The organism is Streptomyces sp. NPDC033221 (assembly GCF_055577005.1).
The window spans coordinates 6945-94749 of the sequence record NZ_JBVIQN010000037.1; the positions used below are offsets into that span (position 1 = coordinate 6945).

Sequence of the window (87805 nt, forward strand, 5' to 3'; positions counted from 1 at the left end):
CCGGAACGGTCGTCGCGGCGGTCACGGCTGAAGCCGCCACGGTCGCCACCGCGGTCACCACGGTCGTCACGGCGGTCACGGCTGAAACCGCCACCCGAGCGGTCGTCGCGACGGTCACGGTTGAAGCCACCACCGGAACGGTCGTCGCGGCGGTCACGGCTGAAGCCGCCACGGTCGCCACCGCGGTCACCACGGTCGTCACGGCGGTCACGGCTGAAACCGCCACCGGAACGGTCGTCGCGACGGTCACGGTTGAAGCCACCACCGGAACGGTCGTCACGGCGGTCGCGGCGCTCGTAGTTGCCCCGCTCGTCGCGGTTCGTGGAGCGGCGCGGTGCCTCGTCGGCCTCGGGGGCGGCCTGGGCCGGGACAACGGCCTCGGCGGCCTCCTCCACGGCGGCCTCGGCGGCGGCCACGGCCTCCTCCGGGTCCTCGCCCCGCTCACGCGCGGCGCGGGCGGTCAGCCGGTTGGCCTCCTCGCGCAGCTCGGCGGCGCGGCGCTGCGCGCGCTCCAGCTCGCGGGAGAGCTCCTGGGCCTCGCGCTCGGCCTGCTTGGCGGAGTTGGTCGCCGAGTCGGCCTGCACCTCGGTGAGCGAGCGGGCGCCGGTGATCCGGGCCACGTCCTCGTCGAAGGCGCCGGCGCCGCCGACGATGTGGCGCGAGGCGTCCACGCCCGCGTCCTCCATGAGGCGGAAGATCTGGCGGCGCTGGTGCGGCAGGGCCAGCGAGACGACCGTGCCGGACTGGCCCGCGCGGGCGGTACGGCCGGAACGGTGCAGGTAGTCCTTGTGGTCGCCGGCCGGGTCCACGTTCAGGACCAGGTCGATGCCGTCGACATGGATACCGCGGGCGGCGACGTCGGTGGCGACGAGGACGTTGACGTAACCGTCCTTGAAGTCGGCCAGCGTGCGGGTCCGCGCGCCCTGCGTCATACCGCCGTGCAGCGCGTCGGCGCGCACACCGGAGTCGCACAGCTGCTCGGCGACGCGGTCGGCGCCGAGCTGGGTGCGGACGAAGATGATGGTGCGGCCCTTGCGGGCGGCGATGGCGGCGGTGACCGGTGCCTTGTCCTTCGGCTTCACGACCAGCACGTGGTGGGTCATGGTGGTGACGTTGCCCTGGGCGCTGTCGACCTCGTGCGTCGCCGGGTTGGTCAGGTAGCGCTTGACCAGGGTGCCGATCTCGTTCTCCATCGTGGCGGAGAACAGCATGCGCTGGCCGCCGGACGGAATCAGGTCGAGCAGCTCGGTGACCTCGGGCAGGAAGCCCAGGTCGGCCATCTGGTCGGCCTCGTCCAGGACGGCGGTCTCGACGTCGTCCAGCGAGCAGGCGCCGCGGTTGATGATGTCGCGCAGCCGGCCGGGGGTGGCGACGAGGACGTCGACGCCGCGCTCCAGCGCGTAGATCTGGTTGCCCATGGACGTACCGCCGCAGACGACCTTGAGCTTGAGGCCCAGGACGTCGCCGTACGGCTGCAGCGCGTCGCTGACCTGCATGGCCAGCTCACGGGTCGGGGTGAGGATGACGCCGCGCGGGCGCTTCTTCGCGGTGTTGCCGCCGGCCAGGCGGCTGAGCAGCGGCAGACCGAAGGAGAGGGTCTTGCCGGAGCCGGTGCGGCCGCGGCCGAGGATGTCGCGGCCGGCGAGCGCGTCGGGGATGGTCGCGGCCTGGATGGGGAACGGGGTGGTGACACCGTTCGCGGCCAGCTTGCGGACGATCTTCTCGTCGAGGCCGAGGTCACCGAAGGTGATCTGCGGGGCCGCGTCCTCGGCGGGGGCGTCGGTGTCGGTGTCGACGGCCGTCTCGGCCGCTTCGGTCACCTCGGCAGGCGTCTCGGTGACGGCCTGGTCCTGCGGCTGGTCCTGCTGGGGAGCCGCCTGCTCGTCGGCAGCGGGCAGGACGGACTGATCAGTGGAAACAGACATGCGAAATGCGAAACCTTCCGGAGTCTCGGCACAGGCACGCGCCCAAACTCCGTGAGACTTCACAAACGACCGCCTCAATGCGGTCAGCCACGGCAAGGGAGAGAACGCGCCACACGGCGCTGCATCATGCGCCGGGCAAATGGGATCAAACGATCTACCACCATACTCACTTCGACCCCCGGAAGGCAAATGCCCTCCCGAACCCCCGTTCCCCACCGCGCCCACCTGGCCACATGCCCCCCTCTGCCCGCACTGCCGCCCCCGGCTGCCCATCGCCCTCCGGCTATCCCCCGCCCTCCGGGTTCGACGGCGCGGGCGGCGCGGTCGACGGGGACGGCGCGGGAGAACTCGGCTGCGGGTCCGGGCTCGCGCTCGGTGTCGGCTTGACGGTCGGGGTCGTACGGGGCGGCTGGGCGGTCGGCGAGGGCCGGCCACTGCCGGGCCGCGGCGGGCCGGGCGCCGCGGGGCCGGCGCCGGGCGGTCCGGGCTGCTCGGGGCCGGGCGCGGCGCCCGAAGCAGGTTGCGGTTCCGGCTCCGCCTCGCCCGCCGACGGAGTGTGATCGCTCGCGGGCGCCCCCGCATGCCCCTCCACGCCGTGCGCCCCACCCGTACGCCCCCTGCGGTCCGGGCCGCCACCGCGGCTGTCCGCCGTCCCGCCGTCCGGCGCGGGGCCGCCGTCGGGCCGCGCGGACGAGCCCGACGGCTTGACGGGCTCCGCGTCGCTCACGCTCATGCACCCGCTCAGCGACGCGGCCAGGGCGGATGCGGCGGCCACGGCGGCGGCGAGACGGGTCAGGGCCGGGCCGGGAAGGGGGGAAGCGATCGGGCGCACGGGCGGGACCTCCGGATCCGGAGCGCGGAGACTGCGGAGATGAACGCCCTGCCCAACTCCCGCCGGGCGTCCGAGGACACGCGCCGGGGGCGCGGGATCGCGTCCGTACGGGCCGATCCGCACGCCGGACATCACCGGGCACCGTCCCGAACGCCACTAATACCGCGAACCGGCCGGGGGCAGGTCGGGGGCCGACTGCGGGCCGATGGCGGGTCGGCCTCGGGTCGGTCGCCTCGCCCCCGGCCCTCCCCTCACCCGTACCCCAGCGCGTGCAACCGCTCGTCATCGATCCCGAAGTGGTGCGCGATCTCGTGCACGACGGTCACCTCCGTCTCCGCCACCACGTCCTCCCGCGTGTCGCACATCCGCAGGGTCGGGTTGCGGTAAACGGTGATCCGGTCGGGCAGCACGCCCGCGTACCACTCGCCCCGGTCGGTCAGCGGCGTCCCCTCGTAGAGCCCCAGGAGGTCGGGGTCCTCGGCCGGTGGTTCGTCCTCGACGAACACCGCCACGTTGTCCATCAGCCGTGTCAGCTCCGGCGGGATCCGGTCCAGCGCCTCGGCCACCAGTTCCTCGAACTCCTCGCGCGTCATCTCCAGCACACCACCCATTGTCCGCCACGCCACCGCACAGCGGGGGTGCCGCGCGGCCCGACGGCGGCCCCCGCGCGCGGGCCCGCTTCCGGGGCATGACGGGCGCGGCACCCGGGAATACGCGCCCAATGGCCCGTGTCGCGCCGCCCGAGGACGCCGCCCTCGGCTCCTCCGGCTCCTCCGTGCTCCGGCTGCTCCGTTCGTCACTCGCCCGGGTGCGGGGGTTACCCTCCGCCATCGTCCGCGACTACCGCTCCCACCACACCGTCCCCACCAGCACCCTCACCCACACCCCGCACCCGTACGCCCGCGCCCTCGGCCTGCTCGCCGTCACCCTGCTCGGTGCCTGGCTGGGCCTGCTGATCGTCGGCAGCATCCACGCGCCGGTCGGGCCCGTGGACACGAACATGACACTGCGCCCGTCGCTCACCGGCGGTACGAAGATCAACGTTTCCCCGCTGGGCGCCCTGGAGCTGCGCAGCCACACCGCGCCGATACGCCTCGACGTCGACGTCGACCGGCTCGACCCCGCACGCTCCCAGGCCCTGGTCGACCACCCGGAACGGTTCGCCGGCCTCCAGGAGCAGGTCACCCGCGACGTCATCAGCGGCACCGGCACCCTCGCCTTCCGCTCCTGCGTCGCGGTGGTCTCCGGAGCCACCGCGCTGGGCCTGGCCGTGTACCGCAGGCCGCGCCGCGCGCTGGCCGCGGGCGGGCTGGCGCTCGCGCTGCTGGCCTCGTCGGGCGCCGCCGCGTACGCCACCTGGAATCCGAAGTCCGTCCTGGAGCCGAAGTTCTCCGGGCTGCTGTCCTCGGCGCCCTCGGTGGTCGGCAACGCCCGCAACATCGTCAGCGAGTTCGACGTGTACCAGCGGGAGTTGGCGCGCCTGGTGACGAACGTGACCAAGCTGTACGAAGCCACCTCGACCCTGCCCGCGTACGCGCCCGACCCCACCACGATCCGGGTGCTGCACGTCTCCGACATCCACCTCAACCCGGGGGCCTGGCAGATCATCAAGTCGCTGGTCAAGCAGTACAAGATCGACGTGATCATCGACACCGGCGACACCATGGACCACGGCTCGGCCGCCGAGAACGCCTTCCTGGACCCGGTCGCCACGCTCGGCGCGCCGTACGTCTGGGTGCGCGGCAACCACGACTCCGCCACGACGCAGAAGTACCTCGCGACCCGCAAGAACGCCACGGTCCTCGACGACGGGCGGGCCGTCGGCGTCGGCGGGCTGCGGATCGCCGGGGTCGGCGACCCGCAGTTCACGCCGGACCGCTCGGTCGTCGCGGAGGGGGACTTCTCCGAGCGCACGGCGGGCGGCAAGCTGGCCGACTCGCTCCGTACGCAGCGGCTCGCGGGCACGCCCGTGGACATCGCGCTGGCGCACAACCCGGTCGCGGCGGCGGAGACGGACGGCCTGGCCCCGCTGGCACTGGCCGGCCATGTGCACCACCGCGAGAACAGCGTGCTCCCCCGGGGCACCCGGCTGATGATCGAGGGGTCCACGGGCGGCGGCGGGCTGCGCGCGGTGCAGGGCAAGAAGCCCGCACCCGTTCAGGCGTCCGTGCTCTACCTGGACCGCAGGACCCGGCTCCTCCAGGCGTGGGACGAGATCACGCTCGGCGGACTGGGCCTGTCGAAGGCCGAGGTCAGCCGCCATCTGCCACGGGAGAACCGGCCGGGGGCCACACCGTCGCCGAGCACCGGGCCCCCCCGGGACCCGCTCCCCGGCGGCCTCCTCGGCCCCACCCGGCACGCCCTCCCCCGGCGCCCCGTAGGCCCGCGGAATGGCCGGGGCGCACGGCCCGTCACCCGCTCCGGCCACCCCACCCGAACGCCGCCACCGACGGGCTCGAACAAACCGTTTTGGCGAACGGTCCCTGCATCCCATATGCTTCTCACGTCCCCGACGGCGCCCCACAAGGCACCAAGGCGGGCCATCAGCCCTCATCGTCTAGTGGCCCAGGACGCCGCCCTTTCAAGGCGGTAGCACGGGTTCGAATCCCGTTGGGGGCACGCATTACCGTGTGCGAGACTAGGTTCGCCTGATCTCGCACAGTGCAAGGTCCTGTGGAGCAGTTTGGAGTGCTCGCCACCCTGTCAAGGTGGAGGCCGCGGGTTCAAATCCCGTCAGGACCGCTGTGGCTGGGTAGCTCAGTTGGTACGAGCGATCGCCTGAAAAGCGATAGGTCGCCGGTTCGACCCCGGCCCCAGCCACCAGCAGTGGGAAAAGGCCCCGATCTTCGGATCGGGGCCTTTTTCCTTGCCCGTACGGTACGCCTACGCCCTCCCGGAGGGCCGGCCCCCGGGAGGGGACCGGCCTCGCGCCCGCCGGAGGCATCAGGAACACCGGGACGTCAGGACCCCGCCGCGCCCGCCGCCCCCGCCTTGTGCACGCCCGACCCGAGCGCCCCCACCTCGCGCCCGCCCGGGTGCCGGTGTCGCCAGGTCCAGAAGACCGCGCACGAGACCAGCGCCCAGCCGGCCAGCACCAGGAACGGGAAGAGGTGCTGCGAGGCGCCGAAGTAGACGGCCGTGTGCTGCGCGTTGATGGAGGCGCCCGGCGGCAGCCAGCGGCCGATGTGCCCGAGGACGGACGGCAGCAGCGGCCAGGAGACCGCGCCGCCCGAGGACGGGTTGCCCAGCAGCACCATCAGGCCCCAGGTCGGGATCATCGCCCAGCGCCCGATCAGGGTGTTGAACATCGTGAAGACCATGCCGGACGTGAACATCGTCAGCGCCAGGATCAGCCAGGACTCCACGAACGGCAGATCCAGCGCGCCCAGCAGCCAGTCCACCACCGCGGCGATCGCGAAGGCGCCGAGCAGCGCGTACAGCACCGTGAAGGCGATCCGCTCCAGCGGATTGAGCCCGCGCGCGTGCACGCTCAGCTGGATCGCCCCGACGAACCCGATGATCACTGCGGCGAGCGAGATGTAGAAGAGGGCGAGCCCGCGCGGGTCGCCCTCCTGGAGCGGTTTGAGGTCCTTGACCTCGACCGGCACGCCGACCGCCTGGCCCACCTTGGGCCCCGCCTGTTCGAGCACCTGCGCCACCTGGGCGCCCGCCGCCCCGGCCACGTCCAGCTCCACGCTCTTGTCCCGCACCCGCAGGATCGCGAAGACCTCCTGCTCCTCGATGCCCTCCTGGGCGGCGGCGTACGAGTCGTACGCGTGCAGCTGGAGGGAGGCGTTCAGGGCCTTCTCCATGCCGCCGACGACGGCCTTGCCGTGCGGGGAGCCGGGCGGGCCGACCACCGCGGTCGGGATGTGCCGTGGGGTCGGGTTGGCCATGGTGTACGTGTACGAGCCCGCGAAGAGACCGGCGGCGATGGCGAGGATGAAGACCAGCACGGTGGCGGGCAGGAACGGCGACTTCTTGAACGCGGCCCATCTCTCGGCCCTGGTGGGAGGCCGTCCATGGGCGCCGTGCGGCTGAGGGTGGTCACCGTGCTGATCAGACATAAGGCCACGCTAAAGCACCGAACCCGGACATTCTCCTAGTGGTCGGCCCACCGTGGGCGAGGGCCGCCGGGGGGCGGTCGGGAGAAGTCGGGAGGGCACGCCGGGAGCGCCCGGAAGGCCCTCCCGTACGCCCACCGCGACCCCGCCTCATCCCCTCCCGGCCCCGAACCGGCCGCAATTCGTTCGCCACCGTATTCACGGAGGTGAGATCCTGGGGGTCGTATGTCCAGTCAGCCTGCCTCCGCCCGGCCCGACGGTGCCGCCCCCTCCCTGCCCGCTCTCCTGGAGCGGCTGCCCGAGCTGATGCTGCGCGACCAGCAGCGGCTGGGGCGCCGGCTCGACGGCGCGCGCCGGATCCGTAAGCCCGAGGCCCGCGCGGCCGTGCTCGCCGAGATCGCCGAGGGGGTCGAGGAGGCGGAGCTGCGGGTCGAGCAGCGCCGCGCCGCGGTGCCCGCGATCACGTATCCGGAGCAGTTGCCGGTCAGCCAGAAGAAGGACGAGATCCTCGAAGCGATCCGCGACCACCAGGTCGTGATCGTCGCGGGTGAGACCGGGTCCGGCAAGACGACCCAGATCCCCAAGATCTGTCTGGAGCTGGGCCGCGGCGTACGCGGTCTGATCGGGCACACCCAGCCGCGCCGGATCGCCGCCCGTACGGTCGCCGAGCGGGTCGCCGAGGAGCTGAAGACCCCGCTGGGCGAGGCGGTCGGCTGGAAGGTCCGCTTCACCGACCAGGTCGGCTCCGAGACCCTCGTGAAGCTGATGACGGACGGCATCCTGCTCGCGGAGATCCAGACCGACCGCGAGCTGCGCCAGTACGACACGATCATCATCGACGAGGCCCACGAGCGCAGCCTCAACATCGACTTCATCCTCGGGTATCTGGCGCAGCTGCTGCCCCGGCGGCCGGACCTGAAGGTCGTGATCACCTCCGCGACCATCGACCCGGAGCGGTTCGCCCGGCACTTCGGTTCCTTCGCCGCCGTGGCAGCGCCCAGGGACGGGAACGGGGTCAAGGACGGCGGCAAGGACGGCGGCCAGGGCGGGGACGAGGCCCCGAGCGCGCCGATCGTCGAGGTGTCCGGCCGTACGTTCCCGGTGGAGGTCCGCTACCGCCCGCTCCTGGAGGAGGGCGGCACCGACAGCGACCGCGACCAGATCACCGCGATCTGCGACGCCGTGGACGAGCTGCAGGCCGAGGGCCCCGGCGACATCCTGGTCTTCCTCTCCGGCGAGCGCGAGATCCGCGACACGGCGGACGCGCTGAACAAGAAGAACCTGCCGCAGACCGAGGTGCTGCCGCTGTACGCGCGCCTGTCGCACGCCGAGCAGCACCGTGTCTTCCAGCGCCACACCGGCCGCCGGATCGTGCTCGCGACCAACGTCGCGGAGACCTCGCTGACCGTGCCGGGCATCCGGTACGTCATCGACCCCGGCATGGCCCGGATCTCGCGCTACAGCTACCGCACCAAGGTCCAGCGGCTGCCGATCGAGCCCGTCTCGCAGGCCAGCGCCAACCAGCGCAAGGGCCGCTGCGGCCGGACCAGCGACGGCATCTGCATCCGGCTGTACTCGGAGGACGACTTCCTCACCCGGCCGGAGTTCACCGACGCCGAGATCCTGCGGACGAACCTGGCCTCCGTCATCCTGCAGATGACCGCGGCCGGCCTCGGCGACATCGAGAAGTTCCCGTTCATCGACCCGCCGGACCGCCGCAACATCAAGGACGGCGTCGACCTGCTGCACGAGCTGGGCGCGCTGGACCCGAAGCAGAAGGACCCCAAGAAGCGGCTCACCGAGATGGGGCGCAAGCTGTCCCAGCTGCCGGTGGACCCGCGGCTGGCCCGGATGGTGCTGGAGGCCGACCGCAACGGGTGCGTACGCGAAGTCATGGTGATCGCGGCGGCGCTGTCCATCCAGGATCCGCGCGAGCGGCCCGCCGAGAAACAGCAGCAGGCCGACCAGCAGCACGCCCGTTTCAAGGACGAGACCAGCGACTTCCTGGCGTATCTGAACCTGTGGCGGTACGTCCGTGAGCAGCAGAAGGCGCTGTCCTCCTCGGCGTTCCGCCGCATGTGCCGGGGCGAGTTCCTGAACTATCTGCGGATACGCGAGTGGCAGGACATCTACTCGCAGCTGCGTACGGTCGCCAAGACGATGGGGGTCCACCTCAGCGAGCAGGACGCGGCGCCCGACCCCATCCACACCTCCCTGCTCTCCGGTTTGCTTTCGCACATCGGGTTGAAGGACACGGACGCCAAGAACGAGTACCTGGGTGCCCGCAGCGCCAAGTTCGCGACCTTCCCCGGCTCGGCGCTCTTCAAGAAGCCGCCGCGCTGGATCATGTCGGCGGAGTTGGTCGAAACGTCTCGCCTGTGGGCGCGGGTGAACGCGAAGATCGAGCCGGAGTGGATCGAGCCGCTGGCCCAGCACCTGGTGAAGCGGACGTACAGCGAGCCGCACTGGGAACAGAAGATGGCCGCGGTGATGGCGTACGAGCGGGTGACGCTGTACGGCGTGCCGATCGTCGCCCAGCGGAAGGTGAACTACGGGCGGATCGACCCGGAGACCTCGCGCGACCTGTTCATCCGCAACGCCCTGGTCGAGGGCGACTGGCGCACCCACCACCAGTTCTTCCACGACAACCGGAAACTGCTCGGCGAGGTCGAGGAGTTGGAGCAGCGCGCCCGGCGGCGCGACATCCTCGTGGACGACGAGACGCTCTTCGACTTCTATGACCAGCGGCTGCCCGAACACGTCGTTTCGGGTGCCCACTTCGACTCGTGGTGGAAGAAGAAGCGTCACGACGAGCCAGACTTGCTCAACTTTGAGCACTCCATGCTCATCAACGAGTCCGCCGAGGCCGTCACCAAGGATGACTACCCGGACTCCTGGCGGCAGGGGAAGCTGAAGTTCCGCGTCACGTACCAGTTCGAACCGGGCGCGGACGCGGACGGTGTGACCGTCCACGTCCCCCTCCAGGTGCTCAACCAGGTCTCTTCCGAAGGCTTCGACTGGCAGATTCCGGGCCTGCGCGAACAACTGGTGACCGAACTGATCCGTTCGCTGCCCAAGCCGATCCGCCGCAACTACGTACCGGCGCCGAACTTCGCCGCCCGCTTCCTGGACTCGACCGTGCCCCTCCAGGGCGCGCTGACCACGTCCCTGGCGGCCGGTCTCCAGCGGATGGTGGGCGTACCGGTCGACCCGGCCGACTTCGACCCGGCCAAGGTCCCGGACCATCTGAAGATCACGTTCCGGGTGGTCGACGAGCGCCGCCGCAAGCTGGCCGAGGCCAAGGACCTCGAAGCGCTGCGCCTGAAGCTCAAGCCCAAGACCCAGGCGGCCCTCAGCAAGGCCTTCGCGCAGGCCGCCGAGCGGCCCGCCAAGGACAGCGCAGGCGGCGCGCCCGCGGGCGGCGGGGCACCGGCCGGCCTGGAACAGCGCACCGGCCTGACGTCCTGGACGCTCGGCACGCTCCCCCGCACGTTCGAGACCCGGCGCGGAGGCCAGCCGCTGAAGGCGTACCCGGCGCTGGTGGACGAGGGCGCGAGTGTGGCCGTACGCCTCTTCGACACCGAGGCGGAGCAGCAGACGGCGATGTGGACCGGCACCCGCCGTTTGATCTTGTTGAATATCCAGAGCAACCCAGCCAAGTTCGCGCAGGGCAAGCTCACCAACCAACAGAAGCTGGCACTGTCGGCCAACCCCCACGGCTCCATACAGGCCCTCTTCGACGACTGCGTGACCGCCGCCGCCGACCGGCTGATCGCCGCGCACGGCGGTCCGGCCTGGGACGAGGAGTCCTTCCGCAAGCTCTTCGACGCGGTCCGCGCCGACCTGGTGGACGCGACAATGCGGACGGTGCAGCAGGTACGGGAGGTACTGGCGGCCTGGCAGGCGTGCGAGCGCCGCCTCAAGGCCACCACCTTCGCCTCGCTGCTCCCGTCCCTCACGGACGTCAAGGAGCAGCTCGCCGCCCTCATCAAGCCCGGCTTCGTGACCGCGCACGGCGCCAAGCGCCTGCCGGACCTCATGCGGTACCTGGTCGCCGTGGACCGCCGCCTCCAGCAGCTCCCCAACAACGCCGAGCGGGACCGATCCCGGATGGCGAAGGTCAAGGAGATGCAGGACGAGTACGCCTGGCTGCTGGAGCAGTACCCCCAGGGGCGGCCGGTGCCGGCCGAGGCCCGGGAGATCCGCTGGATGATCGAGGAGCTGCGGGTGAGCTACTTCGCGCACGCGCTCGGCACCGCGTACCCGGTCTCCGACAAGCGGATCGTCAAGGCCGTGGACGCGGCGGTGCCCAAGGTGTGACCGGCCGCGGGGCCCCTCCGGGCGGCCCCGCGGGACCGGGTTCGACCGCACCCCCTGACCTGCTGTAGAGTCTTGCTTCGCAGCACCGCGCAAGCGGAAGCCGCACCAAGGTCCTGTGGAGCAGTTTGGAGTGCTCGCCACCCTGTCAAGGTGGAGGCCGCGGGTTCAAATCCCGTCAGGACCGCATCGTTCGGCCCGTGTCCCTCTGGGACACGGGCCGTTTGCGTTGCCCGGGGAGCGCGCCGGCTGTTTGCGTCGGCCGGGGGCTCGACAGGCTGTTTGCGTCGCCCCGCGCGTGGGGAGTGTGGACGGGAGCGGCGCGCCACCCGTGGCCGGAAGGTCCGGGTCGTACGGGCCCGGGCCGATGCGCGTATTGACTGGGGCACGTACCACCGGTAGTCACGAGGAAGGGCGCGGGGCCGGGAGGAGTGTGCGATGCCGACAGCCGCCAGGCACGAGACCAGGGCACTGCTGCGGGCACATCTGTCGGCCGCCACGGGTTATCGCCACCTGACCCGCCACTGCCCCGTATGCGCCCGTCTCCTGCGGCTCGCCATGGAACCCCGCGGCCGCGCCGCCGACACCCCGGCCGCCGACTCCGCCGCCCGGACGCCCGCGAGGCCCTCCACGGGCCGCTCCGCGGCGTCTGACGCCCCGCCGGGCGCGGGCCCGGCGTCCGCCGAAGCGCCGCCGGCGGTGACCGGCCCGCCCGTGGGGGCGGCCGCGACGGCGGACGGGGACCAAAGTCCCCCGGGCCGGTGACCAACGGCGCCTTTCCCACCGCCCCTGCGGTGGGAGGCTGTTGAGCAGGAGAGGCCACGTCGGCCCCACTATCGCAGCGGCGTCGGCGCCACAACCTTCCCGGCCTGTGATGGGTGTCACCGGGCGGGTTTCGGGAACCGCGTTGCTTACGGCCGCCCTACACCCGGTCAATTTAATATGTGCAATTGCACCGCCCGCCCGGCAGCCCTTGGACTGGACCGGAGAACGGCGGGGGTCCGCCCTCGGCGCCCCCCGCGGGCGGTGTCCAGCCGGCCGGACCGGCCGTCCCGCACGGGTCGTGGCGCGCACAAAAAAGATCGCGCTGGACCCGGCGGAGTCCAGCGCGATCGATGACGTACCCAGATGCTGCGGGTGTGGGGCCTGTTGGGGCAGGCTCCGCGTCGTATGGAGCTGTGTGGTGCTAGGTGGTGCCAAGTGGAGCCGGGTGGGGCTCCGTGGGCCGAGGTCGGGTTGGGGGGCCCGAAAACAGCCCGGTTATGCGGTTGTTCAGGATTCGCTGCGCTGCTGCGGAATACCCGCGAGCAGTGCGCGAACCTCAGCTTCCCGGTAGCGCCGGTGTCCTCCGAGCGTGCGGATGGACGTGAGCTTGCCTGCCTTGGCCCAGCGGGTCACCGTCTTCGGGTCCACGCGGAACATCGTGGCGACCTCGGCGGGGGTAAGCAGCGGCTCGGCGTCAGGGGTGCGAGCGGTCATGAGCGGCCTCCTCGGGAGAACCGAACCATCACGGTTCTTTCCTCTAAATTCTGCACCTTGACCCGCGTTGCCCGAAATGGCGGACGCGGGCCGAGTCGGTTATAGGACGAACGGCTTGTCCTCGGCACTACAACTACACCATCTGTCCAGCCACGTCGGCCAAACCGATGGAATTACCCTCTCAGGTGTTCAACCTCGGCGGAAGCCGATGGACCATGCCATAGCGGACAGTCACACCACCGTGACGATCAGTCACACGGTGATCAGCCGCCATCAGACCCACCAAGGAGCGCAATACCGAACTATCCGCCCTTAGTGGGGCGGAAGGGGCCCTTGTCAGGCTCCTTGTCCTATTTTGGCACGAGGGTATGGCTTGGCCGCAAGGCCCGAAGTCAGTGCTTTAGGTCACGCTTGAGGCAATCGCCCGGATCGGGACTTACGTCCCACGCCCCCCTGTATCAGTAGTGTGCACGAGCCTCACCGTTCGCAGATCATTTTGTCGTCCCGGAGAACGAACCATCGCATCACGGAAAGACGGAAGGGCACGCGTCTCAACTGGCGAACTGACGCTCCCGCACCTCGCGCCACCGGTCCGACAGCTTCTCGTACGCCTCGCCGGCCCGGTCACTGTCACCCTCGCGCAGCGCCGCCAGCCCCTCCGCCACCTCCGCGGCCGACCGGTCCTCGGCGAGCTGCCCCTCGGGCACCGCGTGCACCAGCCCGCCGTAGTCCAGCTCCACCAACGCCCGCGGATGGAACTCCTCCAGCCAGCGGCCCACGTCCACCAGGCCGTCGATCAGCGGCCCCTCCTCCAGGGAGTCGCGCAGCGTGCGCAGGCCGCGCGCCACCCGGCGCCGCGCCTGCACCATGGGCGTCCGGTAGCGCAGCACCGGGCCGTGCTCACTCTTGGTGTACTCCCGCTCGCCGTCCCCGAAGAGCGCGAACCAGCGCACCGGTACGTGCCAGGTGGCGGTGCGGATCCAGGGCCGGGCGTCCGGATTGCGCTCCAGCCACTCCTCGTAGTCCGCGGCCGCCTGGCGCCGCACCACCGGCGGCAGCGCCGCGTCCAGGACGGGCGCCGGGAGGAGTTCGGACAACTCTTCCAGGGCCTGCCAGCCGCGCAGCCGCGTCCGCCAGGGGCAGACGCAGGTCACGCCGTCCACGACCGTGACGAAGGCGTCGCTGCTCTCGTGGACTGGTACCGGCACGGGCGGCGTGGGCAGCAAATCGGCCAGAGACCGCCGAAGTTCGTCCTGAACCGTGGGGGTCCGGGGGCGCCGGGCATAGCGCGCCCAGTACGAGCGCTCCGGTTCGGGGAACGCCGCGAGCGGCTCGTAGACCCGCAGATATGCCGCGTACGGGACCACCACCGATGACGCCAAGGCCACGCCCGCTCCTTTGTTTCCTACAACGTGACGTCCGCAGAACTACCGCAAAGAATGACAAAGAGGTGCAAACGGCCGGGAGTTGGCTCACGCCACCCGGCTCGGGATACGGCAAATCGTCCCACGCCCGTCCCCCAGGAGAGGGTGATCCTCCGCACTGCACCGATCAGCGCGCCTCCCAGGTCTTACTCTCTTCCCGACCGGCCCTCCCACCCTCCCCCTGCCACAAGCAAAGGGAGCCCCCGGAGGGCGTCCTCCGCGACTTATGGGAGTCACCACCGTGACCGACGTACGTCCCTCCCCCGTCAGCGCCGACGGCGGAGTCCTGCACACCCTGTTCCGTACCGAGCAGGGGGGCCACGAGCAGGTCGTGCTCTGCCAGGACCGCGCCAGCGGCCTGCGGGCCGTCATCGCCATCCACGACACCGCCCTGGGCCCGGCCCTCGGCGGCACCCGCTTCCACGCGTACGCGTCCGAGGAGGACGCGGTGCTGGACGCCCTGAACCTCTCCCGTGGCATGTCGTACAAGAACGCCCTCGCCGGTCTCGACCACGGTGGCGGCAAGGCAGTGATCATCGGTGACCCCGAACTGATCAAGTCCGAAGAACTCCTGCTCGCTTACGGCCGGTTCGTGGCTTCCCTCGGCGGCCGCTACGTGACCGCCTGCGACGTCGGTACGTACGTCGCGGACATGGACGTCGTCGCCCGCACCAACAAGTGGACCACCGGCCGCTCCCCCGAGAACGGCGGCGCCGGCGACTCCTCCGTCCTGACCGCCTTCGGTGTCTTCCAGGGGATGCGCGCCTCGGCGCAGCACCTGTGGGGCGACCCGTCGCTGCGCGGCCGCAAGGTCGGTGTCGCGGGCGTCGGCAAGGTGGGCCACCACCTCGTCGAACACCTCCTCCAGGACGGCGCGGAGGTCGTGATCACCGATGTGCGGGCCGAGTCGATCGAGCGGGTCCGCAGCCGGCACCCGCAGGTGGCTGTGGCCGCGGACACCGGGGCGCTGATCCGTACGGCGGGTCTGGACGTGTACGCGCCGTGCGCCCTCGGGGGCGCGCTGAACGACGAGTCCGTACCGGCGCTGACGGCGAAGGTGGTCTGCGGTGCGGCCAACAACCAGCTGGCGCACCCCGGCGTCGAGAAGGATCTTTCCGACCGGGGAATCCTCTACGCGCCGGACTACGTGGTGAACGCCGGTGGCGTCATCCAGGTCGCCGACGAGCTGCACGGCTTCGACTTCGACCGCTGCAAGACCAAGGCGGCGAAGATCTTCGACACCACGCTGGCGATATTCGCTCGTGCGAAGGAGGACGGCATTCCGCCCGCCGCGGCGGCGGACCGGCTGGCCGAGCAGCGCATGGCGGACGCCCGGCGGGCCTGACGCGCCCGGCACCGGTGTCCGGCGGCACTGGACCCCGGTCCGGAGGCGCTGGACCGCCGTCCGGCGGTGCCGGTCCGGCCGGAACCGCTCGGTTCAGGCCATTTTTCCAGCCGGTCGCAGCGAATGTCGCGACCGATTCTGCTCATCAAATGTCCAACAATGCTCGGGTCCGACCGAAGCCGATCGCGACCCGATCATGCACACGGAAGGTTCCCGAGCAGGCCCGTACGGCCCGGTGGGCGGCGCGCCAGTCACGCACCGTACCGGCAGCCGTCACGGTGCGTACGGAAAACCACCCCGGAACGCCAACGTGACGATCTCTGAGCACTCCGTAAGGGATCACGGGTGGTGAAGGAGACATCCCTCACCACCCGTCGGCGGGTCGCCGGACCGGACAGGTTAAAATCGCAGCTGACCAGCGGGGACGGGGCGTCTCGCCGGTCGTGCCGAGCGGTCGGTGATGCGGGCGACGTACCGTATGGCCGCGGAAGCAGGTACCGTTAAAGCCCTACGGGCCGGTCTCTCCGTCGAGAGTCCGCTCTGAATCATGAACGCGTGTCAAGACTCTGGGGCCGTCGAGCCCCGTCGTTGAGGGGGTCGAGCCATGGGGCGCGGCCGGGCCAAGGCCAAGCAGACGAAGGTCGCCCGCCAGCTGAAGTACAACAGCGGTGGGACTGATCTCTCACGCCTGGCCGAAGAGCTGGGTGCATCGCCGCAACAGCCGGCACAGCAGCAGCCGCCGAACGGCGAGCCGTTCGAGGATGAAGAGGACGACGACCCGTACGCGCGGTACGCCGACCTTTACAACCGAGACGACGATGACGAGGACGAGGGCAACTCGTCCCAGCAGCGTCGTCGCGCCTGACGTACGACGTCTTCTCTGTCGTGCGTGCACGGTGTGCACAGCATTTCCACGGACCCGGTCCGGGGTAGTCACCTCGGACCGGGTTCTGTGCTGCCCTGTGGGCGGGCGGGTCAGGCAGAGTAGTCACCGGTCAGGGTCACTGCCTCGGTGTGGTCACCACGCTCGACGATCGCGCCGCTGACCCAGGCCTGAACGCCGCGGTCCGCGAGGGTGGCCAGCGCCACGTCCACCGACTCCTGCGGGACGACGGCCATCATGCCGACGCCCATGTTCAGCGTCTTCTCCAGCTCCAGCCGCTCGACGTCACCGGCCTTGCCGACCAGGTCGAAGATGGCGCCCGGGGCCCAGGTGGACCGGTCGACGGTGGCGTGCAGGCCGTCCGGGATCACCCGGGCCAGGTTGTTGGCCAGGCCGCCGCCGGTGATGTGCGAGAAGGCGTGCACCTCGGCCGTACGGGTCAGCGCCAGGCAGTCCAGCGAGTAGATCTTCGTGGGCTCCAGCAGCTCCTCGCCGAGCGTGCGGCCCAGCTCCTCGACCCGCTGGTCCAGGGACATCCCGGCCCGGTCGAACAGCACATGCCGGACGAGTGAGTACCCGTTCGAGTGAAGACCGGAGGACTCCATCGCGACGACGACGTCACCCGTACGGATACGATCCGCGCCCAGTACCCGGTCCGCCTCGACGACGCCCGTACCGGCACCCGCGACGTCGAAGTCGTCCGCCCCGAGCAGCCCCGGGTGCTCCGCGGTCTCGCCGCCGACCAGCGCGCAGCCGGCCAGCACACAGCCCTCGGCGATGCCCTTGACGATCGCCGCGACCCGCTCCGGGTAGACCTTGCCGACGCAGATGTAATCGGTCATGAACAGCGGCTCGGCACCGCAGACGACCAGGTCGTCCACGACCATGCCGACCAGGTCGTGGCCGATGGTGTCGTACACGCCCATCCGGCGGGCGATGTCGACCTTGGTGCCGACACCGTCGGTCGCCGAGGCGAGCAGCGGCCGCTCGTACCGCTTGAGGGCCGAGGCGTCGAAGAGACCGGCGAACCCGCCGAGGCCGCCCACGACCTCGGGACGGGTGGCCTTCTTGACCCACTGCTTCATCAGGTCGACGGCGCGGTCGCCCGCTTCGATGTCCACGCCCGCTGCTGCGTAGCTGGCGCTGGTGCCCGCGTGCTGGGCACGCTCAAAAGACTCGGCAGACATGGCGATGAGATCTTTCCTGTCGGTGTGTACGAGCTCTACGGGCGGCGCAGCGCGTCGGCGCCGCCGACCCCGGCCGTCAGCGTCTCGACGCCGTCCAGGTCCGGCTTGGCCTGGCCCGCGGTCTCCGCCTCCAGGAGGTGCTTGCCCAGCAGCTCCGGGTCGGGGAGGTCGACCGGGTACTGGCCGTCGAAGCAGGCGCGGCACAGGTCCGGCTTGGCGATCGTCGTCGACTCGATCATGCCGTCGATCGAGATGTACGCCAGCGAGTCGGCCCCCAGCGACGTGCCGATCTCGTCGACGGTCAGACCGTTGGCGATCAGCTCGGCGCGGGTGGCGAAGTCGATGCCGTAGAAGCACGGCCACTTGATCGGCGGCGAGGAGATCCGGATGTGGACCTCGGCGGCGCCGGCCTCGCGGAGCATCCGGACCAGGGCGCGCTGGGTGTTGCCGCGGACGATCGAGTCGTCGACGACCACCAGGCGCTTGCCGCGGATGACTTCCTTGAGCGGGTTGAGCTTGAGGCGGATGCCGAGCTGGCGGATGGTCTGCGAGGGCTGGATGAAGGTCCGGCCGACGTAGGAGTTCTTGACCAGGCCGACGCCGTACGGGATGCCGCTGGCCTCGGCGTAGCCGACCGCGGCCGGCGTGCCGGACTCCGGGGTCGCTATGACGAGGTCGGCGTCGGCGGGCGCCTCGGCGGCCAGCTTGCGGCCCATCTGCACCCGGGAGAGGTACACGTTGCGGCCCGCGATGTCGGTGTCGGGGCGGGCCAGGTAGACGTACTCGAAGACGCAGCCCTTGGGCTTGGCCTCGGCGAAGCGGGAGCTGCGCAGGCCGTTCTCGTCGACGGCGATCAGCTCGCCCGGCTCGATCTCGCGGATGAAGCTGGCGCCGCAGATGTCCAGGGCGGCCGTCTCGGAGGCCACCACCCAGCCGCGCTCCAGACGTCCGAGGACCAGCGGGCGGATGCCCTGCGGGTCCCGGGCCGCGTACAGCGTGTGCTCGTCCATGAAGCACAGCGAGAAGGCGCCGGAGACCTTGGGCAGGACGCGCGGCGCGGCCTCCTCGACGGTCAGCGGCTTGCCGTCCTCGTCGACCTGGCCGGCCAGCAGGGCCGTCACCAGGTCGGTGTCGTTGGTCGCCGCGACCTGGGTCGCACGGCCGCCCTCGCGGGGCAGTGCAGCGACCATCTCGGCGAGTTCGGCGGTGTTGACCAGGTTGCCGTTGTGCCCCAGGGCGATCGAGCCGTGCGCGGTCGCACGGAACGTCGGCTGGGCGTTCTCCCACACCGAGGCACCGGTGGTGGAGTAGCGGGCGTGGCCCACGGCGATGTGGCCCTGGAGGGAACCGAGGGATGTCTCGTCGAAGACCTGGGAAACCAGGCCCATGTCCTTGAATACGAGGATTTGGGAGCCATTGCTCACTGCGATGCCCGCGGACTCCTGTCCGCGGTGCTGCAGGGCATACAGCCCGAAATAGGTGAGTTTGGCGACCTCTTCACCCGGAGCCCAGACACCGAAGACGCCACATGCGTCCTGGGGGCCCTTCTCGCCGGGGAGCAGGTCGTGGCTGAGTCGTCCGTCACCACGTGGCACAGCACCGAGTCTAGGGCAGGTCCGCGATTCATCCGAACCGGGGATCGAACCGGGGCCGGGTCCTGGAGCACCGGCCCAGGTGGCCGAATGCCCGGCGTGGACACCCGCTCACGGACCGGCTCACGCGGCGTGCGGAGCCCGTAGGCCCTGGTACGGCGCCGCCGGACCGACGCCGGCCGCGCCACGTGCGGCACGGCTGAACGCCGCACTCCCCCGCGTTCCTCTTCGCGTTCCTTTCACGCGAGGTCCGGCCGGTTTCCGGTACGGGATCGGCCGGTTCCGGCACGGGAAGCGGCGTGTGCCGCACCGTCTCCGTCACGGTCCGTGGCGGGCATGGGGTGAGATGCGCCACTCTCCTGGCCAGGGGTGACGGCGGGGCGAGCGTTCCGGTGTTTTCCGGGCTTTTCGGCCCTGGCGTTCGGCGTCTTCCGCCGCGCTCGTTGATGGCCCTTCGCACGCTCACGCCACCCCGAAAGGTCCTGTTTTGCCAGGCAATCCGCCGCTGCTCGCACACCCCACCCCGCCGACCCGATTCCTCTCGGAAAGGCCGGATTTCTGCCGTCGAGGGAAGCTGCGGACGGCGGGCGGTCCGGGAGGCGGTGGCGGGCGCCACGTCGCTGCCGTATTCGAGGGGTGAGGCGGCCCGGTCGTCGGTCCCGCGGCAGCCCTCAGCCCATGAGGGGCAGATACGGCGCGAGATCGGCCCGCTCGCCGCTGGCGCTCACGGCGGCCTCTTCGAGGGCCATGGGCCAGCCCGTACGGCCGGTGGCCAGGCGGAGCCAGGTCAGCGGATCGGTCTCGACGACGTTCGGCGGGGTGCCCCTGGTGTGCCGGGGGCCCTCGACGCACTGGACGACGGCGAACGGCGGCACCCGGACCTCCACGGAGCCGCCGGGCACCTTGGCCGCGAGCGCGTCGGCGAGCAGCCGGGTGGCGGTGGCCAGAGCCTGGCGGTCGAACGGGATGTCCAGGCCGGTGGCGGTGGCCAGGTCGTCGCTGTGCACGACCAGCTCGACACAGCGCACCACCAGGAAGTCGTCCAGGCGCATCGCGCCGATACGAGCCGCCAGCAGCCGGTCGTCGGGGGCCGTCGGGACGGCTTCGGCGTAGCGCGCGGCGGCGCGGTCCAGCAGGTCGGCCGGCGCGGCGCCGGCCGCCGTGTCGCGGGCGATCTCGTCGACCTTCGCGGCCAGAGCGCGGGTCGCGGACGGCCAGGTGACGAGGGTGACTTCCTGGGCGGGCGGCGCGGGCTGCGCGAGCGCCGCGGGCACCTGTTCCATCGCCATGGCCAGGTGGGCGACCAGTTCGCGGACCGTCCAGTCACCCAGGCGGGTGGGCAGCGTGAACTGCTCGGGAGCCAGCCGCTCCACGGCGGAGCGTACGTGTCCGAACTGCGCGATGACGGCGGCGCGGGTCTTGGCGGAGTCGTAACTCCGGGCGCGGGACCTTCCGGACGGCTTGCGGGCACTTGGCATGGCGTCGAGGCTACTCGGCGGGGCGGGTGGTGTAAGCCCCGAGCCCGCGCTCCACCAGGCCGAACGCCCGGCGGGCGGCGGCGACCGCGGCCGGATGCACCGCGTCGGCTGACTCACCGGCCGGCAGCCCCCGAACCCGCCGTAGGCCCGCCCCCCGAAAGGGACGGGCCACCGTGCGGGCGGAGCCCCGGCTCAGCCGAACAGAGCCGGAATCGTCGCCTCGTGCGCTGTGCGGAGTTCGCTCAGCGGGAGGGTGAACTGGCCCTGGACGTCGATCGCGTCACCGTCGACGACACCGACGCGGGTGGCCGGGAGGCCACGCGCACCGCACATGTCGGTGAAACGCAGTTCCTCGCTGCGCGGGACCGCGACGATCGCGCGGCCCGCCGACTCGGAGAAGAGGAGGACGAAGGGGTCCAGTCCGTCGGGTACGACGATCCGGGCGCCCTTGCCGCCGCGCAGGCACGACTCGACGAGGGCCTGCACGAGGCCGCCGTCGGAGAGGTCGTGCGCCGCGTCGATCATGCCGTCGCGGGAGGCCGAGATCAGGATCTCGGCCAGCAGCTTCTCGCGGGCGAGGTCCACCTGCGGCGGCAGGCCGCCGAGGTGGTCGTGGACGACCTGGGACCAGGCCGAGCCGCCCAGCTCGTCCTTGGTGTCACCGAGGAGGTAGAGGAGATGGCCCTCGTCGGCGAAGGCGACCGGCGTACGACGGCTGACGTCGTCGATCACCCCGAGCACCGCGACCACGGGGGTCGGGTGGATGGCGGCCTCGCCGGTCTGGTTGTAGAGCGAGACGTTGCCGCCGGTGACGGGCGTGCCGAGCTCCAGGCAGCCGTCGGCGAGTCCGCGTACGGCCTCGGAGAACTGCCACATGACCGCCGGGTCCTCGGGCGAGCCGAAGTTCAGGCAGTCGGAGATCGCCAGCGGCTTGGCGCCGGTGGCGGCGACGTTGCGGTAGGACTCGGCCAGCGCCAGCTGCGCGCCGTGGTACGGGTCGAGCTTGGCGTAGCGGCCGTTGCCGTCGGTGGCGATGGCCACGCCCAGCCCGGTCGTCTCGTCGATGCGGATCATGCCGGCGTCCTCCGGCTGGGCCAGCACGGTGCTGCCCTGCACGAAGTGGTCGTACTGGCTGGTGATCCAGTTCTTGGACGCCTGGTTGGGCGAGGCGACCAGCTTGAGGACCTGCTCGCGCAGTGCCTCGCCGGTCTCCGGACGCGGCAGCTTGCCCGCGTCGTCGGCCTGGAGGGCGTCCTGCCACGCGGGGCGCGCGTAGGGACGCTCGTAGACCGGGCCCTCGTGGGCGACGGTCTTGGGGTCGACGTCGACGATCTTCTCGCCGTGCCAGTAGATCTCCAGCCGGTCGCCGTCGGTGACCTCGCCGATGACGGTGGCGGTGACGTCCCACTTCTCGCAGATCGCCAGGAACCGCTCGACCTTCGCCGGCTCGACGACGGCGCACATGCGTTCCTGCGACTCGCTCATGAGGATTTCCTCGGGCGAGAGCGTCGAGTCGCGCAGCGGTACGTCGTCCAGCTCCACGCGCATCCCGCCGGAGCCGTTGGAGGCCAGCTCGCTGGTGGCGCAGGACAGCCCGGCCGCGCCGAGGTCCTGGATGCCGACGACGAGCTTCTCCGCGAACGCCTCCAGGGTGCACTCGATGAGCAGCTTCTCCTGGAAGGGGTCGCCGACCTGGACGGCGGGGCGCTTGGACGGCTTCGCGTCGTCGAACGTCTCCGAGGCCAGGATGGAGGCGCCGCCGATGCCGTCGCCGCCGGTCCTGGCGCCGTAGAGGATGACCTTGTTGCCGGCGCCGGACGCCTTGGCGAGGTGGATGTCCTCGTGCCGCATCACGCCGATGGCACCGGCGTTGACCAGCGGGTTGCCCTGGTAGCAGGAGTCGAAGACGACCTCGCCGCCGATGTTGGGCAGGCCCAGGCAGTTGCCGTAGCCGCCGATGCCCGCGACGACGCCCGGCAGGACGCGCTTGGTGTCGGGGTGGTCGGCGGCGCCGAAGCGCAGCGGGTCCACGACGGCGACCGGGCGGGCACCCATGGCGATGATGTCGCGGACGATGCCGCCGACGCCGGTGGCCGCGCCCTGGTAGGGCTCGACGTAGGACGGGTGGTTGTGCGACTCGACCTTGAAGGTGACCGCGTACCCCTGGCCGACGTCGACGACGCCCGCGTTCTCGCCGATGCCGACGAGCATCGCGTCGTTCTCGGGGACCTTCTGGCCGAACTGCTTCAGGTGGACCTTGCTGCTCTTGTAGGAGCAGTGCTCGGACCACATGACGGAGTACATGGCGAGTTCGGCGCCGGTGGGGCGGCGGCCGAGGATCTCGCGGACGCGCTCGTACTCGTCCTGCTTCAGGCCCAGTTCGGCCCACGGCTGGTCGGTGTCCGGCGTCTCGGCTGCGTGCTTGACCGTGTCGAGCGTCATGCGTTGACCAATTTCTTCAGGATCGAGGTGAAGAATCCGAGGCCGTCCGTACGGCCGGTGCCGATCAGCGGCTCGACGGCGTGCTCCGGGTGCGGCATGAGGCCGACGACGTTGCCCGCCTCGTTGGTGACGCCGGCGATGTCGCGCAGCGAGCCGTTGGGGTTGCCGTATCCGTCGGCGGGGTCGCCCTGGGTCAGGTAGCGGAAGGCGACCCGGCCCTCGGCCTCCAGCATGTCGAGCGTGCGCTCGTCGGCGACGTACCGGCCGTCGATGTTCTTCAGCGGTACGGAGATCTCCTGGCCGGCGGTGTAGTCGGCGGTCCAGGCGGTGTCCGCGTTCTCCACCCGCAGCCGCTGGTCGCGGCAGATGAAGTGCAGGCTGTCGTTGCGCAGCATGGCCCCGGGCAGCAGGTGCGTCTCGGTCAGGACCTGGAAGCCGTTGCAGATGCCCAGGACCGGCAGGCCGCCCCTGGCCTGTTCGATCACGGTGTCCATGACCGGTGAGAAGCGGGAGATGGCGCCGGCCCGCAGGTAGTCGCCGTAGGAGAAGCCACCGGGCAGGACCACGGCGTCGACCTGCTTGAGGTCCTTGTCGCGGTGCCACAGCGGCACCGCCTCGGCCCCGGCGAGCCGGACGGCGCGCTGGGTGTCACGGTCGTCGAGCGTGCCCGGGAAGGTGACGACTCCGATGCGTGCCGTCATGATCCGGGCCGGTCTTCGACGTGGACGGTGAAGTCTTCGATGACGGTGTTGGCCAGGAAGGTCTCGGCCATCTCGTGGATACGGGCGAGGGCGGCGTCGTCGACCGGGCCCTCCACCTCAAGTTCGAAACGCTTGCCCTGACGGACGTCGCCGATCCCCTCGAATCCCAGGCGTGGCAGTGCGCGCTGCACCGCCTGGCCCTGCGGGTCGAGGATCTCCGGCTTGAGCATGACGTCGACTACGACGCGTGCCACTGGCACTCCCGATGGTGTGGTGCGTAAGGCGGTGCCATCACAGTACCGTGTTCGAAAATCTACGCGCATAGATATCGTGACAACGTGGTCACGGTACGGCGTCGGCCGCGGTAAGCGGTGGGGAAAATCTCAGAAAAGACCTAGGGTCCGCATTGCGGAAGGACACGCTGAGGAAATTAACTGGGCTTCACCATGCAATGCCCGTCGCTGTACAAATGAAAATGCATTGATCCCAATCAGCCGGATCTGCAGCATCCCCCCATGTCAAGGCGGGGTTGCTGCTCGAAAGGACCGATATCCGTGGCGCAGCGCGTAGTAGTCACGCTCTCCGATGACATCGAAGGCGGAGAAGCCGCAGAGACGGTCACCTTCGGTTTGGACGGGAAGTGGTACGAGATCGACCTCAATCCCGCCAATGCGAAGAAACTGCGCGGCACCCTCGCCCCGTTCGTGGAGGCCGGCCGCAAGCGGTCGAAGTCCGGCAAGGCGTACCACCACACCTCGGTGACCGCGGACCCCGCCGCCGTACGCGCCTGGGCCCGTTCCCACCACATGGACGTGCCCCCGCGCGGCCGGATTCCGAAGAAGGTCTACGAGGCTTTCGACGCGGCCAACAGCTGATCCGGGCCGGCCGCCGCCCGCACCCCGCGTTCCCCGTCCCCTCCCGGCCCGACCCGCCCCGCCCGGCCGCCGTTCCGCGGCCGGGCGGCGGAACGGCGGCCGGGCGCCGTCCGCCGGTGGCCTGTTGGCGGCCGGGCAGCGGCTGGTTTCGGCTGTCCCGCAGCGGAGTTGCGCGGCACCCCTGTTGATCAGCTAGAGTCTGGAGCACGCCGAGGGGCGAGGCCGAAAGGCCGGATCCCGAGGAGTCACGCGGGTGTAGCTCAGTAGTAGAGCGCCCTCTTTCCAAGAGGGAGGCGCAGTGTGCGATCCCTGTCACCCGCTCTGACAGCATCAACCGGTTCTCATGGACCGGTGGATGGTGGTCATGCGGGTGTAGCTCAGTAGTAGAGCGCCCCCTTTCCAAGGGGGAGGCGCAGTGTGCAATCCCTGTCACCCGCTCCGACAGTACCGACCACTCCGGTGGATCAGGTAGAGTAGCTGTCGCGCCGCCCGGTGAAAGCCGGTCGGATGCCTGCGGACGTAGCTCAGTTGGTAGAGCGCAACCTTGCCAAGGTTGAGGTCGCGAGTTCGAGCCTCGTCGTCCGCTCAGAAAAAAGACCCCGGTCATCGCGACCGGGGTCTTTTGCGTATGCCCGCCCCAAGCCCGGCCCCTTACCGGCCCCCGTCCCACCCTGGCTCCGTCCCGCTCACCTACCCATCCCCGGCGCCCGCCCCTCCTGACATTTGTCATCTGGGGTGATGACAAGCCGCACTGCCGGACGCCGGATTCCGGCGGGAGCCTTGAAGCATGAACATCGGGGACACGAACGAGCGCGTGATAGACGTCACGGGCCTGCGCAGGCGGTACGGACCGCCCGGGGGCAGCCGTAAGAACAAGAGCGACAAACAGGGCACCGCGGCCTTCGAGGCGGTGCGGGGCATCGACTTCTCCGTCGACCGCGGCGAGCTGTTCGCCCTGCTGGGGACGAACGGGGCGGGCAAGACCTCCACGCTGGAGCTTCTGGAGGGACTGGCCGCACCGACCGGCGGCACGGTCCGGGTGCTGGGCCACAACCCGTACACGGAGCGGGCGAAGGTACGGCCGCGCGTCGGCGCGATGCTGCAGGAGGGCGGCTTCCCCGCGGAGTTGACCGTGGAGGAGACCGTACGGATGTGGGCCGGCGCCACCACCGGAGCCCGCCCGGTCGACGAGGCGCTGGTGACGGTCGGCATGACCCGGCGCAAGGACGTACGGGTCAAGCAGCTCTCCGGCGGTGAGCGGCGGCGGCTGGACCTGGCCACGGCGACGCTGGGACGGCCCGAGGTGCTCTTCCTCGACGAGCCGACCACCGGCCTGGACACCGAAGCCCGCCACTCGACCTGGGAGTTGATACGCGAGCTCCGGGAGGGCGGCACGACGGTCGTGCTGACCACGCACTACCTGGAAGAGGCCGAGGAACTGGCCGACCGGCTGGCGATCATGCACCAGGGCCGGATCGCGACCTCCGGCACCGTCACGGACGTGGTGGCCGCCCACCCCGCGCAGATCTCCTTCGAACTGCCCCCGGGCTACACGGTCGGCGACCTGCCGCCGCTGCCGCAGCTGGGCGTCGAAGGACACGAAACGGTGGGCCGGACCCTGCGGCTGCGGACCACCGACCTGCAGCGGGCCGCGACCGGAGTACTGCTCTGGGCGCAGGACGAGGGAGTCGGGCTGCGGGGGCTGGACGCCCGCTCGGCATCGCTGGAAGAGGCGTTCCTGCAGATCGCCAAGGGTTTGGAGGACAAGTGAGCTTCGCCGACGTCGAGACCGTCGAGGACAGGCCGGGGGTGGGCACCGCGACGGCTGCCGGTACGGGAGCGCGGGAGCGCCTGACCGCGCTGTTCCGCGCCGAACTGACCCTGCTGGGCCGTAACAAGACCGCACTGTTCATGACGCTGCTGATGCCGGTGATCATGGCGTTCGCCATGCGGCAGGCGGTCTCGCAGATGCCCCTGCAGGAGAACGGCCTGTCGGTCGGCACGGTGCTGCTGCCGGGGACCATCGGCTTCGTCCTGCTCTTCGCCGTGTACTCCTCCGTCACCGGGTCGCTGGTGACGCGGCGCGAGGAACTGGTGCTCAAGCGGCTGCGCTGCGGTGAGCTGACCGACCAGGAGATCCTGGCCGGGACGGCGCTGCCGGCGGTGCTCCTCGGACTGGCGCAGTGCGTCCTGCTGGTGGTCTGCGGCGGGCTGGTCCTGAAGACGGGCCTGCCGAACGCCCCGCATCTGGTGGTGCTGGGCGTGCTGCTGGGCATGCTGATCGCGGTGGCGATGGCCGCCGCCTCCACCGCCATCACGAAGACCGCCGAGGCGGCCCAGCTGACGACGATGCCGTTCGTCTTCATCTCGATGGGCGGCTCCGGCATGATCGTCCCGCTGGACGTCCTGCCCGAGAAGATCGCCAACATCCTGGAGCTGCTGCCCCTGTCGCCGGTGATGGGGCTGATACGCGACGGCTGGACAGGCGGCGCCGACCTCACCGAGACGCTGAAGCGACTGGTCATCGCGTTGGTCTGGGCCGGGCTCGCGGTGTTTGCTGTACGTCGGTGGTTCCGCTGGGAGCCACGGCACTGACCATGTACGGCACAGAGGACGACGGGGGTGCGGAGCCGGTGTTCCACGGGCAGCTGCGCAAGTTGCGGGGGCGTGGCAGGGTCGCGCAGGTCTTCATGTGGGCGCGGTGGTCGCTGTATGTCGCGCCGTGGCTGATGCTCGTCGGCTGGCTGTTCGCGCCGATCGTCGCCGCGGCGGCCCCGGATCACCGTTCCCTCCTGCCGGCCCTGCCGATCGTGGTGCTGGGGCTGGTGCAGTGCGCCGTCTACATCCCCGGCATACGGCGCGGGCTCACGCACTATGTGTACGGAACCCCCGCTCCGTGGCGGCTGATCGCCGTCTCCGGGGCGCTGTCAGCCGCGTCGGTGGTCATGATCGCGATGCTGATCACGTCCGGGCCGCGGCCGAAGCCGGCGGATCTGTTCACGGTGATGCTGTTCCCCACCCTGCCGTTCAACAGCCTGCTGTCCCTGGTGCTGAAGAAGCGCTGGCAGGCGGTGGCGTACGTGGTGACCACGACGATGATCACGACGGGGATGGCCCTCGCGGGAGCCCCGCTCGTCTTCGTGGCGGGACTGCCGGTCACCCTCGCCATCTCCGCGGCCTTCGCCCCGCTGACCTGCCGCAGCTGGGCCTGGATCCTCGCCGCGATGCGCGAGCTGGACGAGGCGAAGGGCGCCCAGGCCCGGCTGGCCGTGGCCGAGGAGCGGCTGCGGTTCGCGCGGGACATGCACGACGTGGTCGGCCGCAACCTGGCCGTGATCGCCCTCAAGAGCGAGCTGGCGGTACGCCTGGCGCGCAAGGGGAGGCCGGAGTCCGCCGACCAGATGGCGGAGGTGCAGCAGCTGGCCCAGGACTCCCAGCGGGAGGTGCGGGACGTGGTCCGCGCCTACCGCGAGGCCGACCTCCAGGTGGAACTGGCGGGCGCCCGGGCGGTGCTCCAGGCGGCCGGGGTGGAGTGCCTCATGGACCAGGAGGACAGTGCCGAGGTGCCGCAGCAGGTGCAGTCGGTGCTGGCCTGGGTCGTACGGGAAGGCACCACCAACGTGCTGCGCCACGCGAACGCGGTCACCTGCTGGCTGACCCTGCGGGTGACGGCGGGCGGCCCGGCCGGTGGCGGCCGGGCCGCGGCGACGGCGTCGTCCGGACCGGCGGTGGTGTTCACGATGGAGAACGACGGCGTACTGGAAGACGCCGGACACCGCAGCGACGGCAGCGGTATCGACGGACTGCGGGAACGGCTCGCCGTCCTCGGCGGCACCCTGACCGTCGGCCCCCGGCCGGACGGACGCTTCTGGCTGCGGGCCCACGTACCGCTGGAGGCGGAGCATGGGGTGGAGGGGGACCTGCCGGGGACTGCCGCGGCCGGGCGGCCCACCGGGGCACAGGGGATTGCGTAAGTACGACGGGTCATGCGGGGCGGGCGGGTCGTGCGGGTCGTGCATGGAGCACCGGCCGACCGGCCGGCCCGCCGGGGCACCACCGGTTGCCCCGGCCGCAAGACGGAGCGACGTGGAAAAAGTGGAAGAAGCGGAGACCATGGCGGAGGCACATCGGGCGGAACAGCTGGGACGGATGTCCGGGACGGGGCCGAGGGGTGCCTGGGGGCCGGGGGCCAGCCAAGGGCCGGGGGCCGGTCAGATGCCGGGGACGGGTATGGCTGCGGATGCGGGGGCGGATGCAGGGGCGGGCGCGGCCGAGGCACCGGCTTCGGCTTTGGCTCCGGTCCCGGCCGAGAACCCGGCCCCAGCCGCTGCCGCCGCCCCGGCCACTGCCCCAGCCCCCCTCCGGATCCTGTTGGCCGATGACGAGCACCTGATCCGGGGGGCGCTGGCGGCGTTGCTGGCGCTGGAGGACGATCTTCAGGTGGTGGCGGAGGCCGGTTCGGGGCCGGAGGCGTTGGCGATGGCGCTGGCGCACCGTCCCGACATCGCCGTACTGGATCTTCAGATGCCGGGGGCGGACGGTGTGGCGGTGGCCACATCCCTGCGCAGCCGGCTGCCCGGCTGCCGGACCATGATCGTGACCAGTCACGGGCGGCCCGGGCACCTGAAGCGGGCCCTGGAGGCGGGAGTGAAGGGGTTCGTCCCGAAGACCGTTTCGGCCCAGCGGCTGGCCGAGATCATCCGCAGCGTGCACGCCGGAAACCGTTACGTGGATCCGGAGTTGGCGGCCGACGCGATCAGCGCCGGGGACTCGCCGCTGACCGCGCGGGAGGCGGAGGTGCTGGAGTACGCGGAGAACGGCGCGCCCATCACGGAGATCGCGGAGCGGGCCGCGCTGTCGCCGGGGACCGTACGCAATTACCTCTCCTCGGCCGCCGCGAAGCTGTCCGCGGAGAACCGTCACGCGGCGGCGCGCATCGCCCGGGCGCGAGGTTGGCTATAGTGGAGCCCGCACCGCGCCGCTGAGCGCGGGGCAGGCGGACGTAGCTCAGTTGGTAGAGCGCAACCTTGCCAAGGTTGAGGTCGCGAGTTCGAGCCTCGTCGTCCGCTCAGAGAGAAGGCCCCGGTCATCGCGACCGGGGCCTTTCTGCTTCATGAGCGGGTCCACGTCATGAGCGGGTCCTGCGTCATGACCGGTCCTGCGTCATGACCAGGCCAGTCCGGTGAGCCGTTCGTACGCCTCGATGTACTTGGCGCGGGTGTGCCCGACCGTCTCCTGCGGCAGCGGCGGGGGCGGCTGCTCGCTCCTGCGGTCCCAGCCGGAGGCGGGCGAGGTGAGCCAGTCGCGGACGAACTGCTTGTCGAAGGAGGGCTGGGGGCGGCCCGGCTGCCACGCGTCGGCGGGCCAGAAGCGGGACGAGTCCGGGGTCAGGACCTCGTCCGCCAGCGTCAGCTGCTGCCCGTCGAAGCCGAACTCGAACTTGGTGTCGGCGAGGATGATGCCGCGTTCGCGGGCGATGTCGCGGGCCCGCCCGTACACGGCGAGGGTGGACTGCCGGAGCTGGGCGGCGGTCTCGGCGCCGATCTGGCGGGCGACCTCCTCGTACGGGACGTTCTCGTCGTGTTCGCCGACGGCGGCCTTGGTGGCGGGGGTGAAGATCGGTCCGGGCAGCTCCGAGCCGTCGGTCAGCCCCTCCGGCAGCGCCAGCCCGCAGACCGTACGGGTCTGCTCGTACTCGGCGAGGCCGGAGCCCGTGAGGTAGCCGCGGGCCACGCACTCCACGGGGATCATCGCGAGCGACTTGCAGATCGTCGTACGGCCTTCCCAGTCCGCCGGGGCGCCGGGGGGCAGCTCGGTCGACAGGACGTGGTTCGGAATGATGTCGGCGAGCTGCTCGAACCACCACAGGGAGAGCTGGGTCAGCACCCGTCCCTTGTCGGGGATCTCGGTGGGCAGCACCCAGTCGTAGGCGGACATACGGTCGCTGGCGACCATGACCAGGTCGCCGTCGGCGTTCTGGTAGAGGTCGCGCACCTTGCCGGTGTGGAGGTGGGTGAGCCCCGGTACCTCCACTGCCTCGGGCTTTTCTACAAAACCGGACACGCTGCCTCCGCGTAGGTTGATCCAGGCCCCTCGGCCCGATTCTCCCGTATGCGCGGTGCGGACGGCGTCGCAGGGTCGGGGGTGGCCGGTTGCGGGCCGGCTGCCGGAACGGGCCGCCGGGTACGGGTGGGCAGCGGCCGGACCGGTCGGATCGGGGCGGGTCCCTGGCGGGGCCCGGGCGGGTCCCTGGCGGGATCCTGGTGCGATCAGGGCCGAATCCGGGCGGGAGCGGGGCCGGGTTCGGTCATCTCCCATCCACTCTGATCACCTCCCATCCGCTCCGGTCATCTCCCATCCGCTCCGGTCAGATCCGGTCGCGGTGTGCCGCTCGGATGACCGCACCGAGGGTGAGGACGGCCAGTACCGCGGCGGCCGTGAGGATCACCGGCGGCGAGCAGAGCGCGCTGAGCAGAGTGATCACGTACGGGGCGAAGAAGCCCAGGTAGGCGAGGGTCCAGAAGCGGGCGGTGAGGCGGGCCAGCCGGTGCGGCGGCGCCAGCGCGGCGACCTCGGTCAACCCGTACGCCACACACAGCCCGTAGCCGCCACCGAGCACCAACGCCGCGAGCAGCGCCACGGCGGGCTGCATGGCCATGACGGCGACGGTGGCGACGAGGAGGCCGAGCGCGACGGCGGCCAGGCCGGAAACGGCGGTGGCGAGGCGGTGCCGGGCGGCGAGGCGGCGGGCGAGCGGTGCCACGAGGAGCCCGGCGCCGGGAGTCACGGCGGTCGTGACGCCCGCGTACACGGTCTGCCAGCCGTCCAGGCGGGCGCCGACGAGCCCGGGGAGGGTGACGAAGGCGATGGTGGGGGCGGCGAACACCCAGGGGGCCACCGGGGCGACCAGCCGCCAGAAGGCCGCGCCGGGGACGGCTTCGCCCGCCGCCCCGCCCGCTGCCGGTATCCGGTCCGCTCCCGGTGTACGTGTACGCGTACGGCCGGCGGCCGCCGAGGCACCCGCCGTCTCGGGCGCCCGGGCCGCCGCCATCGCCGCGGCCGCGGACAGTAGCAGGTGCGGCACATAGGCCGTGATCATCGGGGCCGGTGCCCACTGGGCGATCAGCGCGGCGGCCAGGCCGCCGGAGGCGAAGCCCGCGGAGAGGAAGAGTCCGGAGCGGCGGGCGGCCGTGCCGGGGGCGGTGTCCGGGTCGTGCGGGGCGGCGGAGAGTTCCTTGATCCAGACGCTGCCCGCGGTGAGCAGGGCGCCCGCTCCGAGGCCGGTCAGGAAGCGGCCCGGCCACAGCAGCCAGACGGCGGCCGGGCCCGCCATCAGCAGGCAGGTGGCCGCGGCCGCGGTGGCGAGCGCGGTGAAGACGACGGGGCGGCGGCCGTGCCGGTCGGCCAGCGGGCCGCCGAGCAGCAGCCCGGGGATCAGTCCGAGGACGTACACCGCGAAGAGGGCGGTGGTGGTGGCCGTGGTCAGGCCCAGGTCGCTGCGGTAGGCGCCGAGGAGGGCGGAGAACTGGTTGGCGCTCCAGCCGGAGGCCGTCATCAGCCAGCCGGCGCGCAGCCAGTGGCGGCGGTGGGGGCGGAAGGAGCGGGAGGAGCGACGGGGGCGGTGAAGGCGGTGGGGGTGAAACGATTCGTCAGCGGTACGGGACTCGGTACGGCGGTCGGCGGCGGGCGTGCTCATGAGAGCCGTTGTACGAGGTCGGAGGCCCCCGGCGCGGCCCCCGTTCAGGAATCGTGAACGGGCCCCGGGGCCGGGCGGCCGCACGTTTTATCGTGGCGGTATGGACCTGCGACGGCTGTCTTCCTTCTTGGCGGTGGTCGAGGAAGGACACTTCGGGCGGGCCGCGTCGCGGCTCTTCCTGTCACCGGCCGCGGTCACCCAGCACGTGCAGCAGCTGGAGCGCGAGCTCGGCACCCGGCTGCTGGACCGCGGCAACGGCCCCGTACGGCCCACCGCCGCCGGGCAGCGGCTGGCCTCCCACGCCCGTACGCTGCTGGCCGCGGCGAACGCGGCCGTGGAGGACGTGACCGAGGCCGCGGAGCGGGCCTCGGCGGCGTCCCTGGCGGCGCGCGGGCTGCGGGTGGGGGTGATGGGGCACGGATCGGCGGAGGTCACTCCGGCGGCCGTCAACGCGTTCCGGCGGGCGCGCCCGGAAATTCCGCTGAAGCTGGTGCAATTGACCTTCACCGAGCATTGCAGCGCACTGCGCGAGGACCGGGTGGACGTCGCGTTCGTACGGCCCGCGATCCAGGCCGAGGGCATCGAGGTGGATGTACTGACCACCGAGCAACGGATCGTCGCGGTCCCCGCGGCCTCGCAGCTCGCGGACGCGGCGGCGGCCGGTGTACGGGTCGCGGACATCCTCGACCTGCCGTACCTGCGGCTGCCCCGGCACACCCCGCGGCCGTTCACCGACTATCTGTACTTCGACGAGGGCGAGCGCCGCGCCCCGGACGTCGCGCTCACCCCGCACGACGTGCTGACGAGCGTCGCGGCGGGCCGTGGCGCGGGCTCCGGGCTGAAGTCCTTCGCCCGTTATTACCCGTGGCCCGGGACGGTGTACGTGCCGGTGCTGGACGCGCCGTGCGCGCACAGTGTGCTCGTCACGCGGGCGGGCGACCCCAACCCGGAGGTACGGATCTTCCGGGCGCTGACCGTGGCGCTGGCGCGGGAACTGGGGACGTTCGCCGCGCGGTAAGGGCGGGTGCGGCTCCCCGCCTCCCCACGTCCCCGCCCACCCGCGGCCCCGTGCCCCTGCCTACCCGCGGCCCCGCGTCCCTGCCTTTCCTCGCCCCGCGTCAGTCCCGTTTGCAGATGCGGTCAAGCAGGTTGGCCGTGGCGCGCTGGACGCGCTCGTCGACATGGCCGGGGCGGTCCAGGGCCGGTGACCAGGCGAAGGTGCCGGACGCGAAGACCAGGGCGCCGCTGAGGGCGCGGTACAACGATGTCTCCTGGTGGCGGCGCGCGCCCTCGCCGTCCACGTACGGGGAGTGCGCCAGCAGGATGCGGTGGCTGTGCTCGGGCAGCGGCGTGCGGGGGAAGTAGCGGTCGGCCTCGCCGGCCACCAGGCCCGGCAGTTCGTCGCCCTCGTGGGCGCCGGTCGCCTCCCACATCCAGTGGTCGGCGTTGCGGACGACCAGGGGCGCGGGCTCGGGCACCCGGCCCGCGTACTGGATGCCCATCAGCTGCTGCTCCGGGTCGCCGGCCTCGCGCCAGAGGGCGGGGCGGCCGGGGCCCTGCCGTTTGCGGCAGCTGAGCAGGGAGTCCGGGCCGGCCGGCGAGGCGGCCAGTTCGACCTGCCAGTACATGGTGTTGGCGGACAGGAAGACGAGCGAGGTGCCGCTGTCGCGGGCCAGTTCGGCGGTCCGGCGCATGGGCTGGGACCAGTACTCGTCGTGGCCGGGGAAGACCAGGCCGCGGTAGCGGGACGGATCGACCAGCCCGGCGTGCAGGTCGCGGGCGTCGGCGTAGGCGAGGTCGTAGCCGTAGCGCTCGGCCCAGCGGATGAAGTCGTAGGCGTGGCCCACATGCAGCGGCAGGCCGGCGCCCGCGTACGGGCGGTCGAAGGAGACGGTGGTGGCGGCGTCCGGTTCGCCGAGCAGCGAGCCGTCCGCGTCCCAGGCGTGGTAGAGGCTGGCGCCGGTACGACCGTCCTCCGGGTAGAGGTTGTAGGCCTGCCAGGTGATGTCCGGCAGGAGCAGCAGGAGGTCGGCGGGGTGGGCGTCGCGGACCGTGAAGGGGACGTGGCTGCGGTGGCCGTCGGCGGTGGTCAGCACGGCCACGTACGCGCCCAGCTTCCAGTACGCGGGGACCTGGAGGCGCCAGGACAGCCACCAGTGGTGGCAGGAGACCGTACGGTCGGCGGCGAGCGGCGCGGGCTGCACGATGCCGGCCAGCCGGGGGCTGGTGGTGATCTTGGCGGCGCCGGTGCCCGCGTAGTGGCCGATGCGGTAGATGTCGATGCTGAACGGCTGCGGCGGATCGACCGAGACACGGAAGTCGATGGCCTCGCCGGGGGCGACCGCGCCGGTGCTCACGAAGCCCTTGATCTGCTGCCGTACGTCGTCGGCCGTCCGGGGCCCCGCGCTGGAGCGGGGTGAGGGCAGGCGCTTCTCGCCGGGGGCCACCGCCGGGTCGACGTACCAGGGGACCACCTGACCGGAGTCGAAGTAGTTCTCACTGCCGCGCAGCCAGGGCAGCGGGCCCTGTCCGAACGGGTCCGTGACCGCGTGTGCAAGCGCTCCCGACTCCCAGCGCCGGATCTGCTCCGTCCCCACTTCGTACTCCCCTCCCTGCGTCCCCCCGCCGACTGAGCAGGCCGCCGCGGCACTCAGATTTCGTGCTCGATTGAACGACTGGGGCCGACCCCAGCACATCACATTACGCACTTGCTCCGTCACCCTTCGTCGTGAATTCGCGAGGGTTCAGGCCATGAACGACGAACTGGAGGGGAACATTCAGCCCGGTCGTGCGGGTGATGCGGAGCGGGTGCCGACAGCAGGCGCACTCGGCTCCTTCATGCCCCCGAACGCGCCCCCGTACGCTCCCTGCGCGCCCTTGGCGCCCCTCATACGAGCCGTACCGGCTTCTCGGGCCGCACCCCGACCTCGTCGAGCCACTCGCCCAGCGGCCCGGCGTCGCCGTCGTCGACGAGCCGGAGCACGGGGTGGCCCAGATCCGAACGGCGCGCGCCGTCGACCAGCAGCACCGGCCCGTCGAGCCAGTCCAGGCCGGGGGCGGCTCCGGCGGTGTCCACGGCGGCGCAGCACACCATCGCGGTCACATGGTCGGCGAGCAGCTCACGGCCCGTGCGCGGGGGCTGCATCGGGAACAGCGGGAGCCCGTCGGCGAGCCCGTCGCCCCAGGACACGCCGGGCACACCGGGCACGCCGGCGTCCGGGCCGTCGGCCGCGGGCGCGCGGGCCGCCTGGCGCTCCGCCTCCGCGCGCTCCTCGCGCGCCAGCTCGGCGCCGAGCCGGGCGGCGACGAGGTCACCCGCGCCCTCGTCGGCCGTCAGCCGCTCGATGACCCGTACCAGCGTCGGCCCCGAACTCTCCGGGCTGGGATCGACGAACCGCGCGGAGGGCTGCGGCTGGGGCTGCGGATGCGGCTCCGGCGGCGGTGGGGACTGGGGCTGCGATTGGGACTGGGGCTGCGATTGCGGCCCCGGCTCCGGCTCCGGCCGGGACTCCGGCTCCGTCTCCCGCTGGTCAGCCGCCGGGACCTCCGGTGCCGGGGACTCCGGAGCCGGGGACTCCGGAGCCGGGAGCTCCGGTGTCGGGCACTCCGTCGCCGGGGACTCCGGAGCCGGGGACTGCGGTGTCGGATGGGGTATGCGGCACCCGGACCGGGTGGTCCGCTCCGGCGCCGCCGTCTGGGGGCGCGGCGGCCGGTCGCCGTCGCCCGGGGCGGGCGGTATGGCGTCCAGGACCCGGTGCAGTCGGGCCGCCTCCTGACGCCATTTACGGTCCACGACCTCCTCCGGATACTGCTGCCAGCCGACCGGGGACCAGTCGGGTCCCGGCTCGGCCGGGCCGCCGTGGAACAGGCGGGCGGCGAGGAGGGAGGCGGCGCGGTCCACGGCGCCGGGCTCCTCCAGGAGGTCGCACGCCGGGCGCTCGCCCAGGCGGGAGGTGAAACCTTCTGCCAGGCGGTCGCGGCGGGACAGTTCGGTGAGCGCGGAGACCACCCCGGCGTCCAGCCGGGAGGGCCAGCGGCCCATCCGCCAGGCGGGCAGCGCGACCCGGGTCAGCAGCCGGTCCCAGCCCGCGTACGCCAGGCCGACCTGCTCCTGGGCGACGATCCGCAGGCCGTAGTCCACGCTCTGGGCACGCTCGGACGCGGCCGCGGCGACGCACCGCTCCATCTCCAGGGCGTGCTCGCGGCAGGCCCGCAGCAGCAGGCGCGCGACCCAGCCGACGAACGCCGGAGCCGGTGCGGTCAGGGGGCTCTTGGCACGGGCGGATACCGCCACCGCAGCGTCCAGGCCCCGTACGAAGCGGCGGGCCGCGGCTATGTCCGGATTGGCGGAGGGGCCGGTGCCCGCCACGACGGGCGCCAGCAGCGCCCGCAGCTCGGCGACCCGCATCCACCACATGAACGGCGAGCCGATCACCAGGACCGGCGCCTGCACGGCGCGCGTCCCGTCGCGCACGCCCGCGCCCACTCCCCCGCCGCCGCCCGCCGACCGGCTGTGCGCCCGGGCGTGTGCGCGGTGCGTACGGTCCTCCAGCCAGCTGTCGCAGTCGGGCGTCAGGGCTATCGCGGACGGCGCGGGAACCTCCAGGCGATCGGCCAGGTCCCGTACGAGGCGGTACAGGTCGGGCGCCGAGGATTCCGCTATGGGCACCGACGGGCTCAGCGCGGGCCTGGCCCGCACGATCACGGTCGTGACCAGCGCCGCCAGCAGCAGCACGACCAGCGCGAGGCCGGTCACGGCCCAGCGCGCCGTGTCCCAGCCGCTGGAACTCGTGACCGGGTCGGCACGGCCGATGCGGCCGGTGAGGCCACCGACGAGCAGCACCACGGCCACCGCCGCGGGCACCAGGGCCACGCCCAGTGCCGCGCCGCGGATCCGCAGCACCGCGAGCGCGCGGGCGCGCGCCGCCTCTGCTCCTGCTTCCGGACCTGCCACCAGCCTGTACACCCCCTGCTGCCCTGATCAACGGGACGAAGAGAACACGGGACGACAAGAGCGGGGCAACGGTGCCGGGGCCGCGGACGGCTTCCGGCGGCGTTGCTCGCTCTCCACCACTGTGGCACCGGCCACTGACACCGCAATGCCGGTGGGCCACTTGCCGGACGCCGCCGCGGCAGCCGTGCCGCCGGGCGGCACGGGCGCCACACGACGCTTGCGGGGAACCCTAGTTGGGGTGCCCCGCCCCGTCAGCCGGATGGCGGTGCGGTCACTCGATGGAATGGCTTTGGGTAAAGCCGGGAGCCCCATCCCGGCCAAAATCGTCCGGCTCGGCCGCAACGGGGCACAGCGGTCGCGGCGCGGGCCCGGAGGCGGACCGGAACTGCCCCGGCGCAGGTCCGGGGGCAGTTGGATGACAGACCAGCGGCAGACCGCCAGCAGGCCAGGTACGCGCCGGAGCCGTACCGCCCGCCAAGGCCGTACAGCCGTGCCTCAGCTCTCCCCCGCCGCCCGCGCGGCGATGTCCGAACGGTGGTGCGAGCCGTCCAGCGTGATCCGGCCGAGCGCCCGGTAGGCACGCTTCCGGGCCGCGGACAGGTCGGTGCCGGTGGCCGTCACGGACAGCACCCGGCCGCCCGCGCTGACGACCTCGCCGGTGGCGGTGTCCTTCTTCGTGCCCGCGTGCAGGACGTACGCGCCGGGCGCGTCCTGCTCCGCGACCTCGGCCAGTCCGCGGATCGGGTCGCCGGTGCGCGGCGTGCCGGGGTAGTTGTGCGAGGCCACCACGACCGTCACCGCGGCGTCGTCGCTCCAGCGCAGCGGCGGCAGCGCGGCGAGGGTGCCGGTCGCGGCGGCGCGCAGCAGCACGGACAGCGGGGTGCGCAGCCGGGCCAGTACGACCTGGGTCTCCGGGTCGCCGAAGCGCGCGTTGAACTCGATGACGCGTACGCCGCGCGAGGTGATCGCCAGGCCCGCGTACAGCAGTCCGGAGAAGGGGGTGCCGCGGCGGCGCAGTTCGTCGACGGTGGGCTGCAGCACGGTCTGCTGTACCTCGTCGACCAGCTTGGGGTCGGCCCAGGGCAGCGGGCTGTAGGCGCCCATGCCGCCGGTGTTCGGGCCTTCGTCGGCGTCCAGGGCGCGCTTGAAGTCCTGGGCGGGCTGGAGCGGTACGACGGTCTCGCCGTCGGTGACGGCGAACAGGGAGACCTCGGGGCCGTCGAGGAACTCCTCGATGACGACGCGGTCGCAGGCCAGCGCGTGGGCGCGGGCGGCTTCGACGTCCTCGGTGACCACGACGCCCTTGCCGGCCGCCAGTCCGTCGTCCTTGACGACGTACGGGGCGCCGAACGCGTCCAGCGCCGCGTCGATCTCGGCGGGGGTGGTGCACAGGTAGCTGCGGGCGGTGGGCACCCCGGCGGCGGCCATCACGTCCTTGGCGAACGCCTTGGAGCCCTCCAGTTCGGCCGCCCGCGCGGACGGGCCGAAGACCGGGATGCCGCGCTCGCGGACGGCGTCGGCGACACCGGCGACCAGCGGCGCTTCGGGGCCGACGATCACCAGCTCCGCTTCCAGGCGCTGCGCCAGCTCCGCCACGGCCGCACCGTCGACGGCATCGACGGTGTGCAGCTCGGCCACTTCCGCGATGCCGGCGTTGCCGGGGGCGCAGTGCAGCGCGGTGACGTCGGGGTCGAGGGACAGTGAGCGGCACAGGGCGTGTTCGCGGGCGCCGCCGCCGATGACGAGGACCTTCACGTGTGCAGCCTAGTCGCCGCGGGCGCGGGCGCGTTCCGCCCGCCCCCGCGGGCCCCGTGCGGCCGGGCGGGAGACGGGGACGAGGCCGGGCGGGAGGCGGGAACCGAACCGGGTGGGAGACGGGAACCAAAGGGGTTGGAAGCCGTGGAAACCGTACGACGCCGGGCAGTGGCCACTCTTTCGAGTGAGAGCGGGCATGGTCCTATACCTGATTCCGCACCACTTCCGGGCGGAAATAAAGCGATCTTGGGGGCGAGGCCCACCGTTCGGCGGTAGGAAGGTGGGTGCGCACCGGCCGTCTCGTACGTACCGCGCGCATCGCACGTATCTGCATGAGGGAGTGCACGGGTGAGTCAGCCGGAGATGCAGCCCGAGGGACCCCCTCGGGAGGAGCGCGGGCCGGGGGGCGGTCGCGGCGATCTGGGGGGCCGCCCCTTCCCGCTCGGGGACTGGGGCGAGCCGGCTGAGCGCCTCGACGAGCTGTACCACTGGGTCGAGGAGGGGGCCTTGCAGGCCGTCTCCTGGTACCTGCACGACCGGGTGGCCAAGCGGCGCGGGGCGCGGGCGCTGCGCCTGGGGGCGGCCGCCGGCGTGGCGGTGGGCGGTCTGCTGCCGCTGCTCGACCTGACCGGGGCGGCTCCCGGGGGCGCGAAGTGGGGGTATCTGGCGCTGCTGGTGACGGCGGTGTGCATCGGCAGCGACCGGTTCTTCGGGGTGACCGCGGGCTGGATGCGGGACGTGGCGACCGCGCAGGCGGTGCAACGGCGGCTGGCCGTCCTGCAGTTCGACTGGGCCTCGGAGAACGTACGCGAGGTCCTCGGCCCGACGGAGGGCACCGCGGGCGAGGCGGCCGAGCGCTGCCTGGGCGTGCTGCGCCGGTTCAACGAGGACGTCGCCGAGCTGGTGCGGGCCGAGACAGCCGACTGGATGGCCCAGTTCCGCCCGGGGCCGCTGCCGCCGGCCGCGCGGGCCACGGCACAGTGGGGGCAGCGTCCGGAGCCCGGCGGTCCGCAACCTGGCCGGATCACGCTCCCGCCGGGCACCCGCCCCAACATGCCGCGGCAGCGCCCGCCCGAGTCGCCGCGCTGAGGCGTACACCCGCTCGCGCGCGTCGGCAGCACACGCCCCTGCCGCCGGAGGCCCGCCGGACGCCCGCCGTCAGCTGAAGACGATCATCGACCCTTGGCCCAGGCTGCGCGTCGCCGCGGCGTGCAGCCCCAGCCAGACGTGCCGCTCCCGCGCGAACGGACTGTCGTCCAGCGGCAGTCCCTCCACCCGTTCCTCCAGCGTGGTGGGGCGCGAGGGCGCCTGGGGCGCGGCCGGCGGATTGGCCGGATCGATACCGATGGTTGGCGCGACCAGTTCGAGGTCGCGCAGCAGACCGTGCGCGGAACCGAGCGGTCCGCCGCCCTCCAGCAGTTCGTCGGTGGCCAGCGGGTGCGGGAAGTCGACCGGGACGTACGCACCGGCGTGGTCGTAGTGCCAGACCAGGTGCGACTCCTGGGCCGTGGTCTCGAACATCTCCAGCAACTGCTCGTAGTCCCCGCCCAGTTCGTCCACGGGCGTCACTTCGAGCCCGCAGATCCGCAGCAGGTAAGCGCGCCGCAGGAAGTGCAGCGCGTCGTAGTCGAAGCCCGCGACCGGGGCGACGTCCCCGGACAGGCCCGGCATGTAGCTGAAGACGGGGACGGGCGGCAGTCCCGCCTCCGTGAGGGCCTGGTCGTAGGCGGCGATCTCTTCGGAGAAGGGGTTGTCGGGGCTGTGGCACAGCACATCGACAAGGGGGACCAGCCACAGGTCACATGCCACGAGATAAGGCTCGCTTCCGGTCGGGTGGGGGTTTGGTCGGGACAGCGTAGTGCTAGGAGGGGCCCCCGACGAGGGCGAGGGAGTGCTCGTTGTATTCGCGCACCAGCCGCTGCGCCTCGGGCAGGTCGTGCCGGACGACGGCGCTGACGAGGTCCCGGTGGCCGTGCCACAGGCGGCCGCGCAGATCCGGTTCGCGGCGCAGCAGGGGCACGGCGAAGACCCAGCTCTGGACACGCACCCGGTCCAGGAAGTCGCTGATGTACGGGTTCCCCACCAAACTGCCCAGTTCGCGCCAGAAACGCAGGTCATACCCGATCAGTACGTCCAAGTCACCGGCCCGCGCGGCCCGTTCGGCCTCCTCGGCGCGGCGCCTGACCGACATCAGCACCGCGGCGGGCACGGTGCTCAGCTCCCGCTTCGCGCTGGTGCGGAAGATGCCCTCGACGATCAGGGTGCGGGCCTCGACCATGGCCCGGTAATCGGCGGCCGTGAAGGCGTGCACCCGGAAGCCGCGGTGCTGCTCGACGTCGAGGAGGCCCTGGGCGCACAGGTCGAGCAGCGCCTCCCGCACGGGCGTCGCGGACACCCCGTACTGCTCGGCGATCTCCTTGACCGTGAACTGGTCTCCGCAGGGCAGCCGCCCGGCCAGCACCTCGTCGCGCAGCGCGTCGGCGATCTGCTGGCGCAGGGTGTTGCGCCGTATGACTCCGCTGCCTGGGCCGGCGGGCATCGTGTCCGTCTCCTTCGGCGGCCGCGAGGCCCCGGGGGCCCGTGCGACCGCATGGTCCGTAGACCGCGCAAGGAGAGCGGCCCTCGCCCTCACGATAGGCGAGGGGGACGGCCGGGGCGACGGTGGCGCCGGAGCGGCCCGGGGCGGGCGGGGCCGCCGGGCCCCGGCCCGCGCCCGTTCTCAGCGCGTGTGCGTGTGCGCGTCCGCCGCCGACAGCGCCTCGTCCAGGGCGGCCAGGCCCTCCTTGGCCTCGGCCTCGGTGACGGTGCAGGCCGGGACGACGTGCGTACGGTTCATGTTCACGAAGGGCCACAGGCCGCCGCGCTTGCAGGCCGCCGCGAACTCGGCCATCGGGGCGTTGGCCGCGCCCGACGCGTTGTACGGCACCAGCGGCTCGCGGGTCTCCTTGTCCTTGACCAGCTCCAGCGCCCAGAAGACGCCCAGGCCGCGCACCTCGCCGACCGAGGGGTGCCGTTCGGCGAGGGCGCGCAGCTGCGGCCCGATGACCTGCTCGCCGATCTCCGCGGCGTTCTCCACGATCTTCTCCTCGGCCATCGCGTTGATCGTGGCGACGGCGGAGGCGCAGGCCAGCGGGTGTCCCGAGTAGGTCAGACCGCCCGGGTAGGGGCGCTGGTCGAAGGTGGCGGCGATCTCGGCGGAGATGGCGACGCCGCCCAGCGGTACGTAGCCGGAGTTGACGCCCTTGGCGAAGGTCAGCAGGTCCGGGGTGACACCGAAGTGGTCGGCGGCGAACCAGCGGCCCGTACGCCCGAAGCCCGCCATGACCTCGTCGAGGATGAAGACGATGCCGTACCGGTCGCAGATCTCGCGGACGCCGGCCAGGTAGCCGGGCGGGGGCACCATGATCCCGGCGGTGCCGGGGACGGTCTCCAGGATGACCGCGGCGACCGACTGCGGCCCCTCGAAGGCGATCGTCTCCTCCAGGTGCGCGAGGGCGCGCTCGCACTCCTGGGCCTCGCTCTCGGCGTGGAAGGGCGAGCGGTACAGGAACGGGCCCCAGAAGTGCACGACACCGGCCGAGGCGGTGTCGGACGGCCAGCGGCGCGGGTCGCCGGTCAGGTTGATCGCGGCAGCGGTGGCGCCATGGTACGAGCGGTAGGTGGACAGCACCTTGGTCCGGCCGGTGTGCAGCCGGGCCATGCGGACCGCGTTCTCCACGGCCTCCGCGCCGCCGTTGGTGAAGAAGACCTTGTCGAGGTCGCCGGGGGTGCGCTCGGCGACCAGCCGGGCGGCCTCGGAGCGGACGTCCACGGCGAAGCCCGGCGCGAGGGTGCACAGCTTGCCGGCCTGCTCCTGGATCGCGGCGACGACCTTCGGGTGCTGGTGGCCGATGTTGGTGTTGACCAGCTGGGAGGAGAAGTCGAGGTAGCGGTTGCCGTCGTAGTCCCAGAAATACGAGCCCTCGGCGCCGGCCACCGGCAGCGGGTCGATCAGCCCCTGTGCGGACCAGGAGTGGAAGACGTGCGCGCGGTCGGCGGCCTTGACCGCCGCGCCTGCTGCCGGGTCGGGTTGCGTCGTGGTCACGGTCACTACCTCGGATCGCTCGGGCCCGCCAAGGGCACGGTACGGCGGACGCCCTCAGCCTAGGGACCGGCCCGGGGCGCGAGGTACCGACACTGTGTATGGCGCTGCTCACGGGCGCGGACAGTCTGTCGGTGGGGCTGTAGGAAGCTCCAGGGCGCCGCTGCCTCAGGGCGGGACGACTCAGTCGTCATCGTCGTCCGGGGCCGGTGCGGCCTGGGGGTGTCCGTCCGCCGCGCAGCGGAGCGTGTACGCGTGGTCGTCGCCGGAGTGGTCGTCGAGCGGCTCGAACTCGATCGCGGCGGTGGCGGCCGGCCCGCGCCGTACGTCGTCCGCGCGGTAGCCGGTGGCCGGGCTCCAGACCGTCAGGTAGACGCGGCCGTCCGTACCGCACCCGGCGGTGACGCTGCCGCCGGACAGGCGGATCGTTCCGCCGCCCGCGGGGTGGCCGGAGGGGGAAGGGGACGGGGAGGCGGAGGGGGTGCCCGACGGAGACGCGGCCGGGCCGGATGACGTCCCCGGCTCCGGTGAGGCGGCGCGGGCCGCCGCCAGCTTGTCCCGTACGCCGCCGTCGTCCAGCGGGACCGCCTGCGCATTACGGCCGCCGGTGTCGGCACTCGCCAGCGACCAGGCCCCGAGGCCACCCGCCGCGGCCACCGCGCACACCCAGGCCGCCGTCGCCGCCACACTGCGCCACGCCATCACGCCGTCCTGCCTCCCGCTCCTCTGCCGACCTGCCGTACGACTCGTGGCCCGTACGGCCCGCGCCACCGTCCAGGCCACCCTCCCGCACCCTTTCCTAACGTCCGGTTAAGGCGCAGCCAAACCTCCCGCCCCGCCCCGCCGTTCCCTCCGGCCGTCTCCCTCGGCGGTGGCACGCCTGGTTACGGTGACGGGCATGTCCCACCTCCTCGTCGTCGAGGACGACCCCCAGCTGCGCGGCGCGCTGCTGCGCGCGTTGCGCGACCGCGGCCATGCCGTGGCCACCGCCGCGACCGGCATGTCCGGCCTGGACACCGCCGTGACGGACCGCCCTGACCTGGTCGTCCTGGACCTCGGGCTGCCGGATGTGGACGGCGTGCAGGTGCTGCGGATGCTACGGGCCGTCAGCGATGTACCGGTGATCGTCGCCACCGCGCGGGACGAGGAGCCGGACATGGTGGCCGTCCTCGGCGACGGTGCCGACGATTACCTCGTCAAGCCCTTCGGTGCTGCTCAGTTGGACGCCCGTATCAAGGCGGTGCTGCGCCGCCTCGGCACCGCCGAACCGGAGCCCGCGCTGCGGGCCGGCGGCCTGCGCGTGGACGTAGCCGCGCGCGAAGTGTCCCTGGACGGCGCGCCGCTGGACCTGACGCCGCGGGAGTTCGACCTGCTGGCCTACCTGGCGCGCCGCGCGGGCCAGGTGATTTCCCGGCGGGAGCTGCTGGCTGAGGTGTGGCAGCAGCCGCTGGGCGGCGCGGACAAGACGGTGGACGTCCATCTGTCGTGGCTGCGGCGGAAGCTGGGCGAGACGGCGCAGCGGCCGCGCTATCTGCACACGGTCCGTACGGTGGGGGTCAAGCTGGTGGCGCCGGAGGCGGCTGGGACACCGGAGACGGTGGAGGCGGCGGGGGCACCGGAGGCGGCGGACAGGCCGGCCCCGGCGGGCGCCCCCGGCCCCGACCCCGTACCCGGAAGCCACGGCCCCACCCCGCGCCCCGAGCCGTAACCATGCGCCGCAGCCTCCTCCTCCTGACCGCCGCGACCACCGCGCTCGTCCTCGCCGCCCTCCTGGTCCCGCTCGCCCTGCTCACCCGCAGCCACGCCGCCGACCGGGCCACCGCGGACGCCACCTCGCGCGCCCATTCACTGGCCGCCGGGGTCGGCCAGGCGCTGGCCGGCGGGCGGGGCGCGGGGGCCGACGGGGTGCCGGACGCGCGCCGGGCCGCCGCGGGCATCGTCGACTCGGCCAACGGCCCCGGCCTGCCCCGCACCTCGGTCGTGCTGGCCGACGGCGCCGTGCTCGGGCCCGGCACACCCGTCACCGACGCGGTCCGGCTGGCGCGTTACGGGCGGGCGTTCACGTACGAGCCGCCCGGCGGGGGCCGTACCGTCCTGGTGCCGGTGCAGGGCGTGGCGGGCGGTACCGCCGTCGTCCTGGTCGCGCTGACGGAGAGCCAGCTGTACGCGGGCACGCTCGCCTCCGCACTGGTGATCGCCGGGATCGGTGTGGTGCTGGTCCTGCTCGGGCTGCTGGTCGCCGACCGGCTCGGGGCCCGCCTGGTCGGTTCCGCGCGCCGGCTGTCGCGGGTCGCCGACCGGCTGGCCGCGGGCGACCTGGCGGCCCGCGCCGAGCCGTCCGGGCCGCCCGAGCTGCGCGCGGTGGCGCGCCAGGTCAACCATCTGGCGGACCGTATCGACGGCTTCCTGACCGCCGAACGGGAGAACGCGGCCGACCTCGCGCACCGGCTGCGCACCCCCGTCGCCGTGCTGCGGCTGGACGCGGAGGGGCTGCGCGACCCGGCGGAGGCGGAGCGGATCGCGGCGGACGTGGCGGCGCTGGAGCGCAGCGTCGACGAGGTCATCCGTACGGCACGCAAGCCGCTGCGCGAGGCGGGACGGAGCCCGGCGGGCACGAGCACCGGCACCGGTACGAGCACCGGCACGGGTACGGGTACGGGTACGGCGGGTACCGGTACGGACGCGGCCCCGTCCCCGGCTCTCGGCGCACTCCACCCCCCACACGCCGACCTGGCCGCAGTCGCCCGCGACCGCGCCGGCTTCTGGCGCCCGCTGGCGGAGGACCAGGGCCGGGAGCTGGTCTTCTCGGCACCTGACGGACCGGTCGCCGTACGGGCCGATCCGGCCGGGCTGGCCGCGGCCGTGGACGCCCTGATCGGCAACGTCTTCGATCACACCCCGGACGGCGCGGGGCTGCACGTCATGATCGCCCGCGAGGACGCGGGCGGCTGCCTTCTCACCGTCGAGGACGGCGGTCCCGGCTTCCCCGCGGGCCATGTCCCGGAGCGGGGCCGCAGTGGCGGCGGCTCGACGGGACTGGGTCTGGACATCGTGCGCCGGGCGGCGGAGGGGTCGGGCGGCTCGCTGGAGTGCGGCGCGGCGGCCGGGGGCGGCGCACGGGTCACGGCCCGCTTCGGCCCGGCCGGACCGGGCCCGCGCGCCTGACAGGGCCGGACCCGCGCGTCTGACCGGGCCGGGCCCGCGCGCCCGACGGCGCAAAAACCCGCGTCCCGTCGTGGCCGCGGCCTACGCCGCCGCCCGCGGAAACGCCGCCCGTACCGCCCGCCGCCACTGGTTGGCCGTCAGGCCGGGCCGCAGCGCCGCCATCGCCCCGCAGTACTTGGTGAACTCGGCGGCGCGCAGCCCGTACGTGTGCAGCAGCCGGTCGGCCTCCGTCAGGTGGCCGGTGACCGCGGTCTTCGTCTCGACCAGGACCAGGCCGCCGTCGGCCCGTACGCTGCGGCCGGTGCCCGCGTCCCGGCAGACCAGGTCGGCGTCGCAGGTGATGCGCTGTTCGTCGGCGACGAAGGTGATGCGCCGGTAGTCGGTCACCAGCGAGGGGACCAGTTCCTCGGGGGCGGTGATGCCGTACGTGCCGTGCAGGACGGAGGCCAGGAAGCCGCGTGGCCCGCGGCCGAGTGTCGCCTCGCCGGGCAGCAGCGGCTGCCGCCGCTTGAGCGTCTCGCCGCGCCGCCCCTTGAGCTTGATCTCGAACTGCCGCTCCCCGGAGTCCTCGTACAGCCGTTCGCGGATCTTGTAGCGGTAGCGGCGGCCCTGCCGGTGGTCGTGGAAGGTCTGCAGGCCGGGGGTGTCGTAGTAGACGGAGTGGTAGCCGAACCAGCGGCGGCCGTTGATGCACAGTGCCCGGAACGGGCCGCCCGGCCGCCGCGGGTCGGTCAGCCGGGCCGCGAAGTCCGCGAAGATCCCGACCGGTACGAGGTAGCTGTGGTCGATGCGGGCCATCAGCTCCGCGCGGGCCTGGAGCTCGGAGAGGGTTATCGGGCGCGCTGCCATGGCGGCGCGGGCGATGGCCCGTACGGCGGGAATCACACGGTCTCCTCGGAAAGGGGACGGGGCGTCGGGTGCGCGGGGGTTCGTGAGATCGTGCGGGGCCCGCTGCGGTGGGCGTGCTGTGAGGTGGTACGAGCGGGCCTGCCGAAAGGTTCCGGCAGCCGGAGGCGGACGTCCACCACCATCAGGTCCCGGACGAAGTCGACTTCCTTGACCGTCCAGTTGAAGGGCTCGCCGCCGAGCCGGCGCGCCAGGTCGTCGCAGAGCGCCCGCTGGTCGGTGTGGACGGCGTCGAGGGTGACGACGGTCCGGCAGGTGCGGGCCATCAGCCGCGGGTGGTCGGCGCCGTACATGACCAGGAGCAGCAGCCCGGCGAGCGATGCCGCGACGGCGAATCCGAGGTGCGGCAGGCCGCACAGCAGGCCGAGGACCAGGGTCGTGAAGTAGTACGCGACCTCCTCGTGCTGGATCGAGTCGGAACGCAGCCGGATGATCGACAGCACTCCGAACAGGCCGAACCCGAGGGCCGTGCCGCCCTCGCCGACCTGGGCCAGCGCCGAGACGACCGCGAACAGCGCGACGTTCAGCGCGAGATAGGCGGGCACCAGGTCGCGGCGCCGGTGCCGCGGGTAATAGATGGCGAACGTCAGCACGCTCACCGCGGCGAGGTCGAGCACGAGGTGGGCGGCGAGCTGCCCCAGCGTCTCCATGGCGCTTCTCCTGTCGGTTGCTGATCGGTACGCGTCTGCTGATCGGTACGCGTCAGACGCTAGGAACGGACGGGTTAACTCCACTCCTCCGCACGGGTTAACGCGCGCGGCCCACCCGGACGGCCGATGCCCCTCATCCCTATTGACAGCTTTCTGTCATAACGACAGAGTCCTGTCATCAGGGTCCGCGCGGCACCGTACGGCGCGGCCCGCTCACCAGGGGGAGCCACCATGGCCCGTACGACCGACCGTCCCCGCACCACCGTCCACCTCGCCGTCTACGACACGCTCGCCGACTGGGAGCCCGGCTTCGCCACGGCCCGCCTCCGCCAGGGCGACGCCTTCCGCCCCGGCCGTACCGCCTTCGACATCGTGACCGTCGGCCCCGGGGACGGCCACCCGGCGACCACCATGGGCGGACTGCGGATCACCCCGGACCTCGCACTCGACGCCCTCGCGCCCGAGGACAGCGCGCTGCTGATCCTCCCCGGCGCCGGCCTGTGGGACGCCGGGGACGGCCTCGCGCCGTTCGCCCGCAAGGCACGCGCGTTCCTGGACGCGGGCGTGCCGGTCGCCGCCATCTGCGGCGCGACCGCCGGACTGGCCCGCGAGGGGCTGCTCGACGACCGTACGCACACCAGCGGCGCCGCCGGCTACCTCGCCTCACAGCCCGGGTACGCGGGCGGCGAGCGCTACCGGGAGACCGACGCGGTACGCGACCACGGACTGATCACGGCCGGGCCGACCGAACCGGTCGCCTTCGCCCGGGAGATCCTCGCCGAGCTGGACGTGATGGAACCGCCCGTGCTCGACGCGTGGTTCCGGCTCTTCCGGCACTCGGACGCGAGCGCGTACCCGGTTCTGGCGGCCGCCGGGCAGGCGGCGGAGGAGGAGGCATGAGCGAGCCCGCGGCGGGCCCCGGCGCCACCGCCCCGACGCCCCCCGAAACCGCCCACGGCGCCACCGCCCCGACGCCCTCCGAAACCGCCCCCGGCCCCGCCACCGCTGAACTCCTCAGCCGTACCGCCCTCGGCGTCTTCCGGCTCAACGGCCAGTTCCTCGCCGTCTCGGAGAAGCTGGCGCGCCCGGCCGGGCTGACCACCGCCCGCTGGCAGGTGCTCGGCGCGGTGGCGGGCGGGCCGCTGCCGGTGGCCGGGATCGCGCGGGCGATGGGCATCACCCGGCAGAGCGTGCAGCGGGTCGCGGACCTGGTGGTGGCGGAGGGGCTGGCCGAGTACCGGCCCAATCCCGCCCACCGGCGCGCCAAGTTGCTCGCCCTGACGGACGACGGCCTGGCCGCGCTGCGCCGTATCACGCCGGACCACGGCATGTTCGCCGCCGAGCTGGCCGAACGGCTCGGCGGTGCGGCGGACTTCCGCGCGGTCATGGAGGCGGTGGAGACGCTGTCGCGCGCGCTCGATAACCTCGGTCACTGAGCCCACCGAAGTGCGGGCTCACGCCCGCGTCCTGACGACCGTTCCGAAGTCCGCGCCCGGTACGTCCGGACCGACCACACCGCCACCCGCCACACACCACCCGGCCCGGCCACGGCCCGTACGGACACCGGGGAACCGAAACGAGACCGGCGGCGTCGTCCGATACGTTCGCGCCTGCGGCACCGTCCCCGCGGGGCACGTCCGGGCACACGGGGCGAACCAGGGCACGTCCGGGAGCACAGGGCGAACAAGGTGAAAGGGCAAGCGGAACGTGAATGAGCGCGCAGAGCGCGGCCTCGGGCAGCTCGGCCCCCAGGACCCGCCACGGATCGGGGCGTACCGGCTGCTGGGCCGGCTGGGCGAGGGCGGTATGGGCCGGGTCTACCTCGCCCGTTCCGACCGCGGCCGCACCGTCGCCGTCAAACTGGTCAAGACCGAACTGTCGGGCCAGGACGACTTCCGGGCGCGTTTCCGGCAGGAGGTGCAGGCCGCGCGGCGGGTCGGCGGCGAGTGGACCGCGCCCGTCCTGGACGCCGACACCGAGGCGGACACCCCGTGGGTGGCCACCGGCTACATCGCGGGCCCCTCGCTCCGGCAGGTGATCACCGAGGGCCGTACGCCGCTGCCCGAACGCTCCGTACGCATCCTCGCCGGCGGGCTGGCGGGCGCGCTGCGCAGCATCCACGCCGCCGGGATCGTGCACCGCGACCTCAAGCCGTCCAACATCCTGCTCACCATCGACGGCCCCAAGGTCATCGACTTCGGCATCGCGCGGGCGCTGGAGGCGGTGACCGTCGGCGGCGGGCTCACCCGCACCAACCAGGCGGTCGGCTCCCCCGGCTTCATGTCGCCGGAGCAGGTGCGCGGCCGGCCCGTCACGCCCGCCAGCGACGTCTTCTGCCTCGGCTCGGTGCTGATGTTCGCGGCCACCGGCCGGCTGCCCTTCGGTACGTCCGACAGCGGTGTGCACGCGCTGATGTACCGCATCGCCCAGGAGGACCCCGATCTGGCCGGGCTGCCGTACGGGCTGCACAGCCTGGTCGCCGCCTGCCTCGCCAAAGACCCGGCGCAGCGCCCGACGCCGGAGCAGCTCATCGCGTACACCGGCTCCGACGACGACAGCCACGAGCCCTGGCTGCCGGGCGCGCTGATCGCCGAGCTGGGGCGGCACGCGGTCGGGCTGCTCGATGCGGAGAATCCGAACGGGGCCTGGGACGAGCCCGGCGACCGCTCCTGGGAGAGCGCCGACCGCGGCTGGGGCAACGACGCGGCCCGGGACCGGACGCCCGCCCCCGCCCCGTCGCCCGCCTCGGCCGCCACGCCGCCCCCGGCCTCCGGGTCCGCGACTCCGCCTCTGTACGTACCGCCCGGCACCCCGGTGCCTCCGGTGTCCTCGCCGTCCGCCTCCGCCTCCGCCCAGGACGCCACTCCGGCCTCACACTCCGCCACCACCACGCACGGACGCCGCCGCAAGAGCTCCACCGGCCGCACCACCAGCCACAGCAACAACCGCACCGCAAGCACCAGCCATACCAGCCGCGCCCGCACCACAGGCACCACCGGCCGCTCCCGCCGCCGTACCACCGGGCTGGCCGCCGCCGTCGGCCTCGGACTCGCCACCGCCGGCATCGGCATCGCCTATGTCCTGTTCAGCCCCGACGAGGACGGCGAGCCGCCCGCGAAGGCCGACGGCGGCACCGTGACCGCGGCGGACGGCAAGGTCGGCAAGGCGGCCGGCAAGGAACCCGGGGTCATCCCGCAGAAGTTCCTCGGCGACTGGGAGACCAAGCGCGGCAAGGGCGGCAGCGACACCTACCGCTTCACCATCACCCAGGGCGCGGTCGGCGACACCGTCCTGAGCATGGAAGCGCGCGGCGCCGACTACCGCTGCGCATTCAAGGCCATCCTCATGAACGGCGGCCCGCCGCTGCGCCTCGGCCCCACCACCGTCGTGGCGGGCCCGGCGACCGCCTGCAGCCCGGGCGCCCCCAGCACCCTGCGCCTCCAGTCCGACGGCAAGCTCCGCCGGGTCTTCGACGACGGCAAGCCGACCTTCACGTATACGAAGAAGAGCTGAGCCGGACCGGACGGCACACACGCGAAAAGCCGCGCCCCCGCTCCGTGACGGAGCGGGGGCGCGGCTCATGCGCTGCTGCCGCCGGGCCGGCGGCCCGGTCAGTCGGCCGGTCAGCCCGTCAGCCCGTCAGCCCAGGAACGAGTTGACCTGAATCGTCTCGTCCCGGCCCGGGCCGACGCCGATCGCGGAGATCGGGGCGCCCGACATGTCCTCCAGGGCCTTGACGTACGCCTGCGCGTTCTTCGGCAGCTCGGCGAAGGTCTTGGCCTTGGTGATGTCCTCGGACCAGCCCGGCAGGTTCTCGTAGATCGGCTTCGCGTGGTGGAAGTCGGTCTGCGAGTAGGGCAGCTCCTCGACGCGCTTGCCGTCGATCTCGTACGCGACGCAGACCGGGATCTGCTCCCAGCCGGTGAGCACGTCCAGCTTGGTGAGGAAGAAGTCGGTCAGGCCGTTGACGCGGGTCGCGTACCGGGCGATGACCGCGTCGAACCAGCCGCAGCGCCGGTCCCGGCCGGTGGTCACACCGCGCTCGCCGCCGATGGTGCGCAGCGCCTCGCCGTCCGCGTCGAACAGCTCGGTCGGGAACGGGCCCGCGCCGACCCGGGTCGTGTAGGCCTTGAGGATGCCGATGACCCGGCTGATCTTCGTGGGGCCGACCCCCGCGCCGGTGCAGGCGCCGCCCGCGGTCGGGTTGGAGGAGGTCACGAACGGGTAGGTCCCGTGGTCCACGTCGAGCAGCGTGCCCTGGCCGCCCTCGAAGAGGACGACCTTGCCGTCGTCGATCGCGTTGTTCAGCAGGAGGGTGGTGTCGGCCACGTAACCCTTGATCTGGTCCGCGTAGCTGAGCATCTCCTCGACGACCTGCTCGGCGACCACCGCGCGGTGGTTGTAGAGCTTGGCCAGCACCTGGTTCTTGAAGTCGAGGGCCGCCTCGACCTTCTGGTGCAGGATCGACTCGTCGAAGAGGTCCTGGACGCGGATGCCGGTGCGGTTGATCTTGTCGGCGTAGGTCGGGCCGATGCCGCGGCCCGTCGTACCGATCTTCCGCTTGCCGAGGAAACGTTCCGTGACCTTGTCGACCGTGATGTTGTACGGCGTGATCAGGTGCGCGTTACCGCTGATCAGAAGCTTGGACGTGTCGACGCCGCGCTCGTTGAGTCCGCTCAGCTCGGAGAGCAGGACCGCCGGGTCGACGACGACACCGTTGCCGATGACCGGGGTGCACCCCGGCGAGAGGATTCCGGAAGGGAGAAGGTGCAGCGCATATTTCTGGTCGCCTACGACAACCGTGTGACCGGCGTTGTTGCCGCCCTGGTAACGCACCACATAGTCGACGGACCCACCGAGCAGATCGGTGGCCTTTCCCTTGCCCTCATCACCCCACTGAGCACCGAGCAGCACAAGTGCGGGCACAGGCGTACACCCCTTCCGGGCGGGGCATGTCCAACGTGCGTGCGGCCGTATGCGTGCGGATGTACGCGTACGGAACCACTGAAGCCGTCGAACCGGTGCCCCGGAATAGACGAAGCCCCTGGCGCAATAGCGCAAGGGGCTCTTGCACCGAGATGCTACCTGAGGAAGGACCGAGGTGTCGGCGCAGCCTTCTGGGCACTCTCTCCCGGACGGGGTCCGGGGGCACCCCCTGCTCGTGGTCATCGACCCGGCCGCCCGCAGTACGGACGGGGAATCCGTACGGATCGCCAAGGACGTCCTGTGCGCGGGCGCGGCCGCGAAAATCTGTCTTCCCGACGGCCCCGAGGAGTATGCGCGGGCGCTCGCCCGCCGCGGTCATCGCCGCCCCGTGGTGATCGGCGACGACCACGCCCTGCTGCGCGCGGTGGCGCTGCTGCACAAGGAGCGCGATCTGGCGGGGGTGGCGCTCGCGGTGGTGCCGGTGGGCGCGCCGGGCGCCGTGGCCCTGACCCACGCGCTGGGCGTGCCGACGGACACGGTCGCCGCCGCCCGGGCGGTCCTGGACGGCACGGAACACAGCCTCCACCTGCTCACGGACGACAGTGACGGCATCGTGCTGGGCGGCCTGGACATCCCGTCCGGTACGGACACGGGCGGGCGGCCCCGTCGCCGGAAGCGCTTCGGCGGGCCGCGCCTGCCGAAGCCCCGGGCCGGCTCGGACGGCTCGGACGGCGCGGCGCACGACGGGGCCGGCCCTTCCGTCCCGGAAGCGGGGCCTCTCGGCATGGCGCCTCTCGGCCCGGAAGCGGGGCCGGGAGCCGACGCCGGTCCGGGCGGTCCCGTCGCGTGGTGGCGCGCGCCGCTCCGCAAGGCCCGCGCGGCGCTGGCGCAGCTGACCGCCCGTACCCGCCCCGCAGCCGCCGGCCGGCCTGGCACGCCCGGTCACCGGCTGCGGGTCGAGGCGGACGGCGTGGTGCTGGCCGACCTGGACCGGCCGGTGCGGTGGGTCTCGGTGACGCCCGGCGACGGTGCCGACGGCGCCGGGCTGGCCGAGGTGGTGGTGCACTGGCAGGAGGCCGAGCCGCCGGTACGGGCCCGCGCGCGGGCGGTGACCGTGTCGGGCGCGGACTTCCGCTACCGGGCGGACGTGATCGTCGGCGGCCCGGTCAGGACCCGTACGTGGACGGTGCACCCGGACGCGTGGCGGCTGACGCTGCCGCACGACTGACGCGGCGGCGGGGCCGGGCGGCGGGAGATCCTCGGACGCGGGCGCTCAGCTCCAGGAGGTGTCCGATGGGTCAGGGCCGGGGCCGCGCCCCATCGGACACCCCCTGGCCCCGCAGCTCCGTGTCCCGGTACTCGCGCCAGCGCGCCAGCATCCTGGTCAGCTCGCCCTGCATGAACTCGAAGAAGGCCACGGTCTCGGCGACCCTGGCACCGGCCGGGGTGCCGGGGCCCAGCGACTTCGCGCCTTCCCGCAGGACGTCTTCCCAGCGCGTCAGCACGTTGTCGCGGTTGCCCAGCGTTTCGTACCAGAGTTCGTTCAGGAGCCGGTAGCGGTCCCGGCGGGTGCCCGGTTCGCGCTCCCGGCGGACCATGTTGACCTGCACCAGGTAGCGGATCGCGCCGGAGACGGCGGCGGGGCTGATCTGCAGCTGTTCGGACAGTTCGGCGGAGGTCAGGGCGCCGGAGTCGGAGGCGAGCAGCGCCGCGAAGACCCGGGAGGCCATCCGCTGCATGCCCGCCTCGGTCAGCTCCGAGGCGAAGCGCTCCACGAACCGGGAGACCGCCTCCTCGTCGCGCCCGGTGTCCCCGCCCTGCTGCTGCGCTGCCTGCTCACTCACCCTCTGATCCTCTCCCGTGCTCCCCCGGACCGACGCTCCGCCTCCACCGACTTTATACGGTTTCTTAACTTCACAACTTTGCGAAAGAAGCGTACGTTCAGAAACATGACGAAGGCAATCTCGGTTTCCGGCCTCCGCAAGGCATTCGGCCGGACCCAGGCGTTGGACGGTCTCGACCTCGATGTCGAAGTCGGTGAGGTGCACGGATTCCTCGGCCCCAACGGAGCGGGCAAGTCCACGGCCATCCGCGTCCTGCTCGGACTGCTGCGCGCCGACGGGGGTGACGCGCAGCTGATGGGCCGGGACCCGTGGCGCGACGCGGTCGTCCTGCACCGCCGCATCGCGTACGTACCCGGAGACGTCACGCTGTGGCGCAACCTCTCCGGCGGCGAGGCCATCGACCTCTACGGACGGCTGCGCGGCAGCCTCGACACGGCCCGCCGGAACAGCCTCCTGGAGCGCTTCGAACTGGACCCCACCAAGAAGGGCCGCACGTACTCCAAGGGCAACCGCCAGAAAGTCGCCCTGGTCGCCGCGTTCGCCTCCGACGTGGACCTGCTCATCCTGGACGAACCGACCTCCGGACTGGACCCGCTGATGGAGGAGGTCTTCCAGGACTGCGTCGAGGAGGAGCGCGACCGCGGCCGTACGGTGCTGCTCTCCAGCCATGTCCTGTCCGAGGTCGAGGCGCTGTGCGACCGCGTCAGCATCATCCGCAAGGGCCGCACCGTCGAATCCGGCTCACTCGCCGACCTGCGGCACCTGACCCGTACGAGCGTGACCGCCGAACTGGCCGGCGCGCCCGACGGCCTCTCCGGCCTCCCCGGCGTGCACGACCTCGACATCCAGGGCCACCGGGTCCGGCTCCAGGTCGACACCGACAAGCTGGACGCGGTGCTCCGCTCGCTCAGCCGGTCGGGGGTGCGCAGCCTGACCAGCACGCCGCCCACCCTGGAAGAACTGTTCCTGCGCCACTACCAGGACGACACCCACGGCCGGGGGTCCACCGGAGCCTCCCCCTCCCCCGAGAAGGCGGCCCTGCGATGACCGCCGTCACCCTCCCCGCGCCCGCCCCCACCGGCGGCACCCGCGACCTCGCCGGCACCGGCACCCTGCTGCGGCTGGCCCTGCGCCGCGACCGGCTGATGATTCCCGCCTGGGTGGTGCTGCTCGGACTGACCGTCGTCAGCATGGGCAGCGCCCTGGAAACGCTCTACGACACCCCCGCCAAGCGCGCGGACGTCGCCGGCTCAATGACCGCCAACAGCTCGCTCCGCGCCGTCTACGGACCGGTGTTCAGCGACTCCCTCGGCGGCCTGACCGCCTGGCGCATCGGTGGCATCGCCGCACTGCTGGCCGGCGTACTGAGCCTGCTGATCGTCGTACGCCACACCCGCGAAGAGGAGGAGACGGGCCGCCAGGAACTCCTCTCCGCCGCCATGGTCGGCCGGCGCGCCCCGCTCACCGCGGCCCTGCTCGCCGCCCTCGTCGCCAACACCGCGCTGGCCCTGCTCATCACCGCCGGACTGGCCGCCTCTGGACAGCCGGCGGCCGGGGCGCTGGCCCTCGGCCTCGCCGTCGGCGGCACCGGCCTGGTCTTCGCCGGACTGGCGGCCGTCACCGCGCAGCTCACCGAGAGCGCGCGGGCCGCCAAGGGCCTGGCCGGTGCCGTTCTGGGCGCCGCCTTCGTCCTGCGGGCCGCGGGCGACTCCGCGACCGAGGACGCCTCCTCCCCGCTCACCTGGGCCTCACCCATCGGCTGGGCCGAGAACCTGCGCGCCTTCGCCGGCGAACGCTGGTGGGTCCTCCTGCTGTTCCTCGCCGGCACAGCCGTCACGGTCGGCGCCGCGTACTCCCTCACGGCCCGCCGCGACCTCGGCATGAGCTTCCTGCCCGCCCGCCCGGGACCGGCCCGCGCACCCGCCTCCCTGAACGGTCCCACCGGCCTGGCCTGGCGCCTGCAGCGGACCACCCTGCTCGGCTGGTCGGCCGGCTTCCTCGCCGCCGGCGCCGTCTTCGGCGGCATCACCGACGGCGCGTCCGACCTGGTCGGCGGCAACGAGCAGACCCGCGAGATCTTCGAGCGGATGGGCGGACAACAGGGCCTGACCGAGGCGTTCGTGTCCGCGCTGACCGGCATGCTCGGCATGGTCGCGGCCCTGTACGCGGCGGGCGCGGTGCTCCGGCTGCGCGGCGAGGAGACCGGCGACCGCGCCGAACCGGTACTGGCCGGCGCCGTCGGCCGCCTGCGCTGGGCCGCCGGCCACCTGGCCATCGCCTTCCTCGGCACCGCCCTCATTCTCCTCCTGGGCGGCCTGGGCCTCGGCTTCACGTACGGCCTGACGGTCGGCGACGTCGGCGGCCGACTCGGCCCCGCGGTGGGCGCGGCGCTGGCCCAGGCCCCGGCGGTCTGGACCCTCACCGGCCTCGCCGTCCTCCTCGTCGGCGCCCTGCCCCGGGCAACGGCCGCCACCTGGGCCACGGTCGGCGGCTGCCTCGGCATCGGCTGGGTCGGCCCGGCCGTCCGGCTCCCCCAGTGGACGATGAACCTCTCCCCCTTCACCCACCTCCCGAAGCTCCCGGGCGGCGACTTCACCGCGGCACCGTTCCTGTGGCTCCTCGGGCTCACAGCGGTGCTCGTGGCCGCCGGGCTGGCCGGACTGCGACGCCGCGACATCGGCTGAGGCCGAGGCTGAGGCTGAGGCGGACCGGGGGCCCCATCCCCCTACGTGCGGCGCCGGAGCTGTAGCGGACTCCGGCGCCGCACCTTTCGCCGTGCGGCGAGGTCCCACCCGCACCCAGCGTCTGGGGCGCGGCCGTGACCCGGCATCCGCCCCGCCCCCCTCAGCCGCCCGACCCTCAGCCCCCCGGTGTGACCAGCCGCGCCTCGTAGGCGAAGACCGCCGCCTGGGTGCGGTCGCGCAGTCCCAGTTTCACCAGGATGCGGCTGACGTGCGTCTTCACCGTCGACTCGGCCACGACCAGATGCTCGGCGATCTCACCGTTGGACAGGCCCTGGGCGACCAGTACCAGAACCTCGGTCTCCCGTTCGGTGAGGTCGCCGACGCGTTCCTGGGTGGGTGCCCGGGGTGCGTCCAGCTTGGAGAATTCCGAGATGAGGCGTTTGGTGACGGTGGGCGCGAGGAGTGCCTCGCCGTCCGCCACGATGCGTACCCCCTCCGCGAGCTGGCCCGCCGAGGCGTCCTTGAGGAGGAAGCCGCTCGCTCCGGCGCGCAGGGCCTGGTAGACGTACTCGTCGAGGTCGAAGGTGGTCAGGACCAGCACCTTGGCGTCCGCGTCGGCGGCGACGATCTCGCGGGTCGCCTCCAGTCCGTTCATCTCCGGCATGCGGATGTCCATCAGGACCACGTCGGGGCGGAGTTCGGCGACCTTGGCCACCGCCTGCCGTCCGTCCACGGCCTCGCCGACGACCTCGATGTCGGGCATCGCGCCCATCAGGACCGAGAAGCCCTCCCGGACCATGACCTGGTCGTCCACGATCAGTACCCGGATCATGCCGTCTTCTCCCCCGCCGTGCCCTGCGTCGCCGACACCGGGATGAACGCCGCGACCTCGAAGCCGCCTTCCGGCGTGTGGTCCGCGGTCATCTCCCCGCCCAGCATCTGCACCCGCTCCCGCATTCCCAGTACGCCGTGTCCGGCGCCCGGTGAGGGTTTGGCCAGCCGGCTCGCCTTGCCGTTGACGATACGCAGTCCGATCCCGCCGAGCACGTACGAGATCTCCACCCGCGCCTCGGCGCCCGGCGCGTGCCGCAGGGTGTTGCTCAGCGCCTCCTGGACGATGCGGTACGCGGACAGCTCGACGCCCTGCGGCAGCGGCCGCGGCGAGCCGGTGATCACGGATTCGACGACCAGTCCCGCGCCGCGCACGCTCTCCAGCAGCGATTCGAGGCTGGCCAGGGTCGGCTGCGGCGCCTCGGGGTCGGAGTCGGCGAAGGCGTCCGGGTCCTCGGACCGTACGACGCCGAGGATGCGGCGCAGCTCGGTCAGCGCGGCCACCGCGTTCTCCCGGATGGTCGAGAAGGAGGTGGCCAGCTCGGGCGGGGTGTCCTTGACGCGGTACGGGGCGGCCTCGGCCTGGATGGCGATGACGGACATGTGGTGCGCGACCACGTCGTGCAGCTCGCGGGCGATCAGGGCGCGCTCTTCCAGGAGGGTGCGCCGTGAGCGTTCCTCGGCGGTGGCGGTCTGCGTCTCGACGACCTGCCGCCGCTCCTCGCGCCAGGCGCGGACGGCGGCGGCGGGCACCAGCACGAGCACCGCCAGCACCGCGAACGGCGCCACGTGCGAGAGCGCCCGGGGCACCAGCAGCACCAGCACGGCGGCCGCGGCCATGGTGGTCAGCCACATCTCGGCGGCCAGCCGGGGCCGGGTGCGGAGCGTGACCAGGACCATCACCGCGGTGTGGGTGATGAAGCCGATCTCGTAGCCGGCCGACCCGGTCCCGGTGACGGCGTACGCCAGCATCGCGAAGCCGACCGCCCCGCCCGACAGCCAGAACGCGCCGACCGGCCGGAAGAGGGTCAGCGCGATCGGCGCGGCGAGCAGGAAGGTGAAGACGGTCGTGATGAGGAAGCTCAGCGCGCTGTCGCGGGCCATCACGCTCGTGGCCCCGAGGAACACGATGCCGGCGACGGCCGCGAGCACGGCGTGCGGTGCCCAGCGCAGATGGCGGCGCAGCCGCTTGGGGACCCACGACCACCCGGACACGCGCGCGTCGTCCAGGGGCAGCATCGGGCGGAAGGCGAAGGCATCCACGATCAGGTCCTGGCGCAGCCGGTGCAGCGCGCCTCGGGCGAGTCGGGCTTCCGAGCGCAGGTTGTCGCGCTGCGTGTGGGTCGTCTGGTTCACGCATACCACCGTAAGCAGAAGGGGACCCGCGGTCGTCCCCTCCAGAGCGGATCTGCGGGGGTCATCCTCAAGTACTACGGAGGGTGTGGAGGAGGACGCGGAAGGCGGCGGTGCCGGGGGTGACGTGCGCGTAGTGGCCGGTTCCGGCCTGCTCGCGCAGCAGCGGCACCGGGCCTCCGGAGGCCTTCGCGGCCCGTGCGTAGCGGCGGGACAGCTCGACGGGCACGTCGGGGTCGGCGGTGCCGTGCAGGATCGTCACGGGCACTGCGCCGGGCAGCCGCCGCACCGGGTCCGCCGCGGCTAGCCGGTCCGCCCACCCGGGCCCGGTACCCAGGAACCCCGCCACCGCGCCGTCGCTCAGCCCCAGCTCGTGGGCGTAAGCGAGGTCGGCGACGGGTGCCACGGCGATGGTCCGCAGCGGGGCGTCCGGTCCGCGACGGTCCGTGCGTGCTGCCGCGAGGAGCAGCGCGAGGTGTCCGCCCGCCGAGTGGCCCACGGCCACCACGGGCCGCGCCACGGCGGCCGTGGCGGCCACCACGTCCTCGTACGTGCGCGGCCAGCCCCCGCCCGCGCCGACCCGGCGGTACTCGGCGAGGGCGACGGGCAGCCCGTGCCGGGCCAGTGCCGCGGCGAGCGGCGACAGGTGCGTACGGTCGTATGCCGCGCGCCAGAACCCGCCGTGCAGCAGCAGCACCAGCGGGCCGTCGTGCCGGGGCCCGTACAGGTCGATCACCTGGTCCGGATGCGGCCCGTAGGCCAGTGTCGCGTCGGGCGCCACGGGGGCGAGGCCGAGCAGTGCCGCCTCCTCGGCCGCGGCGCCCGGGGCACTCACCCCACGACCTCGCCCAGCACCCGCGCGGCGCGCGCCACGTCCGCGAAGGACGTGTAGAGCGGCGTGAAGCCGAAGCGCAGCACGTCGGGGTGGCGGAAGTCGCCGATCACCCCGCGCCGGATCAGCTCCGTCATCACCTTGCCCGCGTCCTCGCAGGCCAGCGCGATCTGGCTGCCCCGGAGCGGGTGCTCGCGCGGGGTGACACAGCGCACCCGGCCCTCCGGTACGTACGCGTCCACGCACTCCAGGAAGAAGTCGCCGAGCGCGAGGCTCTTGGCCCGTACGGCGTCGATGCGTACGCCGTCCCAGACGTCCAGTGCCGCCTCCAGGGCGAGCATGGACAGGATGTCGGGCGTGCCGACGCGGCCGCGGATGATGCCGTCGGCCGGGGCGTATGCGGGGTCCATGCCGAAGGGCACGGCGTGCGAGTTCCAGCCGGGCAGCGGCGAATCGAACCGCGCCTGCAGCTCCTCGCGCACGTATAGGTACGCGGGCGCGCCCGGACCGCCGTTCAGGTACTTGTACGTGCAGCCCACCGCCAGGTCGACGCCGTGCGCGTCCAGCCGGACCGGCAGCGCGCCCGCGCTGTGGCACAGGTCCCAGGCCGCCAGGGCCCCGGCCTCGTGCAGGGCGGCGGTGATGCCGGGCAGATCGTTCAGCCGGCCGGTGCGGTAGTCCACGTGGTTGACCAGTGCGAGCGCGGTACGGGGGCCCGCCTCGGCGGGGATGCGCTCGGCCGGCAGGGCGCGCAGCGTGCAGCCCGTCATCCGCGCCGCCGACTCGGCGATATACCCGTCGGTCGGGAAGGACGCCTCGTCGGCCAGGATCTCGTCCCGGCCCTCGCCCGCCATCCGTACGGCGCCGACCACCGCCTTGAAGACGTTGACGCTGGTCGAGTCGCCGGCCACCACCTGCCCCGGGGCGGCGCCCAGGAGCGGGGCGATCCGGTCGCCGACGCGTTCCGGCGCGGTCCACCAGCCCGACTCCGTCCAGGAGCGGATGCGCAGTTCGCCCCACTCCCGGGTGATGACGTCCGCGATCCGGCCGGGTACGTGGCCGGGCAGCGCGCCCAGCGAGTTCCCGTCCAGGTAGACGCAGTCGTCCAGGACGAACTTCTCCCGGGTCCGCGCGAGTTCGTCCTCGGCGTCCAGCGCTGCGGCGCGCCCGGCCGGGTCAGACATGGCTGCGCGCCGTCCACAGCTCCGGAAAAACGTTCTTGCTGGCGCGTTTCTCCAGCCACGCCACGCCCGCCGAACCGCCGGTGCCCATCTTGGCTCCCATCGCCCGCCGCGTCGCCACCAAATGATCGTTTCGCCAGCGCCACACCAGCTCCGCGACGTCCGTCAACGCCTCGCCCAGCCGCACCAGTTCGCCGTCCCGCGGCCCCGCGTACACCTCGGCCCACACGGCCTCGACCCGCGCGTCCGGCTCGTACCGCGCCGTCACCTCGCGCTCCAGCACCTCGGTGGGCACCGCATGGCCACGGCGTGCCAGCAGCCGCAGCACCTCGTCCCACAGGCTCGGCTCCTGCAACGCCTTCTCCAGCTCCGCGTACTCCCGCGGCGCGCCCCTGTGCGGCACCAGCATCGACGCCGACTTCTCCCCCAGCAGGAACTCCAGCCGCCGGTACATCGCCGACTGGAAGCCCGACCCCTCGCCCAGCGCACCACGGAACGCGTTGAACTGCGCGGGCGTCAGCCGCGCCAACGGCTTCCACGCCGCGTTCAGCGCCTCCAGCTGATACGTGGACCGCTCCAGCGCCTCCATGGCCGCCGGCAGATCGTCCCGGCGCAACGCCTGCGCCGCGGTGTGCCACTCGTGCACGACGACCGTGAACCACAGCTCCATCACCTGGGTCGTCACCAGGAAAGCCATCTCGCCCGGATCGTCGGACAGCGGATTCTGGAGGTGGGTGAGCACGTCCGCGTGGACGTAATCCTCGTACGGCGTCGTACCCGTACTTCCGATGCTCAGATCGGGCCGCCGGACTTCGGCGGCCGCCGGCTGCGCCGGCTCTGACTGCGGGGCGGACTGCTGCGACATGAGGAACTCCTCGATGCTGCCGGCTTCCGGGTAGCGGTCCGCTCCTTCCCGTCGGCAAACGGAGCCCCGGTCCCCTCGGGCACGGAATCTTCCGGCCCACTGGCATCATCCGTGGTCCGCCGAAGGCGCGCAAGGGGCCGGCCGCGCACGCGCGACCGGCCCGTGACGTCTCCGGCCTCAGCCGGAAGCGCAGCTCAGCGCCCTACGACAGCGTGTCCGCCGCCGTCGGCGACGAATCCCGCAGGAACGACGTGCAGCGCTCGTACTCCTCCTGCTCACCGATCGCCTGCGCCGCACGGGCGAGAGCGTGCAGGGCGCGCAGGAAACCCCGGTTGGGCTCGTGCTCGAACGGCACCGGCCCGTGCCCCTTCCAGCCGGCCCGGCGCAGCGAGTCCAGACCGCGGTGGTAACCCGTACGGGCGTACGCGTACGACTCGACCGTACGCCCCGCCTGGAACGCGTCATCCGCAAGCTGCGCCCAGGCCAGCGAAGAGGTCGGATACTTCGCCGCGACGTCCGTCGGCGCGGCCCCCGACGCGAGGAGCTCGCGGGGCTCGGGGTCATCGGGCAGTTCGGTCGGGGGCGGTCCCCCGAGGAGGTTCTCGTGAATGGCCATGGCTCCATCTTCCCGGAGGGGCCAGCCGAAGTGATGCCGCAGGGGGCGCGGGCCCGGTTTGTGGGTTCCCCCTTGGGGGCTGTCCGGCTCGGGTGGCGCTTGACGACACCTGAACCGCAACCACCACGGCGGAAAAGCCGAACCCCGCGCTCCATACGAACGCGGGGCCATGTCGACGCTGTCGAAGCTACCGGCTACTTGATCTTGGTGCCGGTGGACCGGAGATTCGCGCAAGCCTCCGTGATCCGCTTCGCCATGCCCGCCTCGGCCAGCTTGCCCCAGCTGCGCGGGTCGTAGGTCTTCTTGTTGCCGACGTCGCCGTCGACCTTCAGGACGCCGTCGTAGTTGCGGAACATGTGGTCCGCGATCGGCCGCGTGAACGCGTACTGCGTGTCCGTGTCCAGGTTCATCTTCACGACGCCGTTCTCCAGCGCCGTGGCGATCTCCTCGGCCGTGGAGCCCGAGCCGCCGTGGAAGACGAAGTCGAACGGCGAGGACTTGCCGTACTTGGCGCCCACGCCTTCCTGGAGGTCCTTGAGGAGCTCGGGGCGGAGCACGACGTTGCCCGGCTTGTACACGCCGTGCACGTTGCCGAACGAGGCGGCGAGCAGGTAGCGGCCCTTGTCGCCCAGGCCCAGCGCCTCGGCGGTGCGCAGCGCGTCGTCGACGGTGGTGTACAGCTCGTCGTTGATCTCGTGGGTGACGCCGTCCTCCTCGCCACCGGTCGGGGTGATCTCGACCTCAAGGATGATCTTCGCGGCGGCGGCCTGCGCCAGCAGCTCCTGGGCGACGGACAGGTTGTCCGCCAGGGTCTCGGCCGAGCCGTCCCACATGTGGGACTGGAACAGCGGGTTCTGGCCCTTGGCCACGCGCTGCTCGGAGACGGCCAGCAGCGGGCGGACGTAGCCGTCCAGCTTGTCCTTGGGGCAGTGGTCGGTGTGCAGCGCGACGTTGATGTCGTACTTCTCGGCGACGATGTGCGCGAACTCCGCCAGCGCGACCGCGCCGGTCACCATGTCCTTGTTGTGCTGGCCGCCCAGGAACTCCGCACCACCGGTGGAAATCTGGACGATGCCGTCGCTCTCGGCCTCGGCGAAACCACGCAGCGCTGCGTGCAGAGTCTGCGTCGAGGTCACGTTGATGGCCGGGTAGGCGAACTTGCCTGCCTTCGCCCGGTCCAGCATCTCGTTGTAGACCTCGGGAGTTGCGATGGGCATCTGTCCGCTCCTTGTGATGTGCGGGTGTGCGTTCTGGGCCCTGACCAGGGGGCGACGACATCGCCGTGGCTCATCTTCCCAGACTCGGCGGTTTGCTCCACATCCCGTACACGCCAGCCGCACACAAAGGGGTGGCCGGTTTCACGTGAAACCGACCACCCGTTTGCGATAAGCGCTGGTCAGCGCGAGGACACCGACAAAGGCTCAGGCGAGACCGAGGTCCCCGAGCCGGTATCCGGTGAGGTACGGCAGCCCCGCGTCGGCGATCGCCGTCTCCGCCCCGCGGTCCACGATCGTGGCGACCGCGACCACCTCCGCGCCCGCCTCGCGCGCCGCCTCGACGGCGGTCAGCGGGGAGCCGCCGGTGGTGGAGGTGTCCTCGACCACCAGGACCCGGCGGCCCTTGATGTCCGGCCCCTCGATCCGCCGCTGCATGCCGTGCGTCTTCTGTGCCTTGCGTACGACGAACGCGTCCAGCCGACGGCCGCGCGCCGCGGCGGCGTGCAGCATCGAGGCCGCGACCGGGTCGGCGCCGAGCGTGAGCCCGCCGACCGCGTCGTAGTCCAGGTCGGCGGTGATGTCCAGCATCAGCTGCCCGACCAGGGGCGCGGCCGCACCGTCGAGGGTGATCCGGCGCAGGTCGATGTAGTAATCGGCCTCCTTGCCGGAGGAGAGCGTCACCTTGCCGTGCACCACGGCCTTGTCCTTGATCTGCTGCAGCAGATCGCCGCGTACGTCGTCAGTCATGCGCATGAGCTTAGAACGTGTGCCGGGCCCCGGCCGGACACCGGTGGCCGGGTCGGGAGTCAGGACAGGGTGCGCCACGTCCACGTGGTGGAGATCTCCAGCGGGTCGATGGGCGTGACCAGGCGCGGCAGCGTGTTGAGGCCGTTCGGCGGACCGGACTGCGGCTCCACGCAGACCGCCTCCTCCTGCTCGTCGTAGACCACCACCCACTCGGCGCCGCTGGTGACCTTCAGCTCCAGCCGGCCCGGCCAGGTGAGGGTGACGTCCACGCCGTCCGGCATACCGAAGCAGTCGTCCCAGGGGCCGGGCTTCGGGTCGATCCGGCGGCCGGTGGGCAGGTGGTCCTCGCCCCGCTCCTCTTGCCAGGCGGCGGTGAAGCCGACCCGTACGTCCTCGCTCTGCCGGCCGTCCCCGCCCAGGCTGCGCAGGAACCACGGGTGCCAGCCGGCCTGGGCCGGGAACGAGTCGGCGCTCGCCTCGACGCCCATGGTCAGGGTGAGCGAGCCGCCGTCCTCGGCCAGCTCGACCAGTTGGGTGACGCGGCCCGGGTACGGCCAGGAGACGGCGTCCGGGTCGAGCAGGTCGTAGGTGAACGCGGCGGCGGTGGCGTCCGCGCGTGCCGTCGTCCAGGCGACGTTGCGGCCGGTGCCGTGGATCGCGTGCGGCGCGGAATTGACCGGCATCTGGTGCGTCTCGCCGCCGTTGCGGAAGCGCCCGTTCTCGATGCGGCCGCACCACGGCACCATCGGGAAGGAGCCGTACTTGGCGCCCTGCCGGAGCAGTTCCGTACCGCCGATGCGCAGGCTTGCGAGCCGGCAGCCGTTGGCCGGGTCCACGGTCAGCTCGGTGTCGCCGGCGGCCAGCCGCACCTGTCCCTGCGCGGCGTTTCGCGTGTCGTTGTCACTCACGGTCCGACCCTAACGGGGAGCCGCTGGGCCCGCCCGGACCGCCTGCCGCCCTCAGCGGCGCCGCCGCAGCACCCGGCCCACCACGACGGCCGACGCGAGCGCGAGGGCCGCGGCCGGTGCCACCCAGCGCAGGGTGGCGGAGGTGGTCGCCGACTGCGGGGCGGGTACGGGCGCGTAGCGGCCGCGCGGCGGCGCGTGGTCGACCTCTTCGGCGCTGCGTCCGATCATCGTGCGCCGCGCGTGCGCGGCCTCGGCGGGCGCGGTGCCGTCCTTGTCGTCGGCGTCGGCGAGCGGGTCGAGCGAAGGCGGCGGGACCTCGGGGTCGAAGAGGGCCGCGGGGGTGGCGGGCGCGGCCGGTACGGCGCTGTCGCGGACGTCCGGCGGATTGTCGGTGAGGTCCGCCGCGAGGTTGGCGGCGAAGCGGTCCAGGACGCGGCGCCCGGCGGACTCGGCCGCCTGGCCGGTGGCCTCCGCGAGGCGGCCCGTGCTGGTGACCGTACCGGCGCAGCTCATGACCGTGCCGACGCCGTCCCCGGACCCGGCGGCATCTTCGGTCCCGGCGGCGAGCCGCACGGTGAGGGACAGCTCGGCGGAGCCGTCGCCCCGCGACTCCATTCCGCTCGCCTCGACCGTGACCGTGTCGGCGCCGCGGACGGTGACGGTCAGCGTGCCGCGGTAGGTGATGGTGGAACTCCCGATGCGCAGCCGCAGCCGCCCGCCGGGGGTGCCGGGGTCCGCGTCGGCGTCGAGTTGGCATCCGGGGATGCAGCGCGCCACCCGCTCCGGCTCGGTGAGCGCCTGCCGCACGGTCTCGACGGGAAACGGAACGTACACCTCGTGCTCCATGGCATGGGAGCCTAATTCCTTTCCCGCCACCGCGGGGACCCCTTGACGGGTGTCCGCGCTGTTCGAATTCGCACGGTCCGGCGTCCGGTCAGTCCAGGTGCCGTGGATGCATCAGCGTGGACGGCGGCAGGTCGCGGAGGCGGCCGTGGGTGAGGGAGCGGGCGGCCGAGCGGAGACCGGCGCGGGTCAGCGAGCGCAGGGCGGGGGCGTCCGGGGGCAGGGTCAGGCGGGGCGTCCGGCGGGCGGCGAGGAGGAAGCCCCAGCCGCAGACCGGGCGGGCGGTGGCCGGGCGGTCTGCGGTGGCGCGGTCCGGTCCGCAGGAGCGTTCCGGCACGGCGGCGCGGGACGGGAGCCGGCCGGGGATGCGGTACGGGACGGTGCTGAAGCCGGCGGCCCGTACGGTCGCGTCGACCGTCCAGAACGTGTGCGGCCGGGACACGGGCTCACCGGCGTGCACCGCCAGCCGGCCGCCCTCGGCCAGTGCGCGGACCACCAGGCCGTAGAACTCCTGCGAGTAGAGCTTGGCGGTGGCCGTGCTCCCGGGGCCGGGGAGATCCGCGATGACGACGTCGTACGGGCCGCCGTTCCGGGGCGCGGCGCCGCCCCGCCGCAGCCACTCGAACATGTCTCCCGCGACCACCCTGATCCGCGGATCGTCCAGCGCGTGCCTGTTGAGCGCGGACAGTCCCGGGTCCGTACGGGCCAGCCGTGCCACGCCCGGGTCGGCTTCGACGATCGTCACGTCCGTCACGCCGGGGTGGCGCAGCACCTCCCGGGCAGCCAGCCCGTCGCCGCCGCCGAGCACCAGGACCCGGCGGTGCGGGCCGCCGGCCATGGCCGGGTGGACCAGCCCTTCGTGGTACGGGACATCGTCGTCCGCACTGGCCCGCAGCCGCCCGTCCAGGTAGAGCCCGAGCGGCCCGCCGGCCTTCCCGGCCGCGGCGCCGCCCTTCCCGTCCCCCGGCACGGGCCGCCGCCGCTGGGACGCGCCCCGGCCCGAGCTGTCCACGTGGTCGCCCGTCGCGGCCGGACCCGTCCCGCCCGTGATCACCACTTCCTGGACACCGGTGCGGACCGCGACCCGCGCCGCCGATCCGTACACCGCGTCCCGCGCGGCCCGCTCGAAGGGCGGCACCAGCACCGTCCCGGCGGCGAGCAGCGCCAGCACCAGCACGTTCGTGACGATCAGCAGCCGGCGGGCCCGTACGGACAGGTCGTTGCGGAAGAGCCAGAGCACCAGCCCGCCGCCGGCCACCGCGTTGACCGAGCCGGTGAGCAGGACGCCGGTGACCTGGCCCAGCACCGGCAGCAGCAGGAAGGGGAAGGCCAGACCGCCGACCAGGGCGCCCACGTAGTCGGCCGCGAACAGGTCCGCCACCGCGCCTCCCGCGTCCTGGCGGCGCACCCGCTGGATGAGGGTCATCAGCAGCGGCACCTCGGCGCCGATGAGCATTCCGATGGCCAGCGAGAAGGCGACCAGGGCGGAGCGGGACTGGCCGAACCAGGCGTAGCAGGCGTAGAGCGCCATCGCGGAGAAGCCGCCCACGAGCGCGAGGACCGCCTCCAGCGCGCCGAAGCCGACGGCCGCCCGGCAGCGCAGCCGCTTGGCGAGCAGCGATCCGACGCCCATCGCGAAGACCATGACGGACAGCACGACGGACGCCAGGGTGACCGAGTCGCCGGTCAGGTAGGAGGCGAGGGCGACCAGTTCGAGTTCGTAGACGAGGCCGCAGGCGGCGCAGACGAAGACCGTGGCCAGGACGAGCAGCCGGCCGAGCCCGGCGGGGACGGGCAGTCGCGCCGGACTCCTGGTCTCGGGCGGCACGGGCGAACCGCGGAGGACTGGATCAGGCGGGTCGATCATGTCGTGCAACGCTACGTGACGATGGGATGGCCCTATGTCACCCACACGAGCGTAGTGGGCGTCTCACACGGGCGACTTGGAGCACTACGGGCACGCCCCCGGCCCCGCGAGCCAGTAAGAGCGCCCGCGGAGTTCGCCACCGTTCACAGCATTGCTGTTCGAGGTACGGGCCCTCGCCGTTCAGAGCGCCACCGCCATCCGGACCCCCACCCGCGTACGCGTCGCGACCAGCCGCCCTTCCTGCGGGTAGGCGTGCCAGGTGCGCCAGCGCACCTGGCCTTCCTCGCGCTGTGCCAGCATCGCGGTGAACGCGTGCGGCGAGCCCGGGAACGTTCCGGCAAGGCCGTGCGGGTGTTCGGCGACCAGGGCGAGCAGTTCCTGGGCACGCCCGGCGAACGAGCCCTGCGAGAGGGTCTCGACATGGGCGGCGAATTCGTACTCCCAGTCGCCGATGCGTTTCGCCACACCCAGCGGGAGCGGTGTGCTGCTGCCGGGTATGCAGGCGACGGTCTCGGAGCAGGTGCCGCGTTCCTCCTCAAGGAGTACCTGGTGGGACGCCCCGAGTAGTCTCAACTGCACGTGCGCGTCGGCAAGTTGGAGGTTGAGCACGGCAAGGGCCGGCAACGGCTCCCGGCCGAGCGCCCAGGCCAGGTCGGATGCGCGGGTATCGGTGTAGGCCGTTTTCAGAGTCGTGAGCATGGGTCGGCTCCGCAAGCACGCAGTGGATGGTGGGCCGGCCTGCCCCGGAGACGGGATCAGGGTTACGACGGTCTGCCGGCTCGTGCCCACGTGGGGTCCGAGAACTGGGATTCTCTAGGGAGAGGGAATCATGAAACGAGCGGGGCCCACAGCGTTTTTACCCACCTTCGCCGGGTTTCCATCCCTCAGAGGGCCACTCAGTTCAGTTGTTCAACAACCCACACCTCAGCGGGCGTTGACCCTGCTGGACGCATATGCGGGCCTGCATGGGCCCGATGCATGTGTACGGGGCAGCAACGCTCCCGCAGCCACCCCCGGACCCCGGCGAACCGCGCCCCCGGACCATCGAGAACCGCCCCTCAGGAACTGCCCCCGCCCCCACCACAACCCCCGCCGCCCCCACCGCAGGACGACGAGTGGTGTCCTCCCCCGCCACCGCAGGAGATCCCGCCGCAGGAGTGGCCGTGGTGGTGTCCGCCGCCCACGCCCGGATCACCGGCCACCCACCAGCCGGTGCCGTCGTGCCGGCGCCTGCCGAGGCTGCGGCGGCTGCCGCCGTCGCGGCTCTGCGCCGCCGTGGCCACCAGGGCCGCGACCACCACACAGATCACGAGGAAGACCACAAAACCCATCGTCGCCCCACACTCCTTTCCGTCCCCCGTAGCGAGGCACCCGCTCCGGCCGCCGCGGTGTCCCGCGGTCCGGCCGAGGCGCTGTCGTACGTGTCGTGTCCTTCGATCCCTCTCCGGTCCGCGCTGATCCACTCCGGTTCCGGCGGACGCTTTCGGGCCGCACGGTTGTGCGCCGTGTCGGCGGTTCGGGGCTCATGCCCGTGCCCTGCCGGGCGCAAAGCACAGTTGAGGAAGTCCAGAGGTTCGGCGGAGGATGGCGGGCATGCCACGACCGCTGCTCAACCGCCGCCTCGCCGAGTTCGGTACGACGATCTTCGCCGAGATGTCCGCGCTCGCCGTACGCACCGGATCGATCAACCTGGGACAGGGCTTCCCCGATACCGACGGACCGGAGGAGGTCAGGGAGGCGGCGGTCCGCGCGCTGCGCGACGGTCGCGGCAACCAGTACCCGCCGGGCCCCGGCGTCCCCGAACTGCGCACCGCCGTCGCCGGACACCAGCACCGTTTCTACGGTCGTCTCGGCGTGGAGTACGACCCCGACACCGAGGTCCTGGTCACCGCGGGCGCCACCGAGGCCATCGCCGCCTCGCTGCTCGCCCTCCTGGAGCCCGGTGACGAGGTGATCGCGCTGGAGCCGTACTACGACTCGTACGCCGCGTGCATCGCGATGGCGGGCGGCACCCGCGTCCCGGTGACGCTGCGCCCGTCCGCCGAGGACGGCACGTACGCCCTCGATCTCGACGAGCTGCGGGACGCCGTCACCGACCGCACCCGCCTCATCCTCCTCAACACCCCCCACAACCCCACCGGCACCGTCCTCGACCGCGCCGAACTCACCGAGATCACCCGCCTCGCCTGCGAACGCGACCTTCTGGTGATCACCGACGAGGTGTACGAACACCTCGTCTACGAAGGCGAGCACATCCCGCTGGCGTCCCTGCCCGGAATGCGCGAACGCACCGTCACCATCGGCTCGGCGGGCAAGACCTTCTCCTTCACCGGCTGGAAGGTCGGCTGGGTCACCGCGAGCCCGGAGCTGGTCAGCGCGGTCCGTTCCGCCAAGCAGTTCCTCACGTACGTCTCCGCCGGACCGTTCCAGTACGCGGTCGCCGAGGCGCTGGCCCTGCCCGACAGCTACTTCACCGGGCTGCGGGACGACCTGCGGGCCAAGCGCGACCTGCTGGCCGACGGCCTCGCCGCCGCCGGGTTCCGCGTCTTCCGCCCGTCCGGGACGTATTTCGTCACCACCGACATCCGCCCCCTCGGCGAGGAGGACGGTTTCGCCTTCTGCCGCGCCCTCCCGGAGCGCGCCGGTGTCGTGGCCATCCCCAACGCGGTCTTCTACGACCACCAGGACCAGGGCGCGCCGTACGTCCGGTTCGCGTTCTGCAAGCAGGAGAAGGTCCTCCGGGAAGCAGTCGACCGCCTCCGCGCCCTCTGACCACACGCCCCCGTCGCGCGCCCCCGCCCGCCACCCGGTCGGCCTACCGGGGTCGCGTGGCGGGCGGGTGGCGCCGAGAGTCGTGGTGTCGGGGTGCGCCGGGCGCGCGGGGGCCTGGTGTGTGACCGCCGCGCGCGTACCGGAGGTGTTCCGTGACCGCCGAGACCGTCGGCACCGCAGCCGCCGCGGGCATACGGCCCGGTTCCGTACGGGTTCATGTCCGGGCCGCCCTGCGCCGCGCGGCGCCCGCCCTCGCGCTGTTCGCGGCCGTCCGCTTCGCGGGCGTCCTGTGCACGGCGCTCTGGGCGTGGCACACCGGCCGCCACCCGCGCAGTCTGCTCGGCGCCACCTGGGACTCCAACTGGTATCTGGGCGTGGCCCAGTACGGCTACGGATCTCCGGCGCCGCACCATATGTGGCCGCCGGACCACTTCGCCGACCTGGCCTTTTTCCCTCTGTATCCCGGACTGATCCGCGGTGTGTCCGCCGTCCTGCCGGTGGGCGCGCTCACTGCCGGGCTGCTGCTGGCGTGGACGGCCGCCGCCGTGGCCGCCTGGGGAATCTTCGCGGTCGGCGCGCATCTGTACGGGCGGCGTGCCGGAACGTTTCTCGTGGTGCTGTGGGCCCTGCTGCCGCACGCCGTCATCGAGTCGCTGAGCTATACGGAACCGCTGCTCACCGCCCTGGCCGCCTGGGCGCTGTACGCCCTGCTCACCGACCGGCCGCTGTGGGCCGGCGCGCTGGCGCTGGCGGCCGGGCTGTCCCGGCCGAACGGTCTCGCGGTCGCCGTCGCGGTCATGATCGCGGCGGCCGTCCGGACCTGGCGGCGCGGGCGCGATCGCGGCGGCCCCCTACCCCGGCGGGACCGCCCGCTCTGGCCCTACTGGGCGGCCGCCCTCCTCGCCCCCGCCGGCTGGCTCGGGTACGTCCTGTGGGTGGGGGCGTTCACCGGCGCCGGGCCGCGCGGCTACTTCCGGGTGCAGGAGATCTGGGGTTCGCGTTTCGACTTCGGCCGGGACACGCTGCGGTCCGTGAAGCGGCTGTTCCTGCACGACGGGCCGCTGGTGCACCCCATGGCCGCCGCGGTCCTCGCCCTGGCGGTCCTGCTCCTCGTCCTGCTGGTGCTGGACCGGCCGCCCCTGCCGCTGCTCGCCTACGCGGCGGTGCTGGTGGCGATAGCGCTGGGCGGCACCGGGTACTTCCCCTCCAAGCCGCGGTTCCTGCTGCCGGCCTTCCCGCTGCTCGTGCCGGCGGCGGTGGCGCTGGCCCGCGCCCGGCCGCGTTCCGTCGTCCTGGCCACCGGCTCGCTGGCCGTGCTCTCCCTCGGATACGGCGTATATCTGCTGGCCATGGCTCCTCTGCCGCTGTGAACAGGGACCGGCCGGAAACAGCGACGGGCCCCGGAGCGATGTGCTCCGGGGCCCGCGACGCCGCTGACGGCAGGGGGCTCACGCCTCCTCGTCACCCGGCTTCTCGTCGCCTTCACCTTCGACGTCGGCCTCCAGGCCGAGCTGCTCGACGATCCACTTGTCGAACTCGATCGACGCACGGACCCAGCTGACCGTGCTCGAAACGAAGTGCTCAAGGGCGACGCCGGTGCCGATCAGCATCGACGCCTCGCCGATCAGCCGGACCGTACCGTCGTCGTGGGTGTGGGTGTACGCCTTGGGCCACAGCGTCCGGCGGTTCCAGTCGTCGAGCGCCTCCAGCAGCTTCGGCTTGTCGTCGATGCCGTGCGGGCGGTCGTAGAACGTACGGACGGAGAAGATCTGCTGCTCCTCCTCGCCGCGGAACATGAAGTACGTGCGGAACTGCTCCCACGGGGCGGCGAGGTCACCCTCGTCGTCGACTACGTACTTCAGCTCCATCTGGTCGAGGAGCTGCTTGACCAGGTCCTGGTCGGGCAGGACGGGACCATCAGGCCCCGACGGCTGCGGTTCGGGCTGGCCCCCGAAATTCGGGATCGAGGACGGGTCGATGCTCACCGTGGAATTCCCTTCGTATGGTCCCCGCCATCCTCCCCCATCCCGGCCCCGTCATGGCAAGCCCGCCGCCCCCGCTCCGCTGCGGGCTGAAGACCCGGCGGGAGGAGAAGCGGCGGGGAGCCTGGTGTGACGGCCCGGTGCCGGCGGTCCGGTGCGGCTTACCGTACGGGACCGACCACCAGCGACCTGCCGTCCTCGGCGACATCCACCCGTACCGTGTCGCCGTCCAGCACCTCGCCCGACAGGATCGCCTTGGCGAGCTGGTCGCCGATCGCGGTCTGCACCAGGCGGCGCAGCGGGCGGGCGCCGTACGACAGATCCGGCGCGTCCTGCGGCCGGTCCAGGGCCGGCTCCTGGCCGAGCCAGGCGAGCCAGGTCAGGGCGCGGTCGGTGACGTCCAGCGTCAGCCTGCGGTCGGCGAGCCGGCGCTGCAGGTGGCCGAGCTGGATGCCCGCGATGCGCTGGAGCTGGTCGGTGCCGAGCGGGTGGAAGACCACCAGGTCGTCCAGCCGGTTCAGGAATTCCGGCCGGAAGGACGTCCGGACCGTCTCCAGCACCTTCTCCTTCTTCTGGTCCTCCTTCAGGAGGGGGTCCATCAGGAAGTTCGAGCCCAGGTTGGAGGTCAGGATCAGGATCGTGTTGCGGAAGTCGACCGTGCGGCCCTGGCCGTCGGTGAGCCGGCCGTCGTCGAGGACCTGGAGGAGCACGTCGAAGACCTCGTGGTGCGCCTTCTCCACCTCGTCCAGCAGCACGACGCTGTACGGGCGGCGGCGGACCGCCTCGGTGAGCTGGCCGCCCTCCTCGTAACCGACGTAGCCGGGCGGGGCGCCGACCAGGCGGGCCACGCTGTGCTTCTCGCCGTACTCGCTCATGTCGATGCGGACCATCGCCCGCTCGTCGTCGAAGAGGAAGTCGGCGAGCGCCTTGGCCAGTTCGGTCTTGCCGACGCCGGTCGGGCCGAGGAAGAGGAAGGAGCCGGTGGGGCGGTCCGGGTCGGCGATGCCGGCGCGGGTACGGCGCACCGCGTCGGACACCGCTCGTACGGCCTCGGTCTGGCCGATCAGGCGCTTGCCCAGCTCATCCTCCATGCGCAGCAGCTTCTGCGTCTCGCCCTCCAGCAGGCGCCCGGCGGGGATGCCGGTCCAGGAGCCGACCACGTCCGCGATGTCGTCCGGGCCGACCTCCTCCTTGACCATGGAGGACTTGGCGTCCTTGGTCGCCTCCTGCTCGGCCTCGGCCGCCGCGGCCTCCTCCAGCTCCCGCTCCAGGCCCGGGATCTCTCCGTACAGCAGCTTGGATGCGGTGTCGAAGTCGCCGTCGCGCTGGGCGCGCTCGGCCTGGCCGCGCAGCTCGTCCAGCTTCTCCTTCAGCTCGCCGAGGCGGTTGAGGCCCTGCTTCTCCTTCTCCCAGCGGGCGGTCAGGCCGCGCAGCTCCTCCTCCTTGTCGGCGAGGTCCTTGCGCAGCTTCTCCAGGCGCTGGACGGAACCGGCGTCGGTCTCGTTCTTGAGGGCCAGCTCCTCCATGCGCAGCCGGTCGACGGAGCGCTGGAGTTCGTCGATCTCCACGGGCGAGGAGTCGATCTCCATACGGAGGCGGGAGGCCGCCTCGTCGACGAGGTCGATGGCCTTGTCGGGCAGGAAGCGGGAGGTGATGTAGCGGTCGGAGAGGGTGGCGGCGGCGACCAGCGCGGAGTCCGCGATCTGCACCTTGTGGTGCGCCTCGTAGCGGCCCTTGAGCCCGCGCAGGATCGCGACCGTGTCCTCGACGGTCGGCTCGGCGACCAGCACCTGCTGGAAGCGCCGCTCCAGCGCCGGGTCCTTCTCGATGCGCTCGCGGTACTCGTCCAGGGTCGTGGCGCCGACCATGCGCAGCTCGCCGCGGGCCAGCATCGGCTTGAGCATGTTGCCCGCGTCCATGGCGGAGTCGCCGCCGGCGCCGGTGCCGACGACCGTGTGCAGCTCGTCGATGAAGGTGATGATCTGGCCGTCGCTGGACTTGATCTCCGCCAGTACGGTCTTGAGGCGCTCCTCGAACTCGCCGCGGTACTTCGCGCCCGCGACCATCGCACCCAGGTCCAGCGCCACCAGCCGCTTGTCGCGCAGCGACTCGGGAACGTCGCCCTTCACTATCCGCTGCGCCAGGCCCTCGACGACGGCGGTCTTGCCGACGCCGGGCTCGCCGATCAGCACCGGGTTGTTCTTCGTGCGCCGCGAGAGCACCTGCACCACGCGGCGGATCTCCTGGTCACGGCCGATGACCGGGTCCAGTTTGCCCTCGCGCGCGGCCGCCGTGAAGTCCGTGCCGAACTTCTCCAGCGCCTTGTACGTGCCCTCCGGGTCCGGGTTGGTCACCCGCCGGCCGCCCCGGCTGTCCTCGAAGGCGCTCAGCAGCTTCTTGGCCGTGGCGCCCTGCTGGGCCAGCAGTTCGCCGGTGCGGCCGCCCTTGGCGGCGATGCCGATGAGGAGGTGCTCGGTGGAGATGAAGTCGTCGCCCAGCTCCTTCGCGCGCTGCGCGGCGTCGGCGATGACGGCCAGCGTGTCGCGGTCGGGCTGCGGCGGGGCGACCGTGGAACCCTGGACGCTGGGCAGTGCGGCCAGCTGGCGCTCGGCGCCGGAGCGCAGCGTGGCGGCGTCCGCCTCGACGGCCGCCAGCAGGTCCAGGACGTTCTCGTTGTCGGTGCCGGTGAGCAGCGCGAGCAGCAGATGCACGGGGGTCATGTCCGCGTGTCCCGCCGTCACCGCCCGCTCGTTGGCGGCGCTCAGCGCCTCCCGGCTCTTGTTGGTCAGCTCGGCGTCCACTCGCGCGCTCCTCCTTGTGCTCGTGTGCGTGATCGGTGCCGTGGTCCGGCAGCGAAACCTGCTCAGCTCAACGTCCGATAAGTTGAGTCTATTCCACTCAACGCGGTTCTGGGGGACTCTACGGTGTCTTCCGGCCCTTCTACGGGTGCACCGGACGGCCCGGACCATGCCATGCCGGTCGCACGCAATCGCCCCGGAGGCGCTCTCCGCATCGCCGTACGGCCGTCGGCGTACCGCTGCAGCCGCCGCCCGACCTGCCTCCGTCGTCCCGATCCGGGCCGGCCGCCACCGTCGTGCGCCCGCCCGCGTCCCGTGGCCCGCCAGCAGGGCGTACGGAGGTTTCACGGCACCTTCACGACTCCTCCACGCCGTGCGCGCTGTCCCTTTGCAGCCCCTCCGCACGACACCCCCACAGGAACCCCAATTACTCTTCCGGTCATGGCCCACGACCTGGATGACCTCAGCCCCGAGTACCTCGCCTTCTGGAGCGAGCACCTCCTGTGCACGCTGACCACCCTGCGCCCCGACGGCACGCCGCACGTCGTCCCGGTCGGTGTCACCTTCGACGCGAACCAGCGCATCGCCCGCGTGATCACCCGTAAGGACAGCAGCAAGGTCGGACACGTCCTCGCGGGCGGCCCGGACGGCGCCCGGGTCGCGGTGTGCCAGATGCTCGGCAGGCGGTGGGCCACCCTGGAGGGCGTCGCCCGTATCCGTACGGACGCGGACGTGGTGGCGGACGCGGTACGGCGCTACGCCGAGCGGTACGGACGCACCCCGACCCCCAAGCCGGACCGGGTGATGATCGAGATCACCGTGACCAAGGCGCTGGGCCGGGCCTGACCACCGGCCGGCCAGGTCCGTACCTGGCCGGATCCGGACGCCGGGGCTCCGCTGCTCCGGCTGCCCTGCTATGCCGATTGCGGAGACACCCGTTCGCGATACGGAGCTTCGCGAACGCATCACGGCAGCAGGAGAGCGCATGGCGCCTGGATCACGCCCCGAACCGATCAGTTCCCGTACCGGTGTCCGACCGGCCCCCGCCCGCGCCGAACTGTGCCCCCGGTGCGGCGGACAGCTCGCCGTCAACCAGGACGGCTGGAAGATCTGCCACGCGTGCGGATACGCCTCGCCGCCCGGCACCGCCCCTCCACCCCGCCGCTCGCGCGGCGGTATCGTCACCCCCACACTCGCCACGTCCCGGGGGGCACGATGAACTCGGTCCGAGTGACGGCGATCGCCTGCCTCATGCCGCTGTCGGGGCTGGACGACGACCCGTTCCTGGTGGACGACCGCAGCCAGCACGCCATGTGCGCCCAGTGGGCACAGGCCCGCGCCTACCACCTGACCTGCCGGCTCAGCGTGCACCAGCTGCGCGCCGACCACACCGCGCTGTGGCAGGACGTGGAGGCCGGGCTGGTCGACGTGTTCGTCGCCGCCAACCGCCGCGCCCTGGAGAACGCCATCGCCTCGGCCGACGAGTTCACCGCCCGGTGCGCCGCCGCCGGCGTCCGGCTGGAGATCGCCGACTACGACGAGCCGGTCTACACCACCGCCATGAAATCCCACGTCCACCGCCGCCTGTCCATGCCGACGGCCGGCTACAACGGCTGCTGAGCACACCGCCCGAAGCCCAGGGCACACGGCGAAGGCCGGGGCCGGGATGCGTGCGCACCCCGGCCCCGGCCTTCGAACGATCTGACGGCCGCTATTCGGACCGCTTCCTCGGACGCCACACGACCAGCGCGCCGGCCTGCTGGACATCCTGATAGGGCACCAGGTCCCGGCGGTACGAGGCGTGCACCGCCGCCTCCCGCTGCTGGATGGCGGCGGCCGCGCCCTCGACCGCGTGCTGGAGTTCGGCGACCCGCTGGCGCAGGGCCGTGACCTGGTTCTCCAGCTCGATGATGCGCTTGATGCCGGCGAGGTTGATGCCCTCGTCCTGCGACAACCGCTGCACTTCCCGGAGCAGTTCGATGTCCCGGGCCGAATAGCGCCGGCCGCGCCCTGCCGTACGGTCGGGCGAGACCAGCCCCAGGCGGTCGTACTGACGCAGCGTCTGCGGATGCAGGCCCGAGAGCTGGGCCGCGACGGAAATGACGTACACCGGCGACTCTTCGGTCAGTTCATACGGGTTCCGACGCCCGCCCCGGCCATCCATCCGACTCAAGCTCCCTTCGCGGCCTGGAACAGCTCCGCCCGCGGGTCCTCACCCGCGGTCGCCTCGCGGTAGGACTCCAGCGACTCCCGTGCGGTGTCGCCGAGGTCCTTGGGGACCTGCACCTCGACGGTGACCAGCAGGTCGCCACGGGTGCCGTCCTTGCGCGACGCGCCCTTGCCGCGCACGCGCATCGTACGTCCGTTGGGGGTCCCGGCCGGGAGTTTGAGCGTCACCGGCGGGCCGCCGAGTGTCGGCACCCGCACCTCGCCGCCCAGCGCCGCCTCCGGGAAGGTGACCGGGACGGTGACGGTGAGGTTGTCGCCCTTGCGGCCGAAGACCGGGTGGGCCTCGACGTGCACGACGACGTACAGGTCGCCGTTCGGGCCGCCGCGCTCGCCCGGGGTGCCCTTGCCGCGCAGCCGGATGCGCTGCCCGTCGGAGACGCCCGCCGGGATGCGCACCTGCATCGTGCGCGAACTGGTCGCCCGGCCGCTGCCCTTGCAGACGTCGCACGGGTTCTCCGCGATCAGGCCGCGGCCCTTGCAGTCCACACACGGGTCGGTGAGCGAGAAGCCGCCACCGCCGCCGCGGCTGACCTGTCCGGTGCCGACGCAGGTCGGGCACACCCGCGGCGTGCCGTTCTTGTCGCCGGTGCCCGAACACGCCTTGCAGGGCGCCTGGCTGGACATCCGCAGCGGGACCGTGGCCCCGTCCGCCGCCTCGGTGAAGCTGAGCGTCACCTCGGACTCGACGTCCTGGCCGCGGCGCGGCTGCGTACGCGTACCGCCGCCACCGCGGTTGAACAGCCCGCCGAAGACATCGCCGAGCCCGCCGCCGAAGCCGCCGCCCGCCGTGCCGCCCTGGGCACCGCCGCCTCCGAAGAGGTCACCGAGGTCGAAGTTGAACGATCCGCCACCGGCGCCGCCGGGGCCGGCGCGGAAGCCGCCGTTGCCGAACAGCGCCCGCGCCTCGTCGTACTCCTTGCGGCGCTTGGGGTCACCGAGGATGTCGTTGGCCTCGGAGATCTCCTTGAAGCGCTCCTCGGCCTTGGCGTCCCCCTTGTTGGCGTCCGGGTGGAACTCCCGGGCCAGCTTGCGGTACGCCTTCTTGATCTCCGCCTCGGTGGCGTCCTTCGGGACGCCGAGGACCTTGTAGTAGTCCTTCTCCACGAAGTCCTTGGTGTTCATCCCCGACGTCCCTCCTCCCGAACTGCTTCCCGTACCGCCGCGTCAGCCCTCCTCCGGGCCACCGCTCTCCTCGTCCGAAGCCTTGGCGTCGTCCTCCGAGGCGGCCTTGCCGGACTGCGCGCCCGGCTGCGGCTCGGCGACCGCGACCCGCGCGGGGCGGATCGTTCGTTCACCGATGCGATACCCCGGCTGGAGGATGGCGACGCACGTGGTCTCCGTGACATCCGGAGCGTACGAGTGCATCAGGGCCTCGTGGATCGTCGGGTCGAAGGGCTCGCCCTCCTTGCCGAACTGCTGGAGGCCCAGCTTCGCGGCCACCGTCTCCAGCGACTCGGCCACCGACTTGAAGCCGCCGACCAGCTCGCCGTGCTCCCGGGCCCGCCCGATGTCGTCGAGGACGGGCAGCAGCTCGGTGAGCAGATTCGCCGCGGCGACCTCCTTCACCGACACCCGGTCCCGCTCCACCCGGCGACGGTAGTTCTGGTACTCCGCCTGGAGCCGCTGGAGGTCCGCGGTGCGCTCGTTGAGCGCGGTACGCACCTGGTCCAGCTGCGCCGTGGCGGCTACGTCCTGGTTCGTTTCCCCGGCCGGGGCCGAGCCCGCCGTGTCGGCGGACTCGGCCTGCGCCGCGTCATCAGGGGTCTGTGCGGCTTCGGCGGGGACGTCGGGCTTCTTGTCCTCGAAGCCCGGAGTCTCCTCCGTCACGCGGCACCGTCCTTCTTCGGCTTCTCGTCGTCGACGATCTCGGCGTCCACGACATCGTCCTCGGCCTTGGCCTGCTGGCCGCCCGCGGCACCGGCGGCGCCCTCGGCACCGCCCGCGGCCGCACCGGCGCCCTGGGCGTCGGCGTACATGGCCTGTCCCAGCTTCTGGCTCACCGCGGCGACCTTCTCGGTCGCGGTGCGGATCTCGGCGGTGTCCTCGCCCTTGAGCTTCTCCTTCAGCTCACCGACGGCGGTCTCGACCTCGGTCTTCACCTCGGCGGGAACCTTGTCCTCGTTGTCCTTGAGGAACTTCTCCGTCTGGTAGACGAGCTGCTCGCCCTGGTTGCGGGACTCGGCGGCCTCGCGGCGGCGGTGGTCCTCGTCGGCGTACTGCTCGGCCTCCTGGCGCATCCGGTCGACCTCGTCCTTCGGCAGCGAGGAGCCGCCGGTGACGGTCATCTTCTGCTCCTTGCCGGTGCCGAGGTCCTTCGCCGCGACGTGCATGATGCCGTTCGCGTCGATGTCGAAGGTGACCTCGATCTGCGGCACGCCGCGCGGGGCCGGGGGCAGACCGGTCAGCTCGAACATGCCGAGCTTCTTGTTGTACGCCGCGATCTCGCGCTCGCCCTGGTAGACCTGGATCTGCACGGAGGGCTGGTTGTCCTCGGCGGTGGTGAAGATCTCCGAGCGCTTGGTCGGGATCGTCGTGTTCCGCTCGATGAGCTTGGTCATGATGCCGCCCTTGGTCTCGATACCGAGGGACAGCGGGGTGACGTCCAGCAGGAGGACGTCCTTGACCTCACCCTTGAGGACACCGGCCTGCAGCGACGCGCCGATGGCGACGACCTCGTCCGGGTTGACGCCCTTGTTGGCGTCCTTGCCGCCGGTCAGCTCCTTGACGAGCTCGGCGACGGCCGGCATCCGGGTCGAGCCGCCGACCAGGACCACGTGGTCGATCTCGGACAGCTCAATGCCGGCGTCCTTGATGACGTTGTGGAACGGGGTCTTGCAGCGCTCCAGGAGGTCCTGGGTCAGCTGCTGGAACTGCGCCCGGGTGAGCTTCTCGTCCAGGTGCAGCGGGCCCTCGGCGGAGGCGGTGATGTAGGGCAGGTTGATCGTCGTCTCGGTGGACGAGGACAGCTCGATCTTCGCCTTCTCCGCGGCCTCGCGCAGGCGCTGGAGCGCCATCTTGTCCTTGGAGAGGTCGACGCCGTGGCCGTTGTTGAACTGCTTGACCAGGTAGTCGACGACGCGCTGGTCCCAGTCGTCACCACCGAGGTGGTTGTCACCGTTGGTCGCCTTGACCTCGACGACACCGTCGCCGATCTCCAGCAGCGAGACGTCGAACGTACCGCCACCGAGGTCGAAGACCAGGATGGTCTGGTCGTCCTTCTCCAGGCCGTAGGCCAGGGCCGCGGCGGTGGGCTCGTTGACGATGCGCAGGACGTTCAGGCCCGCGATCTCGCCGGCCTCCTTGGTGGCCTGGCGCTCGGAGTCGTTGAAGTAGGCCGGAACGGTGATGACCGCGTCCGCGACCTTCTCGCCGAGGTAGGCCTCCGCGTCCCGCTTGAGCTTCTGCAGGATGAAGGCGCTCATCTGCTGCGGGTTGAAGTCCTTGCCGTCCAGGTTGACCTTCCAGTCAGTGCCCATGTGGCGCTTGACCGAACGGATCGTCCTGTCGACGTTGGTGACCGCCTGGCGCTTCGCGACCTCGCCGACCAGCACCTCGCCGTTCTTGGCGAAGGCGACGACGGACGGCGTGGTCCTGGCGCCCTCGGCGTTGGTGATGACGGTGGGCTCACCGCCTTCGAGAACACTGACGACGGAGTTCGTCGTGCCCAGGTCGATGCCGACCGCACGTGCCATTTCGATTCCTCCAGTGACTTGAGTGGAACAGGCTCAAGCGTGCAGCACCATCGCCAGCCTGTCAATTGACCTGAGCCGATCCCGCTCAACTTTCATGTCGGGCTTATCGTCACTCCCCGCTTCGGGGGACGCGGTCCGGGGTGGAAAGGGTTGCCTGCGCGACACAGATCACCGGCCGGGCGGCTTCATGGCGCTCGGGATACTGGGTAACCTCAGCGCAGACCCGAAAAGTTACTGCCTAGTAATCGCTGTAGTCCTTGAACCGCGGACTCCGTGTACCCCTCGTACGTACGCGCAGCCCCTCAAAGTATTCCCCGTAACCCCCGCACTCGCAGGCCCGAGGAGCCACCCATGCAACTCGCCGCGATCATCGTGTCGCTGGTCCTAATCGCGGTCGGCGTAGCACTGTTCGGCCGTGCCATCCTGCAGATCGTCCGCCAGCTGCGGCTCGGTCAGCCCGTGCCGGCCGGAACCCGGACCGACGACCCCACGCAACGCACGGTCACGGTGGTCAAGGAGTTCCTCGGCCACACCCGGATGAACCGCTGGGGCGTCGTGGGCGTGGCGCACTGGTTCGTGGCGGTGGGCTTCTTCTCGCTGCTGCTGACGATCGTCAACGCCATCGGGCAGCTCTTCAAGGCCGACTGGCTGCTGCCCGTCATCGGCGAGTGGGCGCCGTACAACGTCTTCGTCGAGTTCATCGGCACGATGACGGTGCTCGGCATCCTGGCCCTGATCGTCATCCGGCAGCTGAGCAAGCCCGGCAAGCCGGGCCGCAAGTCCCGCTTCGCCGGCTCCAACTTCGGCCAGGCGTACTTCGTCGAGGCGGTCATCCTGATCGTCGGCGTCTGCATCTTCATGCTGCACGCGCTGGAGGGCGCCCAGCACCACGTGGACGGCTACGAGTCCTCGTTCTTCATCTCGTACCCGGTGGTCTCGTGGCTGGAGGGCCTGGACGTCTCGACGCTCCAGAACCTCACCTACTTCTTCGCCGCCCTGAAGATCGCGACGTCCTTCATCTGGATGATCACGGTCGCGCTGAAGACCGACATGGGCGTGGCCTGGCACCGCTTCCTGGCCTTCCCGAACATCTGGTTCAAGCGCGAGGCCGACGGTGACGTGGCGCTCGGCGCGCTGCAGCCGATGACCAGCGCGGGCAAGCCGATCGACTTCGAGGACCCGGGCGAGGACGACCAGTTCGGCGTCTCCCAGATCGAGCACTTCTCCTGGAAGGGCCTGCTCGACTTCTCCACCTGCACCGAGTGCGGCCGCTGCCAGTCGCAGTGCCCCGCCTGGAACACCGGCAAGCCGCTGTCGCCGAAGCTGCTGATCATGGCGCTGCGCGACCACGCGCACGCCAAGGCCCCGTACCTGCTCGCCGGCGGCGGCAAGGACGAGGAGGGCGCCGAGAAGGCGACCGCCGCCCAGCTCAAGGACGTGCCCGCGGCGGCGCTCGCCGAGGCCGAGCGTCCGCTGGTCGGCACCCTGGAAGAGAACGGCGTCATCGACCCGGACGTGCTGTGGTCCTGCACCACCTGCGGCGCCTGCGTCGAGCAGTGCCCGGTCGACATCGAGCACATCGACCACATCGTCGACATGCGCCGCTACCAGGTCATGATCGAGTCCAGCTTCCCCAGCGAGGCCGGCACGATGCTGAAGAACCTGGAGAAGAAGGGCAACCCCTGGGGCCTCGCCAAGAAGCAGCGGCTGGCGTGGACCAAGGAGGTCGACTTCGAGGTCCCGGTCGTCGGCGCGGACGTCGAGGACCTCACCGAGGTCGAGTACCTGTACTGGGTCGGCTGCGCGGGCGCCCTGGAGGACCGCGCGAAGAAGACCACCAAGGCGTTCGCCGAGCTGCTGCACATCGCGGGCGTGAAGTTCGCGATCATGGGCGGCGACGAGAAGTGCACCGGTGACTCGCCGCGCCGGCTGGGCAACGAGTTCCTGTTCCAGCAGCTGGGCGCGGAGAACGTCGCCTCGCTCAACGCGGCCTTCGGCGAGGACGACGAGGACCCGGCGACGCGGAAGCCCAAGTCGGCGAAGAAGATCGTCGCCACCTGCCCGCACTGCTTCAACACGATCGCCAACGAGTACCCGCAGCTCGGCGGCGAGTACGAGGTCATCCACCACACCCAGCTGCTCCAGCACCTGATCGACGAGGGCAAGCTGACCCCCGTCACCCCGGTCGAGGGTCTGATCACGTACCACGACCCCTGCTACCTGGGCCGCCACAACAAGGTCTACACACCGCCGCGCGAGATCATCGCCAAGGTGCCCGGCCTGCGCAACGAGGAGATGCACCGCCACAAGGAGCGCGGCTTCTGCTGCGGCGCGGGCGGCGCGCGCATGTGGATGGAGGAGCGGATCGGCAAGCGCATCAACAACGAGCGCGTCGACGAGGCCCTGTCCCTCAACCCGGACATCGTCTCCACCGCCTGCCCGTTCTGCCTCGTCATGCTGACCGACTCGGTCAACGGCAAGAAGAACGACGGCAAGGCGAAGGAGTCCATCCAGGTCGTCGACGTGGCCCAGCTGCTGCTGGACTCCGTCAAGACCCCGGTCGACCCGGCGGGCGAAGAGGCCGCGGCGGACGCGCCGGAGCCGGAGCCGGTGAAGTAGCCGGTCCTTTTCGCACCCGGCCCGCGGCCGGTCCCGCTTCGGCGGGGCCGGCCGCGGGCGTGCGTGCGGGGTGCGTCCCGATGTTCGACGTGGTGTGTGTGCGGGGTGCGTCCCGACGTACCGAAGTCGTCGCGACGCACCGGGCCCGTCACGACGTACCGTCCCGTACATGAGATCCGCTTCCGCCGCCCTCGCCACGGCCGCCGCGCTCACCGCACTCGTCGCGCTCACCGGGTGCGGCGGCGCGTCGCAGGCGGCGGATCCCGCGCGGCCCGCCGCCCGGCCCTTCGAGGGCCTGCCCTTCGTCGGCGTGCTGATCGCCGGCGGCGAGCACTACTGCTCCGCGAGCGTCATCGACAGCCCGAAGGGCAACATGCTCGCCACCGCGGCGCACTGCGTCCACTTCGAGGGCGACGACGCGTCCGACGGGTACGAGCCCGGCCCGGTCACCGGCGACATCCAGTTCGCGCCACGCTTCTCCGGGGCCGGGGAGGGCACGTTCCCGTACGGGAAGTGGAAGGTCAGCGGCGTCCACGTACCCGAGTCGTGGACCGAGGAGGACGACGACCGGGGTGACTACGCTTTCCTCACCGTGGAGCCGGACGCGCAGGGCCGCTCCGTACAGGAGGTCGTCGGCGCGGCCTCCCCCGACTGGTCCTCGGGCCCGCGCCGGCACGTCACCGTCGTCGGCTATCCCAACGAGGCCCACAACCCCTCGAACCGCCCGATCACCTGCGCCACGGACACCCGCCGCGACGACGACGAGCCGTACATGGTCGAGATGAAGTGCGGCGGCTTCTACGACGGCACCAGCGGCGGCCCCTGGCTCGCCGACCACCGCGACGCCCGCCGCCCCGGCCGCCTGATCGGCGTGCTGAGCGGCGGCGACACCGATGACGAGTCGACGGCCGTCCTCTTCGGCAAGGAGGCGCGGGAGCTGTACGAGCGGGTGGCCCGGGGCGCGGCGAAGTCGGCCTGATCGCCACCGTCGCGTCCCGTCCCCGCCATTGCGCCATCCGGGACCGCCCTGCACCATCACCACCGACCGACGGTGCTACTGGGCCTCTTGGGGCTGGACAGGACACGGTGGACGCATGTCCGGACGAGGACGAGGCACGCCCGTACGCGGCCGAAGACGCGACCGAAGGCCCGGACGGGCAGGCGGCCGAGAAAGCGGCTCAGGACTCGGCCCGCCCGTCGTCCTCGCCCTCGCCGCGGCCCTCCTCACCGGCTGCGGCCCCCTCGGGGCCGCTCCATCCGACGGCCCCGGCCGCCCCGCGGCCCAGGCACGGCACCCCGCCGGCCCCGCGCACACCACCGTGCTGGCCCTCACCGACTTCGACGGCGACGGCCACGCCGACCTGGTCCTCCTCACCCGCCGCACCCCGGCCCAGGAGGCCCCCGCACCGGGCGCCCCCGCCCAGGACCGCATCCCCATCCACCCCGGCACCCCCACCGGCCCCGGCCCGACGGCCCAGGCCACCTTCTCCACCACCGCCTTCACCGACGGCTGACCCGTACGCGCCCCCGGAGCGGCGCCCAGCGCGTCCCGTAGGCGTGCCGTACACGTCCCGTGCACGGACACGTCCGCCACGGGCAACCCCCGTCGGCCCGCCGGAGGGTGCACCTATTCTTTCTCCCGTGCGCAGGTGAGGCAGCCGGGACCGGACGGACGGTTCTGTCTGCCCGGGGGAGAGGGTCGTACTGAACATGTCTGCGGAGCCGGGGGCCGCCACCCCGTCCGTGCCGTCCGTTCCTTCTGTGCTGTCCCTGCGGACGGCGGACCTGGACGAGGCACGGTGGGCGATCGCCGAGGCGTTCCACGCCAACCACATCGACCGGCTGTCCCGGGGCGACGGCGTGGACGCGTCCCTGGATGTCGTACAGCTGGGCGCGGTCACCGTCGGTGAGGTCGGGTTCGGCGCCGAGCTGCGGCTGCGGTTCGGCGAACTGGGCACGTACCACGTGGACGTGCCGCTGAGCGGCTCCATCCAGTGGCGGCAGGGGGCGCGGGCGGCGCAGACCACCACGCCGGACCGGGCCGGAGTGTTCCAGCCGGACGGTGCCACCACCATCGACCGGTGGAGCGGCGGCTGCCGGGTGCTGGCGGTGAAGATCCGTACGGCGGACCTGGAGCAGCATCTGGAACACCTGCTCGACAGGCCCGTCCGTACCCCGGTGCGCTTCGCCCCGGACTTCGACGTGTCCCGCGGGCCGGGGCTCGGCTGGGCCCGGCTGGTGCGGACGGCCGTACGGGACATCCAGGACGCGGGCGAGCTGATGAAGCAGCCGCTGGTGGCGGCGCCTCTGCAAGAAGCGCTGCTCAGCGGGCTGCTGCTGGCCGCCGAGCACCCGCACCGCGAGGAGCTGACCCAGCCGTCGGCCCCGGCGGCGCCGTCCCACCGCCCGGCGCCCGTGAAGCGCGCGGTGGACGCCATCCAGGGGCGGCCCGAGCACCCCTTCGACACCGCCGAGCTGGCCGCCGTCGCGCGGGTCAGCGTGCGCTGGCTCCAGGAGGGCTTCCGCCGGCATGTCGGCATGTCCCCGATGGCCTACCTGCGCGACGTACGGCTGAGCCGCGTACGGGACGAGCTGCGGCGGGCGGGGCCGGGCGAGGTGAGTGTGGGCGAGGTGGCGTACCGGTGGGGGTTCGTCCATCTGGGGCGGTTCGCGCGCAGTTACCGGGAGCGGTTCGGGGAGACGCCTTCGCAGACGCTGCACGCGCCGTGACGCGGGCGGGGCGGACGTGGGCGGCCGTGAGACGGGGGGGGCGGCCCCTCGCCCCGGCGCCGAACGCGCAGCGTGATCCGGATACCGGCTGCGCAGAATGGATCATGCCGCCGCCCGCGCCCCGCTACGGTCTGGGGTGCCAGGGCCGAGTCGGCGATGCCGATGCGTTCGTCCGTCGGTGCGTGCCGACGACGGTGTGCACCGGTGGGCCGGCCCCTGGGTGCCGGCCGGTATCCCCCCGTAACCGCAGCCGGGCCCCCGCCCGTGAGGCGTCGGACGACGACGATCCGATGCCTCATGGGCCGGTGGACGGCGCTACGCGGCCCACCCCACCGGCGCCCCCGGGACCACTCGCGGCCCCCCATTCCCGTACGTCCTCCCCTGCCCCTGCCCTGCCCCCTCGGGGACCCGCCTCCATTCCCCCTAGACGATTAGTTCCGATTGCGGGGTTCACGGACGCGGGGAGGGTGTCCAGCATCGGGTTGTGACGACCGAACTAGACACCCTCTTGACCGCAC

At 72.2% G+C, this 87805-nt stretch carries 72 protein-coding genes, 8 tRNA genes and 1 pseudogene; 37 read left to right on the forward strand and 44 right to left on the reverse strand.

The window, feature by feature from the left end; genetic code table 11:
- The 3 genes from ACZ53K_RS34620 to ACZ53K_RS34630 form a co-directional block, all read right to left on the reverse strand.
- Positions 1-1925: DEAD/DEAH box helicase (locus ACZ53K_RS34620; protein WP_468844680.1), on the reverse strand; the 1925-nt coding region annotated here is incomplete at its 3' end.
- 283 nt (positions 1926-2208) lie between these two features.
- Positions 2209-2757: a hypothetical protein gene (locus ACZ53K_RS34625; RefSeq protein WP_468844682.1), complete on the reverse strand. Its 549-nt coding sequence runs from the start codon at positions 2755-2757 to the stop codon at positions 2209-2211.
- A gap of 251 nt (positions 2758-3008) precedes the next feature.
- On the reverse strand, positions 3009-3359 hold the full coding sequence (locus tag ACZ53K_RS34630) for a metallopeptidase family protein (RefSeq protein ID WP_385237831.1): 351 nt from the start codon (positions 3357-3359) through the stop codon (positions 3009-3011).
- A 119-nt stretch (positions 3360-3478) separates the two neighbouring features.
- Between ACZ53K_RS34630 and ACZ53K_RS34635 the strand changes: the two are divergent.
- The 4 genes and pseudogenes from ACZ53K_RS34635 to ACZ53K_RS34650 all read left to right on the forward strand — a co-directional run.
- Positions 3479-5095: pseudogene (locus tag ACZ53K_RS34635) on the forward strand (metallophosphoesterase family protein); the annotation flags it as partial.
- A 208-nt stretch (positions 5096-5303) separates the two neighbouring features.
- A tRNA-Glu gene (locus tag ACZ53K_RS34640) sits at positions 5304-5376 on the forward strand.
- A gap of 48 nt (positions 5377-5424) precedes the next feature.
- Positions 5425-5499 (forward strand) — tRNA-Asp (locus tag ACZ53K_RS34645).
- Between the two features lie 4 nt (positions 5500-5503).
- A tRNA-Phe gene (locus tag ACZ53K_RS34650) sits at positions 5504-5580 on the forward strand.
- Positions 5581-5717: 137 nt separating this feature from the next.
- Here ACZ53K_RS34650 and ACZ53K_RS34655 read toward each other — a convergent pair.
- On the reverse strand, positions 5718-6824 hold the full coding sequence (locus tag ACZ53K_RS34655) for an ABC-2 transporter permease (protein ID WP_468844685.1): 1107 nt from the start codon (positions 6822-6824) through the stop codon (positions 5718-5720).
- A gap of 222 nt (positions 6825-7046) precedes the next feature.
- Between ACZ53K_RS34655 and hrpA the strand changes: the two genes are divergently transcribed.
- From hrpA to ACZ53K_RS34670, 3 genes are all read left to right on the forward strand, one after another.
- Positions 7047-11141, forward strand: a complete 4095-nt coding sequence (gene hrpA, locus ACZ53K_RS34660; protein ID WP_468844688.1) for an ATP-dependent RNA helicase HrpA — start codon at positions 7047-7049, stop codon at positions 11139-11141.
- A 109-nt stretch (positions 11142-11250) separates the two neighbouring features.
- A tRNA-Asp gene (locus ACZ53K_RS34665) sits at positions 11251-11325 on the forward strand.
- A gap of 251 nt (positions 11326-11576) precedes the next feature.
- Complete coding sequence (locus ACZ53K_RS34670; protein WP_468844691.1) at positions 11577-11903, forward strand: DUF6274 family protein; 327 nt, start codon at positions 11577-11579, stop codon at positions 11901-11903.
- Positions 11904-12410: 507 nt separating this feature from the next.
- Here ACZ53K_RS34670 and bldC read toward each other — a convergent pair.
- The gene (gene bldC / locus ACZ53K_RS34675; RefSeq protein ID WP_003980577.1) at positions 12411-12617 is read right to left on the reverse strand and encodes a developmental transcriptional regulator BldC; all 207 of its coding nucleotides are present in this window, start codon (positions 12615-12617) and stop codon (positions 12411-12413) included.
- Positions 12618-13168: 551 nt separating this feature from the next.
- Complete coding sequence (locus ACZ53K_RS34680) at positions 13169-14005, reverse strand: DUF8083 family protein (protein ID WP_468844694.1); 837 nt, start codon at positions 14003-14005, stop codon at positions 13169-13171.
- 262 nt (positions 14006-14267) lie between these two features.
- Here ACZ53K_RS34680 and ACZ53K_RS34685 point away from each other — a divergent pair, with 262 nt between their 5' ends.
- Complete coding sequence (locus ACZ53K_RS34685; protein WP_468844697.1) at positions 14268-15386, forward strand: Leu/Phe/Val dehydrogenase; 1119 nt, start codon at positions 14268-14270, stop codon at positions 15384-15386.
- Positions 15387-15990: 604 nt separating this feature from the next.
- Complete coding sequence (locus ACZ53K_RS34690; RefSeq protein ID WP_003980574.1) at positions 15991-16251, forward strand: DUF3073 domain-containing protein; 261 nt, start codon at positions 15991-15993, stop codon at positions 16249-16251.
- Positions 16252-16361: 110 nt separating this feature from the next.
- Here the strand turns inward: ACZ53K_RS34690 and purM are convergent, their stop codons facing one another.
- The 6 genes from purM to purS all read right to left on the reverse strand — a co-directional run bounded on the left by purM (position 16362) and on the right by purS (position 23923).
- Entirely contained in the window at positions 16362-17456 is a 1095-nt protein-coding gene (gene purM / locus ACZ53K_RS34695) for a phosphoribosylformylglycinamidine cyclo-ligase (protein WP_468844701.1), read from the reverse strand.
- 35 nt (positions 17457-17491) lie between these two features.
- Positions 17492-19051, reverse strand: a complete 1560-nt coding sequence (purF, locus tag ACZ53K_RS34700) for an amidophosphoribosyltransferase (RefSeq protein ID WP_468844704.1) — start codon at positions 19049-19051, stop codon at positions 17492-17494.
- Between the two features lie 668 nt (positions 19052-19719).
- Positions 19720-20526, reverse strand: coding sequence for a maleylpyruvate isomerase family mycothiol-dependent enzyme (locus ACZ53K_RS34705; protein ID WP_468844707.1), 807 nt, complete (start codon positions 20524-20526; stop codon positions 19720-19722).
- Between the two features lie 192 nt (positions 20527-20718).
- Entirely contained in the window at positions 20719-22968 is a 2250-nt protein-coding gene (purL, locus tag ACZ53K_RS34710; RefSeq protein ID WP_468844709.1) for a phosphoribosylformylglycinamidine synthase subunit PurL, read from the reverse strand.
- Positions 22965-23669, reverse strand: coding sequence for a phosphoribosylformylglycinamidine synthase subunit PurQ (gene purQ / locus ACZ53K_RS34715; RefSeq protein ID WP_468844712.1), 705 nt, complete (start codon positions 23667-23669; stop codon positions 22965-22967). The genes purL and purQ overlap by 4 nt, the downstream gene beginning before the upstream one ends.
- Complete coding sequence (gene purS, locus ACZ53K_RS34720; RefSeq protein WP_361157243.1) at positions 23666-23923, reverse strand: phosphoribosylformylglycinamidine synthase subunit PurS; 258 nt, start codon at positions 23921-23923, stop codon at positions 23666-23668. Before purS ends, purQ begins: the two co-directional genes overlap by 4 nt.
- A gap of 300 nt (positions 23924-24223) precedes the next feature.
- Between purS and ACZ53K_RS34725 the strand changes: the two genes are divergently transcribed.
- The 9 genes from ACZ53K_RS34725 (at position 24224) to ACZ53K_RS34765 (ending at position 29613) form a co-directional block, all read left to right on the forward strand.
- Positions 24224-24544, forward strand: a complete 321-nt coding sequence (locus ACZ53K_RS34725; protein WP_365845725.1) for a histone-like nucleoid-structuring protein Lsr2 — start codon at positions 24224-24226, stop codon at positions 24542-24544.
- Between the two features lie 249 nt (positions 24545-24793).
- Positions 24794-24865: transfer RNA gene (locus tag ACZ53K_RS34730), tRNA-Gly, on the forward strand.
- Positions 24866-24910: 45 nt separating this feature from the next.
- A tRNA-Gly gene (locus ACZ53K_RS34735) sits at positions 24911-24982 on the forward strand.
- Positions 24983-25057: 75 nt separating this feature from the next.
- A tRNA-Gly gene (locus ACZ53K_RS34740) sits at positions 25058-25130 on the forward strand.
- A 201-nt stretch (positions 25131-25331) separates the two neighbouring features.
- Positions 25332-26315 carry an ABC transporter ATP-binding protein gene (locus ACZ53K_RS34745; protein WP_468844715.1) on the forward strand — a complete coding sequence of 328 codons (984 nt, stop codon included), beginning with the start codon at positions 25332-25334 and terminating at the stop codon, positions 26313-26315.
- Complete coding sequence (locus ACZ53K_RS34750; RefSeq protein WP_468844718.1) at positions 26312-27139, forward strand: ABC transporter permease; 828 nt, start codon at positions 26312-26314, stop codon at positions 27137-27139. Before ACZ53K_RS34745 ends, ACZ53K_RS34750 begins: the two co-directional genes overlap by 4 nt.
- Positions 27140-27141: 2 nt before the next feature.
- On the forward strand, positions 27142-28518 hold the full coding sequence (locus tag ACZ53K_RS34755; RefSeq protein ID WP_468844724.1) for a sensor histidine kinase: 1377 nt from the start codon (positions 27142-27144) through the stop codon (positions 28516-28518).
- Between the two features lie 397 nt (positions 28519-28915).
- Positions 28916-29506 (forward strand): response regulator transcription factor, encoded by a 591-nt coding sequence (locus ACZ53K_RS34760; protein ID WP_468844726.1) that lies wholly within the window; start codon positions 28916-28918, stop codon positions 29504-29506.
- Positions 29507-29540: 34 nt separating this feature from the next.
- Positions 29541-29613 (forward strand) — tRNA-Gly (locus ACZ53K_RS34765).
- Positions 29614-29707: 94 nt separating this feature from the next.
- Here the strand turns inward: ACZ53K_RS34765 and ACZ53K_RS34770 are convergent.
- Positions 29708-30607 carry a phosphoribosylaminoimidazolesuccinocarboxamide synthase gene (locus ACZ53K_RS34770; protein WP_468844729.1) on the reverse strand — a complete coding sequence of 300 codons (900 nt, stop codon included), beginning with the start codon at positions 30605-30607 and terminating at the stop codon, positions 29708-29710.
- Positions 30608-30911: 304 nt separating this feature from the next.
- Complete coding sequence (locus ACZ53K_RS34775) at positions 30912-32240, reverse strand: MFS transporter (protein ID WP_468844731.1); 1329 nt, start codon at positions 32238-32240, stop codon at positions 30912-30914.
- Between the two features lie 100 nt (positions 32241-32340).
- Between ACZ53K_RS34775 and ACZ53K_RS34780 the strand changes: the two genes are divergently transcribed.
- The gene (locus ACZ53K_RS34780) at positions 32341-33258 is read left to right on the forward strand and encodes a LysR family transcriptional regulator (protein ID WP_468844733.1); all 918 of its coding nucleotides are present in this window, start codon (positions 32341-32343) and stop codon (positions 33256-33258) included.
- Between the two features lie 100 nt (positions 33259-33358).
- Here ACZ53K_RS34780 and ACZ53K_RS34785 read toward each other — a convergent pair whose 3' ends face one another.
- The 3 genes from ACZ53K_RS34785 to purD form a co-directional block, all read right to left on the reverse strand.
- Positions 33359-34837 (reverse strand): N,N-dimethylformamidase beta subunit family domain-containing protein, encoded by a 1479-nt coding sequence (locus tag ACZ53K_RS34785; protein WP_468844735.1) that lies wholly within the window; start codon positions 34835-34837, stop codon positions 33359-33361.
- A 290-nt stretch (positions 34838-35127) separates the two neighbouring features.
- The gene (locus tag ACZ53K_RS34790; RefSeq protein WP_468844857.1) at positions 35128-37197 is read right to left on the reverse strand and encodes a hypothetical protein; all 2070 of its coding nucleotides are present in this window, start codon (positions 37195-37197) and stop codon (positions 35128-35130) included.
- 492 nt (positions 37198-37689) lie between these two features.
- Positions 37690-38949 carry a phosphoribosylamine--glycine ligase gene (gene purD, locus ACZ53K_RS34795; protein ID WP_468844737.1) on the reverse strand — a complete coding sequence of 420 codons (1260 nt, stop codon included), beginning with the start codon at positions 38947-38949 and terminating at the stop codon, positions 37690-37692.
- Between the two features lie 348 nt (positions 38950-39297).
- Here purD and ACZ53K_RS34800 point away from each other — a divergent pair, with 348 nt between their 5' ends.
- The gene (locus ACZ53K_RS34800; RefSeq protein ID WP_468844740.1) at positions 39298-40038 is read left to right on the forward strand and encodes an SLATT domain-containing protein; all 741 of its coding nucleotides are present in this window, start codon (positions 39298-39300) and stop codon (positions 40036-40038) included.
- A gap of 69 nt (positions 40039-40107) precedes the next feature.
- Here ACZ53K_RS34800 and ACZ53K_RS34805 read toward each other — a convergent pair whose 3' ends face one another.
- From ACZ53K_RS34805 to ACZ53K_RS34820, 4 genes are all read right to left on the reverse strand, one after another.
- The gene (locus tag ACZ53K_RS34805; RefSeq protein ID WP_468844742.1) at positions 40108-40758 is read right to left on the reverse strand and encodes a hypothetical protein; all 651 of its coding nucleotides are present in this window, start codon (positions 40756-40758) and stop codon (positions 40108-40110) included.
- 52 nt (positions 40759-40810) lie between these two features.
- Complete coding sequence (locus ACZ53K_RS34810; protein ID WP_468844745.1) at positions 40811-41488, reverse strand: GntR family transcriptional regulator; 678 nt, start codon at positions 41486-41488, stop codon at positions 40811-40813.
- A gap of 180 nt (positions 41489-41668) precedes the next feature.
- Positions 41669-43033, reverse strand: a complete 1365-nt coding sequence (locus tag ACZ53K_RS34815) for an aminotransferase class III-fold pyridoxal phosphate-dependent enzyme (RefSeq protein ID WP_468844748.1) — start codon at positions 43031-43033, stop codon at positions 41669-41671.
- A 180-nt stretch (positions 43034-43213) separates the two neighbouring features.
- The gene (locus tag ACZ53K_RS34820; RefSeq protein ID WP_468844751.1) at positions 43214-43732 is read right to left on the reverse strand and encodes a hypothetical protein; all 519 of its coding nucleotides are present in this window, start codon (positions 43730-43732) and stop codon (positions 43214-43216) included.
- 196 nt (positions 43733-43928) lie between these two features.
- Between ACZ53K_RS34820 and ACZ53K_RS34825 the strand changes: the two genes are divergently transcribed.
- Positions 43929-44738 (forward strand): response regulator transcription factor, encoded by an 810-nt coding sequence (locus tag ACZ53K_RS34825; RefSeq protein WP_468844753.1) that lies wholly within the window; start codon positions 43929-43931, stop codon positions 44736-44738.
- A 2-nt stretch (positions 44739-44740) separates the two neighbouring features.
- Positions 44741-46195 (forward strand): sensor histidine kinase, encoded by a 1455-nt coding sequence (locus tag ACZ53K_RS34830; RefSeq protein ID WP_468844755.1) that lies wholly within the window; start codon positions 44741-44743, stop codon positions 46193-46195.
- An 81-nt stretch (positions 46196-46276) separates the two neighbouring features.
- On the opposite strand, the gene ACZ53K_RS34835 is transcribed toward ACZ53K_RS34830, so the two are convergent.
- A complete protein-coding gene (locus tag ACZ53K_RS34835) occupies positions 46277-47080 on the reverse strand; it encodes a polyphosphate polymerase domain-containing protein (protein WP_468844757.1) in 804 nt (267 codons plus the stop codon).
- Complete coding sequence (locus ACZ53K_RS34840; protein ID WP_468844759.1) at positions 47077-47751, reverse strand: DUF4956 domain-containing protein; 675 nt, start codon at positions 47749-47751, stop codon at positions 47077-47079. Before ACZ53K_RS34840 ends, ACZ53K_RS34835 begins: the two co-directional genes overlap by 4 nt.
- A 231-nt stretch (positions 47752-47982) precedes the next feature.
- Here ACZ53K_RS34840 and ACZ53K_RS34845 point away from each other — a divergent pair, with 231 nt between their 5' ends.
- The 3 genes from ACZ53K_RS34845 to ACZ53K_RS34855 all read left to right on the forward strand — a co-directional run bounded on the left by ACZ53K_RS34845 (position 47983) and on the right by ACZ53K_RS34855 (position 51264).
- Complete coding sequence (locus ACZ53K_RS34845; RefSeq protein ID WP_468844761.1) at positions 47983-48651, forward strand: DJ-1/PfpI family protein; 669 nt, start codon at positions 47983-47985, stop codon at positions 48649-48651.
- A complete protein-coding gene (locus ACZ53K_RS34850; protein ID WP_468844764.1) occupies positions 48648-49187 on the forward strand; it encodes a MarR family winged helix-turn-helix transcriptional regulator in 540 nt (179 codons plus the stop codon). Before ACZ53K_RS34845 ends, ACZ53K_RS34850 begins: the two co-directional genes overlap by 4 nt.
- 271 nt (positions 49188-49458) lie before the next feature.
- Positions 49459-51264: a serine/threonine-protein kinase gene (locus tag ACZ53K_RS34855; protein WP_468844766.1), complete on the forward strand. Its 1806-nt coding sequence runs from the start codon at positions 49459-49461 to the stop codon at positions 51262-51264.
- A 126-nt stretch (positions 51265-51390) separates the two neighbouring features.
- On the opposite strand, the gene ACZ53K_RS34860 is transcribed toward ACZ53K_RS34855, so the two are convergent.
- Complete coding sequence (locus ACZ53K_RS34860) at positions 51391-52677, reverse strand: adenylosuccinate synthase (protein WP_468844769.1); 1287 nt, start codon at positions 52675-52677, stop codon at positions 51391-51393.
- A gap of 235 nt (positions 52678-52912) precedes the next feature.
- Between ACZ53K_RS34860 and ACZ53K_RS34865 the strand changes: the two genes are divergently transcribed.
- Entirely contained in the window at positions 52913-53905 is a 993-nt protein-coding gene (locus ACZ53K_RS34865; protein ID WP_468844771.1) for a diacylglycerol kinase catalytic domain-containing protein, read from the forward strand.
- A 70-nt stretch (positions 53906-53975) separates the two neighbouring features.
- On the opposite strand, the gene ACZ53K_RS34870 is transcribed toward ACZ53K_RS34865, so the two are convergent.
- Positions 53976-54521: a GbsR/MarR family transcriptional regulator gene (locus ACZ53K_RS34870; RefSeq protein WP_468844774.1), complete on the reverse strand. Its 546-nt coding sequence runs from the start codon at positions 54519-54521 to the stop codon at positions 53976-53978.
- Positions 54522-54626: 105 nt separating this feature from the next.
- Between ACZ53K_RS34870 and ACZ53K_RS34875 the strand changes: the two genes are divergently transcribed.
- Positions 54627-55568: an ABC transporter ATP-binding protein gene (locus ACZ53K_RS34875; protein ID WP_468844777.1), complete on the forward strand. Its 942-nt coding sequence runs from the start codon at positions 54627-54629 to the stop codon at positions 55566-55568.
- The gene (locus ACZ53K_RS34880; protein ID WP_468844780.1) at positions 55565-57205 is read left to right on the forward strand and encodes an ABC transporter permease; all 1641 of its coding nucleotides are present in this window, start codon (positions 55565-55567) and stop codon (positions 57203-57205) included. The genes ACZ53K_RS34875 and ACZ53K_RS34880 overlap by 4 nt, the downstream gene beginning before the upstream one ends.
- A 175-nt stretch (positions 57206-57380) precedes the next feature.
- Here the strand turns inward: ACZ53K_RS34880 and ACZ53K_RS34885 are convergent, their stop codons facing one another.
- From ACZ53K_RS34885 to ACZ53K_RS34945, 13 genes are all read right to left on the reverse strand, one after another.
- Entirely contained in the window at positions 57381-58037 is a 657-nt protein-coding gene (locus tag ACZ53K_RS34885) for a response regulator (RefSeq protein ID WP_468844782.1), read from the reverse strand.
- On the reverse strand, positions 58034-59392 hold the full coding sequence (locus ACZ53K_RS34890) for a sensor histidine kinase (protein ID WP_468844784.1): 1359 nt from the start codon (positions 59390-59392) through the stop codon (positions 58034-58036). The genes ACZ53K_RS34885 and ACZ53K_RS34890 overlap by 4 nt, the downstream gene beginning before the upstream one ends.
- Positions 59393-59459: 67 nt before the next feature.
- Positions 59460-60224 (reverse strand): alpha/beta hydrolase family protein, encoded by a 765-nt coding sequence (locus ACZ53K_RS34895; protein ID WP_468844786.1) that lies wholly within the window; start codon positions 60222-60224, stop codon positions 59460-59462.
- Positions 60221-61405 carry a kynureninase gene (gene kynU / locus ACZ53K_RS34900; RefSeq protein WP_468844788.1) on the reverse strand — a complete coding sequence of 395 codons (1185 nt, stop codon included), beginning with the start codon at positions 61403-61405 and terminating at the stop codon, positions 60221-60223. The genes ACZ53K_RS34895 and kynU overlap by 4 nt, the downstream gene beginning before the upstream one ends.
- A complete protein-coding gene (locus ACZ53K_RS34905; protein ID WP_468844790.1) occupies positions 61398-62267 on the reverse strand; it encodes a tryptophan 2,3-dioxygenase family protein in 870 nt (289 codons plus the stop codon). Before ACZ53K_RS34905 ends, kynU begins: the two co-directional genes overlap by 8 nt.
- A gap of 202 nt (positions 62268-62469) precedes the next feature.
- Positions 62470-62883 carry a DUF3151 domain-containing protein gene (locus ACZ53K_RS34910; protein ID WP_468844793.1) on the reverse strand — a complete coding sequence of 138 codons (414 nt, stop codon included), beginning with the start codon at positions 62881-62883 and terminating at the stop codon, positions 62470-62472.
- A 194-nt stretch (positions 62884-63077) separates the two neighbouring features.
- Entirely contained in the window at positions 63078-64100 is a 1023-nt protein-coding gene (gene fbaA, locus ACZ53K_RS34915) for a class II fructose-bisphosphate aldolase (RefSeq protein WP_468844795.1), read from the reverse strand.
- A 204-nt stretch (positions 64101-64304) separates the two neighbouring features.
- Complete coding sequence (gene pyrE / locus ACZ53K_RS34920) at positions 64305-64847, reverse strand: orotate phosphoribosyltransferase (RefSeq protein ID WP_468844798.1); 543 nt, start codon at positions 64845-64847, stop codon at positions 64305-64307.
- Positions 64848-64906: 59 nt separating this feature from the next.
- Positions 64907-65755: an aldose epimerase family protein gene (locus ACZ53K_RS34925; RefSeq protein WP_468844801.1), complete on the reverse strand. Its 849-nt coding sequence runs from the start codon at positions 65753-65755 to the stop codon at positions 64907-64909.
- Between the two features lie 51 nt (positions 65756-65806).
- Positions 65807-66601, reverse strand: coding sequence for an SRPBCC domain-containing protein (locus tag ACZ53K_RS34930; protein WP_468844804.1), 795 nt, complete (start codon positions 66599-66601; stop codon positions 65807-65809).
- An 88-nt stretch (positions 66602-66689) separates the two neighbouring features.
- The gene (locus ACZ53K_RS34935; RefSeq protein WP_468844807.1) at positions 66690-68465 is read right to left on the reverse strand and encodes a spermidine synthase; all 1776 of its coding nucleotides are present in this window, start codon (positions 68463-68465) and stop codon (positions 66690-66692) included.
- A 180-nt stretch (positions 68466-68645) separates the two neighbouring features.
- Positions 68646-69164 carry a DUF2617 family protein gene (locus ACZ53K_RS34940; RefSeq protein WP_468844810.1) on the reverse strand — a complete coding sequence of 173 codons (519 nt, stop codon included), beginning with the start codon at positions 69162-69164 and terminating at the stop codon, positions 68646-68648.
- A 359-nt stretch (positions 69165-69523) separates the two neighbouring features.
- Entirely contained in the window at positions 69524-69796 is a 273-nt protein-coding gene (locus ACZ53K_RS34945) for a hypothetical protein (RefSeq protein WP_468844813.1), read from the reverse strand.
- Positions 69797-70058: 262 nt separating this feature from the next.
- Between ACZ53K_RS34945 and ACZ53K_RS34950 the strand changes: the two genes are divergently transcribed.
- Both ACZ53K_RS34950 and ACZ53K_RS34955 read left to right on the forward strand, forming a co-directional pair.
- Positions 70059-71237 carry a pyridoxal phosphate-dependent aminotransferase gene (locus ACZ53K_RS34950; RefSeq protein WP_468844815.1) on the forward strand — a complete coding sequence of 393 codons (1179 nt, stop codon included), beginning with the start codon at positions 70059-70061 and terminating at the stop codon, positions 71235-71237.
- Between the two features lie 152 nt (positions 71238-71389).
- Positions 71390-72607 (forward strand): hypothetical protein, encoded by a 1218-nt coding sequence (locus ACZ53K_RS34955; RefSeq protein WP_468844817.1) that lies wholly within the window; start codon positions 71390-71392, stop codon positions 72605-72607.
- 78 nt (positions 72608-72685) lie between these two features.
- Here the strand turns inward: ACZ53K_RS34955 and ACZ53K_RS34960 are convergent, their stop codons facing one another.
- Together ACZ53K_RS34960 and clpB are read right to left on the reverse strand one after the other, a co-directional pair.
- Entirely contained in the window at positions 72686-73222 is a 537-nt protein-coding gene (locus ACZ53K_RS34960) for a YbjN domain-containing protein (protein ID WP_468844820.1), read from the reverse strand.
- A 158-nt stretch (positions 73223-73380) separates the two neighbouring features.
- Positions 73381-76020: an ATP-dependent chaperone ClpB gene (gene clpB, locus ACZ53K_RS34965; RefSeq protein ID WP_468844822.1), complete on the reverse strand. Its 2640-nt coding sequence runs from the start codon at positions 76018-76020 to the stop codon at positions 73381-73383.
- A 438-nt stretch (positions 76021-76458) separates the two neighbouring features.
- Between clpB and ACZ53K_RS34970 the strand changes: the two genes are divergently transcribed.
- From ACZ53K_RS34970 to ACZ53K_RS34980, 3 genes are all read left to right on the forward strand, one after another.
- A complete protein-coding gene (locus ACZ53K_RS34970) occupies positions 76459-76863 on the forward strand; it encodes a pyridoxamine 5'-phosphate oxidase family protein (protein WP_468844824.1) in 405 nt (134 codons plus the stop codon).
- A gap of 139 nt (positions 76864-77002) precedes the next feature.
- Complete coding sequence (locus tag ACZ53K_RS34975; RefSeq protein ID WP_468844827.1) at positions 77003-77236, forward strand: hypothetical protein; 234 nt, start codon at positions 77003-77005, stop codon at positions 77234-77236.
- The gene (locus tag ACZ53K_RS34980; protein WP_468844830.1) at positions 77233-77637 is read left to right on the forward strand and encodes a hypothetical protein; all 405 of its coding nucleotides are present in this window, start codon (positions 77233-77235) and stop codon (positions 77635-77637) included. Before ACZ53K_RS34975 ends, ACZ53K_RS34980 begins: the two co-directional genes overlap by 4 nt.
- 91 nt (positions 77638-77728) lie before the next feature.
- Here ACZ53K_RS34980 and ACZ53K_RS34985 read toward each other — a convergent pair whose 3' ends face one another.
- From ACZ53K_RS34985 to dnaK, 4 genes are read right to left on the reverse strand one after another with little or no spacing between them, the layout of a single operon-like run.
- Positions 77729-78181, reverse strand: coding sequence for a heat shock protein transcriptional repressor HspR (locus ACZ53K_RS34985; RefSeq protein ID WP_468844833.1), 453 nt, complete (start codon positions 78179-78181; stop codon positions 77729-77731).
- A gap of 5 nt (positions 78182-78186) precedes the next feature.
- Entirely contained in the window at positions 78187-79368 is a 1182-nt protein-coding gene (gene dnaJ, locus ACZ53K_RS34990; protein WP_468844836.1) for a molecular chaperone DnaJ, read from the reverse strand.
- A 42-nt stretch (positions 79369-79410) separates the two neighbouring features.
- Positions 79411-80073, reverse strand: a complete 663-nt coding sequence (gene grpE, locus ACZ53K_RS34995) for a nucleotide exchange factor GrpE (protein WP_468844838.1) — start codon at positions 80071-80073, stop codon at positions 79411-79413.
- Positions 80070-81938: a molecular chaperone DnaK gene (dnaK, locus tag ACZ53K_RS35000; RefSeq protein WP_468844841.1), complete on the reverse strand. Its 1869-nt coding sequence runs from the start codon at positions 81936-81938 to the stop codon at positions 80070-80072. The genes grpE and dnaK overlap by 4 nt, the downstream gene beginning before the upstream one ends.
- A 351-nt stretch (positions 81939-82289) precedes the next feature.
- Here dnaK and ACZ53K_RS35005 point away from each other — a divergent pair, with 351 nt between their 5' ends.
- The 4 genes from ACZ53K_RS35005 to ACZ53K_RS35020 all read left to right on the forward strand — a co-directional run bounded on the left by ACZ53K_RS35005 (position 82290) and on the right by ACZ53K_RS35020 (position 87287).
- Positions 82290-84557: a (Fe-S)-binding protein gene (locus ACZ53K_RS35005; protein ID WP_468844843.1), complete on the forward strand. Its 2268-nt coding sequence runs from the start codon at positions 82290-82292 to the stop codon at positions 84555-84557.
- Positions 84558-84726: 169 nt separating this feature from the next.
- The gene (locus tag ACZ53K_RS35010) at positions 84727-85536 is read left to right on the forward strand and encodes a trypsin-like serine peptidase (RefSeq protein ID WP_468844846.1); all 810 of its coding nucleotides are present in this window, start codon (positions 84727-84729) and stop codon (positions 85534-85536) included.
- 115 nt (positions 85537-85651) lie between these two features.
- The gene (locus tag ACZ53K_RS35015; RefSeq protein WP_468844849.1) at positions 85652-86071 is read left to right on the forward strand and encodes a hypothetical protein; all 420 of its coding nucleotides are present in this window, start codon (positions 85652-85654) and stop codon (positions 86069-86071) included.
- Between the two features lie 196 nt (positions 86072-86267).
- The gene (locus ACZ53K_RS35020; protein ID WP_468844852.1) at positions 86268-87287 is read left to right on the forward strand and encodes an AraC family transcriptional regulator; all 1020 of its coding nucleotides are present in this window, start codon (positions 86268-86270) and stop codon (positions 87285-87287) included.
- Positions 87288-87805 lie beyond the last annotated feature (518 nt).

What these genes read in the sequence shown, in the direction of transcription:
- ACZ53K_RS34655 (WP_468844685.1), bottom strand. Translation starts at nt 6,824, where the DNA reads ATGTCTGATCAGCACGGTGACCACCCTCAGCCGCACGGCGCCCATGGA.
- hrpA (WP_468844688.1), top strand. Translation starts at nt 7,047, where the DNA reads ATGTCCAGTCAGCCTGCCTCCGCCCGGCCCGACGGTGCCGCCCCCTCC.
- ACZ53K_RS34670 (WP_468844691.1), top strand. Translation starts at nt 11,577, where the DNA reads ATGCCGACAGCCGCCAGGCACGAGACCAGGGCACTGCTGCGGGCACAT.
- bldC (WP_003980577.1), bottom strand. Translation starts at nt 12,617, where the DNA reads ATGACCGCTCGCACCCCTGACGCCGAGCCGCTGCTTACCCCCGCCGAG.
- ACZ53K_RS34685 (WP_468844697.1), top strand. Translation starts at nt 14,268, where the DNA reads ATGGGAGTCACCACCGTGACCGACGTACGTCCCTCCCCCGTCAGCGCC.
- ACZ53K_RS34690 (WP_003980574.1), top strand. Translation starts at nt 15,991, where the DNA reads ATGGGGCGCGGCCGGGCCAAGGCCAAGCAGACGAAGGTCGCCCGCCAG.
- purM (WP_468844701.1), bottom strand. Translation starts at nt 17,456, where the DNA reads ATGTCTGCCGAGTCTTTTGAGCGTGCCCAGCACGCGGGCACCAGCGCC.
- ACZ53K_RS34705 (WP_468844707.1), bottom strand. Translation starts at nt 20,526, where the DNA reads ATGCCAAGTGCCCGCAAGCCGTCCGGAAGGTCCCGCGCCCGGAGTTAC.
- purL (WP_468844709.1), bottom strand. Translation starts at nt 22,968, where the DNA reads ATGACGCTCGACACGGTCAAGCACGCAGCCGAGACGCCGGACACCGAC.
- purQ (WP_468844712.1), bottom strand. Translation starts at nt 23,669, where the DNA reads ATGACGGCACGCATCGGAGTCGTCACCTTCCCGGGCACGCTCGACGAC.
- ACZ53K_RS34745 (WP_468844715.1), top strand. Translation starts at nt 25,332, where the DNA reads ATGAACATCGGGGACACGAACGAGCGCGTGATAGACGTCACGGGCCTG.
- ACZ53K_RS34755 (WP_468844724.1), top strand. Translation starts at nt 27,142, where the DNA reads ATGTACGGCACAGAGGACGACGGGGGTGCGGAGCCGGTGTTCCACGGG.
- ACZ53K_RS34775 (WP_468844731.1), bottom strand. Translation starts at nt 32,240, where the DNA reads ATGAGCACGCCCGCCGCCGACCGCCGTACCGAGTCCCGTACCGCTGAC.
- ACZ53K_RS34780 (WP_468844733.1), top strand. Translation starts at nt 32,341, where the DNA reads ATGGACCTGCGACGGCTGTCTTCCTTCTTGGCGGTGGTCGAGGAAGGA.
- ACZ53K_RS34810 (WP_468844745.1), bottom strand. Translation starts at nt 41,488, where the DNA reads ATGCCCGCCGGCCCAGGCAGCGGAGTCATACGGCGCAACACCCTGCGC.
- ACZ53K_RS34820 (WP_468844751.1), bottom strand. Translation starts at nt 43,732, where the DNA reads ATGGCGTGGCGCAGTGTGGCGGCGACGGCGGCCTGGGTGTGCGCGGTG.
- ACZ53K_RS34825 (WP_468844753.1), top strand. Translation starts at nt 43,929, where the DNA reads ATGTCCCACCTCCTCGTCGTCGAGGACGACCCCCAGCTGCGCGGCGCG.
- ACZ53K_RS34830 (WP_468844755.1), top strand. Translation starts at nt 44,741, where the DNA reads ATGCGCCGCAGCCTCCTCCTCCTGACCGCCGCGACCACCGCGCTCGTC.
- ACZ53K_RS34840 (WP_468844759.1), bottom strand. Translation starts at nt 47,751, where the DNA reads ATGGAGACGCTGGGGCAGCTCGCCGCCCACCTCGTGCTCGACCTCGCC.
- ACZ53K_RS34845 (WP_468844761.1), top strand. Translation starts at nt 47,983, where the DNA reads ATGGCCCGTACGACCGACCGTCCCCGCACCACCGTCCACCTCGCCGTC.
- ACZ53K_RS34850 (WP_468844764.1), top strand. Translation starts at nt 48,648, where the DNA reads ATGAGCGAGCCCGCGGCGGGCCCCGGCGCCACCGCCCCGACGCCCCCC.
- ACZ53K_RS34875 (WP_468844777.1), top strand. Translation starts at nt 54,627, where the DNA reads ATGACGAAGGCAATCTCGGTTTCCGGCCTCCGCAAGGCATTCGGCCGG.
- ACZ53K_RS34880 (WP_468844780.1), top strand. Translation starts at nt 55,565, where the DNA reads ATGACCGCCGTCACCCTCCCCGCGCCCGCCCCCACCGGCGGCACCCGC.
- ACZ53K_RS34885 (WP_468844782.1), bottom strand. Translation starts at nt 58,037, where the DNA reads ATGATCCGGGTACTGATCGTGGACGACCAGGTCATGGTCCGGGAGGGC.
- kynU (WP_468844788.1), bottom strand. Translation starts at nt 61,405, where the DNA reads ATGTCTGACCCGGCCGGGCGCGCCGCAGCGCTGGACGCCGAGGACGAA.
- ACZ53K_RS34905 (WP_468844790.1), bottom strand. Translation starts at nt 62,267, where the DNA reads ATGTCGCAGCAGTCCGCCCCGCAGTCAGAGCCGGCGCAGCCGGCGGCC.
- ACZ53K_RS34910 (WP_468844793.1), bottom strand. Translation starts at nt 62,883, where the DNA reads ATGGCCATTCACGAGAACCTCCTCGGGGGACCGCCCCCGACCGAACTG.
- fbaA (WP_468844795.1), bottom strand. Translation starts at nt 64,100, where the DNA reads ATGCCCATCGCAACTCCCGAGGTCTACAACGAGATGCTGGACCGGGCG.
- pyrE (WP_468844798.1), bottom strand. Translation starts at nt 64,847, where the DNA reads ATGACTGACGACGTACGCGGCGATCTGCTGCAGCAGATCAAGGACAAG.
- ACZ53K_RS34930 (WP_468844804.1), bottom strand. Translation starts at nt 66,601, where the DNA reads ATGGAGCACGAGGTGTACGTTCCGTTTCCCGTCGAGACCGTGCGGCAG.
- ACZ53K_RS34935 (WP_468844807.1), bottom strand. Translation starts at nt 68,465, where the DNA reads ATGATCGACCCGCCTGATCCAGTCCTCCGCGGTTCGCCCGTGCCGCCC.
- ACZ53K_RS34940 (WP_468844810.1), bottom strand. Translation starts at nt 69,164, where the DNA reads ATGCTCACGACTCTGAAAACGGCCTACACCGATACCCGCGCATCCGAC.
- ACZ53K_RS34945 (WP_468844813.1), bottom strand. Translation starts at nt 69,796, where the DNA reads ATGGGTTTTGTGGTCTTCCTCGTGATCTGTGTGGTGGTCGCGGCCCTG.
- ACZ53K_RS34950 (WP_468844815.1), top strand. Translation starts at nt 70,059, where the DNA reads ATGCCACGACCGCTGCTCAACCGCCGCCTCGCCGAGTTCGGTACGACG.
- ACZ53K_RS34970 (WP_468844824.1), top strand. Translation starts at nt 76,459, where the DNA reads ATGGCCCACGACCTGGATGACCTCAGCCCCGAGTACCTCGCCTTCTGG.
- ACZ53K_RS34975 (WP_468844827.1), top strand. Translation starts at nt 77,003, where the DNA reads ATGGCGCCTGGATCACGCCCCGAACCGATCAGTTCCCGTACCGGTGTC.
- ACZ53K_RS34980 (WP_468844830.1), top strand. Translation starts at nt 77,233, where the DNA reads ATGAACTCGGTCCGAGTGACGGCGATCGCCTGCCTCATGCCGCTGTCG.
- ACZ53K_RS34985 (WP_468844833.1), bottom strand. Translation starts at nt 78,181, where the DNA reads ATGGATGGCCGGGGCGGGCGTCGGAACCCGTATGAACTGACCGAAGAG.
- dnaJ (WP_468844836.1), bottom strand. Translation starts at nt 79,368, where the DNA reads ATGAACACCAAGGACTTCGTGGAGAAGGACTACTACAAGGTCCTCGGC.
- dnaK (WP_468844841.1), bottom strand. Translation starts at nt 81,938, where the DNA reads ATGGCACGTGCGGTCGGCATCGACCTGGGCACGACGAACTCCGTCGTC.
- ACZ53K_RS35005 (WP_468844843.1), top strand. Translation starts at nt 82,290, where the DNA reads ATGCAACTCGCCGCGATCATCGTGTCGCTGGTCCTAATCGCGGTCGGC.
- ACZ53K_RS35010 (WP_468844846.1), top strand. Translation starts at nt 84,727, where the DNA reads ATGAGATCCGCTTCCGCCGCCCTCGCCACGGCCGCCGCGCTCACCGCA.
- ACZ53K_RS35015 (WP_468844849.1), top strand. Translation starts at nt 85,652, where the DNA reads ATGTCCGGACGAGGACGAGGCACGCCCGTACGCGGCCGAAGACGCGAC.
- ACZ53K_RS35020 (WP_468844852.1), top strand. Translation starts at nt 86,268, where the DNA reads ATGTCTGCGGAGCCGGGGGCCGCCACCCCGTCCGTGCCGTCCGTTCCT.